Consider the following 113,862-nt stretch of genomic DNA (forward strand, 5'->3'; position numbering starts at 1 on the left):
CGGGGCCCGTCACTGACATCAGCACGGTCTGGCCTTGGCCATCGCGTTGTCGGTGTCGCAACCACCACACCGACCCTTTTCGAATGGCGCAGGCCTCTTCAGGCATGCCCAGCAATTGCGCCACAACACCGCCCAATGCAGGCTGATGGCCCACCAACAACACTGGGTACTTGGCATCGGGCCAACCCGAAGTCTCCAAAATATCTTGCACCGTGGCGCCAGGTGACAAAGCATCGCGCACTTTGTACTTGCGCTTTAAGGCCTGCACGGTTTGCTCGGCCCTGACGGCTGGGCTGCTCAAAACCCGAGTCCCCTGCGGCAAATGGGCGTCCAGCCAAACCGACATGCGATCGGCCTGCTTGCGGCCCCGAGGCGTCAAGGCCCTGAGCATGTCCTCCTCACCCGACTCGGCTTCGTGGGCTTCGGCATGTCGCCAAATGATCAAATCCATGACATTCAACCTGAATAGGGGTCAGCGCTGTAACGCTGCATCAAGGCTTGCTGAGCCCCCGGCCCGGGTGCGGTCAAACCCACGCGGTGGTACTGCCCATTGGACGACAAATCCCAAGCATCTCGCCCATCGTGCAAGTAGGCGATCAGGCATTCGTCGATGATCCGCTGGCGCAATGCCGGATCTTGAACCGGCCATGCCAGCTCAATTCTGCGCGTCATGTTGCGGCTCATCCAGTCGGCGCTGGACAGGTAAAGCGATTCGGCTTGGTCGGCGCAAAAGTAAAACACGCGCGAGTGCTCGAGAAAACGACCGATCACCGAGCGCACCCGAATGTTTTCGCTCATGCCCACCACCCCTGCAGGCAGCATGCAGGCACCGCGCACAATCAGGTCAATCTTGGCGCCCTTTTGACCCGCCTCCAACAAGGCTTCGATCAGAGGCACATCGGTCAAAGCGTTCATCTTGATGACAATGCGCGCAAAATGGCCGCGCGCTGCAGCCTGCCCAACGGCCTTGATGCGGGCCTGCATGTCGGCATGCAACTGAAAGGGCGCCACCAACAGGCGTTTCATTTTGGGCAAACGACTCTGGCTGGCCAAATGGCCAAACAGTTGGTCCATGTCAGAGGTGATGGCCGCATCGGCCGTCAAGTAACTGATGTCGGTGTACAGCGCTGCGGTTCTTCGGTTGTAGTTGCCGGTGGACAAATGACCGTAGCGGCGCAATGTGCGGCCCTCGCGGCGGGTGACCAAGAGCATCTTGGCGTGGGTCTTGAGGCCCACGATGCCATACACCACCTGGGCACCAATCGCTTCAAGTTGCTCAGCCCAATTGATGTTGGCTTCTTCGTCAAAACGGGCTTTGAGTTCGACCACCGCAGTGACTTCTTTACCCCGGCGCACCGCCTCGCGCAACAGGTCCATCATGGTGGTGTCACTGCCTGCACGGTAGATGGTTTGCTTGATGGCCAAGACATTCGGGTCTTGCACAGCCTCTCGCAAAAAGGACAAGACCCCATCAAAGGTCTCAAAGGGCTGATGGATCATCACATCGCCCTGTTTGAGCCGGGCAAACACCGAGCCGTTCTGGGGCAGTTGCGCCGGAAAACTGGCTTTGTACGGCGGAAACAGCAGCTCAGGTGCGTTGACCAGGTCAATCAACTGCATCAGGCGAACCAAATTGACGGGACCATTGACGCGGAAAACAGCCGCCTCGGGCAATCGGAATTCTTTGCGCAAAAACTCCGCCAAACGAGGTGCGCAACTGGCAGACACTTCGAGCCTGACGGCTTGCCCGTAATTGCGATGCTGCAGACCTTGTCGCAGCGCCATGCGCAAATTGGCTATTTCGTCCTCGTCGACGGCCAATTCAGAGTGGCGTGTGACCCTGAACTGAGAGAACTGTCCGACCTCACGCCCCGGAAACAATTCCGACAAGTGCGAGCGGATCACGCTGGACAACAACACATAGGCCGTGCTGCTGCCGCAGACGCTCGCAGGCAATGGAATCAAGCGAGACAAAACACGAGGGACTTTGACAATGGCGATCTCATTGGACCGACCAAAGGCGTCTTTGCCCGACAACTGAACGATGAAGTTCAAGGATTTGTTGGCCACCTGAGGAAACGGGTGCGCAGGATCCAGACTCACGGGAACCAACAAGGGTTGAACTTCACGGTGAAAGTAATTGCGCACCCATTGACGCTGTTCGGCGTTGCGCTCGCCGTGCGACAAGATGCGGTAACCCTTGCGCTCCAGGGCTGGCAACAAATCGTCGTTGTACAAGGCGTACTGACGCGCCACCATGGCATTGGTTTTGTCGGCAATTTCTTGCAGGCTTTGAGACGTGTAAGGGCCTGATTTCAAACCTTGCAAACAGCCCATGACGTGGGGTTCGGCTCGGACCTCAAAAAACTCATCGGTATTGGACGAGACGATGCACAAATAACGCAAGCGCTCCAGCACGGGCACTTCGGGTCGGTGGGCCCAATCGAGCACCCGCTCGTTGAAGGCCAATATGCTCAAGTCTCGGTCAAGCAAACCCAATGAAGACTCGTCCGATGTAAACGGTTTGACAGGTTCGGCCATGGTATTTTTTAGTTTGATCAATTCATTCTAAAAACCAGGCATGTCAATTTGATGACAATTTGGTGAATCGCTTCGTCAAATTTCACATTTGTTTGACGGGCACCAAATAAGACTTAAACAAGGCGACAGTTTCAGGCCAAGCAAATTTTTCGGCACGCGCACGGGCTTGATGTCGGCCGACTTGAAGTGCATCTTCCACAGCCTGCATCAGGTTTTCGGACAGAACACCACCCAAGACTTGACCAGAACCACCCAAGACCTGTAAGGGGCCGTCGACCGGATAGGCCGCTACAGGGGTTCCACTGGCCATGGCCTCGAGCATGACCAGGCCAAATGTTTCATGCCGGGACGGAAAAACAAAGACATCTGCCGCCGCAAAAACACGTGCCAGTTGGGGGCGGGGCAAGACGCCCATCCAAATCACACCCGGATAACGGGCCTTGAGTTGGGTTTCCAGCGGACCTTCACCACACACGATGCGGGTGCCTTCAAACTTCAAATCCAAAAAGGCATCGATGTTTTTTTCGTAAGACACACGGCCCACATACAGCGCCAGTGGTCTTGGCAAGCTTTGAAACTCCGGCAAATTCAAGGGTTCTGAGTGGTAATTGAACAAACGCAGATCCACGCCGTGGGTCCAGGGTTTGAGCTTTTGAAACCCCCGAGATGCCAGCATCTCAAGAACACCTTGTGTGGGCACCATGACCCCAGACGAAGGCCCATGAAACCGACGAAAAAGGCCGTACCCCATCCACAAGGGAATGCGCAATGCCGCTTGCAAAATTTCAGGAAACTTGGTGTGAAATGCTGTGGTGAATGACCAGCCTTTTTTGAGGCAGTGCTTTCTGGCAGCCCAGCCCAAAGGGCCCTCAGTGGCAATGTGCACCGCGTCGGGCTTCAATGCGTCCAGCATGTTGGCCAACGTTCGGTAAGGTCGGATGGCCAAGTCGATGCCCGCATAGCCTGGACAGCTTCGTTTGTTGAACTGACCAGGGTGGATGACCGAGACATCCACTCCCAACGGTCCCAACTCTTGAACCAATTCGTGCAGCGTAGTGACCACGCCGTTGACCTGCGGATGCCATGCATCGGTGATCAATGCAAGCCTCATGACTGCAAAACTTTCATAGATTTGGCCAGCGATAAAACGCCCGCCTGCCCGCCCCAATGGATGATTTCCAGTCGTCCATCAGCATGTTCGACCAGCGCTGTTCGGCTTTCTACCCAATCCCCATCGTTGCAGTACAAAACACCGTTCACATCTCTGATCTCAGCGTGGTGAATGTGGCCGCACACCACACCGTCATAACCGCGCCGCTTGGCTTCCTGGGCGACAGCCACTTCAAAGTCACTGATGAAGTTCACAGCTTTTTTGACCTTGAGCTTCAAATACGCCGACAAGGACCAGTAGCCCCAGCCCATGCGTGCCCTGACTGTGTTCAGATGTCGGTTCAAGCGAAGGGACAATTCGTAGAGCCAGTCGCCTGTGTAAGCCAACCATTTCGCGCATTGAATGACCCCGTCGAAATGGTCTCCATGCACGACCCAAAGCTTGAGCCCTTTGGCTGTGGTGTGGGTGGTGTCGTGAAGCACTTCAACACCGCCAAAAGCATGACCGACAAAATGCCTTGCAAATTCGTCGTGGTTGCCCGGTACGTATATCACGCGACAACCTTTACGTGCACGGCGCAGTAATTTTTGCACCACATCGTTGTGACTTTGCGGCCAAAACCAACGCCTGCGCAACTGCCAGCCGTCAACGATGTCACCCACCAAATACAACACGTCGCTGGGGTGATTTTTCAAGAAGTCCAACAGGGCTTCAGCCTGAAAACCGGGCGTACCAATGTGCAGATCAGATATGAAAATCGCCCGCAGACGTTGGCGGTCTGGGGGCGTTTCTTCATCGTCCTGGTCGTCTGCTGCCGTGGACAGCATCTGTCGAAGTGGGTACGGCACCTGAAAGTCTTGCTGTGTCACCGGGCTTTTGAGAGCGCCTAGGGATACAAGCTGGCTTGCTGGCGCAGTCATTGGGCACCTGATGCAAAGTGTTTTTTGTAGCGTGCAGGCAAATCTGCGGTGCGCATCATCATGGGCAAATCTGCGGTGTTGAAATCCGGATCCCAAGCAGGCGCGCCCAGCACTTTGGCACCCAATCGAAGGTAACCCTTGATCAGCGCTGGCGGTTCGATCGACAGGTGGTGGTCCAGCTGTTCAACCGGCAGCGCCAAGCGGGGGCGCACATGGAACTGGATATCGGCCAAATGGCTATGGCGTAACTGGTGCCAAATGCTGGCGGCCACATCGCCGGTGACCACGCCGTTGTGCAGCATGGGAATGCTGGCACAGCCGATCATGGTGTCCAAGCGGTTGCGGTCCATGAATTCAAACAAAGCGCCCCACAAGGCCATGATCACCCCACCGTGGCGGTGATCCACATGCACGCAACTGCGTCCCAACTCGACCATGCGCTTGCGCATGCCGCGCAAACGGGTCAGGTCAAATTCGGTGTCGCTGTAAGTGCTGCCAATGCGCTTGGCCTGCACAGGTGTCAACACCCGATAAGTTCCAATCACTTGGCCTGTGGCCGTGTCGCGCACCAACAGGTGCTCGCAGTAGTCATCGAACACATCGATGTCGTGGCCCTCGATGGTCTTGGGCAGACGCGCACCGAGTTCGGTGGCAAAAACAGAATACCTCAGGCGTTGCGCTTCACGAACTTCGTCTTGATGTTGCGCCCAGCTGACCTGAATGGTGCTTTGCACGCGGCGAGGTAAGAAGTCAACTTGGGCTTGATTTGATCTTGGATGAAGTGACCCCCTGGGCAACTGGACCGGCGACAAATCAAAAGTGGGGTTGGGGATTTCTTTCATGGCACACGCTCCTTTTCATCAATAAGACGATGGTGCGTGGCGAACGTGTCAAGAAAATGTCTTTGGCATGAAAATTACGTGACGCACTGGGCGGCGACCGATTGCATCAAACCCTCAAGCTGATCGAGCGCGTCTTGAATCGTGATCTCAAACCAACCGTCTTTTTGACCCAAGTCATCCCATATCCTGAGCTGAATCGCCTCGGCAAAAAATGCCTGGCGTTCAAAATCATCACACTCGTCTTCACTCAGGTGGCCGCCTTGGTGGGTCAAACTTCTCAGGCTTTGTGGCGACAGTTTTCGTGCGTAACTGGCACGCGTGGTGACCAAGTACCGTTTGGCCAACACATGCAGGCGCACAGGCTCAGAAACGGCCAAGCCAAACAAGGGCTCTAAAAGCCTTGAACCCAAAGCGGCATGACCTTTGACAGCCGGATCTGTAGTTGGAGCACTTGGTTGTGACCACAAGTGGCCTACGTCGTGCAGCCAACTGGCCAACTGCAATTCCAAGCTGGCACCCGACTTTTCTGCCAGTCGGCCGCACTGCCACGCGTGCGCCAAATGGGTCACACGCTCACCCGAATGAATGCGGTGAGCTGCTTGGCGGTAGAGACCGATGATGTCTGCGGTACTGAAATGCATCGCAGCATTCTGAGTGCGTGAGATGTCAAATGGATGACAGATTGCCTTGTTCTTTTCAGGTTTTCTGACAACGACTTGCGGTAAGGTCGCTGCTTTTACAGGAGTCTTCATGATCTTAGAACTCGCCGACTTCCGCATTCATGCCGGTCAGCAAGCCGCGTTTGAAAAAGCCATCGAACTGGGCCTGAGCACCGTGGCCTGCAAAGCCAAGGGTTACCGGGGCGCCAAAGTCAACCGATGCATTGAAAACCCCGAGCGTTTTGTGCTGCAAATTTTTTGGGACAACTTGGAAGACCACACCGTGGGCTTTCGCGAGTCAGCACTTTTTACCGAATGGCGTGCCATCGTCGGCCCATTTTTCGCGGCACCGCCCCACGTTGAGCATTTCGAGTTGACTTACGCCTCTGCTTGATGGCGGGATCAGTCGGCTTGGTGGCCTTGCACCAAGCGCGACAAAAGATGCACAAATTGGCTTTGCTCTTGCGGGGTCAGCGGACTCAGGATTTTTTCCTGAATCCGCGCCACATCTTTTTGAACTTGGCCCAGGGCCTGCACACCTGCGGCGGTGACCACCAAAAGTTTTCGTCGGCGATCGTTCGGATCGGCTTTTCGCTCAACCCAAGCTTTGGCCTCCAAACGGCCAATGACCGATCCCGATGTCGCAGGGTCAAACGCCACCCGTTTGGCCAAACTCACTTGGTCTATGCCCGGGCTGTCCAGCAAGGCATTCAAAATCGCAAATTGAACCGGCGTGATATCGGCGTCGGTCAACTGTTCGGCAAAGATGGACACCGCGATTTGCTGAGCGCGACGAATCAAATGTCCTGGGGTGGCATGAAGATCAATACTTTTGACTGTGTTCATAAGTTACCGGGGTGACTAGAGGGTCTGTTGGGTTTCAAAAGATCGGATTAACATCAAACGTCCATTTTTTTGAAAGCACGTCATGAGCTTTGTGTTTCCACCTTCTCCGCCTGTTTCGGTGCCCGTATTGGGCAAAACGGAGCGCTTTCCGGTTCACCGCATTTACTGTGTTGGGCGCAATTATGAAGAGCACGCCAAAGAAATGGGCTTTACCGGCCGTGAGCCGCCCTTCTTTTTTCTCAAGCCCACAGACAGCCTCGTGGTCGTCGAGGCTGGCCAAACCGGCTCGATGCCCTACCCCAGCTTGACCCAGAACCTGCATCACGAGATTGAATTGGTGGTGGCCATTGGCAAAGGCGGTCGCAACATCTCGGCAGCCGACTCGATCACGCACATTTACGGTTATGCCGTGGGCTTGGACATGACGCGCCGTGACCTGCAAAACGAGATGAAAAAACAAGGCCGTCCCTGGTGCATTGGCAAAGCGTTCGACCACTCTGGCCCCATCGGTCCCATCACACCGATTGCCCAAACCACCGACATCAACCATGCCGAAATCAGCCTGCAGGTCAACGGTGCTGACCGCCAGCGCAGCCACATCTCCAAGCTCATCTGGAGCGTGGCTGAAACCATCGAACACCTGTCGGCGGCGTGGGAACTGCAGGCCGGCGATTTGATTTACACCGGCACCCCAGAGGGCGTCGCTGCGGTGGTCAAAGGCGATTTATTGGTCGGATCGGTGGCAGGCCTGTCGCCATTGCAAATCAAGATGGTTTGATCACCAAGCCCAGTCAATGGGCCTCTGAAAAACATGAATAAAAGTGCTCAAAACCCATAAAACATAGTGTTTACCCTATATTTTTGTATTTTAACTTGCAACATAATTCATGTTTCATCTTTAAACCGACCGAGCGGTTGGTTTAATATGGCATGGTTCGAACACCCCACAGGAGACAAGCTCATGAAAAAAATTCTGCAACAAACGGCCTTGGCCGCAGGCCTGATGGCCGTTGGTTTTGGCGTTCACGCCCAGACCATCACTCTGAAGGTTCACCACTTCTTGGGCCCACAAACCATTCAGCACACCACCATGCTGGGAGACTGGTGCAGAAACATTGCACGCGACTCCAAGGACCGCCTGAAATGCGACATTTTCCCAGCCATGCAGTTGGGTGGAACACCGGTCCAGCTTTACGAGCAGACCCGTGATGGCGTGGTGGATGTGGCTTGGACTTTGCAAATTCACACGCCCCGTTTGGCCAAGTTGGAAGTGTTCGAATTGCCCTTCATGATGACCAATGCCGAGGCCACCAGCCGTGCAGCTTGGGACTATGCACAAAAGTTCGCCCAAGACGACTTCAAAGATGTGAAGATGCTGGCCATTCACGTGCACGGCCCAGGCAACATCTACACCAAAGCCAAGCCTGTGACCCAAATGGCCGACTTGAAAGGCATGAAGGTTCGCGCGCCCACTCGCCAATCCAGCCGCATGCTGGCCCTGATGGGTGCGACACCCGTGTCCATGCCTGTGCCCCAAGTGCCTGAAGCTTTGTCCAAAGGCGTCATTGACGGTGCTGTGATTCCTTACGAAGTGGCGCCCAGCCTGAAAGTCAACGAGTTGACCAACTTCACGGCCGAGACCGATCGCACTTACAACGCGCTGTACACCACCGTGTTTGTGATGCCCATGAACAAGGCCAAGTACGACTCGTTGCCTGCCGATCTGAAAGCGGTGATTGACAAAAATTCGGGACGCGAACTGTCTGCCTTCATGGGCAAAACACAGTCGGGTCACGATGCTGTCGGTAAAAAAGTTTTTGAAGCCAGCGCGAACCAAAAAATCAGCATCATCCCCAAGGCTGAGCTTGAAAAATGGAAGAAAGCGACCGACAGCTTGGACGACGCTTGGGTGGCTGACATGACCAGCAAAGGCATGGATGGCAAAGGCATGTTGCAAAGTGCTACTGACTTGATCAAGCAGTACACCAAGTAAGCACCAGCCCCGCATTCAAAAAGAGCAGGAGCACCTCCTGCTCTTTTTTTCGACTCTTCGATTGCGGTCTATTGATTTTTTTTAAACGCAACGGTCATGCACCAAACCACCTGCGAACTTTGAGTTCACCATGATGTTTTCTAAAGTCCTTGAGCGAATCGCCTTGATGTGCAGCCTGCTGGGAGGGCTGGTGTTGACTGCTGTCATGCTCATGACCTGCTACAGCTTGTTTGGGCGCAACGTGTTGGGCTCGGCGCTCATTGGTGACTTTGAATTGACCGGGGTAGGCGCTGGCGCCGCCATTGCTTTGTTCATGCCGCTGTGTCAGCTCAGGCGCGAAAACATCATCGTTGACTTCTTCACCGCCAAATGCACGGAATCCACCTTGTTTCGTTTGGACCGATTAGGCGATGCCTTGATGACTGTGATATTTGCTTTGTTGTCTTGGCGCTGCGGCTTGGCTGCCATCAACGCCAAAGAAACCATGGGGGCATCCATGCTCTTGGGCTTTCCTGACTGGATCGTGTTCACCAGCATGTGCATTCCGTTTGGCATCACTGCGCTGATTGCAGCCGCGCAAGCCACTCAAACTGTCCAACATCACAGGGCCGTGTCATGACACCCATCAGTTTGGCTTTGATGATTTTCGGCATCATGCTGTGCCTGATGGTGATCCGCGTTCCGATTGCAGGCGCCATGTTCTTGGCGGGTACGGCCGGCTTTGTTTTGCAAACGGGTTTCACGCCCTTTTTGAACTTTTTGAACAACCTCGCCTTCGCGCGATTGGCCAACTACGATTTGTCGGTGATCCCCCTGTTCATTTTGATGGGGCACTTTGCAACACAAGGCGGCATCAGCAAAGCCCTGTTTCAATTTGCTGCAGCGGTCATGGGCCGCTTCAAAGGCGGATTGGCCATGGGGGCTGTTTTGGCCAGTGGCGCGTTTGGTGCCATTTGTGGCTCCTCAGTGGCCACCGCAGCCACCATCACGGGCGTGGCTTTGCCCGAAATGAAACGCCACGGCTACTCGGGTCGCTTGTCCACCGGCACTTTGGCCGCTGGGGGCACCTTGGGCATTTTGATTCCACCCTCTGTGCCTTTGGTGATTTATGCCATCTTGACGCAGCAAAACATCGCCAAATTGTTTGCCGCAGCCATGTTGCCTGGGATCATCGCCATGGTGGGCTACATGATCGCTATTGCGATTTATGTGCGACTGGTTCCGGGCCAAGCGCCCGACCAAGAAGAGCGTGAAAAACTCACCTTTCAATCTCTGCAAGGCATTTTGCCCATCGCCATGATTTTTGTGGTCGTCTTTGGCGGTATCTATGGCGGCTTGTTCACCCCCACCGAAGGTGCCGCCGTGGGTGCTGCATCCACGTTTCTGGCGGCGCTCCTCAAGCGCGAGTTGACTTGGTCCAAGTTTTTGCATTGCTTCCACGCCACCGCGCTCAGCACGGCCATGATTTTTCTGATTTTCATGGGCGCGGATGTGATGAATGCGGCTTTGGCCAGGACGCAAGTACCCGGCCATTTGGCCGAGTTGGTGGTGTCCATGAACTTGGCTCCCCTGTTGGTGGTCTCAGGCATCTTGCTGCTGTATGTGGTGTTGGGCGCCGTGATGGACGAGTTGTCCATGTTGCTGCTGACCATCCCGATCTTTTTCCCGATCATCATGAAGCTGGACTTCGGGATGACGCCAGAACACACCGCCATCTGGTTTGGCATCATGGTCCTCATGACGGTTGGCTTTGGCATGCTGGCACCGCCCGTGGGCCTGAATGTGTACGTGGTCAATGGGATGGCCAAGGATGTGCCATTGAGCGAGAGTTACAAAGGCGTCATGCCCTTCCTGATCAGTGACACACTGCGAACTTTGCTCTTGCTGTTTTTCCCAGGCATCTCACTGTTCCTGATCCAGTACTTGACCTGATAGCCAACACCCACCAGACAAGCCTCCGGCTTACCCCAGCCCGGAGGCTTTTTTCATGCGGAACTGGTTAGACTCTGACCTTGAACCCCGTCCATCACCACGCCTCATCAGTCCACCCATGATGTTTGACCGCACCATTCGACATTGCCGCCAATGTGGCGCTCTGGTTGCTCGCAGGCTGCCCGACGACGGCGACACCAAGCTGCGCGCCATTTGCACCGTCTGCCACACCGTGCATTACGAAAACCCGCTGAACGTGGTGGGCACCGTGCCCCACTGGGGTGAGCAGGTCTTGCTGTGCAAGCGCAACATCGAGCCGCGCAAAGGCAAGTGGACACTGCCCGCCGGTTTCATGGAGTTGGGCGAATCCACCTCCGAGGGCGCAGCCCGCGAGACCACCGAAGAAGCCGGGGCGCAGTTCATCATGGAAGACCTGCTCACGGTGATGAGCGTGCCGCGTGTGGGCCAGGTGCACCTGTATTACCGCGCACGCTTGACCAGCGACGTGTTTGACCCCGGCCATGAGACCATGGAAGCGCGCCTGTTCACAGAAGCAGAAATTCCTTGGGACGAATTGGCTTTTCGCACCGTCAAGGAAACCCTGGAGCACTACTTTGCCGACCGCCGTGCGGGCCAATTTGGCACGCACGCGTTCGACATTGCCTGAACGCTGCACAGATCAAATGTCAATCGCGGCAGCCGATCCGGCCTGCTTGCGCAGTTCAAACTTCTGAATTTTGCCTGTGCTGGTTTTGGGCAGCTCGCCAAACACCACCGCACGCGGCACCTTGAAGCCCGCCAGGTGCTGTTTGCAATGGGCCACGATCTGCTCGGCCGTGACCTGGGCATCGGCCTTCAGCTCCACAAAGGCGCATGGCGTCTCACCCCAACGCACATCGGGCTTGGCCACCACAGCCGCCGCCAGCACAGCGGGGTGGCGGTACAACACGTCTTCGACCTCGATCGATGAAATGTTCTCGCCGCCCGAAATGATGATGTCTTTGCTGCGGTCCTTGATCTTGAAGTAGCCATCGGGGTACTGCACCGCCAAATCGCCGCTGTGGAACCACCCGCCAGCAAAGGCCTCTTGCGTGGCCTTGGGGTTCTTCAGATAACCCTTCATGGTGATGTTGCCCTTGAACATGATCTCGCCCATGGTTTCGCCGTCTTGTGGCACGGGCTCCATGGTTTCGGGGTTGAGCACGCGCACATCGCGCTGCAGGTGGTAGCGCACACCCTGGCGGGCGTTCAGGCGGGCACGCTCGCCAATGTCGAGCGCGTCCCACTCGGGGTGCTTGGGGCACACCGTGGCCGGGCCATACACCTCGGTCAAGCCGTACACATGGGTCAAGTCAAAACCCATTTGCTCCATGCCTTCGATCATCGAGGCCGGGGGCGCAGCGCCCGCCACCATGGCCTGGATGCCCGCAGGCACACCCGCCTTCATGGCCGCCGGGGCATTGACCAGCAGGCCGTGCACGATGGGTGCGCCGCAGTAATGCGTGACGCCGTGGTCGCGCATGGCATCGAAGATGGCCAGCGCGTCCACCTTGCGCAAACACACGTTCACGCCCGCACGCGCCGCCACCGTCCAGGGAAAGCACCAGCCGTTGCAATGGAACATGGGCAGCGTCCACAGATAGGTCGCATGCTTGGGCATGTCCCATTCCAGAATGTTCGAAATCGCATTGGTCGCCGCGCCCCGGTGGTGGTACACCACGCCTTTGGGGTTGCCCGTGGTGCCACTGGTGTAGTTCAGGGCAATCGCATCCCACTCGTTGGCGGGCAGGCTCCAGGCAAAGTCGGCGTCGCCCCTGGCCACAAAGGCTTCGTAGGTGAGCGTGCCCAGCTTGTCGCTTGTGCCTGAATACAGCGCATCCTCCACATCGATCACCAGCAAGGGCCGTGTGGACTGGCGCAGCGCCAAGGCTTTTTTCATCACGCCCGCAAATTCCGGGTCCACGATCACCGCCTTGGCCTCCCCGTGGTCGAGCATGAAGGCCACCGTTTCTGGGTCGAGCCGGGTATTGAGCGCGTTGAGCACCGCGCCGGCCATGGGAATACCAAAATGCGCCTCCACCATGGGCGGCGTATTGGGCAGCATCACAGCCACCGTGTCGTTCTTGCCGATCCCGGCCTGCGTGAGGGCACTGGCCAACTGCCTGGAGCGCCGGTAAGTGGTGGCCCAATCTTGGCGCAAGTCACCGTGCACAATGGCCAAACGGGTTGGGTACACCTCAGCGGTGCGCTCGATGAAACTCAACGGCGAAATGGGCGCATGGTTGGCAGGGGTCTGAGGCAGATCCTGATCGAAGATGCTGACTTTGGTATCGGTCATGAAATGGTCCTATGGCGTCTGACGGTTGAATGGTCCACAGTTTGCCTGACCCGGCGCTGAAATCCATGCTGGTTTGCCCCGAAACAGCACCTGGCAGGCCCGTCTTATCGGTGAAAATAGCCAGATGGCCATCCCCCAGTCTTTCATCCAAGAGCTGTTGTCCCGCGTCGACGTGGTCGACATCGTGGGCAAGTATGTGCAGCTCAAGAAAGGCGGCGTCAACTTCATGGGCTTGTGCCCGTTCCATGGCGAGAAATCCCCCAGCTTCAGCGTCAGCCCCACCAAGCAGTTTTTCCACTGCTTTGGGTGCGGCAAAAACGGCAACGCCATCGGCTTTTTGATGGAGCACGCGGGCATGACCTTCATTGAGGCGGTCAAAGACTTGGCCCAGCAAACCGGCATGCAGGTGCCCGAAGAGCAGCAATCACCCGAAGACCGCGCCCGCGCCGCCGCCGCCAAAGCCAAGCAAGACAGCCTGAGCGATGTGCTCGAAAAAGCAGGCGAGGCTTACCGCGATCAGCTCAAGATCACCCCGCACGCCATCGACTACCTCAAGGGCCGGGGCTTGTCGGGGCAAATCGCCAAACGTTTTGGTCTGGGCTACGCGCCCGAGGGCTGGCGCTCGCTGGCCAGCATCTTCCCTAAATACGATGACCCGCTCTTGGCCGAATCGGGTTTGGTCATCGTCAACGAAGAAGACGACAAACGCTACGACCGTTTTCGGGACCGGATCATGTTCCCGATCCGCAACATCAAGGGCGAGTGCATCGGCTTTGGCGGACGGGTGATTGGCAGCGGCACACCCAAGTATTTGAACTCGCCAGAAACTCCGGTGTTCCACAAAGGCCGCGAGCTGTATGGTTTGTATGAGGCCCGCGAAGCCCTGCACAGCGCAGGCTATGTGCTGGTGACCGAAGGCTACATGGACGTGGTGGCCTTGGCGCAGCTGGGCTTTGCCAACGCCGTGGCCACGCTGGGCACGGCCTGCACGCCTGACCATGTGCAAAAGCTGTTCCGCTTCACCGACTCGGTGGTCTTCAGTTTTGACGGCGACGGTGCAGGCCGACGCGCCGCCCGTAAAGCACTCGACGGTGCTTTGCCCTACGCCACCGATGTGCGCAGCATCAAGTTTTTGTTCTTACCCGCCGAACACGACCCCGACAGCTATGTGCGCGAGTTTGGCCAAGAGGCTTTTGCCGAGCAGATCAAGCAGGCCATGCCCTTGTCGCGCTTTTTGATCGAAGCGGCCAGCGCTGACTGCGACCTGCAAAGTGCCGAAGGCCGCGCTCGCCTGTCGAGCCAAGCCAGACCCCTTTGGCAATTGCTGCCCGAAGGCGCACTCAAGCAACAACTTTTGTCAGAACTGGCGCAACTCATCCAGCTGGAAACGGCTGGGCTTGAAAAACTCTGGGCCCAACAAGCGGCCACCGACCAGCGCTATGCGCCCGCAGCCCGTGGCCTTGGTGCTGGCACCCCCCCTGCGCCCCAGATGGCCACCAATGCGGCCTTCAGCCGCGTCGCCAATCCTTCGGACAGGGGCGATCACCCCTTTGAGCCCAGCTATGGCGCACCACCCGGCTGGGCTGGCGATGCAAGCTTGGCCCAAAGCGCAGCCGCCTTTGACAAACCCTACAACCCTGGCACCAACCAGTGGCCCCGCAAGAACCCCAACTGGACGCCGGGCGGCAAGTTTGTGAACGGCAAATACAAGCGTGAACCTGCGCCTTTGTACACCGGCCCGCGCACCGTGCCGGCCAGCCGGGCTGACCATGCAGCGCGTGTTCTGCTGGGCAACATGGCTTTGTGGGAAAGCATGGGCGGCGAAGACCATGCCATGCTGTGTGCTCTGCCTGCGCCCCACGGCCCTTTGTTTGCCTGGCTCGAATCGCAATTTCACGAACAAGGGGCTTTGGGGTGGTCCACTTTGCGCGAGCACATGCAAGACCAGCCTTTTGCCGAAGAAGCCAAACGCTGGGTGGCGCAAGACAAAATGAATGTGGTGGCTGGCAGCGAAGAGGCCACCCCGCCTGATGTGCAAGAAGCCCGGCTAGAGCTGCGCAGGCTGCTCAACATGCTCATGGTGGATCACTTGCAACAACTCAAGAACGAAGCCCTGGCCCAACACCAAGCCGGTTCAGACCCCGACGCACTGGCACGTTACAGCAGCCTGGACAAACGCTGGCGCGAACTCAAAGCCGCCGCGGCCTTGGTCTCTCCAGACTGAGGCTTATTTGCCCACCAGCTGATTGAACTTCTCGGCCTCGAAAGTTTCACGGGCAGCGCCCACACCCGGCACAGGCATCTGCTGCTGTGCGCACAAGACCTCAAGGGCTTTCCAAATCATCGAGATCTGTTGCTCCTGACCGGCCGCGTTGTCGATCAAGCCCCGCAATGCCTGACTCACCGGATCGTCGTCTTGGGTGATGCCATAGGCGCTGAACTTGCGATCGGTCCCCGACACATCGGCGCTCTCACCTTGCTTGGAGGGAATGATGCGGGCCGGAATGCCCACTGCGGTGGCCCCGGCAGGCACAGGCTTGATGACCACGGCGTTGCTGCCAATCTTGGCCCCATCGCCCACTTCAAAGCCGCCCAGCACCTTGGCCCCGGCACTGACCACCACATCTTTGCCCAATGTGGGGTGACGTTTGGCCCCTTTGTAAAGCGAGGTACCGCCCAAAGTCACGCCTTGGTAAATCGTGCAACCGTCACCGATCTCGGCCGTTTCCCCCACCACCACGCCCATGGCATGGTCAAAAAACACGCGCTCGCCGATCTTGGCCCCAGGGTGGATTTCGATGCCCGTCAAACCCCGCGAAACGTGCGAGATGAAACGACCCAACCACTTGAAACCATGATTCCAGCACCAATGGGCCCGGCGGTGCAGCACCAAAGCATGCAAGCCGGGGTAGCAGGTCAGCACTTCCCAAGCGGAGCGGGCAGCTGGGTCGCGGTCAAGAATGCACTGAATGTCGGAGCGAAGGCGAGAAAACATAGGCCAGAGTCTATCGCTTGACTTGTTTGTTTGCGTCAGCAGCCTGCATCATGGCTTTGGCCACCCCGCGCAAGATGTGGATTTCCTCGGGGCTGAGGGCAGCGCGGTTGAAAAGTTGGTTCAGCCGAGGCATGAGTTTTTTGGGCGCAGCCGGGTCCAAAAAACCAATGTCGGTCAACGCTTGCTCCCAATGCGTGAGCATGCCGGCCACTTGTTGCGCATCGGCTTGATCAGCGGGCGGTACCGCGTCTTGGACGGGAAAGCCCCCCAAAGCCACACGCCAGTCATAAGCCACCACCTGGATGGCCGAGCCCAAGTTGAGCGAGCCAAACTGCGGATGGGTGGGAATGGACAAGGCCACATGGCAACGGTAAACGTCCTCGTTCTTCATGCCAAAACGCTCAGACCCGAACAAGAAAGCCACGCTGTGCGCAGGGGCACCGGGCTGGGTGAGTTCAGCAAAATGTTCACGCGGCGAACGGGTAGGCGGGCCGAAGTCACGCGGCGTCATGGCCGTGGCGCACAGATGGGTCACACCGTCCAAAGCTTCTTCCAGCGTGTCCACCACACGGGCTTTGGCCAGCACATCGTTGGCCCCACTGGCACGTTGAATGGTTTCCTCTTTGCGCAGCACATTGGGCCAACGCGGGGCCACCAAAACCAACTCGTCAAAGCCCATGACTTTCAGTGCACGGGCGGCGGCGCCCACATTGCCAGCATGGCTGGTTTCTATCAGGATGAATCGCGTTTGCATGCCCCGATTGTCCATGCTGGAGCCCACCCCGCCGGGCTTGCCCCTGCGCTCGGTGACGCACAAATGACGAACGCCCTGGTTTTTCATGAGAAAATGCTGGCCTTGCCGCCGCGATCGTGCGAAGGCCCACCCCGTTCTTCACACAATTCATGTCGTCCAATCTCCACCCCATGCTCAATGTGGCCATCAAGGCTGCACGCGCCGCTGGCGCCCTCATCAACCGTGCTGCGCTCGACGTGGAAGCGGTTCGCATCTCGCAAAAGCAAGTCAACGACTTCGTCACCGAAGTTGACCACGCCAGTGAAAAAATCATCATCGAAACCTTGCTGACCGCCTACCCCGACCACGGCATCTTGGCCGAAGAATCGGGCCGCGAATTCGGCAACCCGCTCGCTGACCACATCTGGATCATCGACCCCTTGGACGGCACGACCAACTTCATCCACGGCTTTCCTGTTTACTGCGTGAGCATTGCTTTGCAAGTGCGCGGCAAGATCGAGCAAGCCGTCATTTACGACCCCACCCGCAACGACCTGTTCACCGCCACCAAAGGCCGTGGCGCCTTCATGAACGACCGCCGCCTGCGCGTGAGCAAGCGCATCCGCCTTCAAGAATGCATCATCTCCACCGGTTTCCCTTTCCGCAAGGGCGACAACTTCAACCAGTACTTGCGCATGATGGGCGACGTGATGCAACGCACCGCCGGCCTGCGCCGCCCCGGCTCTGCCGCGCTCGATCTGGCTTATGTGGCGGCGGGCTTCACCGACGGCTTTTTTGAAACCGGCCTGTCACCTTGGGACGTGGCTGCGGGCTCTCTCTTGGTCACCGAAGCCGGTGGCCTGATCGGCAACTTCACGGGCGAGTCTGACTTTTTGGAACAAAAAGAATGTTTGGCCGGTGCACCCCGCATCTACGGCCAACTGGTCAGCATCTTGGGCCGGTACAGCAAATTTGCCAGTGCCGGTGACAAAGCTGCGGTACGCACCGCCGTGGATGCCCTGAACCGCGAGCGCACAGGCGACATGCATCACCCGGACGCCGAAGTCACAGACGGCCCCGCCGCTGAAAGCACCGAAGCGGCCAGCGAAGAACGCAAAGACGCGCCGTTTTAAGCACGCGACCGACGCGCCCAACCCGCGTCTTCAGCTCGAAAAAAAGCACCCATACAGGGTGCTTTTTTGTGCCTGTCAGCCGATCAGTTGCCGGCTTTTGACTCTTCGCTTGAATCGCCCTCGGCGGGCGGTAAACGCATGGCCAGCACCTTGTCGATGGCGCGGCCGTCCATGTCCACGATTTCCAGCTTCCAACCTTCCCAGACCACCGAGTCGGCCACTTTGGGCAAGGTGCCGGTCAGCAGCATGATCATGCCGCTCAAGGTGTGGTAACGGCCACGTTCTTCTTCAGGCACTTCTTCGAGGTCCAAACGGTCCTTGAGTTCCGGCACAGGAATGTGGCCGTCCAGCAGCCAACTGCCGTCGTCGCGCTGCACCGCCCAAGAGGTTTCGGGGTCACGCGGCTGGAATTCACCAGTGATGGCTTCAATCAAATCTTGCAGTGTGATGATGCCCTGCACCTCACCGTACTCGTCGATCACAAAGGCCATGTGCACATCCGACAACCTGAAGTTGTCGAGCAACTCCATGCCAGTGATGGTCTCGGGCACATACAAAGGGGCTTGCAAACTCTGTTGTTGCAAAGACTGCGGTTGCGAAGGCTCCTTCAAGGCGCGGGCCAGCCACTGGCGGGCGTTGATCACGCCCATAATATTTTCAATGCCGCCTTGCACCACCGGGAAACGGGCGTGGTCAGACTCTTCAATCTGGCGCAGGTTCTCCTCGAAGGAATCGTCCACATCCAAGCACACGATGTCGGCACGCGGCACCATGAGCGAGCCGATCTGGCGGTCGTCCAACCGGAACACGTTGCGCACCATGGTGTGCTCGTGCGACTCGATCACGCCGGCTGAAGTCCCCTCCACCAGCATGGCATGGATTTCTTCCTCGGTCACAGGCGTGCCCTTGGTCTCCTTCACACCCATCAGGCGCAACAAGGCACGGGTGGAGGCCGACAACAAAATCACAAACGGCTTGGTGGCCAAGGCCAAAAAATTGATGGGCCGTGCCACCAAGCGGGCAAAAGTCTCTGGATAAGACTGGCCAATGCGCTTGGGCACCAATTCGCCCACCACGATCGAGAAATAAGTGATGGTCAAGACCACCAAGGCGGTGGCGCCAAAGCTGGCATAAGACTGCGAAACACCCAAACTCACCAGCCACTGCGACAAGGGCTCTGCCAGTGCGGCTTCACCCACGATACCGTTCAAAACACCGATGGATGTGATGCCAATTTGAATGGTGGACAAAAAACGGGTGGGGTCTTCGCCCAATTTGACAGCTGCTGCGGCGCCGCTGTCGCCCTCATCAATCAACTTCTGAAGTCTTGCTTTTCTGGCGGTGACCAACGCAATTTCAGACATGGCAAACAAGCCATTCAGGCAGATGAGGGCAAAAAGTATCGCTATTTCCATACAAGGGGCTCGATGAAGCCCTGGGAGTTTCGTTGCCACGATTGTAAAGAAGCCCGCTCCTCACTCCCACTAAAATCAACCCTTGCTTTTCAAACCCACTCCTGAATCCGGCGATTTTGATGCAAGTCAATCCCGTTCTTGATGCCAAACGACCACTTCACAGCCCCCAGCCCCGCTGACTACGCTGGCCACACCCCCATGATGGTCCAGTACCTGGGCATCAAGGCGGAATTCCCAGACACGCTGGTGTTCTACCGCATGGGCGACTTTTACGAGTTGTTCTTTGCCGACGCTGAAAAAGCTGCAGGCCTGCTCGACATCACTTTGACGCGCCGGGGCCAATCGGCCGGGCAGCCGGTCATGATGGCGGGCGTGCCTTTTCATTCGATGGAAACCTACCTGGCACGTTTGATCAAATTGGGCGAGTCGGTCGCCATCTGCGAGCAAGTGGGCGATGTGGGCACTGCCAAAGGCCCGGTGGAGCGCAAAGTGGTGCGCGTGGTCACCCCTGGCACGCTCACCGACACCGAACTGCTGTCCGACAAAAGCGAAGCCATCTTGCTGGCGGTGCACCAAGCGGGCAAAAACCGCTGCGGCTTGGCGTGGCTGAGCGTGACGCAAGGCGTGGTGCATCTGGCCGAATGCGCGCAAGATGAATTGGCCGACTGGATCGACCGCATCAGCCCCAGCGAACTGCTGGCCAGTGCAGGCATGACGCCCACCTTTGAGCAAAAACTGCGCGGCCTCAAAACCGCAGGCCGGGGCAGCTGGTCCTTGGCCCTGCGGCCTGATTTTCAGTTTGATGCGGGCCTGGGCCAACGCAAGCTGCTCGAACAACTGCAAGCTGCGTCGCTGGCCGCCTGGAGCGCCGATGCCCTGACCGATGCGCATGCTGCAGCGGCTGCCCTGCTCACCTATGCCGAACACACCCAAGGCCGCAGCCTGCCGCATGTGCAGCGGGTGCAGGTGCAGCGTTCGGACGCGCTGATTGACCTGCCCGCCAGCACCCGCCGTAACCTGGAACTGACGCAAACCCTGCGCGGCGAGAGCGCCTCGGATTCACCCACTTTGTTTGCCCTGCTCGACACCTGCATGACCGGCATGGGCAGCCGCCTGCTCAAGAGCTGGTTACTCAGCCCCCCACGCGACCGCCAAACCGCCACAGACCGCCTGCGCACCCAAGCCGTGTTGCGCGGCGACAGCGGCGCGGGTGCTTGGAGCAGTCTGCGCGAGCAGCTCAAGGGGGCCAGTGATGTGGAGCGCATCACCGCCCGCACCGCGCTGCGCCAGGTGCGCCCGCGCGAGCTGGTGGCCCTGCGCCATGCCCTCGCGCGTGCAGCTGCGCTGTCGAAGCACCTGCAAGCCCTGAACACCGAACCCGGCACATTGCTCTCTGGCATGGCCCGCTGGCTCACGCCACCCACCCACTGCGCCGAACTGTTGCAGATGGCCTTGCTCGAAGAGCCATCCGCGTTGGTGCGAGACGGCGGCGTGATCGCGGATGGACTGGACGCCGAACTGGACGAGCTGCGCGCCATCCAAACCAACTGCGACGCCTTCTTGCTCGATCTGGAAACTCGCGAAAAAGAGCGCACCGGCATTGCCAACCTGCGGGTGCAATTCAACAAAGTTCACGGTTTTTACATCGAGGTCACGCAAGGGCAAATCGACAAAGTGCCTGACGACTACCGCCGCCGCCAGACCCTAAAAAACGCCGAGCGCTTCATCACGCCCGAGCTCAAAACCTTTGAAGACAAGGCGCTGTCGGCGCAAGAACGCGCCTTGGCTCGCGAGAAGTGGCTTTATGAAGGCCTGCTCGACCAGCTGCAGCCCCATGTGCCGGCGCTCACCGAATTGGCGCAGGCCATGGCCAGCCTGGATGTGCTGTGCGCCCTGACCGAGCGCTCGCTCACCCTCAATTGGTGCACACCCGAATTCACCAAAGAGCCCTGCATCGAAATCCGCCAAGGCCGCCACCCGGTGGTTGAGGCGCGTCTGGCCCAACTGTCGGGCGCCAGCTTCATCGCCAACGACACCTTGCTGGGCCCCAAGCAGCGCTTGCAGATCATCACCGGCCCCAACATGGGCGGCAAATCCACCTACATGCGCCAAGTGGCACTGATCGTGCTGCTGGCCAGCATCGGCAGCCATGTGCCCGCCAGCCGCTGCCGACTTGGCCCCATCGACGCCATCCACACCCGGATCGGTGCGGCCGACGACCTGGCCAACGCCCAATCGACCTTCATGCTGGAGATGACCGAAGCCGCACAAATTTTGCACAGCGCCACACCGCAAAGCCTGGTGCTGATGGACGAGATCGGCCGGGGCACCTCGACCTTTGACGGCCTGGCCCTGGCCAGCGGCATCGCCACACACCTGCACAACAAGACGCAGGCGTTCGCACTGTTTGCCACCCACTACTTTGAGCTGACCGAGTTTCCGGCCACCCACGCGGCGGCCGTCAACATGCATGTGAGCGCGGCCGAATCGGGCGCATCGATTGTGTTTTTGCACGAACTCCAACCCGGCCCCGCCAGCAAAAGCTATGGCGTGCAGGTGGCGCGGCTGGCCGGCATGCCCACCGCCGTGCTCAACCATGCACGCCACGCGCTGAGCGCCTTGGAGGCCGGCGCCACAGAAAGCCGCCAGCAGGTGGACCTGTTCGCCGCCCCGCCCGAATCTGAGGCCAACGGCCCCAGCCCCATCGAAGTGGCGCTGGCCCAAATCAACCCCGACGCACTCAGCCCTCGCGAAGCGCTGGACGCCCTGTATGCCTTGCAGCGTTTGCTGCCCAAAAAGTGAAGAGCCGATTCATGACCTATTGCGTTGCCGTCAAAACCCGCGCCGGACTGGTGTTTTTATCCGACTCCCGCACCAACGCGGGCCTGGACCAGATCAGCACCTTCCGCAAAATGATCGTCTATGAAAAAGCGGGCGACCGCTTCATGACCCTCTTGTCGGCGGGCAACCTGAGCATTTCGCAGTCGGTGCGCGAAGTGCTGCAAATCGAAAAACTCGTCGAGCCCGGCCAAGACGAACCCCTGACCATCTGGAACGCCAAAAGCATGTTCGACGCCACCCGCGTGCTGGGCGCGGCCGTGCGCCGCGTGTACGAGCGCGACGCTGCTGCGCTGCGCGCCTCGGGTGTGGAGTTCAACGTGTCCATGATCTTTGGCGGGCAAATCGGCGGCGAAGGCATGCGCCTGTTTCAGGTGTATTCGCCGGGTAACTTCATCGAAGCCACCGACGAGACGCCCTACTTCCAGATTGGCGAATCCAAATACGGCAAGCCGGTGCTCGACCGTGTCATCACCCCCAACACCCCGCTCGATGAAGCCGCCAAGTGCGCGCTGGTGTCGATGGACTCCACCCTCAAATCCAACCTGTCGGTGGGCCTGCCGCTGGACATGGTGGTCTACCAAGCGGGCAGCTTGCAGACCGACCGCATCATGTGCATCGACGAGCACAACCCGTACTTCAAAATGCTGCGCACCAGCTGGGGCGACAAACTGCGCCAAATGTTCGACAGCATCGAAGACCCCATGTGGAACGGCGGCGCCACCGAGATTCCACTCATGGTGCCTGCCCAACGCAACGCTTTGCTCAAAAAAATCACCACGCCGGAAGAGAAACTGATCTGATGGCCGCCCGCATCATCTTCTCGCACGGCAACAGTTTTCCGGCCAGCACCTATGGGGTGATTTTTGAAAGTCTGCGCCAGCGCGGTTTTCAGGTCGACGCCATCGAAAAACTAGGCCACAACCCCAAGTACCCTGTCACCAACAACTGGCCTCATTTGGTAGAGGAGCTGGCCGAATTTGCCAAGTCTCAGCAAGGCGACAGAGAACCCGCATTCCTGGTCGGCCACTCGCTGGGCGGCATCTTGAGCCTCATGTGCGCTGCACGCCACCCCGAGCTCGCCCGTGGCGTGGTGCTGATCGACTCGCCCGTGCTGGGTGGCTGGCGCGCCACCACCCTGGGCCTGGCCAAGCGGACCGCTTTGGTGGGCTCGGTGTCGCCGGGTCGCATCAGCCAAAAGCGTCGCCACCACTGGCCCGATGCCCAAGCCGCGCTCGAGAGCTTTGCGCACAAAAAATCCTTTGCCCGCTGGGACCCGCAGGTCTTGCGCGACTACATCGAGCACGGCACGCACGACGATGGCGGCCAACGCGTTCTCAGCTTTGACCGGGACATCGAAACCGCCATCTACAACAGCCTGCCGCACAAACTTGACAGCCTGCTCAAGCGCCACCCGCTCAAATGTCCGGTAGCTTTCATAGGCGGCACCCACTCTGCAGAAATGCGCCAAGCTGGCACCGAACTCACGCACAAGGTGGTGAAAGGCCGCGTCATGATGATCGACGGCTCTCACCTCTTTCCCATGGAAAAACCGCTGGCCACGGCTGCCGCCATCGAAGCAAGTCTGCTCAATCTTGGCGTCTGAGACCCCATGGGCTTCACGCTTTCCTGAGCACCCCAAAACGCCCGCTTGGTCGTCGCGGCCCCTGCGGCTTCCGCAGCGCCTCATCGGCCCGTGAATTGCGGTGCGCGTTTTTCCATGAAATGCGCCACGCCTTCGCGAAAGTCATCACTCGCGAAACTGAGTGCCATCTCCACGTTGGCCTGGCGGTTGTTTTCTGCCAGCGACTGGAACGGCGCGTCGTACTGCTGGCGCTTGATGACGGCCATCGAACGCGGCGACACGTTGTCCACCAAGTCACGCGCATAGGCATAGGTGGCTGCGGCCAAAGCGTCGGGCGCAAACACCTTGTTGACCAAACCCATGGCCTGAGCCTCAGGGGCCAACAGCTTGCGGGCCGACAGCAGCAAGTCCATGGCGTTGGCATGGCCCACGATGCGGGGCAGCATCCAGCTCAAGCCATGCTCGGCAATCAAGCCCCGCCTTGAAAACGCGGTGGTGAACACCGCGTTGTCGGCCGCAAACCGGATGTCGCAATACAAGGCATGCACCAGCCCAATGCCTGCGGTTGCGCCGTTCAGCATGCCAATCACCGGCTTGGGGATCGCCGGGTAATACCCATAGCGCGTTTGGTAGTCGAGCCGCTGGTTCACATCGAAAGGTTTCGTCCAGGTCGTCGCGGTGATGTCGCTCGGGTCCAGACCCTTGAGCAAGTCCATGTCGGCCCCAGCGCAAAAACCCCGCCCAGCACCCGTGAGCACAATGGCGCGCACACCCTCGTCTGCGGCAGCTGCGTCCATGGCTTGGCGCACCTCGCGCTCCATGATGGCGGTCCAGGCGTTGAGCTTGTCCGGCCGGTTCAAGGTGATGGTCGCGATGCGGTGCTCGACGTTGTAGAGGATGTCTTGGTAACTCATGGCAAGGCCTTTCAAAGAAGCATGGAACAACTCACACCGTGCGCTTGCCACGGGCCAAAAACGCTTGGGTGGCTGGCTGGTCCAGCAGCTGCTGGCTCCAGCGCTTGAGCACCTTTTCCAGGCGCGGCGCAGCCACCCCCAGCTGCACCATGGCCACGCCGCCATTGACCGATTCGCTGTAATCGCAAATCAGCCCGTCACGCAACGCAAAGCGGCTGATGCCGTCGATCACCACCTGCCGCCCCGCAAACTCGGGCACTTTCGACGTGAAGCTCGACAAAGACCGTGCATAGGCCACCTGCCCATTGCACACGGGCTCGAACATTTCCCACCGGTAATCCGGCCCGGCATCGCGGTGGAACAGGTCGTTCATCATGTGGGCGATGTCGGCGCGGCCCGTGTGGTCGCCGTAGATGTAGTCGTGGTAAACGCCGTCGGCCGTGAAGCACTGTGCAAAGGCCTCGCCATCGCCCGCTTCGGCAGCGGCCGAAAACCGCTTCAACAACGCTTCAAATTCAGCTTGTTGCATGTGCTTGTCTCCTGTGTTTTTTCAATCAATCGGGCAAGGCCTCAGGCAAGCGCTTGAGCGTCCTGATCTTGGACGCGCTGATGATGATGGCCTGCAGGCCAAAGCCCAAAACCACACACCACAAGCTGACCGACACCGGAAAACTCACCCCCACCACACCGCCCAGCGCCGCACCCAAGGGGCGTGCGCCTGTACTGGCCACGATGTTGATCGACGTGACCCGCCCGATCATGGCGCGGGGCGTCACCGTCTGGCGCAAGGTGGTCGAAGTGATGGTCCAGATGATCGGCCCCACCCCAAAGAAAAAATAAGACAAGGCCGCCAACCAGCCATGCGGCCAGTACAAGGTCAGCGCCATGGTGATGGCCGCCAGCACCGAAAAATAAGGCCCCAGCAAAATCGCCTGCCCAAAAGGGAGCGCCCGCACCACACGCGGCGCCAGCAGTGCCCCCAAGATCATGCCCACGCCATACAAAGCCAGCGTCACGCCCACACCACCCGCATCCAGCCCCAAATCGTGGATGGCATAGGGCACATAAGCCGCTTGCAGCATGAACCAAGAAATGTTCCAGGCAATCGAGCAAAACATCATGGGCCGAAGCAAATTGCTCTGCCACACCCACTTGGCCCCGTCTTGCAACTCCAGCAAAGGGTGGCGTGCAGGCATGGCGGCGCGCTCAGGCTCGACGATGCCACGCAGGCACAACACCGCTGCCACCGACAACATGCCCGACAGCACAAACGCCGCCGACGCCCCGGTCCACGCGATCAAGGCCCCAGCCAAAGCCGGGCCTGCCGCAAACGCCGCGCTGCGTGCCAACTCCAAGCGCCCATTGGCCTGTGCCAAGCCATCGACCTGCACCAGAGCCGGCACCAAGGAAGGCGCTGCCACACTGAACGCCACGGTGCCCACCGCCGCAATAAAACCAATGACGGCCAAAGCCGCAATCGACACATTGCCGGTGACGATCAGCGCCAGCAACAACAACAAAGCCACGGCCCGCAGCGTCTCGGCCAAGGCCATCAAGCGCGTGCGCGAAGTGCGGTCGGCCAGCAGGCCCAGCGGCATGGAGAGCAGCAAAAACGGCAACGATTGGATGGAGGCCAGCAAACCAATTTCACCAGGGCCGGCCTGCAACAGCAGCACCGCCACGATGGGCACAGCCGCTAGGCTCAGCTGCTCGGCCGACTGGGCCAGCAAATTGGACCAAGCCAGACGGCGAAAAGAGGTTGACAGGACGACAGACATGCAGGGGGTGGTGAACAAACGCATCCGCAGGATGCGTCAAACAAAGGACTTCCATTCTGGGCGTGGCCCAAGGCCCTGCATGTCGCCTAGGTGCACCCGATCAAGCCGCCCAGCTCACCAGCCCAAAGTAGCTGGTGCCCAGCACCACCAGACCGAACACAATCCGGTACCAGGCAAACACCTCAAAGCTGTTGGTCGAGATGAACTTGAGCAACCAGCGCACACACACCCAGGCGCTCAAAAACGAAAACACCAGACCCACCGCAAACATCGGCGCGTCGGCCATGCTCAGCAAGGCGCGGTCTTTGTACAGGCTGTATGCCCCGGCGCCAATCAAGGTAGGGATCGCCAAGTAAAACGAGAAGTCGGTGGCCGCCTTGCGCGACATGCCCAGCAGCATGCCGCCGATGATGGTCGCGCCGCTGCGGCTGGTGCCGGGAATCATGGCCAAGCACTGCACCAGACCCACCTTGAGGGCGTCTTGCCAGCGCATGTCTTCCACCTCGGCAATGTGCACCGCGCGGGCCTGCCGCCGCTCGGCCCACAAAATGATGAAGCCACCCACAATGAAACTGGTGGCCACCACCTCGGGCGTGAACAGGTTCGCCTTGATGGCCTTGCCAAACAGCAAGCCCAGGATGACGGCGGGCACAAAGGCGATGAACACGTTCAAGGCAAAACGTTGGGCGTCTGCGCTGTGCGGCAAGGCGCGCACTGTGCTGCTGATTTTTTGCCAGTACACAATGATCACCGCCAAAATCGCGCCGGTCTGGATGGCGATGTCGAACACCTTGGCCTTGTCGTCGTCAAAACCCAGCAAAGCCCCGGCCAAGATCAAATGCCCGGTGGACGAGATCGGCAAGAACTCGGTCAAACCCTCGACCACCCCCATCACGGCGGCTTTCAGCAACAGCATCAAATCCACAGGTGTTCCTCAAAATCTGGGGGGATTATCGCTGTTGGACCGCACGCACAAATCAGGTTTGGATATCACCATCAAAACCTGTGTCACAGTGCTGTTCAAACAAAGACTTCAGGAGGAGTGATGCAACTGACACACACCATCGCGGTACACATGACTTTGGCCCTGACGGCCACAGCCCTGGGTCCATGGGCACTTTGGGCCCGCATGGGCCGCATCACACGACCCCGTCTTCACAGGGCATTGGGCTACGCCTGGGTCACCTGCATGCTGGGCGCCGCCCTCTCGGGCTTGTTCATCCGTGACTTCAATTTGCCCAATATATGGGGTTACACCCCGATCCACCTGCTCATTCCCGTGACCTTGTTCAGCCTTTATCGGGCATTTCGCTTTTTGGCTGATGGCGACATTGCGGGTCATCGAAAAACCATGCAATGGCTTTATGCAATGGCTTGTGTGGTGACAGGTGCATTCACCTTGTTGCCCGGGCGTTTGTTGGGCCAATGGCTTTGGTCTGGCCTTGCAGCTTGAATCATGCCCTCACCCTCTCTTCATAAAACCGCCCGCCTTGGCGCCTTCGCCATCGCCGCCGTGTGGCTGGTCGTGGCCGGGGTGTTGTACCTGGTGTTTGATCGCATGGAGCAAAAGCGCCAGGCCAGCCTCAAGCCCTATGCACTCAGCTCCGGCGATCTGGTCATTCCGCGACAGCGCGACGGGCATTTTCATGTCGAGGGTGAAGTCAACCGCCAGCCCGTGCGCTTTTTGGTGGACACCGGGGCCAGCCATGTGAGTGTGAGCCAAGCTCTGGCCACTCAGGCTGGGCTGCCTGCGGGCCAAAGCATCACCTTGCACACGGCCAACGGCCAGCGACCCGGTCAGCTGGTGCGCAGCGTGCCCGTGCGGGCAGGGCATCTGGTGCTCAACGATGCCAGCGTCACCGTAGGCCTGACGGGCATGCCGCCCGAACAAGCGCTGCTGGGCCAGGCGTTTTTGAAGCACTTTGACGTGGAAATCCGGCGGGACGAAATGGTCTTGCGTCAACGACCTTGAAGGTTGACAAACCCTGGGCAACCGATGCCATCAGCGGTGCCATGGCGCCCGATGACCACCCCCACCCTGTCCGAATCCCCCGTCATCGCGCCGAAAGTGCCTGCGTTCATGCGCTATTTGGCGGCCGTCATGCCCATGTCCCCAGCCGTGAACAGGCGCATAGACCCGGGGCATGTACACCACACGCGGCGGCGGCGGCGGGGCGTAAATCACGCGGGGCGGCGGGCCATAAATCACCGGGCCAGGCACCCCTATCTGGGTATAAACCGGGAAATGTCCGATGCGCGAGTGCACCGACACAGACGGCTCCACCACCGAATGGGCGCAACCCACCTGGGCCAGACCCAAGCCCAGCAGGCCGAGCAGCGCGATGGCTCTGGAAAATGGCAGTTTGAATGAACGCATGAGAAAGGTCCTTTGGTGAGTTTGGCTTGTCTTGAATGCAGGCTCCCTGCATGCTTAGCGCGCCAGACTGGCCATTGGTGCACCGCCAGCGCTGGACAGTGGTATCCATTCGTAACAGACCCGGCCAGCTCAAGCCTGCGCCAGCCCCTAAAATCAAGCGCTATGACCTCCCCCACCGACAAAGTCCCTGAAGCCGACCACAAGGTCAGCAACTTCCTGCGCCAAATCATCGAAAAAGACATCGAGCAGGGCACCTACGCCAGCCGCCGCTGGGCCGGCAGCCCCGGTGACGGCGCGCACCACGCCGCAGGCCAGAGTGACCCGGCCAAAATCCGCACCCGCTTTCCGCCCGAGCCCAACGGCTATTTGCACGTGGGCCATGCCAAGAGCATCTGCATCAACTTTGGCCTGGCCCTAGAGTACGGCGGCGTGTGCCACCTGCGTTTTGACGACACCAACCCCGAAAAAGAAGACACCGAATACGTCAACAGCATCATCGACGCCGTGAAATGGCTCGGCTTTGACTGGGCCCAACTCGGCCAAGCCGCAGGCTCTGCCGCGCCCTACCAGGCCAGTGACTACTTCGATTTCATGTACCGCGCTGCCGAGGCGCTGATTGAGGCCGGCCACGCCTATGTGGACGAACAAAGCGCAGAAGACATGCGTGCCAACCGGGGCGACTTTGGCAAACCCGGTGTGGACAGCCCGTACCGCACGCGCAGTACAGCAGAAAACCTGGCGCGCTTCCGCGAAATGCGTGACGGCCAGCTGGCCGACGGCGCCGCCGTGCTGCGCGCCAAGATCGACATGGCCTCGCCCAACATCAACATGCGCGACCCGGCCATCTACCGCATCCGCCGCGCCACCCACCACCACACGGGCGACACCTGGTGCATCTACCCGATGTACACCTTTGCCCACCCCATCGAAGACGCGCTGGAGCAAATCACCCACAGCATCTGCACCCTGGAGTTTGAAGACCAGCGCCCGTTTTACGACTGGCTGATGGAGCGCTTGTGTGAGTGCAAATTGCTGGCCGCGCCCAGCCCCAAACAATACGAATTTGCACGACTGAACCTGACCTATGTGATCACCAGCAAACGCAAGCTGGCGCAACTGGTCAACGAAGGCAAAGTCAGCGGTTGGGACGACCCGCGCATGCCAACAATAGTGGGCCTGCGCCGCCGGGGCTACACGCCTGAGAGCCTGCGCCTGTTTGCCGACCGCATAGGCGTGACCAAGAGCGACAGCTGGATCGACTACAGCACCTTAGAGGGCTGCCTGCGCGAAGATCTGGAAAACAAGGCCCACCGCGGCATGGCCGTGCTCGACCCCGTCAAGCTGGTGTTGACCAACTGGGCCGAGGCCTTTGGCAGCGACGGCTACCTGGAGGCCTGCACCCAACCCGCCCTGCCCCACAGCGCGATTGCTGAGGGCCAAACCCCACCCGCCGACCGTGTGTTCAAAATCGGCAAAGAAGTGTGGATCGAGCGCGAAGACTTTGAAGAAGTGCCGCCCAAGGGCTACAAGCGCCTGTTCCCCGGCAACGTGGTGCGCCTGAAAGGCGGCTACGTGATCGAATGCACCGGCTGCGCACGCGACGCGGCAGGCAACGTGACCGAGGTGCACGCCAAAGTGATCCCCGGCACCAAGAGCGGCACGCCCGGCGCCGACAGCGTCAAAGCCAAAGCCGCCATCACCTGGGTAGGCGTGGCCGACGGCGTCGAGGCGCAAGTGCGCCTGTACGACCGCCTGTTTGCCGAAGCCCACCCCGATGCGGGCGGCAAAGACTTCTTGCAGTCGCTCAACCCGGACAGCCTGAAAGTGGTGACAGCGTATGTGGAGCCGTCATTGGCCCAGGCACAGCCAGACCAGAAGTTCCAGTTTGAGCGCTTTGGCTACTTTGTGGCCGACCGCCTGGACCATGTGGCGGGAAGCAAGCCGGTGTTCAACCGGGTGACGGGGTTGAAGGATTCTTGGGCCAAGTGATGCCACAGCCTGGCTTGGACCGCGAGTCCACGCCCGAAGAGCTGGCGTTTTGGAGTAAGCCGGGGTCGGGGTTTCAGGTCCACACAAAGGCGTGCTCTGACGCCCCAAAAAAATACCCAAATAAGGTATGATCAAACCCATTATGGGTATGAATACCGCTTCAATCACCACTTCCATAGCCGACGCGCTGTTTTCAAAGGTGCGTCAGCGCGTGCTGGCCGTGCTGTTTGTGGCACCGGACCGCAGCTTCTACACCAACGAAGTCATTGGCTTGGCTCAGTCGGGCGCAGGGGCTGTGCAGCGCGAGTTGGCAGATCTGGCCGCAGCAGGTTTGCTCACGGTGCGCAAACAGGGCAACCAAAAACACTTTCAGGCCAATGCGGCCTCGCCCGTGTTTGCCGAGTTGCGCGCTCTGGTGCTCAAAACCATGGGGCTGGCCGATGTGTTGCGCACGGCGCTTTTGCCCATTGCGCCGCAAATCGCACTGGCGTTTGTGTTTGGCTCCATGGCCAAGCAGCAAGACACCAGCGCCAGCGATGTGGATGTGCTGCTGGTCAGCGACACGCTGGGCTATGGCGATGTGTTTGCGGCGCTGGAGTCCGCCAGCCAAACACTGGGCCGCACCATCAACCCGGCCCTTTACACAGCGACCGACTTCAAAGCCCGCCAGCTGGGTGACAATGCCTTCATCAACCGCGTGATGCAACAGCCAAAGATATGGCTGATCGGCCAGGAGGAGTCACCGCAACATGAGCCCACCCACCCCACTTGAAAACCTGAGCGGCCCCAGCGGCTCGCTCAAAGCGGAGCCACCCGATGCTGCCGAAATCGCGGGCTTGCTGCGAACGGATGGACGTCGATGAACGCTTGGTCACCGACCTGATCAAAGTCACACAACAAGTTTGGCAAGCGCTACAAAAACCCTGAGGTCCAACCTCGCTCACTGAATACAAGCGTCCCTTCAATGACCACCCCACACATCACCACCCTCCCCGCCCTGCGAGACCTCTACGGCCCCGCCCGTGAACGCGCACTCAAAAAAGAAATCCCGGCGCTGGACGCGCATGCCACGCGCTTCGTGGGCTTGTCGCCCTTTGTGGTGCTGGCCAGCAGCGATGCGGATGGGCACATGGACGCGTCGCCGCGTGGGGGCGAGCCGGGCTTTGTCAAGGTGCCCGACGCGCACACGCTGCTGCTGCCGGACGCACCGGGCAACAACCGGCTGGACACGCTGGAAAACATCATCGCCACCGGGCGGCTGGGTTTGCTGTTCATGGTGCCGGGCTTTGACGAGACCTTGCGCGTCAATGGCCGCGCGGTGTTGTCCACCGACCCGGCCGATCTGGCGCTGTGCGCCGATGCGCGGCGCGCGCCCGTTGTGGTGATTCGCGTGGCGGTGGAATCGGTGTATCTGCATTGCGCCAAGGCCTTCATGCGCTCGCAACTGTGGGACGCTTCTCGCCAGATCGACCGCGCGCAGATGCCCAACATGACCGAGATGCTGCGCGACCAGATCAAAGCCTTCAAAGGCGAAGAGATCGAAACCGAAACCCACGCCCAGATGATGGCGCGCTACCGGCAATCGCTCTAAGGCCCGCCCGGCGGCGGCACGTCCCGCCCCAACATCCGCTGCCCAAGCCATGTCAAACCCGCCCCCACATCCATGCGGCGGCTTTGCTGCTGCGCCACGGGATGGGTCTGGCCTGCTTGCAGCGGTGCGCCAATGTCAAAAGAAAACACATAGGCGGGCTCTTGGCCCATGCGCAAGTCGGTGATCACCAAGCGCCCGTTGGCGTCAGCCACCTTGTAAAACCCGTCAGTGAACCGCGCCAAGCGCTGCAACTGCGGGTGGCCGGCGTTTTGCTCAGCCAATGCGCCACCCCGGTCATGGGCCACAAAGCGCATGGCCCGGCCACCGTCCATCAGGGCGTAAAAACCTTCATGAAAGCGTTCGCCGTCGATCGCCACCACACGCCAGACCCAGGTGCTCAAGGGCGCGGGAGTGACCAAGAGCTGCTGGCTGGGCAGGCCCTGTTCCTGCAGCGACTGGCGAGCGTGTTGCGTCACGCCCCATTGCGCCAGCGCACTCCACGCCAAATACGCGGTGCTCAAGGTCAAGGCCCAAGCATTGATGCGCAAAGCCCTGCCCACGTTTTGGACACGGCACGCCGCCACCACGCCGACCAACAAGGGCAGTGAATACGCCGGGTCGATGATGAACATGCTGCCCAAACCATAGGCCTCGTCGGTGAAGGGCTGGAACACTTGGGTGCCATAAATGGTCATCAAGTCCAGCAAGGGGTGGGTGACCAACGCCAGCCACAGAGCCCACCACCAACGGCCATACAAACGAGCTTGGTTGTGGATGCGGCTCACCACCCAAGCCATGGGAAACGCAAAGAGCGTGAGCAAGAGCAAAGCATGGGTCTCGGCGCGGTGCCGGATCATGTTCAAGATCGGGTCGCCGTGGTCCAACAGCACATCCAAATCAGGCAGCAACCCCGCCACACCGCCCCACAAAGCCGACTTCCACAACGCAGTGCGCCGCCCCATGACGGCCACCCCGATCGAGGCGCCCAAAAGAACTTGTGTGACGGAATCCATGGCGCAAAGGGCAATAAAGGAAAAATGTTGGCTTGATGACAGGCAAGAGGTTAATGGCTTTTGCAAACCCTGATCACCAGGGGGCCGTTGCGGATGCAGACCCAGCCGCACCCAGGTTGCTGCGCTGGCGCGATAATCCACCCACTTTTTTAGCCAACTGCACCTCCAACGCCATGTCCCAAATTGCCGCCGACACCACCACAGTTTCCAGCCCCATGCTCTGGACCGATTCGCTCAACACGGGCGACGCCCGCATGGACGACACGCACCATGAGTTCATGGCCATGGTGAATCAAATTTTGGCCACGCCCGAAGAGGACCAATTACCGGTTTACAAGGCGTTTTTGAACCACACCGTCGAGCACTTCGCGCAAGAAGAGCGCTGGATGCTGGCGACCGGGTTTTCGGCCGACAACTGCCATGCCGAACACCACGCCACCATTTTGGAGACCATGCGCGTCGTCGAGGCACATTACTTGGACACCGACAAACAGATCATCACCCGCATGGCCGAAGCCTTGATCGAATGGTTTCCAGGCCACGCCGCCAGCATGGACGCCGGTTTGGCAGCGCACCTCAAGTCGGTGGGTTTTGACAGCGTGACCGAAACCCTGGCCGACCCCTCGCTCATCCAAAACGTGACCATGTCGGGCTGCGGCAGCGTCAGCTGCAGCTGACGCCTGGCCCCAGCGCCGGGATCACTCGGCCGTGATCTTTTCGTCTTTGACGATTTTGGCCATGGCCGGAATCTCTGCGCGCATCCATTGGCCAAATTGATCGGGCGTCATGGCTGAGGGCTCAGCGCCCAAAGTGGTCAAACGCTCTTTGATGTCTGGCAAGGCAGCAATGCGTTGAACCTCGGCATGCAGCTTGTCAACGACCGCCTTGGGTGTGCCAGCCGGAGCCAACAGTCCCTGAAAACTGCCGGTCAAAAAGCCTGGCAGGCTCTCGGCCACGGTGGGCGTAGCAGGCATTTGCGCATTGCGTTGGGTGCTCGAGATGGCGATCAATTTGATCTTGCCCGCCTTGACATGCGGATACGTGGCAACCATGCCATTGAACATGACATCCACCTGCCCGCCGATCAAATCGGTGATGGCTTGTGCACCGCCTTTGTAAGGCACATAGCCCCACTCAATGCCATGGCGCTGGGCATACGTGACGCCCGCCAAATGCGAGGCGCTGCCCATGCCCGCAGCCACGGCGTAGTTGAGTTTGCCTTTTTGAGTTTTGGCATAAGCGACCAATTCGGCAGGCGTGTTGGCCGGCACTTTCGTGCTGACCGCCAACAAATGGGGCGAATAAGCCACCATGGCCACCGGCGCAAAGTCTTTCTCGACACTGAAGGGCAGCTTGAACAAAGCCGGGCTGATGACCAAGTTACCCACGTCCATCAGCACCAGGGTATAGCCGTCAGCGGGAGATTTGGCGACCAGATCCGCGCCCAAATTGCCGCTGGAACCGGGGCGGTTTTCCACCACCACGGCTTGCCCCCAGCTTTCGGTGATTTTTTGTCCAAAAAGACGGGCCAACACATCCGAGGTGCCCCCCGCCGGAAACGGCACGACGATTTTGATGGGCTTGGTGGGGTAAGCGACGGCTGCGGTTTGCGCATGCGCCACAGCACCGAAGGTCCACAAGAGGCATGCCCCTAAGGCTGCAAAAGTGTTTTTTGTCATGGTCATGGTCCTCAGTCGATTTTGATGTTGGCGGCTTTGATGACTTGGGCCCATTTGTCGATTTCTGCCTTTTGAAAACTCAGCACTTGCTCAGGCGTCATGACCGAAGGCTGCATGCCCAAGCCCTTGATGCGGTCTTGCATTTCGGCCGATTGAATGATCTTGAGGATCTCGCCGTGCAACCTGTCCACAATGGCTTTGGGCGTACCCGCTGGCGCAAACAAAGCTTGCCAGGACACCACTTCAAAGCCCTGTGTACCGGGCCAACCCGATTCGGCCACGGTGGGCACATCGGTGATGGTGTCCGTCAGGCGTCTCGATGAAGTCACCGCCAGCGCCCGCAGCTTGCCACTTTGAATATGGGCCCCAGCCACCACCGTGGTGTCGAACATGAAGTCCACTTGTCCGGCCATCACATCCTGGATCGCAGGCGCACTGCCTTTGTAAGGGACATGGGTGAACTTCACATCGCCTCTGAACGCCAACAACTCTTGCGCCAAATGCTGCGAAGTGCCGTTGCCCGCAGAAGCCCCCGTCAGCTTGCCTGGATTGGCCTTGGCCGCCGTCATCAAATCGCGCAAGGTTTTGTAGGGGCTGTTGGCCGCTACCACCAACACCACAGGGTTGGTGCCGTACAGATAAACCGGCGTGAAGGACTTGATCGGGTCGTAGCCCAGCTTGGGGTACAGGCTCACATTGATCGCGTGCGAGCTGATGGTGCCGCCCAGCAAATGGTGGCCATCGGCTGGGGCGCGGGCCGCCACTTCAGAACCCACACTGCCGCCCGCACCGCCTCTGTTTTCAATCACCAAGGTGGTGCCCAGCGCAGGGCCCAGTTTTTGCGAAACCAGGCGCGCCAAGATGTCGGTCGTTCCACCCGCCGGAAAAGCCACCAAATAATTGATCGGCTTGGACGGCCAAGCTGCTGCTTGGCTGAAGGCCGCTGGGGCCATCAGGCCAGCGGCGCAAGCCACTGAAGTTTGCAGAAAGTGTCGACGTTGGGTCATGAGGGTCTCCTGGTTGATGGTTTAGGTGATGGGGGCTGGATTGAACAGCACCAACGCGTTGTGCAGCTTCCAATGCTCGGCCCAGGTTTGACGGCCGCTGGCCACATCCAGCAGCATGCGGAAAAGTTCCCAACCGGCTTCTTCGATGGTGATCTCGCCATCGGCAATGCGGCCAGCGTTCATGTCCATCAGGTCGTGCCAGCGGCGGGCCAGGTCGGTGCGCGTGGCCACCTTGACCACGGGGCAAGCTTGTAGGCCATAAGGCGTGCCGCGCCCGGTGGTGAACACATGCACGTTCATGCCGGCCGCCAATTGCAGCGTGCCGCAAATGAAGTCGCTGGCAGGCGTGGCGGCAAAGACCAAGCCTCTTTGATCGGCCTTGAGCTTGTCGCCCGGGGCCAGCACACTGGCGATGGCCGAGCTGCCGCTCTTGATGATGGAGCCCATGGCTTTTTCGGCGATGTTGGACAAGCCGCCCGCCTTGTTGCCCGGTGTGGTGTTGGCGGTGCGGTCCACACGGCCACGTTCCAAATACTGGTCGTACCAACCCAACTCACGAACAATGTCTTCGGCCACTTGGGGGGTGGCCGCACGGCTGGTGAGTTGCTCCACCGCATCGCGCACCTCGGTGTTTTCTGAAAACATCACGGTGCCGCCAGAGCGCACGACCAGATCGGCCATGAAACCCACCGCCGGGTTGGCCGTCACGCCCGAAAACGCATCGCTGCCACCGCACTGCACGCCCACCACCAGCGCGCTGGCCGGTATGGTCTGGCGACGCCGTGCATTCAGGCGCTCCAGGTGCGGGCGGGCGCTGTGCACGATGTGATCGACCATGGACATGAAACCCACATGCGCATCGTCTTGCAGGCACACCAGGTCTGGCCCTTGGCCCGCGTCACGCTCATCGTGAATAGGAAAACTGCCAGGCGGGAGCAAACGATCGGGCTGCAGCTTTTCGCAACCCAAGCTCACCACCATCACCTCGCCACCAAAGTTGGGGTTCAGGCTGATGTGGCGCAGTGTGCGAATCGGTATTTCGGCGCCCGGTGCATCGATGGCCACGCCGCAGCCATAGCTGTGCTCCAGGCCCACCACACCGTCCACATTCGGATACAGGGGCAACAACTCGCGCTCGATGCGCTCCACCGCGATCTTGACCACACCCGCCACGCATTGCACCGTGGTCGTCATTGCCAGCAAATTGCGGGTGCCCACCGAGCCATCGGCGTTCACAAAGCCTTCGAAAGTGAAGCCCTCCAGCGGGGCTTGCGGCTCAGGCTGCACGGTGGCCAGGGGCAGGCCTTGCAGCGCGCGCGCTGGCGGAATGTCCAGCAAGCGCTCGTGCACCCAGCTGCCAGCGGGAATGTCTTGCCGGGCATAACCCACCGGCACGTTGTAGCGCAGCACAGCCTGGCCTTTGGCCAAGTCACACAAAGCCAGTTTGTGGCCTTGCGGCACTTTGTCGCGCAGCACCAAGCCTTCGGCCACGCCATTTGGCATCACGGTGCCCGCAGGCAGTCCGCCATCGTTGGCCACAATGGCCACGTTGTCGGCGGCATGCATGCGAATCGCCAAAGGCGGACGTGGAGGATTCATTAAAAATGATCTGCGCTGGCGGTGTTCTGATACATTGCCACCGAAAGCAAGGTGTGATCTGTTGTCGTACAAGTTCATTATGCAAACTCACATCCAAACCGGCATGCGTACTTACCCGATGAACAGCCAGCCCAGCTCCCCCGCCAAACGCAAAACGCGCAGCCTGACCTTTGAGTTGGTCGAACAGCTCAGCGCCGAAATTCAAAAAGGAACGCTGATCAGCGGGCAGAAATTGCCCACCGAAGCCGCCATCATGGCCCGCTTTGGTGTGAGCCGCACGGTGGTCAGAGAAGCCATCTCCAAACTCCAAGCGGGCGGCTTGGTCGCCACCAAACACGGCATTGGCACCTTTGTCTTGGTGCAAACGGATACCCCCGCCTTTCGGATCAACCCGAGCCAACTGAGCACCCTCCACGATGTGGTCGCCTTGCTCGAGTTGCGCATCAGCGTTGAAACCGAAGCCGCAGCACTGGCTGCCGTGCGCCGCAACGAAGGCAACTTGCGCGTCATGCAAGAGGCCATGCTGGCCTTCTCAAGCGCCATCGAAGCCGGCCGCGATGCGATTGCCGCAGACTTTCAGTTTCACCACGAAGTGGCCCGCGCCACGCAAAACCAGCACTTTGCCGACATGATGAACTCGCTCGGCGCGCAGTCGATCCCCCGAACCCGTCTGGAGACCACACGCACCCTCGATGCCGACCGATTGGCCTATCTGCGACGCATCCACCAAGAGCATGAAAGCATCCTGAATGCCATTACGGCGCAAGATGCCGAATCGGCCCGGGCCGCCATGCGCACCCACCTGTCCAACAGCCGCGATCGGCACAAAAAAGGCCTGTCCAGCCACCACTGAAGCCCCAACTCAGGGTTTGCACGCCTGGCCATCGCGGCGCATGGTTGTACGATGTCTTACCCACCCACTGACATGTTCGCCATGCAAAACCCCTCTCACACCCCGGTGATCAGCCGCATGCAGGTGATTCCAGTGGCCGGTCACGACGGCATGCTGCTCAACCTCAGCGGCGCTCACGGTCCGTTTTTCACCCGCAACATCGTCATCCTGACCGACTCATCGGGCCACACCGGCTTGGGCGAAGTGCCCGGCGGCGAGAAAATCCGCCAAACCCTGGAAGACGCCCGCCCCTTGGTTGAAGGCCAGCCGATTGGCCACTACAACCACGTGCTGAACGCCATGCGCCAGCAGTTTGCCGACCGCGACAGCGGCGGCCGGGGCAACCAGACGTTTGACCTGCGCACGACCATCCACGCCGTCACGGCCGTTGAGTCGGCCCTGCTCGATGTGCTGGGCCAGCACCTGAACGTGCCGGTCTGCGCCCTGTTGGGTGACGGCCAGCAGCGCCAGCGGGTGCAGATGTTGGGCTACCTTTTTTATGTGGGCGACCGACAGCAAACTGATTTGGCTTACCGCAGCGAACCCGATCAAGCCGACGACTGGCTGCGCTTGCGGCATGAAAAAGCCATGACGCCCGAAGCCGTGGTGCGCTTGGCCGAAGCCGCACAGGCCCGCTATGGTTTTCAAGACTTCAAGCTCAAAGGCGGCGTGCTGCGTGGCGAAGAAGAAGTCGAAGCCGTGGTGGCCCTGCACGAGCGCTTTCCCAAAGCCCGCATCACCCTCGACCCGAACGGCGGCTGGCTGCTCAAAGACGCGATTCGCCTGCTGCGCGATCACCGCAACACCATGGCCTATGCCGAAGACCCTTGCGGCGCAGAAGGCGTGTTCTCGGGCCGCGAAGTCATGGCCGAATTCCGCCGCGCCACCGGCTTGCTGACGGCCACCAACATGGTGGCCACCGACTGGCGCGAGATGGCGCACAGCATCCAGCTGCAGTCGGTCGACATCCCGCTGGCCGACCCGCATTTTTGGACACTGCAAGGCTCGGTGCGCGTCGCGCAGCTGTGCCAGATGTACGACCTGACCTGGGGCTCGCACTCCAACAACCACTTCGACATTTCGCTGGCCATGTTCACCCAATGCGCTGCTGCAGCACCGGGCAAAGTCACGGCCATTGACACCCACTGGATCTGGCAAGACGGCCAGTTCCTCACCCAAGAGCCGCTGCAAATCAAAGACGGTTATGTGGATGTCCCCGCCAAACCCGGCTTGGGCATTGCGGTGGACATGGACGCGGTGATGAAAGCCCACCAGCTTTACCAACAACACGGCCTGGGGGCACGCAACGATGCCATCGCCATGCAGTACCTGATCCCGGGCTGGAAGTTCAACCCCAAGATGCCTTGCATGGTGCGCTGAGCCACTGCGCACATTTGCCCCAACACAACCCCCCCCCCACATTCACAACTTAAGGAAACCCACCATGGACATGCCTGTCAACCACTTCAAACACGCCATCCAATCGGGTCAAAAACAAATCGGCCTGTGGTCACACCTGTGCAGCAACATCAGCACCGAAATCCTGGCGCACTGCAACTTTGACTGGCTGCTGCTGGACATGGAGCACTCGCCCAACGACTTGACCGAGATCGTGGCGCAATTGCAAGCCATGAAAGGCAGCCCCACCACCGCAATCGTGCGTCCACCATGGAACGACATGGTGACCTTCAAGCGCTTGCTCGATGTGGGCGTGCAAACTTTGTTGGTGCCCTACATCCAGACCGAAGAAGAAGCCCTGCAGGCGGTGTCTTACACCCGCTACCCGCCCCATGGTGTGCGCGGTTATGCAGGTGCGCCACGCGCCAGCCACTATGGGCGCGTGAAGGGTTATGCCCAACACAGCAGCGACGAAATCTGTGTCTTGCTTCAGGTCGAAACCGTTTTGGGACTGCAAAATATTGAGGCCATTGCCAACGTGGACGGCGTCGACGGCGTGTTCATCGGCCCCGGCGATTTGTCCGCAGCGCTGGGCCACCTGGGCAACCCCAAGCACCCCGACGTGCTGAAAGTCATTGACGAGTCCATTGCCCGCATCAAGGCCTGTGGCAAAGCGGCGGGCATCTTGACGGGCGACGAAGCCCTGGCCAAACACTATGTCGACCAAGGCTGCCTGTTTGTGGCCGTGGGGGCTGACCAAAACGTGCTGCGCGACAGCGCCACGGCACTGGCTGGCCGATTCAAAGCCTGAACGGATCGCTTGCCATGCTGCCCACACCCGCATCGCCCCTGCGTTTTTCTCGCCTGCTGCTGACGGGTGCCGCTGGATATTTAGGGCGCGAACTGCGCCCGCGCCTCAAAGCCTATTGCGAGGTGCTGCGCTTGAGCGACCGCCATGACCTCGGCAACGCCGCCGAAGGCGAAGAGCTTCAGATCACCTCGCTCGAAAACAAGGACCAGGTCACAACCCTGCTACAAGGCGTGAGCGCTGTGGTGCACATGGGTGGCGTGTCGACCGAACAGCCTTGGGACCCGATTTTGGCGGGCAACATTGTGGGCATGGTCAACCTCTATGAAGCCGCACGCCTGAAGGGTGTCCAGCGCATCGTGTTTGCCAGCTCCAACCATGTCACAGGTTTTTACCGCCAGGACGAAGTCGTCAACACCCGCATGCCCCCCAAGCCCGATGGCTTTTATGGCCTGTCCAAAGCCTTTGGCGAAGACCTGGCCCAGCTGTACTGGGACCGCTGGGGCATCGAGACGGTGAGCCTGCGCATTGGCTCCTCTTTCACAGAACCCAAGGACCGCCGCATGCTGGCCACCTACCTCAGCTACGACGACCTGGAGCGCCTGGTGGTGGCAGCGCTAACAGCGCCCATCGTGGGCCACAGCATCATCTACGGCATGTCGGACAACCAAACCACCTGGTGGGACAACACGCACGCCAAACACATCGGCTTTCGCCCGCTGGATTCGTCCGATGGGTTCCGCCCTGCTGTCGAAGCCCGCCAGCAAACCATCGACAAGAACGATCCAGCCGCGATTTACCAAGGCGGCGCGTTCGTCAAGGCAACGCCGCACGGGTGAACGCACAGCCCACAAGAAATTTCAAACGGGCTGTCCCAAGTTTCACAGCGCCAGGCAAGGCCTGCGGCTACCATGGGTGACTGTCTAAAATCGCTCGCCCCCTCAGGAGACAACCCATGCCCGTGATCACCACCATCGAAGACCTGCGCGTTTTGGCCGAAAAGCGCGTGCCGCGCATGTTCTACGACTACGCCGACAGCGGCTCCTGGACCGAGGGCACCTACCGCGCCAACGAAGACGATTTCCAGAAGATCAAGCTGCGCCAGCGCGTGGCCGTCAACATGGAAAACCGCAGCACCGCCACCCAAATGGTCGGCATCGACACCAAGATGCCCGTGTGCATCGCCCCCGTGGGCCTCACGGGCATGCAGCACGCCGATGGCGAAATGCACGCCGCCATGGCCGCCAAAAAGTTCGGCATCCCCTTCACGCTGTCCACCATGAGCATCTGCTCGATTGAAGACATCGCCGCCCACACCCAAGCACCGTTTTGGTTCCAGCTCTACATGATGCGCGACCGCGAGGCCATGGCCCGTATGATCGACCGCTGCAAGGCCGCCAACGTCAGCGCCATGGTGCTCACACTCGATTTGCAGGTGATCGGCCAGCGCCACAAAGACCTGAAAAACGGTCTGACCGCGCCACCCCGCCCCACCATCGCCAACATCATCAACCTCATGACCAAGCCCCGCTGGTGCTTAGGCATGGCCGGTACCAAGCGCCACACCTTTGGCAACCTGGTCGGCCACGTCAAAGCCGTGAGCAATATGAAGTCGCTGGCCTCTTGGACCAACGAGCAGTTTGACCCGACCCTGAATTGGGAAGACATCGCTTGGGTCAAAAAGCAATGGGGCGGCAAGCTGATCTTGAAAGGCATCATGGACGTGGAAGACGCCAAGCTGGCCGTGGCCAGCGGCGCTGACGCGATTGTGGTCAGCAACCACGGCGGCCGCCAGCTCGACGGCGCGCCCAGCAGCATCGAAGCCCTGCCGGCCATCGTGGCGGCTGTGGGCAGCCAAATCGAAGTCTGGATGGACGGCGGCATCCGCAGCGGCCAAGACGTTTTGAAGGCTTGGGCGCTGGGCGCCAAAGGCACCATGATCGGCCGCGCCATGGCCTATGGCTTGGGCGCCATGGGCGAAGCAGGCGTGACCAAGGCCCTGCAAATCATCCACAAAGAGCTGGACATCACCATGGCCTTTTGCGGCCACACCGACATCCAGAACGTCAACACCAACATCTTGTTGCCGGGCACCTTTCCGAAGGCCTGAATGAGGGCTTCAGGGCCTTTCACCCACGCTATGCTTGCTGGGTGACCACAGCCCCTATTGCACACCCCGTGCGCCGCATTGCCCACCTCGACATGGACGCGTTTTACGCGTCCTGCGAGTTGCTGCGCTACCCGCAGCTCAAAGGCTTGCCGGTGGTCATTGGCGGTGGCCGCCGCAAAGAAGACGACCTGCTGGGCAAGCTGCAAGCGGCCTACCCGGACGGCGAATGGACCGAAGCCACCTTTGCCGAGCGGCTGGACCGCATTCCGGTGGATTTTTTCCCGCGCATCGAGGGCTACACCGGGCGCGGCGTGATCACCACCGCCACCTACGCGGCGCGGCAGTTTGGCATCGGCTCGGCCATGGGCCTGATGAAAGCCGCCAAGCTGTGCCCGCAGGCCATCCTGCTGCCTGTCGACTTTGACCGCTACCGCTACTTCTCGCGCACCTTCAAAAGCATCATCCTGGACATCGCCCCCGTCATGCAGGACCGGGGCGTGGACGAGGTCTACATCGACTTCACCGACGTACCGGGCGGTCAGCGCGAAGGCGGGCGGGTGCTGGCGCGCTTGATCCAAAAAAGCATTTTTGAGGCCACAGGCCTGACCTGCTCGATTGGCGTGGCGCCCAACAAACTCATCGCCAAGATGGCCAGCGAGTTCAACAAACCCAACGGCATCTCGGTCGTGCACGAGGCCGACCTGCAAAGCCTGATCTGGCCTCTGGCCTGCCGCAAGATCAACGGCGTGGGCCCCAAGGCCGATGAAAAGCTCAAGGGCTTTGGCATCCACACCATCGGCGAACTGGCCGCACGCGAACCGCATTGGCTGATTGAAAACTTTGGCAAAAGCTACGGCGCTTGGCTGCACGAAGCGGCTTGGGGCCGCGACGACCGGCCGCTGGAGACCGAGAGCGAACCCGTCAGCATGAGCCGCGAAACCACTTTTGAGCGCGACCTGCACGCCGTGCGCGACCGTGCCGAGCTGGGCGCCGTCTTCACCCGCCTGTGCCAGCAAGTGGCCGCCGACTTGCAGCGCAAAGGCTATGAAGGCAAAACCATCGGCATCAAGCTGCGGTACGACAACTTTCAGGCCGTGACACGTGACCAGACCCTGACCGAATACACCGCCGATGCCAAGCGCATCAGGCTGATTGCCGGCCAATGCCTCAAGCGGGTGGACCTGTCACGCCGCATTCGGCTGCTGGGTGTGCGGGTGGGGTCGCTGGTCAAGGCCGGGACAGTGCCCACCCCTCTGGCCTCTTACAGTGAAGCATCTGCCAACCCACCACCCCAAGTGAACGACCATGGACAAACTGAGCTGCTTTTCCCTGACGACTGAGGGCCACATTGCCCACCTGGTGCTGAACCGCCCCGAGGCGATGAACACCATGCACCCCACTTTCTGGCGCGAGCTGCACGAGGTGCTGACCGACATTCACAAAGCCGGCACCGCCCGGGCGCTGGTGATCTCGAGCACGGGCAAACACTTCAGCGCGGGCATGGACCTGCAGACCTTTGGCAGCGCCATCCAAATGGACGACACCAGCGCCGAAGGCCGCTCGGCGGTGTACGACCTGCTGACCGACATGCAGCACACCTTCACCCTGCTCGAAGAACTGCGCATCCCGGTCATTGCGGCCATTCAGGGCGGCTGCATTGGCGGCGCGGTGGACATGGTCACCGCCTGCTGCATGCGCTATGCCTCGGCCGATGCGTTCTTCTGCATCCAAGAAATCAACATCGGCATGGTGGCCGACGTGGGCACGCTGCAGCGCCTGCCCAAGCTGCTGCCCATGGCGCTGGTGAAAGAACTGGCCTACACGGGCAGGCGCCTGGGTGCCGACAAAGCTCTGGCGCACGGCCTGGTGAACGAGGTGCTGCCCACCCACGAAGCCACCGTGGCCGCCGCCCTGCAAGCGGCCAAAGAAATCGCCAGCAAACCGCCCGTGGCCATCTGGGGCACCAAGCAAGTGCTGCACTACGCCCGCGACCACAGCACCGAAGACAGCCTGCGCCACATGGGCTGGCTGCAAGGCGCGATCTGGAGCAACGCCAACGTGCGCGAAGCCATCAGCGCCATGCAGCAAAAACGCGAAGCGAACTTCGCGCCGTTGCCACCGCTCAAGGGGTTTCGGGAATTTGGTTGAAGGCTGAGCCAAGCCTCGTGGAAAGATTTGGATTACACCGGGGCGAACGGGTTGAACACCTCGAAACCCAGCGCCTGAAAGTCCGCCACATTCCGTGTCGCCACGGTCAGTCCATGCACCTTGGCGGTTGCGGCAATCATGGCGTCTTCATAGAGCGTGTCTGACTTGCGGTGCATCAACTTTGCCCAAGCCGTGAAGGCTGCTGCGTCCATGGGCAAGACGTTGTAAGCGCTCGCCACCAAGGCCAACCAGTCTTCAATTTGCTGGGCCTTATCGGGGTCCTGTTCCCGGGTCAGCTCGATGCCCGCTTGAATTTCGCCCAGCGTGACCGCCGACACGTAAAGCTGAGCGTCATCCAGCGATTCCAGCCAAGCCACCACGCCGCCGTGCGGGCGCGGCTTGCGCAACTCCGACACCACATTGGTGTCCAGCAAATACCGCTGCGTCACAGCATCGGCTCCACAGGTCGCCGCTTGGCTTGACCGCGCGGCGGCACGATCAAGTCGGTGCGGGCTTGGTCAGAAAGCAGCAGTTGTTTGAGCGAGGGGCGCGCTGCCGACTGCATACGCCGCCACTCCTGCACGGGCACCAGCACGGCAGCTTCGGCACCGCGCCGGGTGACCATTTGCGGCCCTTCGGTCAAGCACGCATCCAAAAACTCACTGAACCGCGCCTTCGCGTCTTGTACTGGCCATGTGTGCATCTCAACCCCCTTCAAACTGGTCATCCATCTAGTCAGATGCCGAGTTTGATCGTGATGGGCATGTTTGTCAAACCGATGGACTGATGACGGCATGACCGCTGACATCAACCCTTTAATTACACCCCCAGCACTACCCAAGCCAAAAAACCGAGAACTTTCCATTAACATCCAGTCTCACTTTGTGAGTACCAAATGGGTCTTAATTTGAACGAAATCAAATCCAGGGCATTGCTTTTCAGCAAAACCTGGGCCGACGCCTGCAACGAAGACAGCCTGGCCAAGCCCTTTTGGATCGATTTCTTTGAAATCTTTGGCATCACCGACAAGCGCGTCGCCACCTTTGAGCTGAACGTCAAAAAGCTCGGCGGCGCTCAAGGCTTTGTGGATCTGTTTTGGCCCGGCGTGCTGTTGGTGGAGCACAAGTCGCGCGGCAAAAGCCTGGACGACGCGGTGGACCAGGCCATGGGCTACCTGCACCACCTCAGCGAGCGCGACCTGCCCCAGTTGGTGGTGGTGTGCGACTTTGCCCGCTTTCGGGTGCGGCGCCTGGCCTCAGGCCAGACGCACGAAACGCTGGAGTTTGCACTCCAGCACCTGCACAAACACGTCAAGCTCTTTGGCCTGCTGGCGGGCTACAAGGTGCAAGACATTCGGGCTGAAGACCCGGTCAACATCAAGGCCGCCGAGCGCATGGGCCGCCTGCACGACGCCCTGAAAGCCAGCGGCTACAGCGGCCACGCGCTCGAAGTGCTGCTGGTGCGCCTGCTGTTTTGTTTGTTTGCCGACGACACGGGCATCTTTCAGCCCGCGCAATCGTTCAGAGACTTTGTGGAAGAACGCACCGCGCCCGACGGCTCGGACCTGGGGCCGCGCCTGGGGCAACTGTTTCAGGTGCTCAACACACACGAAAGCCAACGCAGCCAAAACATCGACGAACAGTTGGGCCAGTTTGCCTACATCAACGGCCGCCTGTTTGAAGAAACCCTGCCCATGGCCGACTTCAGCACCGCCATGCGCGAAGCCCTGCTGGACGCCTGTGCGCTCGACTGGTCGGCCATCAGCCCGGCGATTTTTGGCAGCTTGTTCCAAAGCATCATGGACGACAAAGCCCGCCGCAACCTGGGCGCGCACTACACGTCTGAGGCCAACATCCTCAAGCTGATCAAGCCCCTGTTTCTGGACGAGCTGCACGCCGAGTTTGAGAGGGTGAAAGGCCACCGCAACAAGCTGTTTGAGTTCCACAAAAAGCTGCGCCAGCTGACGTTTTTGGACCCGGCTTGCGGGTGCGGCAACTTCTTGGTCATCAGTTACCGCGAACTGCGCGAGCTGGAGCTGAAGGTGCTGCGGGCCGACCACGAACTGAGCGCCCACAAAGGCCAGCTGACGGTGGATGTGCATGGCCTGATCGGCGTGAACGTGGACCAATTCTTTGGCATCGAGATCGAAGAGTTTCCGGCACAAATTGCCCAAGTGGCCCTGTGGCTGGTGGACCACCAAATGAACCTGCGCGTGAGCGTGGAGTTTGGCCTGTACTTTGCCCGCATCCCGCTCAAAAGCTCACCACAAATACGCCACGCCAACGCGCTGCGGCTGGACTGGCAAGAGGTGCTGCCTGCGCAGCGGTGCAGTTATGTGCTGGGCAATCCGCCCTTCTTGGGCAAGACCTACCAAAGCAAAGAACAAAAAACCGACCTGGCTGCGGTGATGCACGGCATACACGGCGCGGGTGATTTGGACTTTGTGTGCGGCTGGTATGTGCTGGCCGCGCAATACATGAAAAGCACGGGCACGCAAGCGGCATTTGTGTCGACCAATAGCATCACCCAAGGCGAACAAGTGGCCGTTCTTTGGGGCGAGATGCAGCGCCTGGGCATGCACACCCACTTTGCGCACCGCACCTTTCAGTGGAGCAACGAAGCCAGCGGCAAAGCCGCTGTGCATTGCGTCATCGTGGGCTTTGGCCCCGAAGATCAAGCGGTCAAAACCATCTTCGAATACGAAGACATCAAAGGCCCGCCACATGCGGTGCCTGCCAAGCGCATCAACGCGTATTTGGTGGATGCGCCAGATGTGTTGCTGAGCAAGCGCCGCACACCCATTTGCCAAGTGGCTGAGATGACCAATGGCAGCAAACCCACAGATGGGGGCAACTTGCTGATGAACGATGCAGAAAAAGATGCACTACTTTCCGTTGAACCACAAGCTGGTCAATGGATTCGACCGTATCTGATGGGCGACGAATTCATCAACAACATTTCACGATGGTGCCTGTGGTTGGTAGATGCACCTCCAGCTGTTTTGCGATCAATGCCACACGTCATGAAGCGGGTCGAAGCCGTCCGTGTAATGAGGAGTTCGAGTACCGACGCACAAACTCAAAAGGATGCCAACAATCCGACGCAGTTTCAAAAAATTCGGCAACCGCTGACACCCCGGTACTTGGCGATCCCTAAGGTTTCATCAGAACGCCGCCAATTCATCCCCATCGGCTATCTGGATGGAAACGTCATCTGCGGCGACAAAATTTTCTTTGTCGACGACGCCTCACTGTTCACCTTTGGGGTGCTGACCAGCACGATGCACAACGCCTGGATGCGTTACACCTGTGGACGTTTGAAAAGCGATTACAGCTACTCCAACACCATCGTCTATAACAACTACCCCTGGCCCGGCTTCGCTGGCGAGCCATTCAGCGACAAACACCGCACCGCCATCGAACAAGCAGCCCAATGCGTGCTCGACGCCCGCGCCCAATTTGCCGACTCGTCACTGGCCGACCTCTACGACCCGCTGACCATGCCCCCGGCCCTGCTCAAGGCCCACCAAAAACTAGACACCGCCGTAGACGCCGCCTACCAACCCAGCGGCGGCAAAAAGTCCTACACCTCCGACGCCGAACGCGTGGCCTTCCTGTTCGACCTGTACCAACGCATCACTAGCTTGCTGCCTGCGCCAGCCTTCAAAAAAACACGTAAGACCAAAACTAAAGGTCTTGAATTTTGATGAAAAAATTTAAGAAGGGATATTTATGAATTTTTCAATTTGGGCGGTATCTGTAGGCTTGGTCGCCGAACTGCTTGGAGTTGCGATTGCTCTCGCCACAATCGCTTTGGGACATGCAACTTGTCTAGAAGGGGAATTGAAGGTTGTGGCGGCCTGCGTGTTGTTTGGTGGACTCGGTGGTGTGACTTACTGCCTTAGAGGCGTCTATCTCAATGCCTGCGTGCGCAAGCAGTGGGACGTTGCTTGGTTACCCTGGTATTTACTCAGGCCCATAGTTAGCTTAGTACTTGGTGGCGTGAGCTACTTGTTTGTCAAATCAGGTCTCTTGCTACTGGGGGCGACGCAAGATCAGACTGGAAGTCAACTAGGTATTTGGGCAATCTCTTATATCGCTGGCCTAAATGTTGATCGCTTCCTAGCCAAAATTGAAGACATCGGTTTGACAGTTTGGGGGATTGAGCCATCGCGCCAATCAAAGCCAGAGGCAAAGCAAACGGTGTCATTTCAGACGAAGGAGTGATCCCATGGCGACAATTCACTTTCTGAACGTGGGCGAAGGCGATTGCATCGTGATCCAACACAACAGTGGCAGGGTTTCAATGATCGATATTTCGTGTGGAAACCTTTCCGCAGTTGAAGAAACAACTAACAAATTAATCAAGGCTGCCGGTCTGGCAAACACTGGCGGTAACGGCAACTACAACATGAAGGCCTACCCAACTAAGCCGCAAGATTACCTAGTAGGTCTCGGTATTTCTAGCATCTGGCGCTTCATTCTCACCCATCCTGATATGGATCACTTGGACGGTTTTAATGCCTTAATGGACGAACTCCCGGTAAACAACTTTTGGCATTCAGGGGCGGACAAGCCAAAACCGGATTTCAGCAGCTTCAATGGTTACAAGGAGGAAGATTGGGATCGATACGTGAAGGTTAAAGATGACAAAGAGGTCGGAACCACTTCGCTTAGAGTCTTGGCGGGAACATCGTTTAAGTATGCGAACGTGGGTGACGACGGTGGAGCTGGTGATGGCTTACATGTCATAGCCCCGACGCAAAAATTAGTAGACGATGCCAATTCAAAAACTGACTTTAACGACTGCTCGTATGTAATTATTTATCGCACTGGGGGGTTCAAGATCATCTTCAGCGGCGACTCTCACGATGCCACTTGGGATCACATCTTAGAAAATCACGAGCAAGAGGTAGCTGACTGCGACTTGCTGATTGCTCCTCATCATGGGCGCGACTCAGGCCGCTCGTGGAATTTTTTGGATGTATTGAAACCAAGATTGACACTTTTTGGAGTTGCCAGATCAGAGCATCTAGCATATGACGCCTGGAATCGACGCGGGCTCTATAAGATCACGAACAACCAAGCGGGGAATGTTGTGCTCGATGTTGTAGACAATAAGATGCACGTTTATGTCGAGAATGACGCGTATGCTGAATCCAAAAACTCTGGTGATAGCAGTCGAAATTCTCAAGGTTACCGAACACTAGGCTTCCTAAAAGCCAAGTCTTGATAGCAAACACCAGCTGCTCAAATTTTGAACCGCTTCCATTTTTTTTGAACGAGGTCAGAGCACCATAGTGCCCTGCGTCAGGCTCTATTGCGTGTGTGCTGCGATTTTTTCTCGGGACAGCTCTAGCGCCATGCGGTATCCCCCCACCCCCTTCACATACGCCAGCAACTCCCCAAAAAACGGATGCCTGCAAAGCGTGGACGAATCGCCCACCAGCAGCAGCTTGCGCCGTGCGCGGGTCATGCCCACGTTCATGCGGCGGATGTCAGACAAAAAGCCGATCTCGCCTTGGGTATTGCTGCGCGTCAAGGTGATGGCAATGATGTCGCGCTCTTGGCCCTGAAACGAATCGACGGTGCCCACGCTGAGCCTGCGTTGCAACAGCAAGTCATTCAGCACGGCGCTGTCTTCGATGGCGTCTTTCAAATAGTTGATTTGGGCGCGGTACGGTGCGATGACGCCAATGGTCAGCGGGCGTTGGTCTGGCTCGGTGGGTTCGCCTGGTTCCGACAGTTGCCCCAGCAGCTGCGCTAGGCGCTCCAGCAGCAAAAGGGCTTCTTCGGGGTTGGCGGTTGAACGGCTCTCAGGAATGGCCAGTTCTTGATAACCGCAACCCGCCGTGTCGATGAATTCCACGGGCAGGTCGGGCGACAAACGTGGGTCATTGAAGCGCGGGGAATTAAAGCGTGGGTCATAGGCGGCCAAGTCAGCGTCGCGCACGCTGGCGTGCGCCACCAGTTGGCCGCCATAAAACTTCTCTGAGCTGAAGCCCATGATGTGCGCGTGCATGCGGTATTGCACCTTCAGCATGCGGGCCGTGTGGGGTTGGCGCTGGATGCACTTTTCAAACAGGGTTTCGCGCAGGCCTTCGCGGGCGGCTTTTTCGCTTTTCACGGTGGGTGGCAGCTGGTGGTGGTCGCCCGCCAACACCAGGCGCTGGCCCTTGGCAATCGGAATCCAACAACCCGGCTCCAAGGCCTGGGCGGCTTCGTCGATGAAGACCGTCTCAAAGCTCAGGTGGCGAATTTGGCGGTGGCTGGCGCCTACCAGCGTGCAGGTGATGACCTGCACCGATTCGAGCACGTCCTCGGTCATGAAGCGCTCCAAATCGTCGGCGGCTTGGCGCAGCGTGCGGGCTTCATCCTTCAGCCACTGGCGTCGCTGTCGCTCTTCAAAACCAAAGTTGCGCACGCGTTCGCTGGCAGCCTCTCGGTGCTGCTCAGCGGTTTGGCGCATCGCGTGCATCTTGGCGTAGCTGGCGTGGGCCATCACCCCGGCATCCAGCGTGTGCTGGAGCAGCAGGTCCGACACGCGGCTGGGGTTGCCCAGGCGGATCACATTCACACCGCGCTCGGCCAGCTTTTCGGTCAGCAGGTCCACGGCGGTGTTCGAGGGGGCGCACACCAGCACGCGCCGCTCGCGCCGGATGGTTTCCAAAATGGCTTGCACCAGCGTGGTGGTTTTGCCCGTGCCGGGCGGGCCGTGGATGATGGCCACGTCTTGCGCCGTGACCACATGGCGCACAGCGGCCAGCTGCGAGTCGTTGAGCGCACTGGGGTAAAAAAGGTCGTCGGCTTGGGGCTCGCGAAAAGTTGCCTGCCGGGCGCCCAGCAGCACGTCGCGCAGTTCGGCCAAGCGGTTGCCGTGTGCGGCCATGACCGCGCTCAGGGCCTGGTTCATCTCGCGGTAGCTGACCTCGTCAAAGGTCAAGTCAATGCCTAACGTGCTTCCGTTTGGGCTGCTGCCGTTCAGGGTGCTGCCGTCCCGCACCCAGTCGGGCAGCGCTTCTTTGGTGGTGGCCAGCACCAGCTTGTTGCGCCGCACGCGGGTGACCACGCCGCTGACCACAGGCCGATCAGGCCCCGAGTAGCCGGGCGCGCTGCTGAACAGCGCCGCAGCCGCCCCCACCTGAAACAAATGCAGGTCTTGCCGATGCGCGGGGCGCTCCAGCTCCAGCACCACCTTGCCGCCAAACCCAATGTCTTCTTGGGTGATGGTGACGGGGTACCAAGTCAGGCCACGCCGTCGGCGCTCTTTGATGCTGGCACTGGCATTTTTGAGCTTGAACTGCGCCTGGTCTTCCTGTTGCTCCAGTTGCATGAGCGCACGCACATGGCGCAACTCACTTTGAACAGCATCTTGAACAGCGCTAGGGGCGGTGGGGGTGGGGTCTGGGGCAGCCAAAGGTACAGGGACTTTTTCGTCACAATGATGTAGTCACATTGTTACAACCTTAGGTCTTGCCCATCCACTTCGCATGGATTAACATTGTTGCAACTGGAGGATTATCATGGAAATTGCAATTCGGAACATCGGCAACAGCAAAGGCGTGGTGTTGCCCAAGCCGTTTCTGGCCCAGGTCGGGCTGGATGGTCAGGCCACCGCCACCATCGAAGTGGAAAACGGCACCATCGTCTTGCGCAAGCCCGCCAAGACGGTTCGTGCTGGCTGGGCACAGGCTGCTGCAGCCGTATCCGCCAAGGGCGAAGATGCGCTTGTGATGGGTGAGTTCGGCAACTTGGACGATGAGGAGTTGGGCTGGTGAAGCGCGGCGACATTTGGCTGGTGAACCTGGACCCGACCGTGGGCAGCGAAATCAAGAAGTCGCGGCCCTGCGTGGTGCTGTCCCCGGCAGAGTTGAATGACCACCTGCGCACCGTGATGGTGGCCCCCATGACCTCCAAGGGGTTTGCTGCGCCGTTTCGGGTGCCAGTCACCCATGCTGGAACCAAGGGCCTGATCGTGCTGGATCAGCTTCGGACGGTTGACAAGCTGCGCTTGGTCAAGCGGCTGGGCGCTGTGTCTGCCAAGACCTTGACGGCAGCCCTGACCACGCTGCAGGAAGTGTTCGCGGCGTAAGAAGGCAAAACTCCTTGGGCGTTTCTGGCCTCAGCCAACAGGGTCAACCCTGTGTGACATCACCCGCCTGGGCAGAAGCAGGCAAGCCGAAAACCCGGTCAAAGCACCAGGTGAACGCGATGGCATAAAAGAAAAAGAAGGCCAGCAGGCCCAGGTTGGCCAGCAGGGCAGCGGTGATCGAAATGTCCAGCCACAGCGACATGACGGGCAAGAGAATGATGACCAGCCCACCTTCAAAACCGGCCCCGTGGGCCAGCCGCCGGGCAAAGGAACGACCACGCACCGATTGGCGCGACTCCCAGCGCTCAAAGAGCCCGTTGAAGACGTAATTCCACGTCAGTGCCATGCCCGACAACACGACCGCCAGGCCCAAGGTGGAGGTGGGTGATTTGTCAAAGGCCAGGCTCAACACCGGCCCAACCACGGCAATCGCTATGGCCTCGTACAACAAGGCCTGGACAACGCGGCGGGTGGTGGGGGACATGTTGGGAAATATGGTGAAGTGGCCAGCCAGGAAAGCGCACTGGCAGGCGCGGGTGTCAGAAGTTAACACGTTGCGCTGGTCAGGTCGAAAGGCAGCTGTATCGCCCATTGATCTTTATTAAATACTTTATAGCTCATAAAATTACTCGTACCGCTCAAGTCAATGAGTTCAAGACGCTTATCTTCTTGGCAGCCGGCCTTCCTCTGTAATGCGGTCGGATTACCTTGTAACTTATAATTCACATGTTTGAAGTTCGTGATTACCTGACCGCGCAAGGCGATGACCCTTATGCATTGTGGTTGATGTCATTGGCAGATCGACAAGCCAGAGCCCGAATTTTGATTCGGGTAAGCCGAATGGCCAGCGGCAATTTTGGTGATGTGAAACCGGTTGGCGAAGGCGTTTGGGAGGCCAGAGTTGATTGGGGACCGGGGTACAGGATTTACTACGCACAGGCCGGACAGCGCTTGATCTTGCTGTTGGTCGGTGGTGACAAGCGAAAACAGCAAACGGACATTGAACAGGCCCACCGTTACTGGTTGGACTGGCAAAACAGGAGAAAGCTCAAATGACCATCGTGACCAGCCGCCCGCATGACGAAGCCGTTGTGGAGATGCTGAAAGCCGATCCTGAGTTTGCCAACGAGTACTTGGCTGTTGCACTGGATCAAGCGGATCAACCCGGCGGGCAACAGGCTTTGCTGGCGGCTTTGCGGCACATCGCTGAGGCGCAAGGCATGTCTGCGGTGGCCGAGAGAGCGGGCATGCCCCGCGAAAGCTTGTACCGGGCACTCAGTCCACGGGGCAATCCCACACTCAAAACTTGGTTGGCAGTGTTGAACGCCACCGGACTGCACTTGTCGGTGGTGCGGCCCCGCTGAGTTGATTCACTGCCGCGCCGTGCGCACGTTGGGCGGCAACTTGCCCGGTGCGCTGGTGCGCCAGGGGTTGATGTCCAACCCGCCGCGGCGGGTGTAGCGGGCGTACACCGTCAAGGTGGTGGGTTGGCAGCGCGTCCAGATGTCCATGAAGATGCGCTCCACGCACTGCTCATGGAACTCGTTGTGGTTGCGATAGCTCACGATGTATTGCAACAAACCCGCTTGCTCGATCTGGGGGCCGATGTAGGTGATTTGCACGCTGCCCCAGTCGGGCTGGCCCGTGACCAAACAATTGCTTTTGAGCAAGTGGCTGACCAGCGTTTCGCTCACGGGCAGTTCTTCGGCGTTGGCGCGCAACAGGTCCGGCGCAGGCTCGTAACGTGTGCACTCAATGTCCATGCGGTCCAGGTTCAGGCCGTCGAGTTCGTGCACGGGCTCGGTGTCAAATTGCTCTTGCAGCAGCAGCTTCACGCCCACGCTGGCTTGCATGGTGCCGCCGTGCCAGATGGCCGCGCTGATGTCGCGGCGAATCATGTCGCGCACCACGTCGGCGCTTTCCAAGCGGGTGTTGTTGAAGCTGTTCAGATACAGCTTGAAGGACTTGCTCTCGACAATGTGCGTGCTCTCGGCCGGCACGGTGATGTGCGCCAGCGCCACCTGCGGCTTGCCTTTGGTGTTGAGCCAGGACAGCTCAAACGCGGTCCACAAATCGGCCCCAAAAAACACCGGCTGGCCGGTGACGCCGATCTCGGCGCGTTTGGTGGCACGCGGAATCGGGAACAGCAAACCCGCGTCGTACTGGTCCACATAGGCGCTGGATTTGCCCAGCTGCGATTGTTCGGGGGTGTTCATGCTTGCACTTTGCGGCGGAAGACCAAGCGGTCGGGTTCAGAGACAGCGGCGTCGTAGGCATAGCCTTCCAGGTCAAAACCCAGCAAGCCTTCGGGGTGGGTGATTTTGTTTTGGATGGCAAAGCGGGCCATCAGGCCCCGCGCCCGCTTGGCGTTGAAGCTGATGATTTTGTACTTGCCGCCTTTGAAGTCTTCAAACACGCATTCGATGACGCGGGCCTTGAGGGTTTTGCGGTCCACCGACTTGAAGTACTCCTGCGAAGCCAGGTTGACGATGACCGGGGTTTTGTCTTTGGCCAGCTGGGCGTTCAGGTGCTCGGCAATTTGCGGCCCCCAAAACTTGTACAGGTTGCTGCCCTTGTCGGTTTGCAGCATGGTGCCCATTTCCAGGCGGTAGGGCTGCATCCAGTCCAGCGGGCGCAGCACGCCATACAGGCCACTCAAAATGCCCACATGGGTTTGCGCCCAGTCCAGGTCTTGCGCGGACAGGGTCTTGGCGTCCAGGCCTTCGTAAACGTCGCCATTGAAGGCCAGCACGGCTTGTTTGGCATTTTTGGCGGTGAACTTCGGAGCCCAGGCTTCGTAGCGGGCCACGTTCAGGGCCGACAGCGCGTCCGACAGGTCCATCAGCTCGGCGATTTGCTGGGGCGACTTTTGGCGCAGCACGTCAATGAGGGCCTGCGATTGCGGCACAAACTGGGGCAGCGTGTGGGGCAGATCGCCTGCGGGGGTTTCGTAGTCCAGGGATTTGGCGGGTGACAATAAGAACAACATGCTCGACATCCTTTACCTGGACGATTATCTCGCCATCGTGCACAAGCCTGCGGGCTGGCTGGTGCATCGCACCCCGCTGGACAAGGGTGAAACCCGCTTTGTGCTGCAAACCCTGCGCGACCAAATTGGGCAACATGTCTGGCCTGTGCACCGGCTGGACAAAGGCACCAGCGGCGTGCTGCTGTTTGCGCTGAGCGCCGAGGTGGCGCGCACGCTGGGGCAGGCCTTTGAAACGGGTGAGGGTCTGCAAAAAACCTACCGCGCCATCGTGCGTGGCTGGCCTGCGGATTCAGGCCTGATCGACCACCCCTTGAAGCGCATGCCCGACGACATGCGCACCGAGCGCACCGAAATTCAGCCCGCCCAAAGCCGCTTTGCCACCTTGCGCCACTTTGAGCTGGCACTGCCGCAGCAAGGCTTTGCCAGCACCCGCTGCGCTGAGGTGGAACTGGAGCCGCTGACCGGTCGCCGCCACCAATTGCGCCGGCACATGAAACACATCGCCCACCCGATCATCGGCGACGCCACGCACGGCAAAGGGCCTTTGAACCGGGCGGTGGCCGACGTGCTGGGGCTGCAACGGCTGTGGTTGCACGCGCAAAGGCTGGAACTGCCTCACCCGGTCAGCGGGCAGCTGCTGCGTTTGGTGTCGTCGCTGCCCAGCGAGTGGGGACTTTGGGATGCTTTCACTGAGGCTTCCATTCCACCTGCAAGCGGGCCTGGCGCTGCCCCCTCTTTGTAGAAGCCAACCCCTGTGGGCCCCTACAAATCGGTGCGATTGTCACCCAACGGATAAGCATCTGCGCGGTTTTCCATAAGATGCACGGCTGCGCTTGCTATCGCGAGCCAAGACTCAACCGACCGCGACAACACACACCATGAGCCTGCTTTTCACGCCCTTCACCTTCAACGCACCCTCTGGCCCCCTCACCTTGCCCAACCGCATCGTGGTGGCACCCATGTGCCAATACTCGGCCGACAACGGCCAAGCCACCGACTGGCACCTGACGCACTGGACCAACTTGCTCAACAGCGGCGCGGGCCTGTTCGTCATCGAGGCCACGGCGGTGTCGGCGGTGGGCCGCATCAGCCCCGGCTGCCTGGGCTTGTGGGACGACGCCACCCAAGCGGCGCTGGGCGACAAACTGCACCGCGCCCGCCATTTGGCCCCCGCCATGCCCGTGTGCATTCAAATTGGTCATGCGGGCCGCAAAGCATCGAGCGCGGCCCCATGGGATGGCGGCATGCTGATCGCCCCCGAAGACGGTGGCTGGCAGCCCGTGGCCCCCAGCGCCCTGCCCCATCTGCCCAATGAAGCGCCACCCACCGCGATGAGCCTGGCCGACATCGCTCAACTCAAGGCCGACTTTGTCAACACCGCCCGCCGCAGCCACGAATTGGGCATTGAGGCCATCGAGTTGCATGCCGCGCACGGTTATTTGCTGCACGAATTTTTGTCGCCCATTTCCAACCAGCGCACCGATGCCTATGGCGGTTCGTTTGAAAACCGCATTCGCTTGCCGATGGAAGTGTTCAAAGCCGTGCGCGAGGCCTTTGGTGGCACGCTGGGCATGCGCATTTCGGGCACCGACTGGGTCGATGGCGGTTGGACGGTGGAAGAAACTGCCGAACTGTCCGTGCAGCTCAAGCAAGCCGGGGCGCAGTTCGTACACATTTCGTCGGGCGGTGTTTCGCCTTTGCAAAAAATCGTTTTGGGGCCGGAGTACCAAGTGCACTTGGCCAAAGCCGTGAAAGCCGCATCGGACCTGACCACCATTGCCGTGGGCCTGATCACCGAGCCCGCGCAAGCCGAAGCCGTGCTGCAGCGCGGCGACGCCGACCTGGTGGCGCTGGCCCGTTCTTTCTTGTACAAGCCACGCTGGGGCTGGGAAGCGGCTGTGGCGCTGGGCGGCACCGTCGACTCACAACACCAGTACTGGCGCAGCCTGCCCCGCGAAGCGAAGAACATTTTCAACGACGCCAAAATCGGCATGCGCTGATTTTTATGACCCACCCCCAAAAAGAGACCCCCATGACAACACGTCGCAAATTTTCCAAACTGATGGCCCTGGCTGCCTTGTGCGCCCCGATGGCCTTGATGGCACAGGCCTTCCCCAGCAAGCCGATCACCCTGGTGGTGCCGGTGCCACCCGGCGGCTTGGTCGACACTTCAGCGCGCTTGATTTCGGAACCTTTGGGCCGCTTGATCGGCCAGTCGGTCGTGATCGACAACAAAGGCGGCGCCAGCGGCAACCTGGCTTACCAACAAGTGGCGCGCAGCCCCAAAGATGGCCACACCTTGTTGGTGTCTTACTCGGGTTACCACATTGCCAACCCGATCTTGATGAGCAAACTGCCTTGGGAGCTGAAAGATTTGACGCCTGTGGGCTTGATCACTGTGGCCACCAACGTGGTGGCGGTGCACCCTTCGGTGCCGGCCAACAACATGCGTGAATTCATCGCGTTTTTGAAGCAAAACCCAGGCAAGCTGAACTACGCCTCTCAGGGCAATGGTTCGGTGTCTCACATCGGCACCGAAATCTTCAAACAGCAAACCGCTGTGGATTTGGTGCATGTGCCCTACAAGGGTTCGGGCCAGGCCATTGCCGACGTGCTGGCGGGCCAAGTGCAGGTGTTCATGACCACGCCCCCCTCGGTGATGCAACACATCCAGGCGGGCAAACTCAAGGCGCTGGCGGTCACCGGCAAAAAACGCCACCCCGGCATGCCCCAAGTGCCCACCATGGCCGAAGCGGGTTACCCCAACATTGACTTGGAAGCTTGGGTGGCCCTGTATGCCCCAGCCGGCACGCCCACGGCCACCGTGAATCAGTTGGCCGATGCCGTGAAGCGCAGTCTGGACTTGCCTGAGAGCAAGCAGCGGGCTGACCAAGCGGGCATTGAGGTGCGCTTTCTCGCCCCAGCCGACATGACCAAACTGCTGGACCGCGAAATCGCAGACTGGACCCAGGCCATCAAGACCGCCAACATCAAGTTGGACTGAAAAAAAGCTCCGCAATGCGGGGCTTTTTTTATGCGGCGATCAACTGCTTGGCCAGTGCATGAAGACGCGTGCCTGGCCGCGTCAAATAGATAACGATGTTGAAATGGTTGAGGCCCGCCAAGTCTTCGCAAACGGGCACGGTTTTGGGGCCCCAAGCTTGGTGAATCAAACGGTTGTGGCGCAAAAATTCGGGGCTCTCGTCACCCCCGGCCACGGTGTAGAGCACCCCTTGACGCGGGCGTTGCCATTTGGCGGGGCTGGCCATGCGCACATGGGCCGGGGTGATGCGCAAATCGGCCTGCACAAACGGCGTTTTGCGAATGGGTTCCAGATCAAACAAGCCCGAAATCGACATGGCTTTGCGAACCAAGCCGGAGGGCAAATCGCGCCCCACTTGCTTCCAGTTGCAGCCGAGCAGCATGGCCGCCAAATGGCCGCCCGCTGAATGGCCAATGGCACTGATGCGGCTGCGGTCACCACCGTGCTCGGCGATGTGCCGCCAGACCCATGCCGTGGCCTTGGCCATTTGCAAGGCAATGTCGGGGATGGTGACGGGCTGCTCGGGCGTGCCGGGACACAAGGCGTAATTGACCACCACCACACAAGCGCCCATGTCGCGCAAGGCTGGCGCCACAAACGAGTGGTCGGATTTGTCCAGGCTGCGCCAGTAGCCACCGTGAATGAAGATCACCACGGGCGCGTTCGCGTCTTTGGCAGGAAAGATGTCGAGCGTCTCGCCCACGCCTTCGCCATAGGGCACATCGAGCGTGGACTTCAGTTGGGCGCGGGCCTGAACCGAGGCATTTTGCCAATGGGCAAAGTGGTCGGCAAAGTCGGGCACCAGGGCCCGGTTGTTGTACATGCGATCGTGCCATTCGGCATTTTTGACGGCCATGCGGATCTCCTTCAAATCAGATTTTCATTTCCAGGCGCAGTTGGACGTTGCGCCAGTTGCGGTCTGTGGTGCGAGACGACTCTTTGTAGGTGCCGTTGTCAAAGGTACTGGCGGTGATGTAGTCGCGCGGCTGCAAATTGCTGACCGTCAGCCGGACAGCACTGGCGGGCGAAATGCGCCACAAGCCGTACACATCGACCACCCGTTTGACGCCTTGGTAGAACATGGACTGCTCGGTGCGGCGGGTGTCGTAATCGGGGTTCCAGTTGAGGTTGCCGCCCAGGGTCAAGGGCACGCGGCGAATCCGGTAGTCGGCGCCCAGGTTGGCCGTCATGTCGGGTTGCTGATCAAGCCGGTTGTTGGGGCCAGGCACTTGCTTGACATTGGAGCCAAAAAAACTGGCGTTGCTGCGGATGTCGATCGGCAGAGCACCGGTGAAGGCTTGGTTGAGCCGGAACTTCGCTTCCAACTCCAGGCCCTGGGTCGATGCATCGCCAATGTTGATGGGGGATGACACGAAGCGACCGTTTTGCTGTGTCACGGTGTAACGGATCAGGTCGGTGATTTCTCGGCGAAACACGTTGGCACTGAGCACACCACCGCCATCCAGATAACGCTCAAAGGCCACATCGACGCCGGTGGCCAACTCGGGCCTGAGGTCTGGGTTGCCAATGCGGTCAGGACGGGTGGGTCGGCTGATCACTTCACCCGAGCTCACGGGGCGCGCCATCAGGTTGTGCAACGTGGGGGTTCGGTAGCTGCGCGTCAAACTCATGCGCACCTGGTCTCGCTTGGCGGGATCGGGTTTCCACAAGGCATGCAGCAAAGGGGTCCACACAGAACTGGTGTTGGACTTCAAGCCCGAGGTGCCGTTCGCCTCGGTCGTGATGGTCTCGTAACGCAAGCCGGTATGGGCAGACCAATGGCGGTTGATTTTGAATTCGTCTTGGGCATAGGCTGCCCACCGCAGGGTGCTGGCCGTCAAATCGCCTGCGTTGTCATCCAGCAAGCCCCGGGCCTCTTCAACCCGGCGCACGCCTTCCAACTCCAAGCCGCTGACCACTTGGTGGCCGTTGTCCATGGCACGGGTCCACTTGCTGCTCAGGCTGCCGGAGCGGTCAACAAAGTTCTGGAATTGCGTGGTGTTCAGCAACAAAGGGGGGCTAGCGCTCGGCGTGGTCAGGGTCTGGTCCATGCGCAGGTCGTACTCGGACTGGCCCACACCAAAGCGCACTTCCAAGCGGTCATCGGCTGACAGGCGTTGGGCCCATTGGCCATTGAGCCGCGCCATGGCAAAACGACTTTGGTTGAGCGTTTGTGCCGTTTCAGAGGCCATACCCCCAGCATCCAATCGGTTGGCTTGAATCAGGCCATTGCCTGCAAAATCTGAATACACCAAGAATGGGGTCAAGGTCAGCGTCTTGCCTTGTTCGCCCCGCCATTGCAAGCGCGCATTGGCATGCATGGCTTGTCGCCGGCCCAGAGATTCGTTGCTGCGGGTGCTGTCGCCCAACACATTGGAAGAGATCACCGTGCTGCTCGAATCGGGTCGGTATTGGTCAGTCACCGACATGGTGAGCGTGCCCGTTAAAGGCTGGATGTTGAGGTTGTGTACCCAATTGAGCAGGGTGGAATCGTGGCCATACTCCCGCGAGCGGGTGATTTTCAAATCATCGGGGTTGGCCTTTTGGCCTTCGCGCAACACGATGTTGATGGTGCCCGCAATCGCGCGGGCGCCTGTTTCTGCCGTGGGCGCACGCAAGATTTCAATCCGCTCAACCTGTTCGGGCAGCAAGCTGTCGATCGAAAAGCCCGGCGGCAAGCGCTCACCGTCGAGCAAGATTTGGGTGTAGCCGCCGCCCAGACCGCGCATGCGGATGGCACCACCGCGTCCAGGCGCACCCTGCACGGTCACGCCGGGCAAGCGTTTGAGCACTTCACCCAAATTTGCATCGCCTTGTTTTTGGATTTCTTCGCGGCCAATCACAATTTTGGCGGCCGAAGACTCGCGCCGCATTTCGGTGTCGTTGTTGCGGTTGCCCCGCACCTCGACCTGGCCGAGATCGGTCGTGTTGGCAGCCCCTCCGGGCGGGTTGGCGTTTTGCGCCAAAGCAGCCCAAGGGAGAACGACAAAACCTGCCATGGCCCATTGGAGGGCCATCGCAAGCGGTTTAAGACGGTGGTTTGTGGAGCGGTGCATGCTGCGATTTTGACAGGGGCGTGCGACCATGGTGTGTCGGCCCCTTAAAACCCAGCCCGCTCAGTGATCAATCGCCCGATTTGAACAAAGCGGCGACTTTGCGTTTGGGCTTGATGTTGGCCGAGATGGAAGACCTGGCGGCCCTGGGCGCGGTGGGTTCCCAGCTGGGTGAACTCTCTTGAGCGGGTGCCTCGTAGGGTTTCTCAAAGAACGGATCGCGGTTGATGGGCGCGGGACGGAAACCACCACGGCGCTCACGCGGTGCATCCAAAGCATCACGTGGATCGTAGTCGTCGCGGCGGCGGCCTTCTTGGCTGCGGGCGCGTGGGCGGTCTTCGGCGCGTTCGCCCCACTTTTCAGGCGGTGGGCCTGCGGGACGGGTGTCAAGCTGCAGGGTTTCGACTTCCAGCTTTTTCTTGATCAGCTTTTCGATGTCACCCACCAAACGGGCGTCCGATGGGCTGACCAAAGTCACGGCCAAACCCGATGCCCCGGCGCGGCCCGTGCGGCCAATGCGGTGCACATAGTCTTCGGCGTTGAAAGGCACGTCAAAGTTGAACACCGCCGGCACATCCTTGATGTCCAAACCCCGGGCAGCCACGTCGGTGCAGACCAGCAAATCGACTTCGCCTTTTTTGAAGGCTTCGAGGGCTTTCAGGCGCTCGTCCTGGCTCTTGTCACCGTGCAAAGCAGCGGTGCGCAGGCCTTCGCGCTCCAAGGAGCGCGCCAAACGGCCGCAGCCGAGTTTGCTGTTCACAAAAATGAACGCTTGTTTGATGCCCCGGTCGTCGAGCACTTTGCGGATCACGCGGCGCTTGTCGTCGTCTTGGGCGGCGTAAAAACGCTGCTCCACCGTCGATGCCGTCTCGTTGGGACGGGCCACCTCGATGGTGATCGGGTTTTGCAGGTAGCTGCCAGCAAGGCGCTTGATCTCGGGTGAGAACGTGGCCGAGAACAGCAAGGTGGTGCGCTGCTTGGGCAAATAGCTCAGGATGCGCTGCAAATCGGGCAAAAAGCCAATGTCCAGCATGCGATCGGCTTCGTCCAGCACCACATATTCAACTTGGTTGAGCACCGCGTTTTTGGCTTCGATGTGGTCCAGCAAGCGGCCGGGGGTGGCGACCAGCACCTCAACGCCTTTTTTCAGCTCCAGCGTCTGGGGCTTCATGTCCATGCCACCAAACACCACGGCGCTGCGCAGTTGGGTGTACTTGGCGTACATCTTGATTTGTTGGGCCACCTGGTCAGCCAACTCACGCGTGGGCAACAACACCAAGGCGCGTACCGGGTGACGGGCGGGCGAGGTGGAGGGATTTTCGTGTTTGAGCAGGCGTTGCAGCAAGGGCAGCGAAAACGCTGCGGTTTTGCCTGTGCCGGTCTGGGCTGCGCCCATCACATCCTGGCCCGTCAACACCACCGGAATGGCTTGGGCCTGGATAGGGGTCATGGATTCGTAGCCCATTTCGGCCACGGCTCGTGCCAGCGTAGGCGCCAGCGATAAATTGGAAAAAGAGTCGGTCATTAACCCACTATTGTCGCATTTTGAGCCGACCGCCCTGAAAACAGGCTTTGGCCCTCAGGTTTTGGGCAGCGTGACGCCCACTTGGCCTTGGTATTTGCCGCCACGGTCTTTGTAGCTGGTCTCGCAGACTTCGTCGCTTTCTAAGAACAAGACTTGCGCGCAACCTTCACCGGCATAAATTTTGGCGGGCAGCGGCGTGGTGTTGCTGAATTCCAGCGTCACATAGCCTTCCCATTCGGGCTCAAACGGTGTGACGTTGACGATGATGCCGCAGCGGGCGTAAGTGCTTTTGCCCAGGCAAATGGTCAGCACATTGCGTGGAATGCGGAAATATTCGACCGTGCGGGCCAGCGCAAAACTGTTGGGCGGGATGATGCAAACATCGCCTTCGATGTCCACAAAACTGCGCTCGTCGAAGTTTTTGGGGTCCACCACCGTGCTGTAGATGTTGGTGAACACTTTGAACTCGGGTGCGCAGCGGATGTCATAGCCATAGCTGCTGGTGCCGTAGCTCACGATTTTTTGTCCCGCCGCGTTTTGGCGAATCTGGCCCGGCTCAAACGGCTCAATCATGCCGTGCTGCTCAGCCATGCGGCGGATCCATTTGTCGCTCTTGATGCTCATGTGTGGCCCTTGGTGATTTGCCCGCATTTTAAAGCGCGATGCCGAACATGGAACCTGGGCCACAGACAGACCCTTGGTTGAACTGGCCATGCCATGGTTGCTTGGCAAAGCCCTTGTGGCGTGTCATGGCATGGACCACCCCACCCATTTCGCCAATCGAATAACGTATACGATATTCAAAATTCGGAATTTCACACCATGCTGCCTTGGATCACCGCCGACACCTCGGATCGCATCAAAACGATGCGAGACACCTCGCTGGCCAAATTGGTGCGCGAAGACTTGTTGGAGCACATTCTCAAAGGGGACATCAAACCTGGCGACAGGATCAGCGAGCCCGATGTGGCCAACCGTCTGCAGGTTTCGCGGGTACCCGTGCGCGAAGCTTTGCGAGAGCTTGAGAGCTCAGGTTTGGTGGTTTCCCGCAAACACGCTGGCGTTTTTGTCCGCGCCATTGAGGCAAAAGAGGTTCAGGATTTGTACGAAATCCGCAGCCTGCTGGACAGCTTTGCAGGCGCCAAAGCCGCCAACTTGGCTGCCACCCCCCGACAAGAACTGGCCAAGGCCTTGGGGGCGTCCATCGCCCTGATGATGGCGGCACAAGAGGCCGCCAACCTGGCCGCTTATTACTCTGAAAACCTGCACTTTCATTGGTTGATTGTGCAAGGTGCCCAAAACGAACAACTCAGTCGCACCTACCAAGAAGTCGTCCAAAAACTGCACCTGGCCCGGCTGCAAAGCTTGTCGCATGTGACGGGCATGAAAACCTCGATTGCCGAGCACCAAAACATCACCCTTGCCATCGCCCAGGGCGACTCAGAACGCGCCAAAGACTTGCTGGCCACGCACGTGGCCAGTGCTTTTGCCCGTTTGAAACCCAGCATCACCGCTGAGCACAGCATGCCAACCCCCACCCACCCAAAGGAGACACCATGAAACGACGCACCCTGATCCAGGCCGCCCCATTGATGCTGACCTTGCCCGACTTGGCCTTGGCCCAGGCCGCCTACCCCAATCGCCCGATCAAATACATCGTGCCCGTGGCCGCCGGTGGTGGCTCGGACATGATCGGCCGCCAATTGTGCGAGCGTCTGGGCAAAGTGCTGGGCCAGTCCATGGTGGTGGAAAACCATGGCGGCGGCGGTGGCGTGATCGCCTCCGTGATGACCACCAAAGCCCCAGCCGACGGCTACACCCTGATGCAGGGCTATGTCGCCACACACGGCACCGCCCCGGCCACGCGCAAACTCACCTATGACCCGATCAAGGACTTCACGCCCCTGGGCATGATTGGCACCACCCCCAATGTGCTGGTGGTCAACGCCAATGCGCCGGCCAAGGACGTCAAAGAGTTCATCCAGTACGTCAAGAAAAACCCCGGAAAAATCTCCTACGGCTCGGCCGGTGCGGGCTCCTTGACCCACCTGACGGCCGAGTTGTTCAAGTTGCAGACCGGCGCCTTCATGGTGCACATCCCCTACCGGGGCATTGCGCCCGCCACCACCGACCTGATCGCCGGACAAACTCAGGCCATGTTTCCCGGTCTGGCAGCGGCCTTGCCGCACATCCGGGGTGGCCGTATCCGTGCGCTCGCCGTCACTGGCAACCAGCGCCACCCTGCGCTCAAGGATGTCCCCACCATGGAAGAAGCAGGCCTCAAAGGCTTTGACGCCCAGCAGTGGTATGGCGTGGTCGGTCCGGCCGGCATGCCTGCGCCCATCGTCAAGCAGATCAACGACGCCATCGCCCAGGTGCTGGCACAACCGGATTTCCGCGACAAGCTCAGCGCCGAAGCCGTGGAACTCACACCCATGACGCCCAACCAATTCCTCGAGTACATGAAGCGCGATTTGGCCCGCTGGACCGACTTGGCCCGCGAACGCAAGATCAACCTGGACGCCTGATTTTTTTGAAACCCTGACTGGACTGCACATGACGATCAACACCGCAGTGGCCGCTGACCACAACGCGCCCCCCATCACCGCCGAACTCGCCCGCTTTGTGGCCGAACATCCCTCCAAAGGTTGGAGTGATGCGGTGGACCACGAGGCGCACCGCACCTTTCTCAACTGGCTGGGCTGTGCGATTGGTGCGGCCAAGCACGAGGCCGTCGAGTCGGCCTTGGCTGCCGTCAACATGCTGGCACCTGCGCAGCAAGCCACGATTGCAGGGCGCGCGGAGCGGGTGGACATGGCCAATGCGGCCCTGATCAACGGCATCTCGTCGCACACCTTTGACTTTGACGACACCCACCTCAAAACCATCATCCACCCCGCCGGCCCCGTGGCCTCGGCGGTGATGGCCTTGGCCGAAACCCAAAACAGCTCGGGCAGGCAAGTGCTTGACGCGCTGGTGCTGGGCGTTGACGTGGCTTGTCGCATGGGCAATCTGGTGTACCCCCAACACTACGACCGCGGCTGGCACATCACCGGCTCCACAGGCACCCTGGGTGCGGCCGCAGCATGCGCCCGTTTGTTGGGGCTCAATGCCCAGCAAACGGCCATGGCTTTGGGCATTGCGGCTTCGCAACCCGTGGGCTTGCGTGAACAGTTTGGCACCATGACCAAGCCCTTCCACCCAGGCGGCGCAGCTCGCGCGGGCCTGATGTCGGCCCTCATGGCCAAGCACGGCTTCACGTCCAGCGCCCGTGCGCTCGAAGCGCCACGCGGCTGGGCGCAGGTCTTGTCCACCAAATACGATTGGCGCGAGGCGCAAGACGAATTGGGCCAGCGCTTTGAAATCAGCTTCAACGCCTACAAGCCCTTTGCCTGCGGCATCGTGATCCACCCCAGCATCGACGCTTGCGCCCAATTGCGTGCACAAGGTGTCAAGGCGGAAGAAGTCAAGCGCATCGAATTGCGCGTACACCCTCTGGTGCTGGAACTGACGGGCAAAAAGACGCCGCAAGACGGCCTGCAAGGCAAGTTCAGCGTGTACCACGGCTGCGCAGTGGGTCTGATTTTTGGGCGTGCGGGCGAAGACGAGTTTTCAGACCACATCGTGCGCCGTGAAGACGTGGTCAGCCTGCGCGACAAGGTGCAAGCGGTGGTGGACACCTCGGTGCGCGAAGAAAGCGTTTACGTCACGGCCCACCTGATGGATGGCCGCAGTGTGAAAGTGCATGTGGAACACGCGATTGGTTCCCTGCAAAAACCCATGACCGATGCCGACCTGGAGGGCAAGTTCCGCGACCTGTCCGACCCCATCTTGGGTGCAGACCGTGTCAACGCCATCTTGAAGAGCTGCTGGAACCTTGGGCAAGCGCCTGACCTGCAAGGCTTGCTGGCCTTGCTCAAACCCTGAGTTCATTCAGGTCCCACAAAAAAGCCGAGGCCTCCCAGCCTCGGCTTTTTTCATGCAGCATCGGCAGGCACCGCACTGCCAGGCCTGAAGGCCTTAACGCGTGATGCGCCCCTGAACGCCCTGCACCAGGTAGTTCATGTTCAAGATTTGGGCATCGCTCAAAGACTGGCCTGCAGGCAGCACCACCTTGCCTTCGTTGTCGGTGATGGGACCTGTGAAAGGCAACAATTGGCCTGAGCCCACCCGCTTTTGTTGGGCCAGGATCTCGTCTTGCACTTTTTTGGGCACCTTGGGGCCGAATTCACCGACGCGGATCATGCCGTCTTTGATGCCGCCCCACACGCTGCCAGAGGACCATGTACCCGACATGGCGGCCCTGACTCTGGACGTGTAGTAATCGCCCCACTGGTGCGTCACGGCGATGATCTGCGCATCTGGGCCGACCCGGCGCATGTCGGAGTGGTAGGCCACGGCCATCTTGCCGCGCTCTTGCGCGGCGGCCATCACGGCGGTCGACCCGGTGTGGAAGGCGATCACATCCACATCCTGATTGAACAAGGCCATGGCCGCTTCGCGCTCTTTGGGTGGGTCAAACCAGGCGTTGAGCCAAACCACTTTGACGGTGGCTTTGGGGTTGACCGAGCGCATGCCCAACGTGAAAGCATTGATGCCTTGCAAGACTTCGGGGATCGGAAAACCGGCCACATAACCCGCCACATTCGATTGCGTCATGCGGCCGGCCGCGATGCCCGCCAGATAACGGCCTTCGTAATAGCGGGCGTTCGACGCCGCCACATTGGGCGCCGTCTTGAAGCCGGTGACCGACTCGAACTTCACATTCGGAAAATCTCTGGCCACCTTGAGCGTGGGCTCCATGTAGCCAAAGCTGGGGGTGAAGATGATCTGGTGGCCTTGGCTGGCCAGGTCACGGATCACGCGCTCGGCGTCCGCGCCTTCGGGCACATCGGCCACAAAGGTGGTCTTGACCTGATCACCCAAAGCACGCTCGACCGCCTTACGGCCTTCGTCATGCTGGCGCGTCCAGCCCGCCTCGGTGATGGGCGAGACATAGACAAAACCAGCCTTGATGGGCTCGGTGGATTTGGCGGGAGTTTGGGCCTGAGCGGCCGGGAGAAAAAAGCAGGCGGCCACGAGCGTGGCTGCGAGGTTTTTATACATGGTAGTCCTCTACATGGCCCCGAGATTGCACAAAACAAAGCCCGCCGGGGCGGCGGGCTTTGTGGTGAATTTTAGCAAGAGCGAAGAGACACTCAGTCCTGCTCCACAAACCCCTGAAAACACGCTTTCAATGCATGCATCCAGCGGTGCTTGTCAGCCTCGGGTGCAAAGCTCGCTTCGATGCTGTTGGCGGCCAGCTTGTAAGCTTGCTGCGCGCTCAAGTGCAGGGCTGCAAAAGTCTGCACATAGTTGTCGTTCAAGTAACCGCCAAAATAGGCCGGGTCGTCTGAGTTGATCGTCACGCACAAGCCGGCATCGAGCATCTGGCCCAGGTTGTGATCAGCCAGGCTGTTGAACACGCACAGCTTGAGGTTGGACAGCGGGCACACGGTGAGCGGCATCTGGCTGTCGGCCAGGCGGCGCATCAGGGCTGTGTCGTGGATGGCCTGCACGCCGTGATCAATGCGCTCGACCTGCAGGACATCCAGGGCGCCCCAGATGTAGGCGGGCGGGCCTTCTTCGCCCGCATGGGCCACGCAGTGCAAGCCCAGCTCGCGGGCACGGGCAAACACGCGGGCAAACTTTTCGGGCGGGTGACCCAGCTCGCTCGAATCGAGCCCCACGCCGATGAAGTGTTCGCGCCAGGGCATGGCCTCTTCCAGTGTGGCCAAAGCGTCGTCTTCGGACAGGTGGCGCAAAAAGCACAAAATCAAATCGGCGCTGATGTTCAGCCGGGTGTGTGCATCGCGGCAAGCGCGGCTCAGGCCTTCGATGACCGCGCCCATGGCCACACCCCGCGCCGTGTGGGTTTGCGGGTCAAAAAACAATTCGGCCCGGACCACATGGTCGGCGGCGGCCTTTTCAAAATAGGCCCAGGCCATGTCGTAAAAATCCTGCTCGTGCAACAGCACGCTGGCGCCGGCGTAATACAGGTCCAGAAAACTTTGCAGGTTGGTGAAGGCATAGGCACTGCGCAAGGCGGCCACATCGGCATAGGGCAGCGGCACGCCGTTGCGCTGGGCCAATGCAAAGATCAGTTCGGGCTCTAAAGAGCCCTCGATGTGGATGTGCAGCTCGGCCTTGGGCATGGCGCGCAGCAACTCGGGCAAACGGTCAGGCGCTACGGCGTGGACTTTGAACATGCTCATTCCTCAAAAAATTGGGCCCGAATGAGGGCTTCATCCAGCCGATCAAAGCAGGCGTTGTGTCTGTCCGTCAAAGGCCCATGGCCAGGCATCACTTGGCCTGTTGGCCCGTAACCGATCGCCTTGAATTTCCACTGGCCATTGAGCCATTTGAAGTTGCCCACATGCAAACCCGAGGGGGCGTGCAAGGCGCAGACTGTTTCGTTCAGGGGTTTTAACAGGCTGTTCGGCATGCAGCGCTTTCGGACGCCATGGACCGCTTAGACGAGCTTCTCGACAGCGCGTGAAAAACACACGGTCTTGTTGCTGAACGCCTCGTGCTGCTCCTCCACTTTGTCCAACTCGTAGAGGTAGTTGACCATGATGCCGCCTGACTGTTGCAGACCTTTTTTGGACAAGTCAGCCGCCCAATTGATTTGGTGCAGTGTGGCCCCATTGCTGAGGTGAAATTTGCCCACCGCATCGCCCCGTGTCTCGGGGGTTTTAAGCATCAAATACAAAGCACCCAAACGCATCAAAGCCGTTTTTTCAGCCTCTGTTGCCCGATCGGGGTGCCAGCCTGATTTCAAGCGGTCAGCCCACGGCGCACTTCCAGCGTCCACTGTTTTTTGCGCCTCTTGCCATTTGCGCAACTGCGCAGGGCTGAGCTTGTCCTCAAGCAAAGGGGCACCGGCATCGAGCCACTGGGTGAAACCCGGAATTGGGGACAAGGTGCAAAAGGTTTTGAGCGTGGGGATTTCTTCGATCAGTTTTTGCGCGACACGCTTGATCAAAAAATTGCCCAAAGACACGCCCTTGAGGCCCGGCTGGCAATTGCTGATGGAATAGAAGATCGCCGACTTGAAGCTTTTGGGCTCTCCGACAGGCGCCTGCTTGTTGATCAGTCCACCGATGTCCCTGGCAATGCCGGGCACCAGCGCCACCTCGACAAAAATCAAAGGCTCCCCCGGCAACTGGGGGTGAAAAAAAGCAAAGCAACGGCGGTCAGGCTGCAAGCGGCGGCGCAGATCGTCCCAACCATCGATGGCATGCACCGATTCATGCTCAATGATTTTTTCGAGCAACTGGGCGGGTGAGTTCCAGGTGATTTGGTGCAGCTCCAAAAAGCCGGGATTGAACCAAGAGCTGAGCAAGTGGTGCATGTCTGCGTCGGTGGCCCGAAAGGCAGGATGGTCCTTCAAGTACGACAACAGCGTCTGACGCATCTTCAAAATCGTGGCGGTCCCGGCAGGCGCCCGATTGACCCGCCGCAGCAGCTCTTGCCGGGGCGGCTCCACCGTCTGGAACAAATGGATCAGGCTGGCTTCGTTGCGCTCGGTGTTGTAGCGGTTGGCGGCATCCATCACCATCGCTGGGTCTGGATTGAACTCGTTGGACAAGTGGTGGAAAAAATCTGTTTGACTGCGCTTGTCCAAGTGCTCGTAGTTGTCAATCAACTTGACGGCCATGCTTTGCGCATTGGCCTCGCCCCGGGCACTCAAGAGCTTTTTGGTGGCTTGCTTGGCGGCATCGAGTTTTTTATTTTGAATGAAGCGTTCCAGCATGGTGCCCTCGCATGACGCGTTGTTCAGATTGATCCGACTCTCCAAAATCACGGCCTGAGCTTACACGGCCCGCAAAGCCCTTGAGGATCGTGGCCCACGGCCTGTGCAGTTCAGGCCCGTTGGAAGTCGCCCCGCTCCATCCACCAAGACACCGCAAATCCGGCCACCAGGCCCCAAAAAGCCGCGCCGATGTTGAACAGGCCGATATCGGCCACCGTGACCAACAGGCTGACCAAAGCGCCCAAAGAAAACTTGCCTGCACCGAACGAAGCCACAAATGCCCCCTGCAGCACGCGCAGCATGGCCAAGCCGCCCAAGACCATGATGAACTCTTTGGGGGCCGCCAGCATGAGCCCGGTGAAGGTCGGCGCCATCAGGCCAAACAGCAAAGCCAAACCACCGAACATCAGCGCACCGGTGTAATGGCGACGGTTTTCACCCGATGAAGTCAGCAAGCCATTGGTCGGCCCGGTCAGGCAGGTGCTGACGGCACCGAACACCGCACTGACTGCAGCGCCCAGGCCGCAGGCCACAGCGATCATGTTGACAGGCGGCTCGTGTCCTGCGCTTTTGAGCACGGCAACGCCCTGCCCGTTTTGCACCACCAGCACCGTGATGGCCAAGGGCACCACCAACTCCAACATGGCGGCAAAAGACCACACCGGGGTCTGAATCACCGGTTGTGCCAAAGCCAGTTGGCCGACGGCAGCGCCATCCAAACGGCCTGACAGCGCCACCGCCAAAGCCCCCACCAGCAAAGCACCAATGACGGGCGGCAGGCGCTTGCCCCAATCGGCCCTTGCGGACAACAACAAAAACACCGCCACCATCGGCGCCGCGATGGCCACATCGCTTTCCAGCGCCCGCACGATGTCCAGACCAAACCGCAAAAACACCCCAGCCACCATGCCCATGACAATGGGCATGGGCAGTGCGGCCATGACGCGCTTGACCCATCCGCTCAAACCCAGCGCCAACACCAAGGCGCTGGTCATGTAAAAAGCCCCGATCACCTCGGCAAAACTGAGGTGCTGCAAAGCCGGCCCCACCAGCACCGTGCCGGGAATCGTCCAGCCAAAAGCCAAGGGCGTGGTGTAACGCCAGCTCATCAACAAAGTCACCAGGCCATTGACAAAGAAAACACCGAACACCCAAGACGCCAACTCTTGAGGTGACAAGCCGCCCCGCGTGCCGACCGACAAAATGATGGCCACGGGCCCGGTGGCCGCAAAGATGAATCCGATGAGCGCATTGGCCGCATAGGTGACGCCAAAATCAGCGCGAATTTGACGCCCGCTGGGGGGGGCGACGGCAGGGATTTCCAAGTGTTTGAACAAAACGGGGCCTTGGGTAAAACGAAAACGGTCTCAGGTTATCAAAAAAAAAAACCGCCCCTCGGGCGAGGGGCGGTTTTGCGAAACCAGTTCAGAGAACCGTGTCAGATCACTTCTTGCCAGGAATCTTGCCTTCCACGCCCTTGACGTAGAACATCACGCCGCCCAGGTACTTGTCATCGGCGATGGCATCCTTGGCCAACATTTCCTTGCCAGACTGGTCCACGATCGGGCCCTTCCAGATGGAGAAGCTGCCGTCCTTCAAGCCAGCATTGATCTCGGCCAAGCGCTTTTTGATGTCTTCAGGCACATCGGCGGCCACGTTGACCATCTCAATCGCGCCTTCTTTCACACCCCACCAGCTGGAACCCGTGCTCCACTTGCCGTCCAGGGCTTCACCCACGGCCTTCACGTAGTAAGGACCCCAGTTGATCACCGCCGAGCCCAAGTGGGCCTTGGGGCCGTAGGCGGTCATGTCGGAATCCCAACCAAAGGCACGCTTGCCCATTTTTTCTGCGGTCTGCAGCACAGCCGACGAATCGGTGTTTTGCATCAGCACGTCAGCGCCTTGGTTGATCAGCGAAGTGGCCGCTTCGGATTCTTTGGGTGGGTTGAACCACTCGTTGACCCAAACCACTTTGGTTTTGATCTTGGGGTTCACCGACTGCGCGCCCATGGTGTAGCTGTTGATGTTGCGGATCACCTCAGGAATTGGGATGGAAGCCACCACGCCCAAGACGTTGGTCTTGGTCATCTTGCCGGCAATCACACCCGCCATGTACGCGCCTTCGTAGGTGCGGCTGTCGTAAGTGCGCATGTTCTCGGCAGTTTTGTAGCCGGTGGCGTGTTCGAATTTGATGCCTTTGTTGTCGGCAGCGACCTTGAGCATGGGCTCCATGTAACCGAAGGTGGTGCCAAAGATCAGTTTGTTGCCTTGGGCAGCCATGTCGCGGATCACGCGCTCGGCGTCAGCGCTTTCTGGCACTTTTTCAACGAATGTGGTGACCACTTTGTCGCCGAAAGCTTTTTCGATTTCTTTGCGTCCGTTGTCGTGCGCAAAGGTCCAACCACCATCGCCCACAGGGCCGACATAGGCAAACGCGATCTTCAGGGGCTCGGCTTTGGCAACCGCAGCTGGGGCAGCGGCCTTGGGCGCCTCTTCTTTTTTGCCACAACCGACCAGTGCGGCGGCTGCCACAGCGGTCAGGGCCACCATCTTGACGATGGAGCGCTTGGAGATGTCTGTCATGTCAGTTCCTTTTTAAACAGGGTTACAGGGTTGGAGAAAAGAAGATTATGAACCGGGGTAAAAGGGCTTACCCAAAGAAGCCGGCATGTTGACCCGAATCCAAGTAGGGTTACGTGAGATCAAGGCCAGCACCACGATGGTGGCGATGTAAGGCAAAGCAGAAAGCAACTGGCTGGGCACTTCAACGCCCACGCCTTGTAAATGGAACTGCAACATGGTCACGCCACCAAACAAATAAGCACCGAGCAAAACGCGTGCCGGGCGCCAAGTCGCAAAGGTCGTCAGCGCCAAAGCAATCCAGCCCTTGCCGGCCACCATGCCTTCAACCCACAAAGGCGTGTAGCTCACAGAGATGTAAGCCCCTGCCAGGCCGCACAAAGCGCCCCCCGCCACCACGGCCCCCAGCCGAATCAGGCGCACCGGATAGCCCAAAGCGTGTGCCGATGCAGGCGACTCGCCCACCGCCCGCAGCACCAAACCGGTGCGGCTTTTGTAAAGAAACCAAATCAGTGCCAAGACCAACAAAATGGCACCGTAGACCAAGGGGTGTTGTTTGAAGAAAGCCGGGCCCAACCAAGGGATGTCAGCCAGGAAGGGAATCTCGTAGTTGAGCCGATCTGGCAACTTCTCCTGGACATAAGCAATGCCCACAAAGGCAGAAAAGCCCACACCGAACAAACTCAGTGCCAGGCCGGTGGCGTATTGGTTGGTGCCCAGCCAAATCACCAGCACCCCAAAGACAGCCGCCAACAGCGCGCCCGCGCCCATTCCCGCCAAAAACCCCAACCAATCGTTGCCGGTGTGCACCACACAAGCAAAGCCCGCAATGGCAGCGCACAGCATCATGCCCTCGGCCCCGAGGTTGACCACCCCGGCTTTTTCATTGATCAACAACCCCAAAGCGGCCAGCGCCAACACGGTCCCCGCATTCAGGGTGGCTGCGATCAGCAATGCATACGACTCCATCACACGCTCCCGATTTTTTTGGACACCCAACGCAAGCGATAGGCCACCAAGGTGTCACACGCCAGCAGGCAAAACAACAACAAGCCTTGGAACACGCCTGTGATTGACTTGGGCAAGCCCAAGCGCGATTGCGCCAACTCTCCGCCGATGTAAAACATGCTCATGAGCACTGCCGAAAAGACCATGCCAGCGGGGTGCAAGCGGCCCACAAAGGCCACGATGATGGCCGCAAAACCGTAACCCGCAGGCACATAAGGCGTGAGCTGGCCAATGGGACCGGCAACCTCCAAGGCGCCCGCCAGACCTGCAGCGCCGCCCGACACCAAGAGCGCCACCCACAAAGCCTTGCGTGAAGAAAAGCCTGCATAACGCGCTGCGTCAGGTGCCAGCCCCCCCACCTGTTGGGCAAAGCCCGCCCGGGTGCGGAACAAAAAGACCCACAGCAATGCGGCACCAACCAGTCCCAACAGCAAACCCACACTCACCCGGGAGCCGTCCATCAAACGCGGAATCTGCGTGACCGACTCAAAGGTTTTGGACTGGGGAAAGTTGAAGCCTGCCGGGTCTTTCCAGGGGCCGTAAACCAGATAACTGAGCACCATCCCAGCCACGTAGACCAGCATCAGGCTGACCAAAATCTCATTGGCATTGAAGCGGTCACGCAAAAACGCGGTGATGCCGGCCCAAAACATGCCGCCCAGAACGCCCGCCAAAAGCACCGCCAGCACGATCCAGCGGCCTGTGTCTTTGTCGGCCAGCAGGGCCACGCCCCCGGCACAGACCGCACCCATGACGAATTGCCCCTCGGCACCGATGTTCCACACGTTGGACCGGAAACACACGGCCAAACCCAAGGCGATGATCAACAGCGGGGTGGCCTTGACCATCAGTTCACCCAAGGCGTAAGGGGTTTTGATCGGTTCCCAGAAAAACATTTGCAAACCGCGTACAGGGTCTTTGCCCAGCGCCATGAAGAGCGCCACACCCAAGAGCACAGTGAGCAGCAAAGCCAAGACAGGCGACGCATAAGTCCACAGGTTAGAAGCCTGGGGACGGAGTTCAAGCCGCAGCATGTTGGGCTCCTTCTTGCGCAGCCAGGGCCGGGTTGGCGACGGGCCACAAGCCGCTCATCCATTCGCCAATGCGTTCGACCGTGGCCTCGGTCCGCGCCACCGAGGGCGACAAACGCCCCTTGGCGATCACATGCAATCGGTCAGACAACTCGAACAATTCTTCCAACTCCTCGCTGACCACCAACACGGCACAACCCGCATCGCGCAGTGCCAAAATCTCGGCACGGATCTGCGCCGCTGCGCCCACGTCCACGCCCCAAGTGGGTTGCGAGACGATGAGCAGTTTGGGGGCCGCACTGATCTCGCGCCCCACGATGAACTTTTGCAAATTGCCGCCCGACAGCGACTGTGCTGGGGCATCCGGTCCAGCGGCCTTGACCTTGAAACGTTCGATGACACCGCGGGCCTGATCGGCCAAAGCCCCCATGCGCACCCAGCCGCCCGCTCCCACAGCTTCGCTGCGCGTGAGCAGCAGGTTTTGAGAGAGGCTCAGCGAGGGCACAGCGCCCCGCCCCAGCCGCTCTTCAGGCACAAAGTGAAGGCCCAGCTGCCTGCGCGGTACCGGCCCCAAAGCCGCCACAGGCTGACCGGAAACGGCCACACTGGCCGCGCCACACTGCACGCCCGCCCGGGTGTCTTCACCCGACAAGGCCCACAGCAGCTCTTTTTGGCCATTGCCTGAAACGCCAGCCAGCCCCACCACCTCGCCCGCACGAACTTGCAAGTCAATGCCTTCCAGGTCCACGCCAAACGGGTCTTGCCGTGTCAGGCTCAAGCCTTTGACCGACAAAACCACCTCGCCTGGCGCACGCGCCACGTGTTCCAAAGCCGGGGGCTCGGCCCCGATCATCAAGCGACTGAGCGAGGCGTTGGATTCTTCACGCGGGTCGCACACGCCCGTCAGCTTGCCGCCCCGCAAAACGGTGCAGGCGCTGCACAGCGCCCGAATTTCGTGCAGCTTGTGCGAGATGTACAAAATGCTGCAGCCCTGACTGACCAACTGGTGCAGCACCACAAAAAGTTTTTCAACCGCTTGCGGCGTCAGCACCGAAGTCGGCTCGTCCAAAATCAAGAGCTTGGGCTCGGTCAACAAGGCGCGGATGATCTCCACCCGCTGCATCTCGCCCACGCTCAGGGTGTGCACCGGGCGCTCGGGCTGCAAGTCCAGGCCGTATTCGCTGGCCTTGGCCACGATGCGTTCGGTCACCTCTACCAGGCTCAGCGACTTGTCCAGCCCCAGCCACACGTTTTCGGCCACGGTGAGCGTGTCAAACAGGCTGAAATGCTGAAACACCATGCTGATGCCCAGCTTGCGCGCTTCTTGCGGGTTGCGGATGTTGACAGTCTGGCCATTGAAGACCACTTGGCCTTCGTCGGGCTTGACCGAGCCGTAGATGATTTTCATCAAGGTGGACTTGCCCGCGCCGTTTTCGCCCAACACAGCATGGGCCTGGCCGGGCATCACGGTCAGCGACACATCTTGGTTGGCCACCACGCCCGGGTAGCGCTTGGTGATGCCTTGCAAAGACAAAAGGGGTGTGGTCATGTCGGGTTCAATGTGAACAAATGGGTCGTCAATAAGCACTATTGGGCCGGCAATTGGGCCGCACTGATTTTCACCTGCTCGCGCAACCAGCGCGCAGAGGCAGAAGCATGACTGCGTTCATGCCAAAGCTGGTAATAAACCATCTTTGGAAAGGCCACTGGGCAAGGCAGCATAGACAAGCCGCGCTGCGCATCGGGGCCTTGCATAAAGCGCTGGCAATACTGGCGGCCTGTGGTCAGAACAAGCAAGCTCGATGCCACCATGCGTGGCATCAGGCCAAAGTGGGCGCAGCGCGCCGAAATATTGCGCGACAGGTTCAACCGGTCCAGGTGTTCGTCAATCACGCCGCGCCAGCCGGGGTAGGCTGGGGTGGGCGCGATGTGCTCACAGGCCAGCCAGTCGTCTTGTGTCCAGCCACGGCGCACTGCGGGGTGCTTGCTGCTGACCAGGCACACCACATCGTCTTCAAACAGCTGGGCGCGGTGCAGCTCTTCACTGGGCTGGGCCCAATTGCCGATCACCACATCGATCAGGCCCTGCCCCAGGTCTTGCGCGTACTGCGCCTGCGCCGACAGGGCATGCACCTCGACCCGGCAGCCCGGTGCCAGCGACTTGATGCGGGCCATGATGGACGGCAAAAACAAAGGGTCCAAGGTGTCGCTGGCGGCAATGCGAAAAGTCTCTGTGGCCTCTGTCGGATCAAAAGCCCGGGCCGGAGAAAACAAGCGTTCTGCGGTTTGCAGTATTTGCGTGACAGGGGCCAGCATTTGCAAACCGACATCTGTGGGCACCATGCCTGTGCCCGAACGCACCAAAATTGGGTCCCCAGTCAGCTCGCGCAGTCGCTTGAGGGCCACCGACACGGCCGGCTGTTGCTGGCCCAATCGCATGGCGGTTTTGGAGACACTGCGTTCGGTGAGCAAGGTGTGGAGGGTTCGAATGAGTTGGATGTCGATCTTGTCGAAAAGATGCGCTGGCTTCATGTTGGATTTCAGATAAGCGTTATGGCTTCAGACCCATAGGTGACCCACGGGTTTATCCTAGGATCATGTGACTCCAAAAAGTCATTTGCCATGCCAAAAACGCTTGCCTCCTCTCTGAAATCTGCGCCGCTTGTGACCAGTCCATTGCGGTTCTGGCATCGCGGTCAAGTGATGAATCCGGGCAATGTACCACCAGACCGAACCCTGCTCGATCTGCTGCGCGAAGACCTGCGCCTGACGGCCACCAAAGAGGGCTGCGCGGCAGGCGACTGCGGGGCTTGCACTGTGGTGGTGGCCGAGGCGAAGGATGGCCGTTTGCAGTACCGCGCTGTGAACAGCTGCATCAAACCGGCGCATGCCATTGGCGGCTTGGCGCTGTGGACCGCTGCCGATTTGGCCCAGAAAGACGGCACGCTGCACCCGGTGCAGCAAGCCATGGTGGCCTGCCACGGTTCGCAATGCGGTTTTTGCACGCCCGGTTTTGTGATGAGCCTGTTTGCGCTGTACCAGCGCACGGTGGCGCAAGGCCAGGCCGTGGACAAACACAGCGCGCACGAAGCCCTGTCTGGCAACCTGTGCCGCTGCACGGGTTACCGGCCCATCGTGCAAGCCGCGTGCAGCCTGCAGGCCGATGCCACGCAGGCCGTGGATGAAAAACCCATCGTGGCCGCGCTGCAAAAACTGGTGGCCCCCGCTAAGACCGATGGCGATTACCAGCGCCCCAGCACCCTGCCCGGTTTGCTGCAAGCCCGCGCCCAGCATCCCCAAGCACAACTGATCGCCGGGGCCACCGATGCCGGGCTGTGGATCACCCAGGGCTTGCGCCGCATGCCGCAAATCATTGACCTGACCCGCGTGGGCGAGCTGCGCCGGGTAGAACATTACCCACACCACATCGCGATTGGCGCGGCGGTGAACCTGCAAGACGCGTTTGAGGCATTGGCCAAAGACCGGCCGGTGATCGCGCCCTTTGGCGAGCGCTTTGCAGGCTGGCCGGTGCGCCAGTCGGGCACGCTGGGCGGCAACGTGGCCAACGGCTCACCGATTGGCGACAGCATGCCGCTCTTGATCGCGCTGGGCGCGCAGCTGGTGTTGATGGCTTGGCGCAACATAAACGGGAAGGGCCGCGCCGTGCACCGCCATGTGCCTTTAGACCGCTTCTACACCGGCTACCGCCAAAGCCTGCTGGCCCCAGACGAGGTGCTGGCCTGGATCGTGGTGCCCCGCCCGGCAAGCGGCGAATGGCTGGGCGCGTACAAGGTGTCCAAACGGCAGGAAGACGACATCTCGGCCGTGTGCCTGAGCGTACAGCTGCAGGTGGAGGGTGGATGGATCAAATCAGCCCGCATCGGCGCAGGCGGTGTGGCCGCAACGCCCGCACGCGCCGTGAAGACCGAGGCGGCGTTGATCGGTCAGCCTTGGAACGAAGCCACTTTGCAAGCCGCGCAGGGCGCCATCGCGGATGAGTTTTCGCCGCTCAGCGATTTGCGCGCCAGCGCCGATTACCGCCGCCAGATTCTGGGCCAACTTTTGCGCCGCGCCTGGTTGGAGAGCACAGGCCACACCACCGTTCGGCTGGAGGCATTCGCATGAACGCACCATCCCACAACACGTCCAGCAGCACCTTGCGCTTTCACGAAAGCGCCGCTGCGCAGGTGCAAGGCCGCGCCAGCTACATCGATGACCTGCCACTGGTGGAGGGCACGCTGCACGCCGCGCCGCTGATGAGCCCGGTGGCCAACGCGCAATGGATCAACATGGACCTCAGCGCCACCTTGGCCGCGCCCGGCGTGGTGGGCACCGTGACCACGCAAGACATTCCCGGTGACCCACTGCTGGCCACCTTTGTGCACGACGAGCCGATTTTTGCCGGACCGCAGCTCATGCACGTGGGCCAAGTGATGGGCCTGGTGCTGGGCCACAGCCACACCCAAGCCAGGCTGGCCGCACGCCTGATGCGATTGCAGACGAAGAACGACACGCCCTTGCTACACGCCCGCGATGCACTGCAAGCGGGCAGCTTTGTGCTGCCCCAGGTCACGGTCCAGCGTGGCGATGCGGCGCTGGCTTTGGCCCAGGCCCCGCACCGCCTGCAAGGCACGCTGGAGATCGGCGGGCAAGAGCATTTCTATTTGGAAAGCCAAATCGCTTATGCCATTCCGCAAGACAACGACCACTGGTTGATCCACAGCGGCACGCAACACCCGGGCGAGGTGCAGCATTGGGTGGCGCACGCACTGAATATCCCGCTGTCGCAGGTGCGCGTGGTGTGCCGGCGCATGGGTGGTGGCTTTGGCGGCAAAGAGACCCAAGCCGGGCACTTGGCCGTGTGGGCGGCGCTGGCCGCGCACAAGTTTGGTCGGCCCGTCAAGATGCGCTTGGACCGGGGCGACGACATCCTGATCACCGGCAAGCGCCACCCCTTCAGCCACGACTGGCAAGTGGGCTTTGACGCGCAGGGCCGCGTGCTGGGGCTCGACTCGGTGCAACTGGTGCACTGCGGCCACAGCGCCGACCTGAGCGGCCCGGTGGCCGACCGCGCGATCTTCCACACCGACAACGCTTACTTTTTGAGCGACCTGCACATCACCTCGCACCGCTGCAAAACCCACACCCAAAGCCACACCGCGTTTCGCGGCTTTGGCGGACCGCAAGGCGTGCTCTTGATCGAGACCGTCATGGGCGACATTGCCCGCCACCTCGGCGTGGACGCACTCGATGTGCGCCTGGCCAATCTGTACGGTGTGGCGGATGGTGACAACAAGCGCGACACCACGCCTTATGGCATGAAGGTGGAAGACAACATCTTGCACCCGCTGATGACGCAACTGGCCGAGCGTTGCGATTACCGTGCACGCCGCCAAGCCATCAGCGATTGGAACGCTCAGCACAGCGTGATCCAAAAAGGCCTGGCGCTCACGCCAGTCAAGTTCGGCATCAGCTTCACTGCCACGCAGTTCAACCAGGCCGGGGCGGTGGTCTCGGTCTACACAGATGGCAGCGTGCGGGTGAACCACGGCGGCACCGAAATGGGCCAGGGCCTGCACACCAAGGTGTGTGGTTTGGTGGCGCGTGTGTTGGGCCTGCCTGCAGGCCAGGTGCAGGCCAGCGCCAGCGACACCGACCAAGTGGCCAACGCCAGCGCCACCGCAGCGTCCAGCGGCACCGACCTGAACGGCCGCGCCGCCGAAAACGCCGCGCTGCAGGTGCGCCAGAACATCGCCACCTGCATCGCCAAGGCCGATGGCTGCCCTTCAGATGCTGTGCGTTTTGAAGGCGGCCAAGTTATCACACCCGTGCGCCAGCGCAGCTTCACCGAAGCGGTGCAATACGCCTATGGCCAGCGCGTGCAACTGTGGAGCGACGGCTTTTACGCCACGCCCAAAATCCACTACGACCGCAGCACGCTGACCGGCAGGCCGTTTTATTACTTCGCCTACGGATCAGCCTGCAGCGAAGTCGCCATCGACACGCTCACAGGTGAATACCTTGTGCTGCGCACCGACATCCTGCACGACGTGGGGCATTCGCTGCACCCCGAGATCGACATCGGCCAGATCGAAGGCGGCTTCGCGCAGGGCCTGGGCTGGCTCACCACCGAAGAGCTGGTCTGGAACGCCAAGGGCGAATTGCTGACCAAGGGCGCGAGCACCTACAAAATCCCCACCGCTGCCGACATGCCCACGCAACTCAACATCGCGCTTTGGCACGAAGCCAACGTTGAGGAGAATGTGGGCGGCAGCAAGGCCGTGGGCGAGCCGCCCTTCATGCTGGCCATCAGCGTGCTTGAAGCCTTGCGCGACGCCATCGGCGCCACCCGCCCCGGCCGCGCGCCCATCCGCCTGGACACCCCCGCCACCCCCGAACGCGTGCTGAACGCCCTCTTGAACCGGGTTTAATTGGGGTCAGATCCCCATTGAATTTTTCGTCCGATGAATGCTCATTCCCATTTAAAAGCTTGGCGCGCTGATTTGCTGTGGTTCCCAGATCCGCACAGCCCTCAGGCTCGGCATGAAAGTGATGGCCTGCTGGTCACCGGCCAAGGCGCCGACGGCATCGTGCGGGTGGTGGCCATCGGAGACTGGGCGACGCTGCAACACCATTACCCCGACCTGCCCGTGACGCACTGGCCTGGGCTGTGCATCGCGCCGGGCTTTGTCGACCTGCACATCCATTACCCACAAACCGACGTGATCGGCTCGCCCGCCGAGGGCTTGCTGCCTTGGCTGGAGCACTACACCTTTCCGCACGAAAAGCAGTTTGCCGATCCGGCCTACGCGCACGAAGTCTCGGGCTTCTTTTTAGACGAGCTGATGCGCCACGGCGTGACCACCGCGCTGTGTTTTGCCACCGCGCACCCCGAGTCGGTTGATGCTTTCATGGCCGAAGCGCAAAAGCGCCAGTTGCGCATGATCACGGGCAAAGTGCTGCAAGACCGCCACAGCCCCGACGGCCTGCGCGACACCGACACCCGCTTGAGTTTGCGCCAGACAGAAGACCTGATCCGCCGCTGGCATGGCGTGGACCGCCTGGGCTACGCCATCACGCCGCGCTTTGCGCCCACCAGCAGCCCTGAGCAGCTGCACGGCGCGGGCGAGATCGCGCAGCAGTTTCCTGATGTGTGGATTCAGTCGCATGTGGCCGAAAACCTCGACGAAATCCGCTGGGTGCATGAACTCTTTCCTGATGCACGCAGTTATCTGGACGTGTACGACCGCGCCGGCCTGCTGCGCCAGCGCTCGGTTTACGCGCACTGCATTTACCTGGATGATGCCGACCGCCGCCGCATGGCCGAGGTGGGTGCAACCGCCGCCGTCAGCCCCACCAGCAACCTGTTTTTGGGCAGCGGCTTTTTTGACTACACCGCTTCAGACGCAGCGGGTCTGCGCTATGGCCTGGCCAGCGATGTGGGCGGCGGCACCAGCTTCAGTCCTTTTCACACCATGCACGCGGCCTACACCGTGGCCAGGCAAAGCGTGGGCAGCCCCGGCATCAGCTTGGCGCCAGAACACCTGTGGTGGCAGCACACGGCAGGCGCCGCCGCTGCGATGGACCTGAACGGCCAAGTGGGCAACCTGCTGCCCGGCTGCGAAGCCGACTTCGTGGTGCTCAACCCGCAAGCCACGCCCTTGCTGGCGCGCCGCACGGCTCAGACCGAAACCCTGGCCGAATGGTTGTTCGCGATGATCGTGCTGGGCGATGAACGCTTGATTGCGCACACAGTCATCCAAGGCCAGTGTGTGAAGCCCAACCCCTGGTCCAGCGCCTTCAGCCCCACAAAAAGTGGACTCGCCTTGTCAGACAATAGGGCATGAGCGCCGAGAACGAACACCCCATCATCGACCCCTACGCCTCCCAACGCGCATCCGTGCGCAAGGGCATTGCGCAATTTCAAGAACGCCTGCAGGCAGCAGGCCATGACTTCAGAGACCCGCCACCCGAGCCCACATCCTGCTGCGGGCGCGGCTGCAACGGTTGCGTTTGGGAGAGCTATGACGCGGCGCTGATGTTTTGGTACGAGGACGCTGGGGCTTTGCTGGCTTGAGGGCATCCAACCCTCGTTGGATCAAGCAGAGGCTGGCTGTTGGAACACCCGAATGCGTGGCGCAATCGTGTCAGTGAGCGTTCTCGCGGCCTGACGCATGTCGTACTCGGTTTGAAGGTTCAACCAAAACCGAGGCTCCATATTGAAAAACAGTCCCAAACGCAAGGCAGTGTCTGCCGTCACGGGGCGGTTGCCATTGACCAGATCGCTGATTCGGCTGGGCGAAACATCAATGTCAGCGGCCAGCTGGCGCGCAGAAATGCCCATGGGTTTCATGAAGTCTTCCAACAAGATTTCACCAGGATGAATTTCGTCAAGTAATTCGGTCATGTTCAACTCCTCAGTGGTAGTCCACTATCTCAACTTGGTAAGCCCCGTTGTCGTGCCAGACAAAACAAATGCGCCATTGGTCATTGATGCGGATGCTGTGTTGTCCTTTTCGATCATCCTTCAAGGCCTCCAAGTGGTTACCGGGAGGGACTCTCAGACTGACCAATTCCGTGACAGCATGCAATTGCAAGAGCTTTCGCCGTGCCACCCTTTCGATGTTTCTGAAGCGAGGCACGGGCTGACTTTTGAACAAAGCTTCGGTGTTGCCGCAGATGAACGAATGGATCATGTTCAAATTTTATTCCGTCATGCGGAATCCGTCAAACAGATCTACTTTGGATCCAACTTAGGGGATCAAGTGCTGTATGGCCTGCACGGTTGCAGGCCGCACCAACCGGCCCACCTCCTGCCCATCGCGCAAAACCACCAGCGTGGGCCAGAGCTTGACGCGGTAGTGGCGGCCCAGCGCACGGCCCGGGCCATCTTCGATTTTGAGATGCTGCCACTGACTGTGCGTGGCCAATGCCTGCGCAATCAGGGCTTGGGCGGCGCGGCAGTGGCCGCACCACTCGGTACCAAATTCCAGCAGCACGAGGCTGGGCAGCGCCTGCACCTCGGCCAGGCTGGGCGCTTCGATGCCGCTCAAGTAGGGTTTGAAAGGGCTCATGGCTTGACATCGATGGTGCTGAACAGTCGGGACACCGTGCCCCGCAGCCACTGCAGGCAGGGGTCTTTGTCAAAGCGCTGGCTCCAGTGCATGGACACGGTGAAATCGCGCAGTGGCAAATCAGGCTCAATCAAGGCCAGCGCACCGGCCTCGGCAAAGCCTTGCGCAAAATTGCGCGGCATGAGCACGGCCAGATCGCTGCTGCGCACGATGCCCGGCAAGGACAAAAAGTGGCTCACCGTCAAGCGCAGGCGGTGCTGCCAGTGCATCAACTCCAAGATGCGCAGCGTGTCCGAATGGGTGCGCACAGCGGCGAACTCCAACTCGGCCAGCAAGGCTTGCGCGGCATCGCTTGCAGCACGGGCTTTTTGCAATTGCGCCCAACGCTGGGCCACAGGATGGCCCTGGCGCATCAGCACCACGTAGCGGTCGCTCATCAAGGGTTGATGCAAGGTGTCGTTCACCTCGGGCAAAAAACCCATCGCCAGATCCAGCTGGCCGTTGTCCAGCGCGGGGCCGATCTTCTCGTGCGGCAGTGGCATGGCTTCGAGCCGCATGCCCGGTGCGTGGCGCTGCAGGGCCAACACCAGTTCGGGCAAAAAACGCGCCTCGCCAATGTCGCTCAGGTGCACGCGCACCACACGGGTCGAGCGCTGCGGATCAAAGACCTGTGAGGCATTGAGCGCATCCTCGATCGTGCCCAGCGCCAGCTGCACCGCCTGCGCCAGCCGGTCGGCACGCGGCGTGGGCCGCACGCCAGCCCCACTGCGCTCGAACAAGGCGTCGCCCAGCACCGACCGCAAACGTGCCAGACCCTGGCTGGCCGCCGGTTGCGACATGCCCAGCTGCTGCGCGGCCAGGCTCACGCTGCGGGTGCGCCACACTGCGTCAAACAAGCGCAAAAGGTTGAGGTCCAGGTCTTTGATATTCATTCAATGCATACCGTTTATTCATAATATTTTATGCTCTTATAAGTAAGATGGTCCGCATGTCTTTGCAGGCGCCCACCCCGTGGGCGATGGGCGTGGCACACGGCCTTGAAAACCATCGCCCACGGGGTGGACTCCTGCAAAAGGGACTGCAACAACGCAAGGAGCGCGCTGTGGAAGTGTCATTTCATGAAGAAATCAAGGCCCTGCGCATGGGCGCAGGCGAGGTGTTTCACGGTGAGGGCATCCTGGCCATCACCAAGGGCCTGCTGCAATCGGGCGTGAGCTATGTGGGCGGCTACCAGGGCGCGCCGGTCTCGCACCTGCTCGATGTGATGGTGCAGGCCAAGCCCTATATGGACGAGCTGGGCGTGCACGTCGAGGCGTGTTCCAACGAGGCCTCGGCCGCGGCCATGCTGGGCGCCTCCATCCATTACCCCATCCGCGGCGCGGTGACCTGGAAATCGATCGTGGGCACCAACGTGGCGGCCGATGCGCTGTCCAATTTGTCGTCGCCCGGCGTGACCGGGGGCGTGCTGATCGTGGTGGGTGAGGACTACGGCGAAGGCGCGAGCGTCATTCAAGAGCGCACGCACGCTTATGCGCTCAAGTCGGGCATGTGCCTGCTCGACCCCCGGCCCGAATTGGGCCAGATGGTCAACATGGTGGAACACGGTTTCAGGCTGTCTGAAGCGTCCAACATGCCGGTGATGATGGAGTTGCGCATCCGCGCCTGCCATGTGCGCGGCCAGTTTGTGGCCAAGGACAACCAGGCCCCCAAGCTGTCCAAAAAGCACCTGATCGACGAGCCCGCCGGCTTCAACTACATGCGGCTGGCGCACCCGCCAGTGACCTTTGCGCAGGAAAAACGCAAAGTGGAGCACCGCCTGCCCGCCGCGCGCCAATACATCACCGAACAGCGCCTGAACGAACACTTCGAAGGCAGCACCCACCGCCACCTGGGCCTGATCGTGCAAGGCGGTTTGTACAACACGCTGATGCGGGCCCTGCAGCAGTTCGACTTGGCCGATGCCTTTGGCGTGTCCAGCTTGTCGGTGCTGGTGCTGAATGTGACGTATCCACTGGTGCCCGATGAATTGGTGAATTTTTGCAAGGACAAATCGGCCGTGCTGCTGCTCGAAGAGGGCCAGCCCGAGTACATCGAGCAGGAACTGGCCCTGATGCTGCGCCGGCTGGACCTGCAAACACCGCTGCACGGCAAAGACATGCTGCCGTCTGGCGGTGAATACACCGCCGAAGTGATGGCCCAGGGCCTGCTGAAGTTTCTGGACCGACACCAAGCCGATGCCGTGCCCGAAGCCACGCGCCAATGGCTGGCCACCAACGGCGAACGCCGCCAGCAAGTGCAAACCTTGTTGGGCAGTCCGGTGCCCGCACGGCCGCCCGGCATGTGCATTGGTTGCCCCGAGCGGCCGGTGTTTTCTGCGCTCAAACTGGCGCAACAAGACGTGGGGCCGGTGCACATCGCGGGCGACATCGGCTGCCATGCACTGGCCACTTTCGAGCCGTTTTCCTTTGGCCACTCCATCCTGGGTTATGGCATGAGTTTGGCCAGCCGGGCGGGCGTGTCACCGGTGATGAAGCGGCGGGTTTTGTCGGTGATGGGGGATGGCGGTTTTTGGCACAACGGTTTGCTCACGGGTGTGCAAAGTGCGCTGTTCAACGGCGACGACGCGGTGCTGCTGATCTTCAAGAACGGCTACACCTCGGCCACCGGCACACAGGACATCATCAACACCCCGACCGACATTGCCAAGGAACTGGCGGGTGACAAGCGCCAGAGCATGGTGCACACCAACCAGACCATCGAGTCCACTCTGAAGGGCCTGGGCGTGCAGTGGCTGCGCACGGTGCACACCTATGAAGTCAGCCACATGCAGGCCACGCTCACCGAGGCCTTCACCACTGAGTTTCAGGGCCTGAAAGTGATCGTCGCCGAAGGCGAATGCCAACTGGAGCGCCAGCGCCGCATCAAGCCCTGGCTGGCCTCGCTGCTGTCCAAGGGCGAACGTGTCGAGCGCGTGAAATACGGCGTAGACGAAGACGTGTGCAACGGCGACCACGCCTGCATTCGCCTCTCGGGCTGCCCGACACTCACGCTGAAAGACAACCCCGACCCGCTGAAAGTGGACCCGGTGGCCACTGTGATCGACGGCTGTGTGGGCTGCGGCCTGTGCGGCGAAAACGCCCACGCAGCCACGCTGTGCCCCTCCTTTTACCGCGCCGAGGTGGTGCAAAACCCCAAGCTGCACGAGCGCCTGTGGGCCCGTTGGCAAAGCCTGGCCACCCGCTGGTTGCAACCGGCTTGACCCGCTGAAACGCCTGAAAGAGACACCATGACCCAACCCATTTCCATTTTGCTCTGCGCCCTGGGCGGTGAAGGCGGCGGCGTGCTGGCCGACTGGCTGGTCGACGTGGCCCGCCACGCGGGCTACCCGGCCCAAGCCACCTCCATCCCCGGCGTGGCACAGCGCACTGGCGCCACCACCTATTACCTGGAAATTTACCCCGTACCCCACAGCCAGCTGCAAGGTCGCTTGCCGGTACTGGGCCTGAACCCGCTGCCCGGGCGGCTGGACGCACTGGTGTCTTCGGAGCTGCTGGAAACCGCCCGCCAGATCGGCAACGGCCTGGCTTCAAACGACCGCACGCTGGTCATCAGCGCCTCGTCGCGTGCTCTGACCACCGCTGAAAAAATGACCATGGGCGATGGACGCCGCCCTGAAGGCCCGCTGCTCGATGTCGTGGCCGCGCACAGCCTGCGCCACCACGTCATGGACATGGCACGCCTGTGCCAGGAAAGCGGCACCCTGGTCAGCGCGGTCATGCTGGGTGCCATTGCAGGCAGCGGTTTGCTGCCCTTCAAGCGAGACCATTACGAGGCCGTTTTGGCAGGCCCCAGCAAGGCGGCCCAGGCCAGCTTGCGCGGTTTTGCGTCGGCTTTTGACTTGGTAACGCGCCAGCGCGAACAGGCGCAGTATGTGGAACAGGTGATGAAGCCTGCGGCCCCTGCACAGCTTGCATCGGCCGTTTTGCCCGCAGATGTGGCCGCCAAATTTCCAGCAGAGCTGCACCCCCTGATGGGCCTGGCACACCAGCGCCTGGTGGAATACCAAGGCCCGGCGTATGCCCGCCTGTATGTGCAACGGCTCGAACGCTTGCTCCATGCTGAAGCCCACGCCAACGACGCCAGCAGCCCCGTGACTGCCGAGACCACCCGCTGGCTGGCCCTGTGGATGGCGTTTGACGACATCATCCGTGTGGCCGACCTGAAAAGCCGCGCCAGCCGCTGGGACCGCGTGACGCAAGAAGTCAAAGCCCAAGAAGGCGATGTGCTGAAGGTTTACGACCACTTCAAACCCGGCGTGCCCGAGCTGGCCGCCTTGTTGCCCCAAGGCCTGGCGAGCAAACTGCTGCGCTGGGACCGCGCCCGGGTGTCGCAAGGTCAGGCACCCTGGTCGATGCCACTCAAGGTGGCACGGCATGCCCTGTGGGGCATGGCCAGCTTGCGCCTCTTGGCCAGCCTGCGCGTGCTGCGCCAACTGGGCAGCCGATATGCCACTGAGCAAGCCCTGATCGAAGAGTGGCTGTGTGGCATTGAAAGCGCCACACGCCTCTCACCCGCGCTGGGTCTGGAATTGGCGCGTTGCGGGCAACTCATCAAAGGCTATGGCAGCACCAACGAGCGTGGCAAGGACAACCTGCTGCACATCCTGCGCCATGTGTGCGGCCCTGCATCGGCCGTGCCTTTGGCTGAACAAGCCGCTGCCGTGGCCCGCATCCGCCAAGCTGCACTGCAAGACGAGGCGGGGCAAGCGCTCGACCAGGCCTTGCTGCAACACGGCGCACCTGCACGCCCTGTCAAAGAGCAACCGGTGCTGTGGATGAAAAATCCCAGGCTGCAAAAATCTTAAGGGCCTGACGGGCTCAAACCCCGGCCAGCTCGCGCAAGGCTTGTGGGTTGGGCAGGCCCAACACGCGACCACCTCCGCTGATGAGATGGCGCTCACGCAAGTGGCGCAGCACGCGTGAGAAAGTTTCTGGGGCGATGCCCAATTGGGCGGCAATCGTGCGCTTGCGTTCAGTCAGCTTCACAGCCAAGCCCCCCAGAAGCTCGTCGGGTTGGGCATGGCGCAACAACCATTCGGCGCAACGTGCATCGGCGTCTTTGGCGAGGCGGCTCACGCCTATTTCAGTTTGTTGACGCTGAGAACGCGCCATGTCCATGAGCAGGTTTTGCGAGTCCTCAGGCAGCGCCTGCACTTGGGCCACAAAGTCCTGCACAGCTACGTTTTGCAACTGCACATCGGTTTCGGCCACCGCATCGACCACATGTGGCAGACCCAGCAGACCCGAAGCGGCCTCCAGCCAGAACGGACCCTCCATCGCGCCCAACTGATGGGCCATGACACCATCGACCATCACCCCCAAAACCACCCGACCCTGCAAAATGTGCACGAGGTGCTGGACCGGGTCACCCCGGTGGAGCAAGACAGTACCCGCCGTCAGCGCAAGGGGCTCAGAGGCCCGAGCGGCGGCAGAAAAAGCGGAGTGGGGCAAGGTGTCGTCCAACATGATGGACCCGAATGTGCCAGAGCACAGGGCCTGCCGGTTTGACGCACATCAACTCAGACCACCAAGATCGCCCTGAAATCGTTCACATTGGTGTGCGTGGGCCCGGTGATGACCAGGTCGCCCAGTGGCTCAAAAAAGCCGTAGGCATCGTTGCGCTGCAAATGATCGGCCAGTTTGTGCCCCAGCGCGGCAGCGCGCGCCAGTGTGTCAGGGGCCACTTGCGCCCCGGCGTTGTCTTCGATGCCGTCAATGCCATCGGTGTCGGCCGCCAGAGCCCAAACGCCGCTCTGAGCTTGCAGGGCCTCCGTCAGGCCCATGCAAAACTCCCCTGCCCGCCCTCCGCGCCCGCGAGGCGTGCCCGAAGGCTGGGGCTTGATGGTCACGGTGGTTTCGCCGCCGCTCAGAATCACACAAGGCTTGATGAACGGCCCCAAGCCCTTGGCCGCCGCACGCGCCAGGGCCGCGTGCATTTTGCCCACCTCGCGCGACTCGCCTTCGATCTCATCGCTCAGGATGTAAGCATTCAAGCCCATGGCACGCGCAGCAGTGGCTGCGGCCTCGAGCGACTGCTGGGGCGTGGCGATCATGTGCACGCTGTGGCCTGCAAACACGGGCGAGCCGGGTTTGGGCGTTTCCCAAACACCCGACTGCAAGGCCTGCAGCACCGCGTCCGGCAGCGTGATGGCGTAGCGTTTGAGAATGGCCAGCGCATCGGCGCAGGTGCTGGCATCCGGCACGGTGGGGCCGCTGGCGATGATGGACGGGTCGTCGCCCGGCACATCGCTGATGGTGAGCGTGACCACCCGAGCAGGGCTACATGCCGCCGCCAAGCGACCGCCTTTGATGCGCGAGAGGTGTTTGCGCAAACAATTCATTTCAGAAATATTGGCCCCACTGGCCAGCAGCTGGCGGTTGATGTCTTGCTTGAGCTGCAAGCTGATGCCGTCGGCTGGCAAAGTCAGCAAAGACGAGCCGCCGCCCGAGATCAGGCAAAGCACCAGATCGTCGGCTGTCAGGCCTTGCGTGAGTTCCAAAATCCGCTCTGCCGCTTGCAAACCTGCGGCATCGGGCACCGGGTGTGAGGCCTCGACCACTTCAATGCGTTCAGGCAATTCCGCCGGACGAGGCGGTGTGTGGCCATAGCGCGTGACCACCAGGCCCGACAGCGGCGCATCCGCTGGCCACAGGGCCTCGACCGCCTGCGCCATCGCACCGCCCGCCTTGCCTGCGCCCAACACCAAGGTACGGCCCTTGGCAGGATCTGGCGGGGTGGGCAAATGGGCAGCGGTGTTGTGCAGCGGAAGCGCACGTTGAACCGCCACATCGTAGAGGTGGCGCAAGACGGTTTGGGGATCGGTCATCACAAGGCAGATGGTCAAAAAAGCAAAAGCCTAGGATAAAGGCATTTAACCCCAAGGCCGTGGGCCACTGACCCCAGGACTGAGGATGGGGTTGAAGCTGACGGGACCGCTGCGTCTTCAAGAGACAGCAACGGCCCCATGACACTCAGTGTCAATCTGCGTAAACACCCGCGGCCCGGATGACCGGCGCCCACTTGGCCACTTCGGACATGACAAAAGCCTTGTGCCCCGCTGGGTCGTTGCGCGCGTCTGTGATCACGGTGGCGCCACCCGCATCTTGCTTGCGAATGAAGTCAGGGTCTTTGACAGCCGCCTTGAGCGCGTCGTTGAGCTTTTTCAGAATCGGTGCTGGCGTGCCTTTGGGGGCATACAGACCTTGCCAAATGGTGACCGAGAAATCCTTCAGCCCAGCTTCCTGCATGGTGGGGTTGTCTTTGAGGATGGGCGCCGTCAAACGCGCTGGCGTGGTCACTGCAAATGACTTGACACGCTTGCCTTCAATTTGAGGGATGGTGGTCGTGGTCTGGTCGCACATCAAGTCCACCTGGCCGCCAATCAAATCGGTCATCGCAGGCGCGGTGCCTTTGTAGGGCACCGACGTCATGTCGACTTTGATGGTGGATTGGAACAACATGCCGCACAAATGAGAAGCGGAGCCTGGGCCGGCATTGGCGATGTTGATCTTGCCTTTGTTGCTTTGGATCCAGCCCAACAACTCAGCCATGTTGTTGGCCGGCAAGCTGGGACGACCGATCAGGTTCATCGGGTTTTCGCTGACCAGGCCGATGTACTCAAAGTCTCTTTCCACGTTGTAGGGCAAATTGCGGAAAAAAGTGGGCAAGGTGGCCTGTGCAATGTGGGTGAACAGCAGCGTGTAACCGTCTGCTGGCGCTTTAGCGACTTTGTTCGCGCCGATCGAGCCCGATGCACCCGCAGAGTTATCGATCACGATGCTGTGGCCCCCCATGAACTTGCTCATGGACTGTGCCAGGTCACGCGCCGCCTTGTCGGTTGGGCCGCCCGCCGCATAGGGCAAGACGAAGGTGATGGATTTGTTGGCGACAGGGTAATCCTGCGCCATCACGTTGGCAGAGGCCATGGCCGCACAGGCCAGGGCTACGGAGAGGAACTTGGATGTCATGTTCAAACCTTTCGTGATTGAGGGACAGTAAAAAAAATCGAACAGTCTTGCCAATGATAGGCCCTGCTAAAACTTGGGCTGAAAAATCAGAGCAAGGCCTTGCAAACGGCTGCGGTCACTTCGGCGGTCCGAGCTTTGCCACCCAAATCACCGGTGTGCAAGGCAGGATTGGCCGTGACACTCTCGATGACGGCCATCAAGCGCTGCGCCGCGGCAGGCTCGCCAATGTGCTCGAGCAGCATGACCACCGACCAGAAGGTGCCCACCGGGTTGGCCAAGCCTTTGCCCATGATGTCAAAGGCTGAACCATGAATGGGTTCAAACATGCTGGGGTATCGGCGCTCGGGGTCGATGTTGCCGGTGGGCGCAATGCCCAGGCTGCCCGCAAGCGCTGCCGCCAGATCGCTCAAAATATCGGCATGCAGGTTGGTGGCCACGATGGTGTCCAGGGTCGCCGGGCGGTTGACCATGCGGGCCGTGGCCGCGTCCACCAATTCCTTGTCCCACTTCACATCGGGAAACTCTTTGGACACCTGCACGGCAATTTCATCCCACATGACCATGGCGTGGCGTTGCGCGTTGCTCTTGGTCACCACGGTCAGCAGTTTGCGTGGGCGCGACAGCGCCAGCTTGAAGGCATAGCGCAAGATGCGCTCCACCCCGGTGCGGGTCATGATGGACACATCGGTGGCCGCCTCGATCGGGTGGCCTTGGTGCACACGGCCACCCACGCCCGAGTATTCGCCTTCGGAGTTTTCGCGCACGATGACCCAGTCCAGGTCCTTGGGCGTGCAGCGCTTCAAAGGGGCGTCGATGCCAGGCAGGATGCGCGTGGGGCGCACGTTGGCGTATTGGTCAAAGCCCTGGCAAATTTTGAGGCGCAGGCCCCACAGGGTGATGTGATCGGGGATGTGCGGGTCACCGGCAGAGCCAAACAGGATGGCGTCTTTGTCACGCAAGGCGTCCAGGCCATCGGCGGGCATCATCACGCCATGCTGGCGGTAGTAGTCACCACCCCAGTCAAAATTTTCAAACTCAAATGTGAATTGGCCACAGGCTTTGGCCAAGGCCTGCATGACTTCTTGCCCTGCGGGAATGACTTCTTTGCCAATGCCGTCTCCGGGGATGGTGGCGATGCGGTAGGTTTTCATGGATGACTGCTTTGAAAAAAGAAAAAATCAACGCGCCATTGTGTGACGCTCAACGCTCAACAAAAGCCATAAAATTCAATTTATCGTTAACTTTTACTCAACAATGGAACCCCGCCTGCAAGCCGCCGATCTGGGCTTTTTCTCCGCTTTGGCCGTGGCCGGAAGCCTGAGCGCCGCCGCGCGCGAGATGCGCATCACCACGGCTGCCGTCAGCAAACGCCTGTCGCAAATGGAGACCCGGCTGGGCTTGCCCTTGGTCAACCGCACCACGCGTCGCATGAGCCTGACCGTGGAAGGCGAAACCGTGCTGCGCCACGCGCGCAGCATCCTGGCCGAAATGGCCGACCTGGAGCAGCAGTTGGGTGCCAGCCGCTCCACGCCCAGCGGCCTGCTGCGGGTGAATGCGACCTTGGGTTTTGGGCGCAGCCACATCGGCCCGCTGATCAGCCGCTTTGTTCGGCAATATCCGCAAGTCGATGCCCAACTGCAGTTGTCGGCAGACCCTCCGTCACTCTCTGACGATGCTTTTGATGTCTGCATCCGCTTTGGGCCACCCCCTGACACACGCGTCATTGCCAAAAAAATTGCCGACAACCAGCGGCTGCTGTGCGCTTCACCGGCCTATATTGCCCTGCATGGCGAGCCCAAAACACCCACCGACTTGGCGCAGCACAACTTCATCAGCATTCGCCAAGGGGGTGAGGCCTATGGGGTGATCAAACTGGCCAAAGGCAGGCAGGGCAAAGCCGAGACAGTCAAAACACGCGGCAACCTGACCACCAACGACGGCAGCATTGCCGTGCAATGGGCCCTGGACGGTCATGGCATCCTGCTGCGTGCCGAATGGGACATCCGGCACCAATTAGCGCAAGGACAACTGATTCAATTGATGCCACAGTTCCACGCACCCGATGCCGACATCTACGCCATTTACCCTGCGCAACACAAGTCAGCGGCCAGGGTCAGGGCCTTTGTGGAGTTTGTGGCCGAGACGCTCAAAACAGCCCGCACGGAACACGTTCCCGGCGCCCCTAAAATCTGAGCTTCAGCACAGCCCGGTACGCTCGGCAACGCGGTGCTCGCCCTCCCCGCCACATGCGGGCACCAGGGGATTCGGCCGCGACTTGTTTCACCCCTCGCCCAGGACAAGTCCATGACCACGCTGCTCATCCACCGCGCCCGCTGCATCGCCACACAAGACGATGCCAACACCGAACTGAAAGACGCCTCGTTTTTGATCCGGGACGGCCGCATTGAACGCATCATCCCAGCCTCTGAACATACCGATGAACTGGTCAAGCAAGTCGACGAGGTGATCGACGCCCGCCGCCATGTGGTGGTGCCGGGCCTGATCAACACGCACCACCACATGTACCAGTCGCTCACGCGGGCAATTCCGGGCGTGCAAAACGCCGAACTGTTTTCCTGGCTCCAAGGCCTGTACCCGATTTGGGTGGGCCTCACACCCGAGATGGTGCGCGTGTCAGGCCAGGTGGCCATGGCCGAGCTGCTGCTGAGCGGCTGCACCACCAGCAGTGACCACCTCTACATCTACCCCAACGGGGTGCGGCTGGACGACAGCATCGAGGCGGCGCACACCATGGGCATGCGCTTCACCGCCACGCGCGGCAGCATGAGCGTGGGCGAGAGCCAAGGCGGCCTGCCGCCCGACAGCGTGGTCGAGCAAGAACCCGCCATCCTGAAAGAAACCCTGCGCCTTATCGAGACCTGGCACGACGCCAGCTACGGCGCCATGACGCATGTGGCCGTGGCCCCTTGCTCGCCCTTCAGCGTGAGCCAGGACCTGATGCGCGAATCGGCCAAGCTCGCCCGCGCCCACGGCGTGCGCCTGCACACCCACTTGGCAGAAAACGACCACGACATCGCGTACACGAAAGAAAAGTTCAACTGCACACCTGCGCAATACGCCGAAGACTTGGGCTGGGTGGGCCACGATGTGTGGCACGCCCATGGCGTGAAGCTGGACGACGATGGCACCTATTTGTTTGCCCGCACGCGCACCGGCATTGCCCATTGCCCGTGCAGCAACATGCGTTTGGCCAGCGGCATCTTGCCCCTGCGCAAAATGCTGGACGCCGGTGTGCCCATTGGCCTGGGCGTGGACGGCAGCGCCAGCAACGACGCAGCGCATTTGCTGAACGAAGCGCGCCAGGCCATGCTGCTGGCGCGTGTGGGGCGGGCCTTGGAGCCGTTCGGTTGTGACCACGGCCCGGCCGACATGACGCCCCGCGACGCCCTGCGCCTGGCCACACGCGGGGGCGCCGAGGTGCTGGGCCGTGCCCACGAGCTGGGGCAAATCAAAGAGGGCTTTTGCGCCGACATCGCCCTGTTCCGAACCGACACGCTCAGCATGGCGGGCGGTGCGGTGCACGACCCGGTGGGGGCACTCTTGCTGTGCGCGAGCGACAACGCGGACTACACCATCGTCAATGGCCGCGTGGTGGTGCGCCAAGGGGAGATTGCCACGGTGGACATGGGGCCGCTGATTGAGCGGCACAACCAGCTGGCTTTGCAGCTGGCGATGGGTTCAAGGTGATGCCGCTTTTGCTGAACCCATGACCATGGGACAGTCATAATCCGTTTGCGCTTCGTTGGACAATGATTCAAGGCATCTGTCTCAAAAACGAATTTTTCCATCACAGACCTGCCTTTCATGCACCGCACCATTTTTGACACCCCCATCGTCAACACCACCTTGCGCGGCATCTCGCTGGCCTTTCTCCAAGTCACAGGCTGGAAGGTCGAGGGCAGTTTGCCTGCCGGTGTCACCAAATGCGTGGTCATTGCAGCGCCGCACACCAGCAACTGGGACTTGCCCTACACCCTGATGGTGGCGTATGTCTTGCGCCTGCAGATTTACTGGATGGGCAAAAGCAGCATTTTCTCGTTCCCTTTTGGCCCGGTCATGCGCTGGCTGGGCGGCATCGCGGTCAACCGCTCGCAAGCGTCGAACTTGGTGGATTCGTGCGCGCAAGCATTGGTCAACGCCGAAGGCTCGGTGCACCTGGTGGTGCCACCTGAAGGCACGCGCAGCAAAACACGCTATTGGAAAACTGGCTTTTATTACATCGCGCTGCAAGCGCAGGTGCCCATCGTGATGGCCTACATGGACTACTCGCGCAAAGTCAGTGGCCTGGGCCCACTGTTCTACCCCACGGGCGACATCGACAAGGACATGGTCGCCATCAAAGCGTTTTATGCGCCCTTCAAGGGCAAAAACGCCGATCAGTTTGAAACACCGCCAGACCAACAAGCTTGACGGCGCCAGGCTTTAAAGCTGCCGCACTTGGGCGAGTGAAGGCCGCTCGTCGTCGCACCGAACCAGCCTGCCCAGCCCTCAGTCCAGCTTGGCCCCCGCCACAAACCAGCGCCCGATCATGGCGCGTTCTTCTTCGGTCATGCCGGTGGCGTTGCCCATGGGCATTTGTTTGCTCACCGCGACTTGCTGGTAGACGTTTTGCGCGTGCTGCTTGATCTGGTCAGGGCTGTCGAGGCGCACGTTTTTCATCTGCACTTGCGCGTTGTGGCAACTCAGGCAATGCTTGTCCACCAGCACCTGCACCTGGGCAAAACTCACGGGTGCCGCGGGGGCAGCCGAGGCCACGGGGGCAGCCGGCTTCAAGGCCACGATCACGGCCAAAATCATCACCACGCCCACCGCCGCAAAAGGCCAGGGGTTGGCTGCGCGTCCCAAGTGGAAGGCGTGGCGCTGCACAAAGAACTGGCGAATCAAGGCACCGGCCAGCATCATCACAAACAGCAGCACCCAGCGGTGTTCGTGCGTGTACAAAAAGCTGTAGTGGTTGCTCAGCATCGCGAAGATGACGGGCAGCGTGAAGTAAGTGTTGTGCACGCTGCGCTGCTTGCCGCGCTTGCCGTGGATGGCCAAAGCGTTGGCGTCATAGGTCTCCCCGCTGGTCATCGCCGCCACCACTTTGCGCTGGCCGGGAATGATCCAGAAGAACACGTTGGCGCTCATGGCGGTGGCAATCATGGCACCCACCAACAAGAAGGCGGCGCGGCCAGCAAACAGTTCATTGGCCAACCAAGAGCAGAACGCCACCACCACGATCATCAGGCCCGCCACAATCAGCTCGCCGTTTTTGCGAAAGCCAAAGACACGGCAAATGATGTCGTACACGAACCAGAAGGCCACCAACAAGCCCACCGCGGCCGATCCGGCCATCACAGGCGTCCAGTCCATCAGCGACTTGTCGATCAAGAAAGTGCCCGCGTTGTAAAGGTAAAGCACCGTGAACAGCGCAAAACCGCTCAGCCAGGTGGAGTAACTCTCCCAATAGAACCAATGCAACTTGGTGTGGATGACTTTAGGGGCCACCATGTACTTTTGGGGGTTGTAAAAACCGCCGCCATGCACCGCCCACATCGCGCCGCCCACGCCTTTTTCAAGCAAATCAGGCGAGTTGGGTTTTTGCAGGTTGTTGTCCAGAAAGACGAAGTAGAACGAGGAGCCAATCCAGGCGATGGCCGTGATGACGTGCACCCATCGCAGCAACAGATTGGCCCATTCCAAAAAATACGATTCCATGAAGGATTCTCCAACCTGCTCACCACCGCGGGCCCTGTGAGCGGGTATTCGATCGCGAACATGAACCAAAGATTCTTGCGCCGCTGCGACCAGTGCACCGAAGTGTATACAGTTTGCGTTTGAGATTCCAGTATCCCTGAGGCTTAACCGCCTAGGGGAAACCAGCAAGCGCTTGTCAACGCATCACCCCGTCAAAGTGATTGCAAGAGTTGTGCCGCCACCGCCACGGCGATGACCTCTGGCTCTTTGCCCGTGATGCCGGACACGCCAATCGGGCAGGTGATGTGCGCGATCTCTTGTGCACTGAAGCCCCGGTCCTCCAAGCGGTGCCGGAAAGTGGCCCATTTGGTAGCGCTCCCAATCAGGCCCACAAAAGGCAAGTCGGCCTGCGCCCGCTGTCGCTTCAAACACGCGATCACGATGTCCAAGTCTTCGGCATGGCTGAAACTCATGATCAACACCCGGCTGCCCGGGGCCAGATCGGCCACGGCGGCCTGCACGGGGTTGGAGTGTTCACAATCCACGCCACTCGGCACATCGGGCGGAAAAATCTCGTCGCGGCTGTCGATCCAACGCACCGCAAAGGGCAAAGGCGCCAAGGTCTGAACCAATGCTTTGCCCACATGCCCGCCCCCAAACAGCGCCAATGGGCTGCGCTGAGGGACCCACTGCTCACGCAGGCGGGGCAAATCCGCTGCATGGACTTGCTCAAAAGACAAATCGACGGCGCCACCACAGCATTGCCCCAAACTGGGACCCAAGACTTGGCTCAAACGGTGGGGTACAGCGTGCCCCGACAAAATGAGCCGGGCATGCGCCAAAGCTTGAAACTCAAGGTGCCCCCCGCCAATGGTGCCCTGCTCGCTCTGGGCAAACACCACCATCAGCGTGCCCGGCCCCCTGGGAACAGACCCTTTGGTGGCCATCACCGTCACCAGCACCGCCGACTCTTGGGACAAGCGCGTCCATGCCTCATTCATCCAATTCACATTGATTTCCAATCGTCCATCAAGGACTCGCCAAGCCTGTCAGCCAATGCCACAATCACGCGAGTAAAACGCTGAGTATGCCAAGGAGTGACACCGGACATGACACATCAGACAGGAATAAGCCGCACTTTAGGTGCCCGCATCGGCATGGCGCTGGGGGCGCTGGGCCTGACATGGTTAAGCGGCTGCAGCACGCCGCCTGCGCCAGTCCAGCAAGCTGTCACCGTACCTGCTCAGCCAGTGGAGCCCCCACCACGTCCGTACGTGGCCATGCCCGAGCGCCTGATTCCACCAGCGCCGGCGTACAGCCCACCCCCCACGGTCAAAAAATCTCTGGCACGCAATGCCCGAGAGTACCGCCACGATGCCGCCAGCCATTTGTACGCCCAACACCAACAGCGCATCTTCAAAGGTCGCTTGCCCCCCATGCTCGAAGCCGTGGGCGTGATCCATGTCAACATTGACCAACGGGGCAGCGTCAAAGCCATCCAGTGGCAACGTGCGCCCAAACATGCGCCACAGGTGATGCGGGAGATTGAGCAAATGGTCAAAGCCGCTGCCCCCTACCCGGTGCCTCTGCACATGAGCCAGGTCACTTACACCGACGTGTGGCTATGGCACAAAAGCGGCAAGTTTCAGCTCGACACCCTGACCGAAGGACAGGACTGAAGACACGCACAGCAGCAAGCCCAAGGGGCCTCACGCGGGCTTCACCATGCCCACCTTGGCGCGGTCACGGGAAAGGGCTTCACGGTCGGAAATGCGCCGGAACCACAAAGTGGCCAGGGTTGAACTGACCATGATGAACAAGGAATAGAGCACCGGTATCAACAACACCTGTTGTTGCTGCACGCCCGTGAAGGTCAACGTGACGATCAGCACACCGAGGGGGCCGTTCTGAATGCCTGTTTCCAGGGCAATGGTTCGCGCTCGACGCTTGTCCTGTCGCACCAGCCGGGCAAAGGTGTAGCCCACAGCAAAGCCGAACACGCCCAAACCGATCGACCCGAAATACACCTGCCACGGCGTCGTGAGCAGCAGCTGCCAGTTGCGTGGCACCCATGAAACCATCAGGAAGAGAATGACCAGCACACCGAGCACGCCGCCCAGCAGCTCCAGTGTGGCGCCAATGTTGGGGTTGAGCTTGCGAAGGCCCATGCCAATGGCCGTGGGCACCAACAAGACAAACAGCACCTGCGCCACATTTTCCGGGGGGATCTTCCAGTTGCCGTCAATGCCCATGCTGAAGAAACCCAAAGTCAGGGGCACCATCACCACAGCCAACAAGGTCGAGACAATGGTCATCAACAAGGACAAGGACAGCACGCCCTTGCTGAAGTAGTTGAAGATGTTGCTCGTGGTGCCTCCGGGCAAACAGGCCATGAGGATGAGACCGACAGCATAGGCGTACCACTGAGAGGCATCCTGTGAAGCATTCGGCAGCAGCACCAGATGGGCCAAAGTGAAGCCGACAATCGGGGTCAGCAGGTAGGTGGTGACCACGCCAATGCCAATGCCTACTGGCCTCTTGAGCGCGATCATGAAGTCCTTGAGGGTCAAGGAAGCGCCCATGCCCAACATGATGATCATCATCATCACGCCCAGCAGTTTGGTTTCAAATTCGGTGACCATGTGTAACTCCGCTGTGGCGCTCAGGCGCGGTTGAATTCATTTTTGACTTCGGCTTTCAGGTCCTTGCGCAGGACCTTGCCAATCGGCGACTTGGGCAGCTCGTCGCGCAGCACCACCGAGCTGGGGCGCTTGTAAGCGGCCAGGTTTTGCTTGCAATGTGCGAGCACGTCTTCGGTGCTCAGTTGCCCAGCATGGTCGGGGTTCGGCACCACATAGGCGCGAACAGCCTCACCCGTGCGCTCGTCGGGCGTGCCAACCACGGCCACCTCGAGCACAGCATCCATCTGAGCGATCACGTCCTCCACTTCATTGGGATACACGTTAAAGCCCGACACCAACACCATGTCTTTTTTGCGATCCACGATGCGGAAAAATCCCTCGGCATCCATCACACCGATGTCGCCTGTAGCGAACCAACCCTCGTGCATGACGTTGGCGGTTTCGGCCTCGTTTTGCCAATAGCCTTGCATGACCTGTGGGCCGCGCACCCAGATCTCACCGGGCTCGCCCACGGGCACGTCTTGACCGCTATCAGACACCAAGCGCACATCGGTGCCCGGTGCCGGAATGCCAATGCTGCCCAAGCGGGGCTCCCCACTCAAGGGGTTGAAACTCACCACAGGCGAGGTCTCGGTCAGGCCATAACCTTCGGCAATGGGGGTACCGGTGACTTCACGCCAGCGCAGCGCCACCGCGCTGTGCAGGGCGGTGCCGCCAGCGATCGAGGCTTTCAAGTGCTTGGGTGGGTAAGCCAAAAACCACTCTTCATTGAGCAGGCCATTGAACAAGGTGTTGACACCGGTCATCCAGGTCAGCGGGTAGTTTTCAACAGCCCGCTGCAGGTTCTGCACCGGGCGCGGGCTGGGCACCAGGATGTTGTGTGCACCCATGGACAAGAAGCCCAGCAAGTTGGCCGTGAACGCGAAGATGTGGTACATGGGAAGCGCCGTCAACACGCACTCTTTGCCGGGGCTCATGTGGGTAGCACCCATGGCCAACATCTGCTGCACATTGCTCAGCAAATTGCCGTGGCTGATCATCGCGCCCTTGCTCACACCCGTGGTGCCACCGGTGTATTGCAGCAAAGCCAAATCGTGCGGCTGCAAGTCTTGCCAATAGGTTTTGGCAGGCTGCTGGACCAAAGTGGCACGGCCTTGGGCCAGCGCCGCCTGCAAGCGAACATGCGGCACGGTCACCGTGGGCAACACCTTGCTCCAAACCTTTTGCACGCCCCGGATGATGCCGCGCGGAATGGCCGGAAAAAACTCCGGAACGCCCGCCAAAACAATGTGCTGCACACCGGTTTTTGCCAGCACCTCAGGGAGCTTGTCGGCAAACATGTCGACCACCACCAAGGCTTTGGCCTGGCAGTTGTTGAACTGGTGCACCATCTCATTGACGGTGTACAAAGGGTTGGTATTGACCAGCACGCAACCGGCCTTGAGCACACCAAAGGCCACCACCGGAAAAGACAAACTGTTGGGCAACTGCACCGCGACACGGTCGCCACGGGCCAAGCCCAGGGTGCCGCGCAAATAGCCTGCAAACGCGTCCGACAAAGCATCGACTTGCGCAAAACTCAAACTGCCATTCATGCCGTTGGGCACCACGCAGGTGAAAGCCGCTTTGGCCTCGCTGTCGCGCGCCCAGCGGGTGCAGTGCTCGTGAATGAAGTGCGCCAAATTGTGGTGTGTGCTGGCGGGCAAATCAGGGGCAATGCCGACCTGGGGGTAAACCGCTGACCACGGACGATGCGCGCCAGCGCTGTCGGGGTTGATGTTCATAGAACTCCTTGTAGGGACCAGATGACCTCATGCATGCACGCTGGAAATGCTGCACATCGGGTTCTGCTTTGATTCTGATGGTTGCGTTGTAGGTGCTGCTTGCAACGAGCCGCCATTATTCACGCAATCGGGGGTCTTAGAGGCGATGGGCACGCCACATTTACGGGTGTTTTCCCTGAGCAAAAACCTTGCATTAAGAAGGTTTGATGTCCTCATGCGCCGCACTGGGCAACCAGCTCAAAATCAGGCAGGTGGTCACAGAAAAGCCTGCCAACACCATCAGTGATGGACCAAAGCCCATGGCTTTGACCACGGGCCCTAAAGCCCAGACAGACAAGGAGCTCACGCCAAACGAAACACCCAGCCGCATGCCCGACACGCGTGATCGCAAGCGATCGTCCACATACCGGGCGATCATGTAATCGGTGAAAGGTATAGCGCCGAAGATGAACACCATCACGCCCGTCAACGCCACAAACAACCACCAGCCTTGGGCCTGAGAGGCCAAGATCAGCATGGGAATCTGCGCCATCACCATGAACAGGAAAAAAGGTTTCAAGGCAAATCGGTTGATCAAATGCCCCACGACCAACTGCGCCAAGGAAGCCACGGCATACACCACGGCCAACAACAAACCCAAAGCGGCAGGATCTTCCATCACGCCCACAAAGCGTTCCGTCAGCAGCAAGCCATTGCCGTTGGTGGTGAAGTTGAACAACACGCTGCTGGTCACCGCGGCTGCTGTCATCACCACCAGTGCACGCGCCAGCATGGGCCCGGGCAAGCTGACCTTGGCGCCGCCTTTGCGTTTGGCAGGCGAAGACACCTCGGGCGGGCAGCTGCGTGCAAACAAGAGGCCGCACAAGAGTGCGCCCACACCCGGCACCACAAAAGCTGCGCGCCAACCCAGCCACTGAATCAAAAAGCCCGTGAGCAAAGCCGCCACGGCCACGCCCAAATTGCCCGCCAAACCATTAAAGCCAATCGTCGCACCCGGGTTGGGTGAGCGCTCCAGCAGCATGGGAATGCCCACCGGGTGGTAGATGGCGGCGAACACGCCGATCAGCGTCAGGCAAGCGGCCAGCTGCCAGGGCGTTTGCGCGAAGGCCGTCAGGATGGCGGCTGCGCCAATGCCAAAAAAGAAGACCAGCATCATGCTGCGGCGGCCCCACAAATCGCCCAGCCGCCCCGCAGGCAAAGAGCCCAGACCGAACATGAAAAAAGCCCCCGCGCCATACGGCATGAGGTCTTGCCACTGGGCCAAGCCCATGTCGGCCGCGATGGCGCTGACCGACGCCGCAAAAATCAGCAAAAACAGATGGTCCAGCGCGTGCGCAATGTTGAGCAAGCCCCTCACCACGCGGGGGTGGTCGGCCACCACTTCGGTCACGGATGTGTTCACGCTTTCAACGCCTTGACCTGCGAATCAGCCTGTGGTCTGGGCGGGTGCAACATCAACCGATGTTGCATCCAAGGATTTGGCGGTTGGCGGCTGCAGCACGGGCTCGGGCGCAAAACACATCTTCTCGCCGTCCCAGCGCTGGCCACACCAGCACACGCCTTCGTCATTGATGATGCAAGTGCCGGTGCCGCAGCACCGTGGATCGTCTGACATGGGTCTTCTCCTGAAAATCAAGCCCTCACAGGCCTGCTGTCGCCTTGGCTTTTTCGCAGGCCATCAAGATGCGCTCGGGCGTGGCCGGGGCGTCCATGTACACCACGGATTTGTGGTCAGCACTGGCGGCCACCGCATCGCGCAAAGCGAAGAAGGCCGACAAGCCCAGCATTAAAGGCGGCTCGCCCGTGGCCTTGCTGTTGAAAGGCGTGGGTTTGAGGTTGGCGTTGTCGAACAAGGACACGTTGAAGTGTTCTGGGATGTCGCCCGCCACCGGAATTTTGTAGGTGCTGGGGCCGTGCGTGAGCAGCTTGCCCTTCTTGTCCCAAATGCACTCTTCCATGGTGAGCCAGCCCATGCCTTGCACATAAGCGCCTTCGATCTGGCCTTTGTCCAGGGCAGGGTTGATGCTGCGGCCCACGTCGTGCACGATGTCCACCGCCTTGAGCCACCACTCGCCGGTGCGGGTGTCGATTTCTACTTCACTCACGGCAGCGCCGTAGCAGTAGTAATAAAAAGCACGGCCATTCAGGGTCGCGAAGTCGTATTTGATTTCAGGCGTCATGTAAAAACCCGTGACCGACAAGCCCACACGTTCCATGTACGCTTGCTTGGTCACATCGGCCCACTTGACGGATTTGCCGCCGCCATGCAGTTCGTTGTTGGAGAAACTCACCTGATCTGCAGCGCAGCCCAGCATGCGGGCCGCCACGGGCTTCAAGCGCTCGCGCATTTGCATCGTGGCGTTCATGATGGCCGCGCCATTGATGTCAGCACCGCTCGACGCCGAAGTGGCCGAAGCGTTGGGCACTTTTTGCGAGTCGGTGGCCGTGATGCGCACCTTGTCCACGCTGATGCCCAAACCATCGGCGCAGACCTGCGCCATCTTGGTGTTCAGGCCCTGGCCCATTTCGGTACCGCCGTGGTTGCAGCTGACCGAGCCGTCCATGTAAATCACCAGCAATGCACCGCCCTGGTTCAGGTGCGTGGCCGTGAAGCTGATGCCGAACTTCAGGGGCACCAGCGCCATGCCGCGCTTGCGGGTTTTGCTCTTGGCGTTGAAGGCTTGCACTTGCGCGCGGCGCTCGGCGTATTTCGATTCCTGCTCCACCTGGTCGATCACCTTGTCACACACCCAGTCTTCAATCAGCTGGTTGTATTGGGTCGTCATGGTGTCGGGCGTGCCACTGATGGCGGGGTCTTTGTAGAGGTTGAGCTTGCGCACGACCAAGGGATCTTTGCCCAAAGTCATCGCGATCTCGTCCATCACCGTCTCGATGCCGAACATGCCTTGGGGGCCGCCGAAACCCCGGAAAGCGGTCGCGCTTTGCGTGTTGGTTTTGCAGCGGTGGCTGACCAGTTTGAGCGCTGGCAGATGGTAGGTGTTGTCGATGTGCAGACAAGCGCGGTCGTTCACCGGGCCCGAGTAATCGGTGCTGTAGCCGCAGCGCGACATGAGCGTGATGTTGGCGCCCAGCACGCGGCCCGTGTCGTCAAAACCGACTTCGTAGTCGATGCGGAAATCATGACGCTTTCCGGTGATGGTCATGTCGTCGTCGCGGTTCACGCGCAGCTTGACCGGCTTTTGCAGTTTGAACGCGGCCAAGGCAGCGCTCTGACTGAAGATGCTGGCGTTGCCTTCTTTGCCACCAAAGCCGCCGCCCATGCGGCGGCAGATCACCTCCACATCGTTGGTGTGCAGGTTCAGTGCGTGCGCGGCTTCGCGCTGGTTGCCGTCGGGGTGCTGGGTCGACACATACAGCGTCAGCTGGCCGTCTTCCTTGGGCACCGCGTAAGTGATCTGGCCCTCCAGATAAAACTGCTCTTGCTGGCCGGTGTTGGTGCTGCCTTTGATCTTGTGGGGTGCATTGGCAATCGCCGCCGCTGCGTCACCGCGCGTGATGCCCTTGGGGGGCATGATGAAACTGCTCGCGGCCATGGCCTCTTCGATCGTCAAGACGGGCGTGAGTTCTTTGACCAACACCTTGGCTTTTTTGGCGGCTTCGCGGGCGTAGAGCATCTCGCGCGCCACCACCACAGCCACGGCCTGACCCAGAAACTCGACCTTGCCAGCGGCCAGGAACGGGTCGTCATGGATGATGGGGCCACAGTTGTTTTCGCCGGGAATGTCTTGGGCCGTGTAGACCGCCACCACGCCGTGTTCCTTGAGGATGGCCGCGCGGTCGATGCCGTCGCCAATCAACTCACCATGCGCCACGGGCGACAAGATGAGCGCGGCATACAAAGTGCCTGCGTGCTCAGGAATGTCGTCGATGTAGGTGGCCGAGCCGGTGACGTGCAAGTGCGCAGACTCATGCACCAACTCTTTGCCCTGCTGAACGTCAGAAGCAGGCAACAGGTTTTTGATGGGGGTAGGAGCGTTCATTCAAGCCACCTCTTTCGTTTGTTCTTCGATGAATTCGAGCACCAGGTTGCGGGCGACCAGGGCGCGGTAAGCCCAGGTGGCGCGCAGGCCGTCACGGGCGGTGAAGCTCGCAGCAATCGCGGCGTCCAAATCGGTCGACTTCACATCGGCAGGCTCACGACCCTCCAACACGGCTTCCAGTTTGGGGGCGCGGCAAGGCGATGGGGCCAGGCCGTTGTAGGCCAGTTTCACGCCACTCAGCTTGCCGCCTTGCAGCGTGTAGCTGATGGCCGCGCAGGTGGCCGAAATGTCTTGCTCAAAACGCTTGCTCACCTTGTGGGCGCGGAACACTTGGCCTGCCACGGGCTTGGGCAACTCGATGGCTTCGATGAACTCCCCGGGCACCATCACGTTTTTCTTCATGCCGGTGTAGAAGTTGTCCAGCAGCACCTTGCGGGTTTTGTCACCGCGGCGCAGCACCAGACTGGCGCCCAGCGCCATCAAGCACGGCATGGTGTCGCCAATCGGCGAGCCGTTGGCAATGTTGCCCGCCAGCGTGGCCGTCGAGCGGATGGGCGGAGAGCCAAAACGGCGCAGCACCTCGGTGAAGTCGGGGTAGGCTTGAGCCAACAGCGCTTCGACTTGGGTGAGCGACACGGCAGCGCCCATGCGCCAGGCAGTGGCGGTCTCGGACACTTGGCGCAGTTCTTTCACATTGCCCAAATACATGATGTGGTCGGGGCGGCTGAACTGTTTGTTCACCTGCAAACCGATTTCGGTGCTGCCCGCCAGCAAGGTGGTGGTGGGGTTCTTGACGAGATAGTCGGCCACTTCGGCGATGGTGGCAGGCGAGACAAATTCATTGCCCTTGCGGGTGCGCACCACGGGCTGCACGATGATGTCGCCGTCCAGGCTCAGGGTGGGCACGCTGGCGCGCTTGATTTCTTTGAGCAGCGGCACATCGGCGCTGTCGTCGAGCTTGAGCGCCTCGGGCTTGGCGCAGGCCTGGGTGGCCGAATCGATGATCGGCTTGTAGCCCGTGCATCGGCACAGGTTGCCACTCAGCGAATCGGTGATCTGCTGGCGGTTTGGGGTTGGCAGCACCTGCACCAGGTTCACCAAGCTCATCACGATGCCCGGCGTGCAAAAGCCGCACTGCGAGCCGTGGCACTTGATCATTTCTTCCTGCACAGGGTGCAAGCTACCGTCGGCTTTTTTCAGGCTCTCGACGGTTTTGACCGATTTGCCGTCCAACGAGGGCAGCAGCTGAATGCAGGCGTTGGTGGCCACATAGTCCACACCCGTGCCCGCCGCATTGAGCTCACCCACCATGACCACACAAGCGCCGCAATCGCCTTCGGCGCAGCCCTCTTTGGTGCCGGTTCGGTGCATTTGCTCGCGCAAATAGTCCAGAACGGTGGTGGTGCGGCGCTCGCCCTGGGCTTCGACGATGCGGCCGTCGAGCACAAAGCGCACGGTGTTGGTGACTTGGGTCATGGGAGGTGAAGGTAGGTAATCGGGAAAGCTTGATTTTAGAGAGGGAAAACCCGCTGTGGATGGCTTTTTCAAAGAGAACGGGCAAATACGCCCATTTACAACGAAGCCGCATCGCCATTGGGGCAGCTGTTGGGTACTTTGGCATCCACACCGTTGCGGTACACCCACGGGGCCAAAGCCTCAGCCGACCACAAACCCCTTTGGACCGCTCGGGCCTGTGCCTGTGCCGCGGCATAGGCTTGCCGTTGGCGGATATCGATCTCGCATTGAAAGGCCTCGTAATACCAAGCGGCGCCCACCCAGACCATGTTCTGGTTGACATGGGCGCAGTCGGTCTTGAAAACGGTGCCCACCACCCGGTCGTAGCGGTCTTTTTCCGCGTAGGCCACGGTGACCGTCTGGCCCAAGACCATGGCGGACAAATGCGCCCGTGACAATAGGCCATAGGCTTGGTCCAGCTCGGGGGCGTCGATGCTGGCAAGCCGAATGGATTCACCGCCCACGGTGATCGTGTCACCGTCGTGCACCGATGTGACCACGCCTGAGATGCGCTGGGTGCCCACGCTCACACCGCAATGCGTGTTGCCCGTTGCAGGCGCAAAACTCGCACCGTCCCCACCGCCGCATGCCGACAAAGCCACCGCAACAATGAATATCAAAGGCCTCAACATGGCAGGAGCTTAGCCGACTGAGCGTCTACACTGTCCCCATGCCCAACACCGACTACACCCCTTGGTATGTCTCACCCAAGGGCAAATGCCAGCTTTCGGACTTTGACACCGAGCCTCCCACCCAAGGGCAACTTTCTGGCGACGAATTGGCGGCGCACTTGGCAGACATGGGCGAAAAGCTCGACAAATTGCAAAGCACCCTGCATGCAGCCAAGACCCGGGGCTTGCTGGTCGTTTTTCAGGGCATGGACACCTCGGGCAAGGACGGCGTGATCCGCAGCGTTTTCACCCACGTCAGCCCCTTGGGCGTGCGGGCCGAAGCCTTTGGCGTGCCCACAGAGCTGGAAAGCCGCCATGACTTTTTGTGGCGCATCCATGCCAAAGCGCCTGCGCGGGGCGAAATGGTGATTTTCAACCGCAGCCACTACGAAGATGTGCTGGTCACCCGTGTGCGGGGCGTGATTGACGAGGAAACCTGCCAACAACGGTACGGCAACATCCTGCACTTCGAGTCTTTGCTGCACAACGCGGGCATCAGCGTTTTGAAGTGCTATTTGCACATTTCCAAATCCGAACAAAAGAAACGCCTGCAAGCCCGGCTGGATGACCCGCGCAAACATTGGAAGCTGCAGCCTTCGGATTTTGACGACCGCGAGCTGTGGCCCCAATTCAACCAGGCCTACGAAGATGCACTGAGCGCCACCAGCACGCCCGAATCCCCGTGGTACGTGGTGCCGGCCGACAGCAAGCCTTATCGGGACAGTTTCGTGGCCGGGTTGATCGTGCAAACCCTGGAAAACATGAAACTCAAGCCCCCGAAGCCCAGTTTCAACCTGTCCAAAGTCAAACTGACTTGAGTACAACTCTGGCCCACAGTTCCGCTCCGGTCGTTTCACCGAAGACGGGCCCCGATGGCTTTCAGGAACCGCGATACGTCGAATAACTCCAGGGGCTGGCCAGCAGGGGCACGTGGTAGTGCTGGTCTTCGTGGGCCACGCCAAAGTCCAAAGACACGCGGTTCAGAAAATTGGGTTCAGGCAATTCCACGCCTTTGGCCTTGAAGTAGTCGCTCACATTGAACACCAACCGGTAGGTGCCTTTGCGCAAGCTGGCGTGGTCGTAAAGCATGCCATCGGGGTTGCGACCGTCGTGGTTGAGGGTGAAGCTTTTGACCAAAGTGGCCTGATCGCCCTGCGTGGTGTACAGGGCCACTTGCATGCCTGCAGCAGGGCAGCCGTGCATGGTGTCCAGAACGTGTGTGCTCAATCCCATGGTTTTGCTCGCTTGTTTCTTGAATGGGGTCAAAAGGATGGTTTTGGCAAGGCTTTAGACGGCCCCACAAACCGGTCGACCGAAGTGTATACAATTTTGCATTTGATGGCTATGATTTGCACCAACCACACCAAAACCGCTGGGTGAAGCCACCCAAAGGGACTGCGAGACATGGAAATTTCTACCACGCACCACATCGTCGAATCCCTGACCCGCGCCATCGTGGAGCACCGGCTTTTGCCCGGCTCCAAACTGGCCGAACAAAAACTGGCCGACCATTTTGGCGTGTCGCGGACCTTGGTGCGCCAAGCGCTGTTTCAGCTGTCGCAAAACCGCCTGATTCGTTTAGAGCCCGCACGCGGCGCGTTTGTGGCGGCCCCCTCGGTCGAAGAAGCCCAACAGGTCTTTGCCGTGCGCCGCATGCTCGAAGCCGAAATGACACGTGCCTTTGTCAAACAGGTCACGCCCGAACAAATCGCATCCCTCAAAGACCACATCAAGCAAGAGCGCGAAGCCGTGACGCAGGGCGACATCACCGGCCGCACCGAACTGTTGGGCGACTTCCATGTGCGCATGGCCGAGCTGATGCACAACGATGTGTTGGCCCAGGTGCTGGGGGACTTGATCTCGCGTTGCGCCCTGATCACGCTGATGTACCAGTCACGCAACGAGGCCGAGCACTCCACCGACGAGCATGTGGCCATCGTGGCCGCGCTCGAAGCGCAAGACTCTGACTTGGCTGTTCGCCTGATGCACGAGCACTTGCTGCACGTTGAAGCCAGCCTGACCTTTGACCGCAAAGTGCCCACCCACGACATTTCCCTGGCCTTGGCCTGAACCTTTTCGCACCCGCAAGAGCAACCATGAGCACCTACGACAGCACCCTGCCCTACCCCCGCGACCTTATTGGCTACGGCCGCCACGTGCCGCACGCGCAATGGCCTGGCGGCGCCCGCATCGCGGTGCAATTTGTCTTGAACTACGAAGAAGGCGGTGAAAACTCGGTGCTGCACGGCGATGCGGGTTCCGAGCAGTTTTTGTCCGAGATGTTCAACCCCGCGTCCTTCCCCGAGCGGCACATCAGCATGGAAGGCATTTACGAATACGGATCGCGTGCAGGCGTGTGGCGCATCCTGCGCGAGTTTGAAAAGCGCGGCCTGCCGCTCACCGTGTTTGGCGTGGCCACCGCACTGCAAAAGCACCCTGAGTTGACCGCCGCCTTCCAAGCGCTGGGCTACGACATCGCCTGCCACGGTCTCAAGTGGATCCACTACCAAAACATCGATGAAGCCACCGAACGCGCCCACATGGCCGAGGCGATGGCGATCATTCAGAAGCTGACCGGCGAGCGGCCCCTGGGCTGGTACACCGGGCGCGACAGCCCCAACACGCGCCGCCTGGTGGCCGACTTTGGCGGCTTTGAATACGACAGCGACTATTACGGCGAAGACCTGCCCTTCTGGATGAAAGTGCGCAAAAGCGACGGCACCGATGCGCCCCAACTCATCGTGCCTTACACGCTGGACTGCAACGACATGCGCTTTGCGCTGCCCCAAGGTTATTCGCACGCCGACCCGTTCTTCCAGTACATGAAAGACACGTTTGATGCGCTGTATGCCGAGGGTGACCCGAATGGCGACAACGCGCCCAAGATGATGAGCATCGGCATGCACTGCCGCCTGCTCGGACGCCCCGGCCGCATCACAGCCTTGCAACGCTTTTTGGACCACATCCAGTCCCACGACAAAGTCTGGGTGGCGCGGCGCATCGACATTGCACGCCACTGGAAAGCCACACACCCCAACAAGGACTGAGCATGCCCATCACGCTGGAACAACTCAACCGCGCATCGCAGGCCGATGCCGCGCAAATGCTCGACGGCCTGTACGAGCACTCGCCCTGGATCGCCGAGCAAGCGCTGGCGCAACGCCCCTTTCAATCACTGGCCCACCTCAAGCACGCCCTGTGCGAGGTGCTGGCGCACGCCGGGCGCGACGCGCAGCTGGGCCTGATCCGCGCCCACCCCGAGTTGGCGGGCAAGGCCATGGTCAGCAAAACGCTGACGGCCGAATCCACCAACGAACAGTCCAAGGCGGGCTTGACCGACTGCACGCCCGAAGAGTTCGCCAAAATCCAAAAGCTCAACGCCGACTACAACGCCAAGTTCGGCTGGCCCTTCATCCTGGCGGTGCGCGGCCCGCGGGGCGTGGGCTTGGGCAAAAAACAGATCATCGATGCCTTTGAGCGCCGCCTGTTCGGCCACCCCGACATGGAATTGCAAGAGTGCCTGCGCAACATCCACCGCATTGTCGAGATCCGCCTGAACGACAAGTTTGGCGTGGAACCCACACTGGGCCACCAGGTCTGGGACTGGCAGGAAAAGTTGGCCCAACACAGTGACCCCGGCTTTGCCGAACTGGGCCAACTGACCGTGACGTACCTGACCGACGCGCACCGCGCCTGCGCCCAGCGCATCACCCAAAACATGCGCGACTGCGGTTTTGATCAGGTCTACACCGATGCCGTGGGCAATGTGGTGGGCCGCTACCAGCCGGCCACTGCAGGCGCCAAATACCTGATGACGGGTTCCCACTACGACACCGTGCGCAACGGCGGCAAGTATGACGGCCGCCTGGGCATCTTCGTGCCCATGGCCTGTGTCCAGCAGCTGCACCAGCAGGGCAAACGCCTGCCCTTTGGCATCGAGGTCGTGGCCTTTGCCGAAGAAGAAGGCCAACGCTACAAGGCCACCTTCCTCGGCTCGGGCGCGCTCATTGGCCAGTTCAACCCCGCCTGGCTGGACCAGCAAGACGCCGACGGCATCACCCTGCGCGCGGCCATGCAGCACGCAGGGCTGTGCATCGACGACATCCCCAAAATCCAGCGCGACCCGGCGCAATACCTCGGCTTTGTTGA

General features: G+C 60.2%; 109 protein-coding genes (2 of these 109 running past the window's edge). 51 read left to right on the forward strand and 58 right to left on the reverse strand.

Annotated features, from left to right (window positions below; genetic code table 11):
• From B472_RS03635 to B472_RS03660, 6 genes are all read right to left on the reverse strand, one after another.
• Positions 1-451: the 5' portion of a histidine phosphatase family protein gene (locus B472_RS03635; RefSeq protein WP_026039214.1), read on the reverse strand. The gene continues 11 nt to the left of window position 1, outside the view; 451 of the gene's 462 nt are visible here — the first part of the coding sequence; the start codon lies at positions 449-451; the stop codon falls past the left edge of the window.
• A 5-nt stretch (positions 452-456) separates the two neighbouring features.
• Positions 457-2,541, reverse strand: coding sequence for a polyphosphate kinase 1 (gene ppk1 / locus B472_RS03640; RefSeq protein ID WP_019425395.1), 2,085 nt, complete (start codon positions 2,539-2,541; stop codon positions 457-459).
• An 82-nt stretch (positions 2,542-2,623) separates the two neighbouring features.
• A complete protein-coding gene (locus tag B472_RS03645; protein ID WP_019425396.1) occupies positions 2,624-3,652 on the reverse strand; it encodes a glycosyltransferase family 1 protein in 1,029 nt (342 codons plus the stop codon).
• Entirely contained in the window at positions 3,649-4,479 is an 831-nt protein-coding gene (locus B472_RS03650) for a UDP-2,3-diacylglucosamine diphosphatase (protein WP_019425397.1), read from the reverse strand. The genes B472_RS03645 and B472_RS03650 overlap by 4 nt, the downstream gene beginning before the upstream one ends.
• A gap of 89 nt (positions 4,480-4,568) precedes the next feature.
• Positions 4,569-5,414 (reverse strand): GNAT family N-acetyltransferase, encoded by an 846-nt coding sequence (locus B472_RS03655; RefSeq protein ID WP_019425398.1) that lies wholly within the window; start codon positions 5,412-5,414, stop codon positions 4,569-4,571.
• 74 nt (positions 5,415-5,488) lie between these two features.
• Complete coding sequence (locus B472_RS03660; protein ID WP_019425399.1) at positions 5,489-6,055, reverse strand: HD domain-containing protein; 567 nt, start codon at positions 6,053-6,055, stop codon at positions 5,489-5,491.
• A 109-nt stretch (positions 6,056-6,164) separates the two neighbouring features.
• Between B472_RS03660 and B472_RS03665 the strand changes: the two genes are divergently transcribed.
• Positions 6,165-6,467: an antibiotic biosynthesis monooxygenase gene (locus B472_RS03665; protein ID WP_019425400.1), complete on the forward strand. Its 303-nt coding sequence runs from the start codon at positions 6,165-6,167 to the stop codon at positions 6,465-6,467.
• Between the two features lie 8 nt (positions 6,468-6,475).
• Here the strand turns inward: B472_RS03665 and B472_RS03670 are convergent, their stop codons facing one another.
• Entirely contained in the window at positions 6,476-6,919 is a 444-nt protein-coding gene (locus tag B472_RS03670; RefSeq protein ID WP_019425401.1) for a MarR family winged helix-turn-helix transcriptional regulator, read from the reverse strand.
• 82 nt (positions 6,920-7,001) lie between these two features.
• On the opposite strand from B472_RS03670, the gene B472_RS03675 reads away from it, so the two are divergent.
• The 5 genes from B472_RS03675 (at position 7,002) to B472_RS03695 (ending at position 11,511) form a co-directional block, all read left to right on the forward strand.
• Complete coding sequence (locus B472_RS03675) at positions 7,002-7,697, forward strand: fumarylacetoacetate hydrolase family protein (RefSeq protein ID WP_019425402.1); 696 nt, start codon at positions 7,002-7,004, stop codon at positions 7,695-7,697.
• Positions 7,698-7,880: 183 nt separating this feature from the next.
• Entirely contained in the window at positions 7,881-8,912 is a 1,032-nt protein-coding gene (locus B472_RS03680; RefSeq protein ID WP_026039216.1) for a TRAP transporter substrate-binding protein, read from the forward strand.
• Between the two features lie 130 nt (positions 8,913-9,042).
• A complete protein-coding gene (locus B472_RS03685; protein ID WP_026039217.1) occupies positions 9,043-9,531 on the forward strand; it encodes a TRAP transporter small permease in 489 nt (162 codons plus the stop codon).
• Positions 9,528-10,844, forward strand: a complete 1,317-nt coding sequence (locus B472_RS03690) for a TRAP transporter large permease (protein ID WP_019425405.1) — start codon at positions 9,528-9,530, stop codon at positions 10,842-10,844. The genes B472_RS03685 and B472_RS03690 overlap by 4 nt, the downstream gene beginning before the upstream one ends.
• Before the next feature lie 118 nt (positions 10,845-10,962).
• Entirely contained in the window at positions 10,963-11,511 is a 549-nt protein-coding gene (locus B472_RS03695; protein WP_019425406.1) for an NUDIX hydrolase, read from the forward strand.
• 12 nt (positions 11,512-11,523) lie between these two features.
• Here the strand turns inward: B472_RS03695 and B472_RS03700 are convergent, their stop codons facing one another.
• Positions 11,524-13,182 (reverse strand): acyl-CoA synthetase, encoded by a 1,659-nt coding sequence (locus B472_RS03700; protein WP_019425407.1) that lies wholly within the window; start codon positions 13,180-13,182, stop codon positions 11,524-11,526.
• 124 nt (positions 13,183-13,306) lie between these two features.
• On the opposite strand from B472_RS03700, the gene dnaG reads away from it, so the two are divergent.
• Positions 13,307-15,406, forward strand: a complete 2,100-nt coding sequence (gene dnaG / locus B472_RS03705; RefSeq protein WP_019425408.1) for a DNA primase — start codon at positions 13,307-13,309, stop codon at positions 15,404-15,406.
• Positions 15,407-15,409: 3 nt separating this feature from the next.
• Here dnaG and cysE read toward each other — a convergent pair whose 3' ends face one another.
• Both cysE and B472_RS03715 read right to left on the reverse strand, forming a co-directional pair.
• The gene (gene cysE / locus B472_RS03710) at positions 15,410-16,177 is read right to left on the reverse strand and encodes a serine O-acetyltransferase (protein WP_019425409.1); all 768 of its coding nucleotides are present in this window, start codon (positions 16,175-16,177) and stop codon (positions 15,410-15,412) included.
• Positions 16,178-16,187: 10 nt separating this feature from the next.
• Positions 16,188-16,931, reverse strand: coding sequence for an RNA methyltransferase (locus B472_RS03715; RefSeq protein WP_026039218.1), 744 nt, complete (start codon positions 16,929-16,931; stop codon positions 16,188-16,190).
• Between the two features lie 149 nt (positions 16,932-17,080).
• Between B472_RS03715 and B472_RS03720 the strand changes: the two genes are divergently transcribed.
• Complete coding sequence (locus tag B472_RS03720; protein WP_026039219.1) at positions 17,081-18,043, forward strand: inositol monophosphatase family protein; 963 nt, start codon at positions 17,081-17,083, stop codon at positions 18,041-18,043.
• Between the two features lie 83 nt (positions 18,044-18,126).
• Here the strand turns inward: B472_RS03720 and B472_RS03725 are convergent, their stop codons facing one another.
• Positions 18,127-19,458, reverse strand: coding sequence for a hemolysin family protein (locus B472_RS03725; RefSeq protein WP_019425412.1), 1,332 nt, complete (start codon positions 19,456-19,458; stop codon positions 18,127-18,129).
• 141 nt (positions 19,459-19,599) lie between these two features.
• On the opposite strand from B472_RS03725, the gene mutS reads away from it, so the two are divergent.
• Genes mutS through B472_RS03740 form a run of 3 tightly spaced genes read left to right on the forward strand, consistent with a single transcriptional unit; the run spans position 19,600 to position 23,902 of the window.
• The gene (mutS, locus tag B472_RS03730) at positions 19,600-22,260 is read left to right on the forward strand and encodes a DNA mismatch repair protein MutS (RefSeq protein WP_019425413.1); all 2,661 of its coding nucleotides are present in this window, start codon (positions 19,600-19,602) and stop codon (positions 22,258-22,260) included.
• Positions 22,261-22,271: 11 nt separating this feature from the next.
• On the forward strand, positions 22,272-23,099 hold the full coding sequence (locus B472_RS03735) for a proteasome-type protease (protein WP_019425414.1): 828 nt from the start codon (positions 22,272-22,274) through the stop codon (positions 23,097-23,099).
• On the forward strand, positions 23,099-23,902 hold the full coding sequence (locus B472_RS03740) for an alpha/beta fold hydrolase (RefSeq protein WP_019425415.1): 804 nt from the start codon (positions 23,099-23,101) through the stop codon (positions 23,900-23,902). Before B472_RS03735 ends, B472_RS03740 begins: the two co-directional genes overlap by 1 nt.
• 80 nt (positions 23,903-23,982) lie before the next feature.
• Here B472_RS03740 and B472_RS03745 read toward each other — a convergent pair whose 3' ends face one another.
• The 4 genes from B472_RS03745 to B472_RS03760 form a co-directional block, all read right to left on the reverse strand.
• Positions 23,983-24,795 carry an enoyl-CoA hydratase gene (locus B472_RS03745; RefSeq protein ID WP_026039220.1) on the reverse strand — a complete coding sequence of 271 codons (813 nt, stop codon included), beginning with the start codon at positions 24,793-24,795 and terminating at the stop codon, positions 23,983-23,985.
• Between the two features lie 31 nt (positions 24,796-24,826).
• The gene (locus tag B472_RS03750) at positions 24,827-25,324 is read right to left on the reverse strand and encodes a nuclear transport factor 2 family protein (RefSeq protein ID WP_019425417.1); all 498 of its coding nucleotides are present in this window, start codon (positions 25,322-25,324) and stop codon (positions 24,827-24,829) included.
• A gap of 25 nt (positions 25,325-25,349) precedes the next feature.
• On the reverse strand, positions 25,350-26,573 hold the full coding sequence (locus tag B472_RS03755) for an MFS transporter (RefSeq protein ID WP_040505744.1): 1,224 nt from the start codon (positions 26,571-26,573) through the stop codon (positions 25,350-25,352).
• 100 nt (positions 26,574-26,673) lie between these two features.
• Positions 26,674-27,498, reverse strand: a complete 825-nt coding sequence (locus B472_RS03760) for an undecaprenyl-diphosphate phosphatase (RefSeq protein WP_026039221.1) — start codon at positions 27,496-27,498, stop codon at positions 26,674-26,676.
• A gap of 120 nt (positions 27,499-27,618) precedes the next feature.
• Here B472_RS03760 and B472_RS03765 point away from each other — a divergent pair, with 120 nt between their 5' ends.
• Positions 27,619-28,026, forward strand: coding sequence for a DUF2306 domain-containing protein (locus B472_RS03765; RefSeq protein WP_019425420.1), 408 nt, complete (start codon positions 27,619-27,621; stop codon positions 28,024-28,026).
• A gap of 3 nt (positions 28,027-28,029) precedes the next feature.
• On the forward strand, positions 28,030-28,545 hold the full coding sequence (locus B472_RS03770; protein WP_019425421.1) for a TIGR02281 family clan AA aspartic protease: 516 nt from the start codon (positions 28,030-28,032) through the stop codon (positions 28,543-28,545).
• Positions 28,546-28,575: 30 nt separating this feature from the next.
• On the opposite strand, the gene B472_RS03775 is transcribed toward B472_RS03770, so the two are convergent.
• Positions 28,576-28,950: a hypothetical protein gene (locus B472_RS03775; RefSeq protein ID WP_019425422.1), complete on the reverse strand. Its 375-nt coding sequence runs from the start codon at positions 28,948-28,950 to the stop codon at positions 28,576-28,578.
• A gap of 162 nt (positions 28,951-29,112) precedes the next feature.
• Between B472_RS03775 and B472_RS03780 the strand changes: the two genes are divergently transcribed.
• The 3 genes from B472_RS03780 to B472_RS03790 all read left to right on the forward strand — a co-directional run bounded on the left by B472_RS03780 (position 29,113) and on the right by B472_RS03790 (position 32,530).
• The gene (locus B472_RS03780) at positions 29,113-30,939 is read left to right on the forward strand and encodes a glutamine--tRNA ligase/YqeY domain fusion protein (protein ID WP_019425423.1); all 1,827 of its coding nucleotides are present in this window, start codon (positions 29,113-29,115) and stop codon (positions 30,937-30,939) included.
• Between the two features lie 148 nt (positions 30,940-31,087).
• Positions 31,088-31,711, forward strand: coding sequence for a nucleotidyltransferase domain-containing protein (locus B472_RS03785; protein ID WP_238147378.1), 624 nt, complete (start codon positions 31,088-31,090; stop codon positions 31,709-31,711).
• A 192-nt stretch (positions 31,712-31,903) separates the two neighbouring features.
• A complete protein-coding gene (locus tag B472_RS03790) occupies positions 31,904-32,530 on the forward strand; it encodes a pyridoxamine 5'-phosphate oxidase family protein (RefSeq protein ID WP_019425426.1) in 627 nt (208 codons plus the stop codon).
• Here the strand turns inward: B472_RS03790 and B472_RS03795 are convergent.
• Positions 32,527-33,543, reverse strand: a complete 1,017-nt coding sequence (locus tag B472_RS03795) for a metal-dependent hydrolase (RefSeq protein WP_019425427.1) — start codon at positions 33,541-33,543, stop codon at positions 32,527-32,529. The genes B472_RS03790 and B472_RS03795 overlap by 4 nt on opposite strands.
• Positions 33,544-33,716: 173 nt before the next feature.
• Between B472_RS03795 and B472_RS03800 the strand changes: the two genes are divergently transcribed.
• Positions 33,717-34,220 carry a bacteriohemerythrin gene (locus B472_RS03800; protein WP_040505747.1) on the forward strand — a complete coding sequence of 168 codons (504 nt, stop codon included), beginning with the start codon at positions 33,717-33,719 and terminating at the stop codon, positions 34,218-34,220.
• 21 nt (positions 34,221-34,241) lie between these two features.
• Here B472_RS03800 and B472_RS03805 read toward each other — a convergent pair whose 3' ends face one another.
• The 3 genes from B472_RS03805 to garD are packed head-to-tail and all read right to left on the reverse strand — an operon-like array spanning position 34,242 to position 37,828.
• Complete coding sequence (locus tag B472_RS03805) at positions 34,242-35,222, reverse strand: tripartite tricarboxylate transporter substrate binding protein (protein ID WP_116798582.1); 981 nt, start codon at positions 35,220-35,222, stop codon at positions 34,242-34,244.
• 11 nt (positions 35,223-35,233) lie between these two features.
• The gene (locus B472_RS03810; RefSeq protein ID WP_040505709.1) at positions 35,234-36,229 is read right to left on the reverse strand and encodes a tripartite tricarboxylate transporter substrate binding protein; all 996 of its coding nucleotides are present in this window, start codon (positions 36,227-36,229) and stop codon (positions 35,234-35,236) included.
• A 21-nt stretch (positions 36,230-36,250) separates the two neighbouring features.
• Positions 36,251-37,828: a galactarate dehydratase gene (gene garD, locus B472_RS03815; RefSeq protein ID WP_026039224.1), complete on the reverse strand. Its 1,578-nt coding sequence runs from the start codon at positions 37,826-37,828 to the stop codon at positions 36,251-36,253.
• A gap of 79 nt (positions 37,829-37,907) precedes the next feature.
• Here garD and B472_RS03820 point away from each other — a divergent pair, with 79 nt between their 5' ends.
• From B472_RS03820 to B472_RS03850, 7 genes are all read left to right on the forward strand, one after another.
• The gene (locus B472_RS03820) at positions 37,908-38,681 is read left to right on the forward strand and encodes a FadR/GntR family transcriptional regulator (RefSeq protein ID WP_019425432.1); all 774 of its coding nucleotides are present in this window, start codon (positions 37,908-37,910) and stop codon (positions 38,679-38,681) included.
• A gap of 81 nt (positions 38,682-38,762) precedes the next feature.
• Complete coding sequence (gene gudD, locus B472_RS03825) at positions 38,763-40,100, forward strand: glucarate dehydratase (protein ID WP_026039226.1); 1,338 nt, start codon at positions 38,763-38,765, stop codon at positions 40,098-40,100.
• Positions 40,101-40,164: 64 nt separating this feature from the next.
• Positions 40,165-40,929 (forward strand): HpcH/HpaI aldolase/citrate lyase family protein, encoded by a 765-nt coding sequence (locus B472_RS03830; protein ID WP_019425434.1) that lies wholly within the window; start codon positions 40,165-40,167, stop codon positions 40,927-40,929.
• Between the two features lie 14 nt (positions 40,930-40,943).
• A complete protein-coding gene (locus B472_RS03835) occupies positions 40,944-41,765 on the forward strand; it encodes an NAD(P)-dependent oxidoreductase (protein WP_019425435.1) in 822 nt (273 codons plus the stop codon).
• Positions 41,766-41,881: 116 nt separating this feature from the next.
• Positions 41,882-43,036, forward strand: coding sequence for an alpha-hydroxy acid oxidase (locus tag B472_RS03840; RefSeq protein ID WP_019425436.1), 1,155 nt, complete (start codon positions 41,882-41,884; stop codon positions 43,034-43,036).
• Between the two features lie 92 nt (positions 43,037-43,128).
• On the forward strand, positions 43,129-44,376 hold the full coding sequence (dinB, locus tag B472_RS03845; protein WP_081504900.1) for a DNA polymerase IV: 1,248 nt from the start codon (positions 43,129-43,131) through the stop codon (positions 44,374-44,376).
• Positions 44,342-45,184: an enoyl-CoA hydratase-related protein gene (locus tag B472_RS03850; protein ID WP_019425438.1), complete on the forward strand. Its 843-nt coding sequence runs from the start codon at positions 44,342-44,344 to the stop codon at positions 45,182-45,184. Before dinB ends, B472_RS03850 begins: the two co-directional genes overlap by 35 nt.
• Positions 45,185-45,216: 32 nt before the next feature.
• Here B472_RS03850 and B472_RS03855 read toward each other — a convergent pair whose 3' ends face one another.
• Positions 45,217-45,633, reverse strand: coding sequence for a type II toxin-antitoxin system VapC family toxin (locus tag B472_RS03855; protein WP_019425439.1), 417 nt, complete (start codon positions 45,631-45,633; stop codon positions 45,217-45,219).
• Positions 45,630-45,887, reverse strand: a complete 258-nt coding sequence (locus B472_RS03860) for a type II toxin-antitoxin system Phd/YefM family antitoxin (RefSeq protein WP_019425440.1) — start codon at positions 45,885-45,887, stop codon at positions 45,630-45,632. The genes B472_RS03855 and B472_RS03860 overlap by 4 nt, the downstream gene beginning before the upstream one ends.
• 204 nt (positions 45,888-46,091) lie before the next feature.
• Between B472_RS03860 and B472_RS03865 the strand changes: the two genes are divergently transcribed.
• Genes B472_RS03865 through B472_RS03875 form a run of 3 tightly spaced genes read left to right on the forward strand, consistent with a single transcriptional unit; the run spans position 46,092 to position 50,416 of the window.
• Entirely contained in the window at positions 46,092-48,890 is a 2,799-nt protein-coding gene (locus tag B472_RS03865; RefSeq protein WP_019425441.1) for a DNA methyltransferase, read from the forward strand.
• A gap of 25 nt (positions 48,891-48,915) precedes the next feature.
• Positions 48,916-49,410: a hypothetical protein gene (locus B472_RS03870; RefSeq protein WP_019425442.1), complete on the forward strand. Its 495-nt coding sequence runs from the start codon at positions 48,916-48,918 to the stop codon at positions 49,408-49,410.
• 4 nt (positions 49,411-49,414) lie between these two features.
• Entirely contained in the window at positions 49,415-50,416 is a 1,002-nt protein-coding gene (locus B472_RS03875) for a ComEC/Rec2 family competence protein (RefSeq protein WP_019425443.1), read from the forward strand.
• An 84-nt stretch (positions 50,417-50,500) separates the two neighbouring features.
• Here the strand turns inward: B472_RS03875 and B472_RS03880 are convergent, their stop codons facing one another.
• Entirely contained in the window at positions 50,501-52,600 is a 2,100-nt protein-coding gene (locus B472_RS03880) for an IGHMBP2 family helicase (RefSeq protein WP_019425444.1), read from the reverse strand.
• Positions 52,601-52,706: 106 nt separating this feature from the next.
• On the opposite strand from B472_RS03880, the gene B472_RS03885 reads away from it, so the two are divergent.
• On the forward strand, positions 52,707-52,961 hold the full coding sequence (locus B472_RS03885; RefSeq protein ID WP_019425445.1) for a hypothetical protein: 255 nt from the start codon (positions 52,707-52,709) through the stop codon (positions 52,959-52,961).
• Positions 52,955-53,275 (forward strand): type II toxin-antitoxin system PemK/MazF family toxin, encoded by a 321-nt coding sequence (locus B472_RS03890; RefSeq protein WP_026039229.1) that lies wholly within the window; start codon positions 52,955-52,957, stop codon positions 53,273-53,275. Before B472_RS03885 ends, B472_RS03890 begins: the two co-directional genes overlap by 7 nt.
• 43 nt (positions 53,276-53,318) lie before the next feature.
• On the opposite strand, the gene B472_RS03895 is transcribed toward B472_RS03890, so the two are convergent.
• Positions 53,319-53,759, reverse strand: a complete 441-nt coding sequence (locus B472_RS03895; RefSeq protein ID WP_026039230.1) for a PACE efflux transporter — start codon at positions 53,757-53,759, stop codon at positions 53,319-53,321.
• A 242-nt stretch (positions 53,760-54,001) separates the two neighbouring features.
• Here B472_RS03895 and B472_RS03900 point away from each other — a divergent pair, with 242 nt between their 5' ends.
• Both B472_RS03900 and B472_RS03905 read left to right on the forward strand, forming a co-directional pair.
• Entirely contained in the window at positions 54,002-54,331 is a 330-nt protein-coding gene (locus B472_RS03900; protein WP_019425448.1) for a type II toxin-antitoxin system RelE/ParE family toxin, read from the forward strand.
• Entirely contained in the window at positions 54,328-54,639 is a 312-nt protein-coding gene (locus B472_RS03905) for an addiction module antidote protein (protein WP_019425449.1), read from the forward strand. The genes B472_RS03900 and B472_RS03905 overlap by 4 nt, the downstream gene beginning before the upstream one ends.
• 6 nt (positions 54,640-54,645) lie before the next feature.
• Here B472_RS03905 and queF read toward each other — a convergent pair whose 3' ends face one another.
• Both queF and yaaA read right to left on the reverse strand, forming a co-directional pair.
• On the reverse strand, positions 54,646-55,491 hold the full coding sequence (queF, locus tag B472_RS03910; protein ID WP_019425450.1) for an NADPH-dependent 7-cyano-7-deazaguanine reductase QueF: 846 nt from the start codon (positions 55,489-55,491) through the stop codon (positions 54,646-54,648).
• Entirely contained in the window at positions 55,488-56,264 is a 777-nt protein-coding gene (gene yaaA, locus B472_RS03915) for a peroxide stress protein YaaA (protein ID WP_026039231.1), read from the reverse strand. The genes queF and yaaA overlap by 4 nt, the downstream gene beginning before the upstream one ends.
• On the opposite strand from yaaA, the gene B472_RS03920 reads away from it, so the two are divergent.
• The 3 genes from B472_RS03920 (at position 56,263) to B472_RS03930 (ending at position 59,268) form a co-directional block, all read left to right on the forward strand.
• Positions 56,263-57,006: a pseudouridine synthase gene (locus B472_RS03920; protein ID WP_019425452.1), complete on the forward strand. Its 744-nt coding sequence runs from the start codon at positions 56,263-56,265 to the stop codon at positions 57,004-57,006. The two genes, yaaA and B472_RS03920, sit on opposite strands and share 2 nt — an antisense overlap.
• A 136-nt stretch (positions 57,007-57,142) precedes the next feature.
• Positions 57,143-58,264 carry an NADH:flavin oxidoreductase/NADH oxidase gene (locus tag B472_RS03925; protein WP_019425453.1) on the forward strand — a complete coding sequence of 374 codons (1,122 nt, stop codon included), beginning with the start codon at positions 57,143-57,145 and terminating at the stop codon, positions 58,262-58,264.
• Between the two features lie 32 nt (positions 58,265-58,296).
• Positions 58,297-59,268, forward strand: coding sequence for a tripartite tricarboxylate transporter substrate binding protein (locus B472_RS03930; RefSeq protein WP_026039232.1), 972 nt, complete (start codon positions 58,297-58,299; stop codon positions 59,266-59,268).
• A 28-nt stretch (positions 59,269-59,296) separates the two neighbouring features.
• Here B472_RS03930 and B472_RS03935 read toward each other — a convergent pair whose 3' ends face one another.
• From B472_RS03935 to dcd, 4 genes are all read right to left on the reverse strand, one after another.
• A complete protein-coding gene (locus B472_RS03935) occupies positions 59,297-60,163 on the reverse strand; it encodes an alpha/beta hydrolase (protein WP_019425455.1) in 867 nt (288 codons plus the stop codon).
• Positions 60,164-60,179: 16 nt separating this feature from the next.
• Positions 60,180-62,363 carry a TonB-dependent siderophore receptor gene (locus tag B472_RS03940; RefSeq protein ID WP_116798584.1) on the reverse strand — a complete coding sequence of 728 codons (2,184 nt, stop codon included), beginning with the start codon at positions 62,361-62,363 and terminating at the stop codon, positions 60,180-60,182.
• A 67-nt stretch (positions 62,364-62,430) separates the two neighbouring features.
• Positions 62,431-63,885, reverse strand: coding sequence for a DEAD/DEAH box helicase (locus B472_RS03945; protein WP_019425457.1), 1,455 nt, complete (start codon positions 63,883-63,885; stop codon positions 62,431-62,433).
• Between the two features lie 54 nt (positions 63,886-63,939).
• The gene (gene dcd / locus B472_RS03950) at positions 63,940-64,509 is read right to left on the reverse strand and encodes a dCTP deaminase (protein WP_019425458.1); all 570 of its coding nucleotides are present in this window, start codon (positions 64,507-64,509) and stop codon (positions 63,940-63,942) included.
• A gap of 198 nt (positions 64,510-64,707) precedes the next feature.
• Between dcd and B472_RS03955 the strand changes: the two genes are divergently transcribed.
• From B472_RS03955 to B472_RS03965, 3 genes are read left to right on the forward strand one after another with little or no spacing between them, the layout of a single operon-like run.
• Complete coding sequence (locus B472_RS03955; RefSeq protein ID WP_019425460.1) at positions 64,708-65,445, forward strand: GntR family transcriptional regulator; 738 nt, start codon at positions 64,708-64,710, stop codon at positions 65,443-65,445.
• Positions 65,442-66,413: a tripartite tricarboxylate transporter substrate binding protein gene (locus B472_RS03960; protein ID WP_019425461.1), complete on the forward strand. Its 972-nt coding sequence runs from the start codon at positions 65,442-65,444 to the stop codon at positions 66,411-66,413. The genes B472_RS03955 and B472_RS03960 overlap by 4 nt, the downstream gene beginning before the upstream one ends.
• 28 nt (positions 66,414-66,441) lie before the next feature.
• Positions 66,442-67,812, forward strand: a complete 1,371-nt coding sequence (locus B472_RS03965) for an MmgE/PrpD family protein (RefSeq protein WP_019425462.1) — start codon at positions 66,442-66,444, stop codon at positions 67,810-67,812.
• A gap of 93 nt (positions 67,813-67,905) precedes the next feature.
• Here B472_RS03965 and B472_RS03970 read toward each other — a convergent pair whose 3' ends face one another.
• The 10 genes from B472_RS03970 to B472_RS04015 form a co-directional block, all read right to left on the reverse strand.
• On the reverse strand, positions 67,906-68,991 hold the full coding sequence (locus B472_RS03970) for a BMP family ABC transporter substrate-binding protein (RefSeq protein WP_019425463.1): 1,086 nt from the start codon (positions 68,989-68,991) through the stop codon (positions 67,906-67,908).
• 92 nt (positions 68,992-69,083) lie between these two features.
• Positions 69,084-70,133, reverse strand: coding sequence for an adenosine deaminase (locus B472_RS03975; protein WP_026039233.1), 1,050 nt, complete (start codon positions 70,131-70,133; stop codon positions 69,084-69,086).
• A gap of 2 nt (positions 70,134-70,135) precedes the next feature.
• A complete protein-coding gene (locus B472_RS03980) occupies positions 70,136-70,369 on the reverse strand; it encodes a hypothetical protein (RefSeq protein WP_019425465.1) in 234 nt (77 codons plus the stop codon).
• A 27-nt stretch (positions 70,370-70,396) separates the two neighbouring features.
• Positions 70,397-71,680, reverse strand: coding sequence for a malonyl-CoA decarboxylase (locus B472_RS03985; RefSeq protein WP_026039234.1), 1,284 nt, complete (start codon positions 71,678-71,680; stop codon positions 70,397-70,399).
• Between the two features lie 110 nt (positions 71,681-71,790).
• Positions 71,791-73,017, reverse strand: coding sequence for a benzoate/H(+) symporter BenE family transporter (locus B472_RS03990; RefSeq protein ID WP_019425467.1), 1,227 nt, complete (start codon positions 73,015-73,017; stop codon positions 71,791-71,793).
• Between the two features lie 106 nt (positions 73,018-73,123).
• Positions 73,124-74,263 carry a BMP family ABC transporter substrate-binding protein gene (locus tag B472_RS03995; protein WP_019425468.1) on the reverse strand — a complete coding sequence of 380 codons (1,140 nt, stop codon included), beginning with the start codon at positions 74,261-74,263 and terminating at the stop codon, positions 73,124-73,126.
• 45 nt (positions 74,264-74,308) lie between these two features.
• Positions 74,309-75,229: an ABC transporter permease gene (locus B472_RS04000; RefSeq protein WP_019425469.1), complete on the reverse strand. Its 921-nt coding sequence runs from the start codon at positions 75,227-75,229 to the stop codon at positions 74,309-74,311.
• Positions 75,229-76,302, reverse strand: a complete 1,074-nt coding sequence (locus B472_RS04005; RefSeq protein WP_026039235.1) for an ABC transporter permease — start codon at positions 76,300-76,302, stop codon at positions 75,229-75,231. The genes B472_RS04000 and B472_RS04005 overlap by 1 nt, the downstream gene beginning before the upstream one ends.
• The gene (locus tag B472_RS04010; RefSeq protein ID WP_019425471.1) at positions 76,289-77,848 is read right to left on the reverse strand and encodes an ABC transporter ATP-binding protein; all 1,560 of its coding nucleotides are present in this window, start codon (positions 77,846-77,848) and stop codon (positions 76,289-76,291) included. Before B472_RS04010 ends, B472_RS04005 begins: the two co-directional genes overlap by 14 nt.
• 38 nt (positions 77,849-77,886) lie before the next feature.
• Positions 77,887-78,831, reverse strand: coding sequence for a LysR family transcriptional regulator (locus B472_RS04015; RefSeq protein WP_019425472.1), 945 nt, complete (start codon positions 78,829-78,831; stop codon positions 77,887-77,889).
• A gap of 171 nt (positions 78,832-79,002) precedes the next feature.
• Here B472_RS04015 and xdhA (B472_RS04020) point away from each other — a divergent pair, with 171 nt between their 5' ends.
• The 4 genes from xdhA (B472_RS04020) to B472_RS04035 are packed head-to-tail and all read left to right on the forward strand — an operon-like array spanning position 79,003 to position 84,376.
• Entirely contained in the window at positions 79,003-80,424 is a 1,422-nt protein-coding gene (xdhA, locus tag B472_RS04020; protein ID WP_019425473.1) for a xanthine dehydrogenase small subunit, read from the forward strand.
• Positions 80,421-82,730: a xanthine dehydrogenase molybdopterin binding subunit gene (gene xdhB / locus B472_RS04025; RefSeq protein WP_019425474.1), complete on the forward strand. Its 2,310-nt coding sequence runs from the start codon at positions 80,421-80,423 to the stop codon at positions 82,728-82,730. Before xdhA (B472_RS04020) ends, xdhB (B472_RS04025) begins: the two co-directional genes overlap by 4 nt.
• A gap of 33 nt (positions 82,731-82,763) precedes the next feature.
• A complete protein-coding gene (guaD, locus tag B472_RS04030) occupies positions 82,764-84,146 on the forward strand; it encodes a guanine deaminase (protein WP_019425475.1) in 1,383 nt (460 codons plus the stop codon).
• Positions 84,143-84,376 (forward strand): oxidoreductase-like domain-containing protein, encoded by a 234-nt coding sequence (locus B472_RS04035; protein WP_019425476.1) that lies wholly within the window; start codon positions 84,143-84,145, stop codon positions 84,374-84,376. Before guaD ends, B472_RS04035 begins: the two co-directional genes overlap by 4 nt.
• 21 nt (positions 84,377-84,397) lie before the next feature.
• On the opposite strand, the gene B472_RS04040 is transcribed toward B472_RS04035, so the two are convergent.
• Genes B472_RS04040 through B472_RS04055 form a run of 4 tightly spaced genes read right to left on the reverse strand, consistent with a single transcriptional unit; the run spans position 84,398 to position 86,305 of the window.
• Positions 84,398-84,706, reverse strand: coding sequence for a HigA family addiction module antitoxin (locus B472_RS04040; RefSeq protein WP_019425477.1), 309 nt, complete (start codon positions 84,704-84,706; stop codon positions 84,398-84,400).
• Positions 84,707-84,716: 10 nt separating this feature from the next.
• Complete coding sequence (locus tag B472_RS04045; protein WP_019425478.1) at positions 84,717-84,995, reverse strand: type II toxin-antitoxin system RelE/ParE family toxin; 279 nt, start codon at positions 84,993-84,995, stop codon at positions 84,717-84,719.
• 57 nt (positions 84,996-85,052) lie between these two features.
• Complete coding sequence (locus B472_RS04050) at positions 85,053-85,373, reverse strand: thioredoxin family protein (RefSeq protein ID WP_019425479.1); 321 nt, start codon at positions 85,371-85,373, stop codon at positions 85,053-85,055.
• A complete protein-coding gene (locus tag B472_RS04055) occupies positions 85,370-86,305 on the reverse strand; it encodes a LysR family transcriptional regulator (protein ID WP_019425480.1) in 936 nt (311 codons plus the stop codon). The genes B472_RS04050 and B472_RS04055 overlap by 4 nt, the downstream gene beginning before the upstream one ends.
• Positions 86,306-86,475: 170 nt before the next feature.
• On the opposite strand from B472_RS04055, the gene B472_RS04060 reads away from it, so the two are divergent.
• Positions 86,476-88,632 carry an indolepyruvate ferredoxin oxidoreductase subunit alpha gene (locus B472_RS04060; protein WP_026039238.1) on the forward strand — a complete coding sequence of 719 codons (2,157 nt, stop codon included), beginning with the start codon at positions 86,476-86,478 and terminating at the stop codon, positions 88,630-88,632.
• Positions 88,633-88,659: 27 nt separating this feature from the next.
• Positions 88,660-90,237 (forward strand): indolepyruvate oxidoreductase subunit beta family protein, encoded by a 1,578-nt coding sequence (locus B472_RS04065; protein ID WP_019425482.1) that lies wholly within the window; start codon positions 88,660-88,662, stop codon positions 90,235-90,237.
• Positions 90,238-90,250: 13 nt separating this feature from the next.
• On the opposite strand, the gene B472_RS04070 is transcribed toward B472_RS04065, so the two are convergent.
• From B472_RS04070 to B472_RS04085, 4 genes are all read right to left on the reverse strand, one after another.
• Positions 90,251-90,898 carry a Crp/Fnr family transcriptional regulator gene (locus B472_RS04070; protein ID WP_019425483.1) on the reverse strand — a complete coding sequence of 216 codons (648 nt, stop codon included), beginning with the start codon at positions 90,896-90,898 and terminating at the stop codon, positions 90,251-90,253.
• 53 nt (positions 90,899-90,951) lie between these two features.
• The gene (locus B472_RS04075) at positions 90,952-92,259 is read right to left on the reverse strand and encodes a glycerate kinase (protein ID WP_019425484.1); all 1,308 of its coding nucleotides are present in this window, start codon (positions 92,257-92,259) and stop codon (positions 90,952-90,954) included.
• 151 nt (positions 92,260-92,410) lie between these two features.
• The gene (locus B472_RS04080) at positions 92,411-93,400 is read right to left on the reverse strand and encodes a tripartite tricarboxylate transporter substrate-binding protein (protein ID WP_019425485.1); all 990 of its coding nucleotides are present in this window, start codon (positions 93,398-93,400) and stop codon (positions 92,411-92,413) included.
• An 86-nt stretch (positions 93,401-93,486) separates the two neighbouring features.
• Complete coding sequence (locus tag B472_RS04085; protein ID WP_019425486.1) at positions 93,487-94,551, reverse strand: tartrate dehydrogenase; 1,065 nt, start codon at positions 94,549-94,551, stop codon at positions 93,487-93,489.
• 103 nt (positions 94,552-94,654) lie between these two features.
• On the opposite strand from B472_RS04085, the gene B472_RS04090 reads away from it, so the two are divergent.
• The 3 genes from B472_RS04090 to B472_RS04100 all read left to right on the forward strand — a co-directional run bounded on the left by B472_RS04090 (position 94,655) and on the right by B472_RS04100 (position 97,831).
• Positions 94,655-95,593 (forward strand): LysR family transcriptional regulator, encoded by a 939-nt coding sequence (locus B472_RS04090; protein WP_019425487.1) that lies wholly within the window; start codon positions 94,655-94,657, stop codon positions 95,591-95,593.
• 111 nt (positions 95,594-95,704) lie between these two features.
• Positions 95,705-97,108: an 8-oxoguanine deaminase gene (locus tag B472_RS04095; protein ID WP_019425488.1), complete on the forward strand. Its 1,404-nt coding sequence runs from the start codon at positions 95,705-95,707 to the stop codon at positions 97,106-97,108.
• 117 nt (positions 97,109-97,225) lie between these two features.
• Complete coding sequence (locus B472_RS04100; RefSeq protein WP_019425489.1) at positions 97,226-97,831, forward strand: lysophospholipid acyltransferase family protein; 606 nt, start codon at positions 97,226-97,228, stop codon at positions 97,829-97,831.
• A 78-nt stretch (positions 97,832-97,909) separates the two neighbouring features.
• On the opposite strand, the gene B472_RS04105 is transcribed toward B472_RS04100, so the two are convergent.
• On the reverse strand, positions 97,910-99,121 hold the full coding sequence (locus B472_RS04105; protein ID WP_019425490.1) for a urate hydroxylase PuuD: 1,212 nt from the start codon (positions 99,119-99,121) through the stop codon (positions 97,910-97,912).
• A gap of 191 nt (positions 99,122-99,312) precedes the next feature.
• Positions 99,313-100,101, reverse strand: a complete 789-nt coding sequence (xdhC, locus tag B472_RS04110) for a xanthine dehydrogenase accessory protein XdhC (protein ID WP_050995408.1) — start codon at positions 100,099-100,101, stop codon at positions 99,313-99,315.
• A gap of 108 nt (positions 100,102-100,209) precedes the next feature.
• Here xdhC and B472_RS04115 point away from each other — a divergent pair, with 108 nt between their 5' ends.
• On the forward strand, positions 100,210-100,779 hold the full coding sequence (locus B472_RS04115) for a hypothetical protein (protein ID WP_116798569.1): 570 nt from the start codon (positions 100,210-100,212) through the stop codon (positions 100,777-100,779).
• Positions 100,780-100,809: 30 nt separating this feature from the next.
• Here B472_RS04115 and B472_RS04120 read toward each other — a convergent pair whose 3' ends face one another.
• From B472_RS04120 to B472_RS04150, 7 genes are all read right to left on the reverse strand, one after another.
• Positions 100,810-101,742, reverse strand: coding sequence for a bile acid:sodium symporter family protein (locus B472_RS04120; protein WP_019425493.1), 933 nt, complete (start codon positions 101,740-101,742; stop codon positions 100,810-100,812).
• Positions 101,743-101,762: 20 nt separating this feature from the next.
• Positions 101,763-103,526: an AMP-binding protein gene (locus tag B472_RS04125; RefSeq protein WP_019425494.1), complete on the reverse strand. Its 1,764-nt coding sequence runs from the start codon at positions 103,524-103,526 to the stop codon at positions 101,763-101,765.
• Positions 103,527-103,719: 193 nt separating this feature from the next.
• Entirely contained in the window at positions 103,720-104,928 is a 1,209-nt protein-coding gene (locus B472_RS04130; protein WP_116798570.1) for an MFS transporter, read from the reverse strand.
• Between the two features lie 24 nt (positions 104,929-104,952).
• A complete protein-coding gene (locus B472_RS04135) occupies positions 104,953-105,141 on the reverse strand; it encodes a hypothetical protein (RefSeq protein ID WP_019425496.1) in 189 nt (62 codons plus the stop codon).
• 25 nt (positions 105,142-105,166) lie between these two features.
• Complete coding sequence (gene xdhB / locus B472_RS04140) at positions 105,167-107,527, reverse strand: xanthine dehydrogenase molybdopterin binding subunit (protein ID WP_019425497.1); 2,361 nt, start codon at positions 107,525-107,527, stop codon at positions 105,167-105,169.
• Entirely contained in the window at positions 107,528-109,003 is a 1,476-nt protein-coding gene (gene xdhA / locus B472_RS04145; protein ID WP_019425498.1) for a xanthine dehydrogenase small subunit, read from the reverse strand. It lies immediately after the preceding gene.
• A 95-nt stretch (positions 109,004-109,098) separates the two neighbouring features.
• Positions 109,099-109,674: a thermonuclease family protein gene (locus B472_RS04150; RefSeq protein ID WP_019425499.1), complete on the reverse strand. Its 576-nt coding sequence runs from the start codon at positions 109,672-109,674 to the stop codon at positions 109,099-109,101.
• A gap of 38 nt (positions 109,675-109,712) precedes the next feature.
• Here B472_RS04150 and B472_RS04155 point away from each other — a divergent pair, with 38 nt between their 5' ends.
• Positions 109,713-110,531: a PPK2 family polyphosphate kinase gene (locus tag B472_RS04155; RefSeq protein ID WP_019425500.1), complete on the forward strand. Its 819-nt coding sequence runs from the start codon at positions 109,713-109,715 to the stop codon at positions 110,529-110,531.
• A gap of 61 nt (positions 110,532-110,592) precedes the next feature.
• Here the strand turns inward: B472_RS04155 and uraH are convergent, their stop codons facing one another.
• The gene (gene uraH / locus B472_RS04160) at positions 110,593-110,946 is read right to left on the reverse strand and encodes a hydroxyisourate hydrolase (protein ID WP_019425501.1); all 354 of its coding nucleotides are present in this window, start codon (positions 110,944-110,946) and stop codon (positions 110,593-110,595) included.
• A 171-nt stretch (positions 110,947-111,117) separates the two neighbouring features.
• On the opposite strand from uraH, the gene B472_RS04165 reads away from it, so the two are divergent.
• The 3 genes in view from B472_RS04165 to uraD are tightly spaced (at most 26 nt apart) and all read left to right on the forward strand, a layout consistent with a single transcriptional unit that may run on beyond the window.
• Positions 111,118-111,783 carry a GntR family transcriptional regulator gene (locus B472_RS04165; RefSeq protein WP_019425503.1) on the forward strand — a complete coding sequence of 222 codons (666 nt, stop codon included), beginning with the start codon at positions 111,118-111,120 and terminating at the stop codon, positions 111,781-111,783.
• Positions 111,784-111,809: 26 nt separating this feature from the next.
• Positions 111,810-112,760 carry an allantoinase PuuE gene (gene puuE, locus B472_RS04170; RefSeq protein ID WP_019425504.1) on the forward strand — a complete coding sequence of 317 codons (951 nt, stop codon included), beginning with the start codon at positions 111,810-111,812 and terminating at the stop codon, positions 112,758-112,760.
• Between the two features lie 2 nt (positions 112,761-112,762).
• Positions 112,763-113,862: the 5' portion of a 2-oxo-4-hydroxy-4-carboxy-5-ureidoimidazoline decarboxylase gene (gene uraD / locus B472_RS04175; RefSeq protein ID WP_019425505.1), read on the forward strand. The gene runs 676 nt beyond the window's last position; the window shows 1,100 of its 1,776 coding nt (coding positions 1-1,100); its start codon is at positions 112,763-112,765; the stop codon falls past the right edge of the window.

This window comes from Limnohabitans sp. Rim28 (assembly GCF_000293865.2).
GTDB lineage: Bacteria > Pseudomonadota > Gammaproteobacteria > Burkholderiales > Burkholderiaceae_C > Limnohabitans_A.

Bases quoted from the DNA above. Each gene is read 5' to 3' on its own strand.
- ppk1 (WP_019425395.1), bottom strand. From the start codon at position 2,541: ATGGCCGAACCTGTCAAACCGTTTACATCGGACGAGTCTTCATTGGGT.
- B472_RS03645 (WP_019425396.1), bottom strand. From the start codon at position 3,652: ATGAGGCTTGCATTGATCACCGATGCATGGCATCCGCAGGTCAACGGC.
- B472_RS03650 (WP_019425397.1), bottom strand. From the start codon at position 4,479: ATGCTGTCCACGGCAGCAGACGACCAGGACGATGAAGAAACGCCCCCA.
- B472_RS03655 (WP_019425398.1), bottom strand. From the start codon at position 5,414: ATGAAAGAAATCCCCAACCCCACTTTTGATTTGTCGCCGGTCCAGTTG.
- B472_RS03660 (WP_019425399.1), bottom strand. From the start codon at position 6,055: ATGCATTTCAGTACCGCAGACATCATCGGTCTCTACCGCCAAGCAGCT.
- B472_RS03665 (WP_019425400.1), top strand. From the start codon at position 6,165: ATGATCTTAGAACTCGCCGACTTCCGCATTCATGCCGGTCAGCAAGCC.
- B472_RS03670 (WP_019425401.1), bottom strand. From the start codon at position 6,919: ATGAACACAGTCAAAAGTATTGATCTTCATGCCACCCCAGGACATTTG.
- B472_RS03675 (WP_019425402.1), top strand. From the start codon at position 7,002: ATGAGCTTTGTGTTTCCACCTTCTCCGCCTGTTTCGGTGCCCGTATTG.
- B472_RS03680 (WP_026039216.1), top strand. From the start codon at position 7,881: ATGAAAAAAATTCTGCAACAAACGGCCTTGGCCGCAGGCCTGATGGCC.
- B472_RS03685 (WP_026039217.1), top strand. From the start codon at position 9,043: ATGATGTTTTCTAAAGTCCTTGAGCGAATCGCCTTGATGTGCAGCCTG.
- B472_RS03690 (WP_019425405.1), top strand. From the start codon at position 9,528: ATGACACCCATCAGTTTGGCTTTGATGATTTTCGGCATCATGCTGTGC.
- B472_RS03695 (WP_019425406.1), top strand. From the start codon at position 10,963: ATGATGTTTGACCGCACCATTCGACATTGCCGCCAATGTGGCGCTCTG.
- B472_RS03700 (WP_019425407.1), bottom strand. From the start codon at position 13,182: ATGACCGATACCAAAGTCAGCATCTTCGATCAGGATCTGCCTCAGACC.
- dnaG (WP_019425408.1), top strand. From the start codon at position 13,307: ATGGCCATCCCCCAGTCTTTCATCCAAGAGCTGTTGTCCCGCGTCGAC.
- cysE (WP_019425409.1), bottom strand. From the start codon at position 16,177: ATGTTTTCTCGCCTTCGCTCCGACATTCAGTGCATTCTTGACCGCGAC.
- B472_RS03715 (WP_026039218.1), bottom strand. From the start codon at position 16,931: ATGCAAACGCGATTCATCCTGATAGAAACCAGCCATGCTGGCAATGTG.
- B472_RS03720 (WP_026039219.1), top strand. From the start codon at position 17,081: ATGTCGTCCAATCTCCACCCCATGCTCAATGTGGCCATCAAGGCTGCA.
- B472_RS03725 (WP_019425412.1), bottom strand. From the start codon at position 19,458: ATGGAAATAGCGATACTTTTTGCCCTCATCTGCCTGAATGGCTTGTTT.
- mutS (WP_019425413.1), top strand. From the start codon at position 19,600: ATGCCAAACGACCACTTCACAGCCCCCAGCCCCGCTGACTACGCTGGC.
- B472_RS03735 (WP_019425414.1), top strand. From the start codon at position 22,272: ATGACCTATTGCGTTGCCGTCAAAACCCGCGCCGGACTGGTGTTTTTA.
- B472_RS03740 (WP_019425415.1), top strand. From the start codon at position 23,099: ATGGCCGCCCGCATCATCTTCTCGCACGGCAACAGTTTTCCGGCCAGC.
- B472_RS03745 (WP_026039220.1), bottom strand. From the start codon at position 24,795: ATGAGTTACCAAGACATCCTCTACAACGTCGAGCACCGCATCGCGACC.
- B472_RS03750 (WP_019425417.1), bottom strand. From the start codon at position 25,324: ATGCAACAAGCTGAATTTGAAGCGTTGTTGAAGCGGTTTTCGGCCGCT.
- B472_RS03755 (WP_040505744.1), bottom strand. From the start codon at position 26,573: ATGTCTGTCGTCCTGTCAACCTCTTTTCGCCGTCTGGCTTGGTCCAAT.
- B472_RS03765 (WP_019425420.1), top strand. From the start codon at position 27,619: ATGCAACTGACACACACCATCGCGGTACACATGACTTTGGCCCTGACG.
- B472_RS03770 (WP_019425421.1), top strand. From the start codon at position 28,030: ATGCCCTCACCCTCTCTTCATAAAACCGCCCGCCTTGGCGCCTTCGCC.
- B472_RS03775 (WP_019425422.1), bottom strand. From the start codon at position 28,950: ATGCGTTCATTCAAACTGCCATTTTCCAGAGCCATCGCGCTGCTCGGC.
- B472_RS03780 (WP_019425423.1), top strand. From the start codon at position 29,113: ATGACCTCCCCCACCGACAAAGTCCCTGAAGCCGACCACAAGGTCAGC.
- B472_RS03785 (WP_238147378.1), top strand. From the start codon at position 31,088: ATGAATACCGCTTCAATCACCACTTCCATAGCCGACGCGCTGTTTTCA.
- B472_RS03790 (WP_019425426.1), top strand. From the start codon at position 31,904: ATGACCACCCCACACATCACCACCCTCCCCGCCCTGCGAGACCTCTAC.
- B472_RS03795 (WP_019425427.1), bottom strand. From the start codon at position 33,543: ATGGATTCCGTCACACAAGTTCTTTTGGGCGCCTCGATCGGGGTGGCC.
- B472_RS03800 (WP_040505747.1), top strand. From the start codon at position 33,717: ATGTCCCAAATTGCCGCCGACACCACCACAGTTTCCAGCCCCATGCTC.
- B472_RS03805 (WP_116798582.1), bottom strand. From the start codon at position 35,222: ATGACAAAAAACACTTTTGCAGCCTTAGGGGCATGCCTCTTGTGGACC.
- B472_RS03810 (WP_040505709.1), bottom strand. From the start codon at position 36,229: ATGACCCAACGTCGACACTTTCTGCAAACTTCAGTGGCTTGCGCCGCT.
- garD (WP_026039224.1), bottom strand. From the start codon at position 37,828: ATGAATCCTCCACGTCCGCCTTTGGCGATTCGCATGCATGCCGCCGAC.
- B472_RS03820 (WP_019425432.1), top strand. From the start codon at position 37,908: ATGCAAACTCACATCCAAACCGGCATGCGTACTTACCCGATGAACAGC.
- gudD (WP_026039226.1), top strand. From the start codon at position 38,763: ATGCAAAACCCCTCTCACACCCCGGTGATCAGCCGCATGCAGGTGATT.
- B472_RS03830 (WP_019425434.1), top strand. From the start codon at position 40,165: ATGGACATGCCTGTCAACCACTTCAAACACGCCATCCAATCGGGTCAA.
- B472_RS03835 (WP_019425435.1), top strand. From the start codon at position 40,944: ATGCTGCCCACACCCGCATCGCCCCTGCGTTTTTCTCGCCTGCTGCTG.
- B472_RS03840 (WP_019425436.1), top strand. From the start codon at position 41,882: ATGCCCGTGATCACCACCATCGAAGACCTGCGCGTTTTGGCCGAAAAG.
- dinB (WP_081504900.1), top strand. From the start codon at position 43,129: ATGGACGCGTTTTACGCGTCCTGCGAGTTGCTGCGCTACCCGCAGCTC.
- B472_RS03850 (WP_019425438.1), top strand. From the start codon at position 44,342: ATGGACAAACTGAGCTGCTTTTCCCTGACGACTGAGGGCCACATTGCC.
- B472_RS03860 (WP_019425440.1), bottom strand. From the start codon at position 45,887: ATGCACACATGGCCAGTACAAGACGCGAAGGCGCGGTTCAGTGAGTTT.
- B472_RS03870 (WP_019425442.1), top strand. From the start codon at position 48,916: ATGAATTTTTCAATTTGGGCGGTATCTGTAGGCTTGGTCGCCGAACTG.
- B472_RS03875 (WP_019425443.1), top strand. From the start codon at position 49,415: ATGGCGACAATTCACTTTCTGAACGTGGGCGAAGGCGATTGCATCGTG.
- B472_RS03885 (WP_019425445.1), top strand. From the start codon at position 52,707: ATGGAAATTGCAATTCGGAACATCGGCAACAGCAAAGGCGTGGTGTTG.
- B472_RS03895 (WP_026039230.1), bottom strand. From the start codon at position 53,759: ATGTCCCCCACCACCCGCCGCGTTGTCCAGGCCTTGTTGTACGAGGCC.
- B472_RS03900 (WP_019425448.1), top strand. From the start codon at position 54,002: ATGTTTGAAGTTCGTGATTACCTGACCGCGCAAGGCGATGACCCTTAT.
- B472_RS03905 (WP_019425449.1), top strand. From the start codon at position 54,328: ATGACCATCGTGACCAGCCGCCCGCATGACGAAGCCGTTGTGGAGATG.
- queF (WP_019425450.1), bottom strand. From the start codon at position 55,491: ATGAACACCCCCGAACAATCGCAGCTGGGCAAATCCAGCGCCTATGTG.
- B472_RS03920 (WP_019425452.1), top strand. From the start codon at position 56,263: ATGCTCGACATCCTTTACCTGGACGATTATCTCGCCATCGTGCACAAG.
- yaaA (WP_026039231.1), bottom strand. From the start codon at position 56,264: ATGTTGTTCTTATTGTCACCCGCCAAATCCCTGGACTACGAAACCCCC.
- B472_RS03925 (WP_019425453.1), top strand. From the start codon at position 57,143: ATGAGCCTGCTTTTCACGCCCTTCACCTTCAACGCACCCTCTGGCCCC.
- B472_RS03930 (WP_026039232.1), top strand. From the start codon at position 58,297: ATGACAACACGTCGCAAATTTTCCAAACTGATGGCCCTGGCTGCCTTG.
- B472_RS03935 (WP_019425455.1), bottom strand. From the start codon at position 60,163: ATGGCCGTCAAAAATGCCGAATGGCACGATCGCATGTACAACAACCGG.
- B472_RS03940 (WP_116798584.1), bottom strand. From the start codon at position 62,363: ATGCACCGCTCCACAAACCACCGTCTTAAACCGCTTGCGATGGCCCTC.
- B472_RS03945 (WP_019425457.1), bottom strand. From the start codon at position 63,885: ATGACCGACTCTTTTTCCAATTTATCGCTGGCGCCTACGCTGGCACGA.
- dcd (WP_019425458.1), bottom strand. From the start codon at position 64,509: ATGAGCATCAAGAGCGACAAATGGATCCGCCGCATGGCTGAGCAGCAC.
- B472_RS03955 (WP_019425460.1), top strand. From the start codon at position 64,708: ATGCTGCCTTGGATCACCGCCGACACCTCGGATCGCATCAAAACGATG.
- B472_RS03960 (WP_019425461.1), top strand. From the start codon at position 65,442: ATGAAACGACGCACCCTGATCCAGGCCGCCCCATTGATGCTGACCTTG.
- B472_RS03965 (WP_019425462.1), top strand. From the start codon at position 66,442: ATGACGATCAACACCGCAGTGGCCGCTGACCACAACGCGCCCCCCATC.
- B472_RS03970 (WP_019425463.1), bottom strand. From the start codon at position 68,991: ATGTATAAAAACCTCGCAGCCACGCTCGTGGCCGCCTGCTTTTTTCTC.
- B472_RS03975 (WP_026039233.1), bottom strand. From the start codon at position 70,133: ATGTTCAAAGTCCACGCCGTAGCGCCTGACCGTTTGCCCGAGTTGCTG.
- B472_RS03980 (WP_019425465.1), bottom strand. From the start codon at position 70,369: ATGCCGAACAGCCTGTTAAAACCCCTGAACGAAACAGTCTGCGCCTTG.
- B472_RS03985 (WP_026039234.1), bottom strand. From the start codon at position 71,680: ATGCTGGAACGCTTCATTCAAAATAAAAAACTCGATGCCGCCAAGCAA.
- B472_RS03995 (WP_019425468.1), bottom strand. From the start codon at position 74,263: ATGACAGACATCTCCAAGCGCTCCATCGTCAAGATGGTGGCCCTGACC.
- B472_RS04000 (WP_019425469.1), bottom strand. From the start codon at position 75,229: ATGGAGTCGTATGCATTGCTGATCGCAGCCACCCTGAATGCGGGGACC.
- B472_RS04005 (WP_026039235.1), bottom strand. From the start codon at position 76,302: ATGCTGCGGCTTGAACTCCGTCCCCAGGCTTCTAACCTGTGGACTTAT.
- B472_RS04010 (WP_019425471.1), bottom strand. From the start codon at position 77,848: ATGACCACACCCCTTTTGTCTTTGCAAGGCATCACCAAGCGCTACCCG.
- B472_RS04015 (WP_019425472.1), bottom strand. From the start codon at position 78,831: ATGAAGCCAGCGCATCTTTTCGACAAGATCGACATCCAACTCATTCGA.
- xdhA (WP_019425473.1), top strand. From the start codon at position 79,003: ATGAATCCGGGCAATGTACCACCAGACCGAACCCTGCTCGATCTGCTG.
- xdhB (WP_019425474.1), top strand. From the start codon at position 80,421: ATGAACGCACCATCCCACAACACGTCCAGCAGCACCTTGCGCTTTCAC.
- guaD (WP_019425475.1), top strand. From the start codon at position 82,764: ATGAATGCTCATTCCCATTTAAAAGCTTGGCGCGCTGATTTGCTGTGG.
- B472_RS04035 (WP_019425476.1), top strand. From the start codon at position 84,143: ATGAGCGCCGAGAACGAACACCCCATCATCGACCCCTACGCCTCCCAA.
- B472_RS04040 (WP_019425477.1), bottom strand. From the start codon at position 84,706: ATGACCGAATTACTTGACGAAATTCATCCTGGTGAAATCTTGTTGGAA.
- B472_RS04045 (WP_019425478.1), bottom strand. From the start codon at position 84,995: ATGATCCATTCGTTCATCTGCGGCAACACCGAAGCTTTGTTCAAAAGT.
- B472_RS04050 (WP_019425479.1), bottom strand. From the start codon at position 85,373: ATGAGCCCTTTCAAACCCTACTTGAGCGGCATCGAAGCGCCCAGCCTG.
- B472_RS04055 (WP_019425480.1), bottom strand. From the start codon at position 86,305: ATGAATATCAAAGACCTGGACCTCAACCTTTTGCGCTTGTTTGACGCA.
- B472_RS04065 (WP_019425482.1), top strand. From the start codon at position 88,660: ATGACCCAACCCATTTCCATTTTGCTCTGCGCCCTGGGCGGTGAAGGC.
- B472_RS04070 (WP_019425483.1), bottom strand. From the start codon at position 90,898: ATGTTGGACGACACCTTGCCCCACTCCGCTTTTTCTGCCGCCGCTCGG.
- B472_RS04075 (WP_019425484.1), bottom strand. From the start codon at position 92,259: ATGACCGATCCCCAAACCGTCTTGCGCCACCTCTACGATGTGGCGGTT.
- B472_RS04080 (WP_019425485.1), bottom strand. From the start codon at position 93,400: ATGACATCCAAGTTCCTCTCCGTAGCCCTGGCCTGTGCGGCCATGGCC.
- B472_RS04085 (WP_019425486.1), bottom strand. From the start codon at position 94,551: ATGAAAACCTACCGCATCGCCACCATCCCCGGAGACGGCATTGGCAAA.
- B472_RS04090 (WP_019425487.1), top strand. From the start codon at position 94,655: ATGGAACCCCGCCTGCAAGCCGCCGATCTGGGCTTTTTCTCCGCTTTG.
- B472_RS04095 (WP_019425488.1), top strand. From the start codon at position 95,705: ATGACCACGCTGCTCATCCACCGCGCCCGCTGCATCGCCACACAAGAC.
- B472_RS04100 (WP_019425489.1), top strand. From the start codon at position 97,226: ATGCACCGCACCATTTTTGACACCCCCATCGTCAACACCACCTTGCGC.
- B472_RS04105 (WP_019425490.1), bottom strand. From the start codon at position 99,121: ATGGAATCGTATTTTTTGGAATGGGCCAATCTGTTGCTGCGATGGGTG.
- xdhC (WP_050995408.1), bottom strand. From the start codon at position 100,101: ATGAATGAGGCATGGACGCGCTTGTCCCAAGAGTCGGCGGTGCTGGTG.
- B472_RS04115 (WP_116798569.1), top strand. From the start codon at position 100,210: ATGACACATCAGACAGGAATAAGCCGCACTTTAGGTGCCCGCATCGGC.
- B472_RS04120 (WP_019425493.1), bottom strand. From the start codon at position 101,742: ATGGTCACCGAATTTGAAACCAAACTGCTGGGCGTGATGATGATGATC.
- B472_RS04125 (WP_019425494.1), bottom strand. From the start codon at position 103,526: ATGAACATCAACCCCGACAGCGCTGGCGCGCATCGTCCGTGGTCAGCG.
- B472_RS04135 (WP_019425496.1), bottom strand. From the start codon at position 105,141: ATGTCAGACGATCCACGGTGCTGCGGCACCGGCACTTGCATCATCAAT.
- xdhB (WP_019425497.1), bottom strand. From the start codon at position 107,527: ATGAACGCTCCTACCCCCATCAAAAACCTGTTGCCTGCTTCTGACGTT.
- xdhA (WP_019425498.1), bottom strand. From the start codon at position 109,003: ATGACCCAAGTCACCAACACCGTGCGCTTTGTGCTCGACGGCCGCATC.
- B472_RS04150 (WP_019425499.1), bottom strand. From the start codon at position 109,674: ATGTTGAGGCCTTTGATATTCATTGTTGCGGTGGCTTTGTCGGCATGC.
- B472_RS04155 (WP_019425500.1), top strand. From the start codon at position 109,713: ATGCCCAACACCGACTACACCCCTTGGTATGTCTCACCCAAGGGCAAA.
- uraH (WP_019425501.1), bottom strand. From the start codon at position 110,946: ATGGGATTGAGCACACACGTTCTGGACACCATGCACGGCTGCCCTGCT.
- B472_RS04165 (WP_019425503.1), top strand. From the start codon at position 111,118: ATGGAAATTTCTACCACGCACCACATCGTCGAATCCCTGACCCGCGCC.
- puuE (WP_019425504.1), top strand. From the start codon at position 111,810: ATGAGCACCTACGACAGCACCCTGCCCTACCCCCGCGACCTTATTGGC.